Here is a 112118-nt window from a genome sequence, read left to right as displayed (position 1 = left end):
TCCGACCGCGTTGTCCACTACGTCCCCGAACTCGCCGGATCGGCCTATGACGGTCCCACCATCCAGCACGTGCTTGATATGGCCATCCACCTCAACTACAGCGAGGACTACATGGATCCCGCCTCCGAGGTGCAGACCCACGACCGCTCCTCCGGCTGGCGCACCCGCCGGGACGGCGACCCCCAGGACACCTACGAGTTCCTCACCACGCTCACAGGCAACGGAACCGTGGGCCGCTTCCAGTACTGCTCCGCGAACACCGACGTCCTGGCTTGGATCATCGAGCGCGTGACCGGGCTCCGCTACTCAGAGGCCCTGTCCAAGTACCTGTGGTCCAAGCTCGACGCAGACCGGGACGCCACCATCACCGTCGATTCCAGTGGCTTCGGTTTCGCTAACGGCGGGGTCTCCTGCACTGCCCGCGACCTCGCGCGGGTGGGCCGGTTAATGCTCGACGGCGGCGTAGGTCCGGCGGGCCGGGTGGTGTCCGAGGGGTGGGTCCGCAGCATACTCGCTGGCGGAGACCGGGAAGCCATGGCCGACGCTTCCTTCACCGGCATACACCCCCAGGGCTCCTACACCCGTCAGTGGTGGTGCACGGGAAACGAGCGAGGCAACGTGACAGGAATCGGCATCTACGGCCAGTACCTCTGGATCGATCCCGCCACCGATACCGTGGTGGTCCAGCTCTCCACCTGGCCGGAACCGGATAGCGGCCACCTCCACGAGCTCCAGAACCAGCTGCTCCTCGATGTCAGCCGCTCCTTGGATCAGCCCCTCGCATCACAAGAGATACCAACAGAAGAAACAGCCCAGGAAAGCAAGGAAACCGCAGCGTGAGAACCCAGCTCTACACCAACGCCCGCATCTTCACCTCCGATACCCGCCGCTGGGCTGAGGCTATGCTCGTCCAAGGTGAACGCATCCTCTACGTTGGGGACAGCGATACCGCGGAGCGTCTTCGCCCGGACGCCCAACGAATTGACCTTGAGGGCCGCTTGGTGGTCCCCGGTTTCGTGGATGGGCACGCCCATGTTGTGGGCACCGGCGAAGCCCTGGGACAGGTCAGCCTGTGGGGTGCCCGATCCGTGGAGGAAATCCAGCAACGAATCAAGGCAAGGGCCACCGAACGCCCGGATGCCGAGAGGATCCTGGCCACTGGCTGGCTGCACGGTGCCATCCCAGGCGGTGTACCGGACGCGGGGATGCTGGACGCCGTAGTCCAGGACAGGCCTGTGTATGCCTTCGCTTACGACTTCCACTCGGTGTGGGTGAACTCCGCGGCGCTGACTGAACTCGGGATTGATGACCACACTAAGAACCCGCACGGCGGCACCATCAAACGCGACTCTCACGGGCACGCCACCGGCTACATCGACGAGAACGCTTTCTACGACATGGTGCTCCCCTTCCTCGACTCCCAGGTAGGCGAAGACGAACACGGGGCCAGCATCGCCGCAGTCCAACAGGCCTACCGCGAAACCGGCGTCACCACAGCCTGCGATATGGGCTTCAACGAGACCGACCTCGAGGCCTTCAAACGTGCCGACAAAGACGGCACACTGACCAGCCGGCTCATCGCCTATTGGCGTGTTAACAACGCTGGATCGGCGGAGGAAAACATCGCCCAGGTACAGCGGGCGGCCGCGCTCGCCGTCGAACATGTTTCGCCGTTCCTGCGCGTGGTGGGCATCAAGGTGATCATCGACGGCACTATCGACGGGTGCACGGCCACCCTGGGTATGCCGTACGCCGATGGTTCGAATGCGGAACCGATCTGGAGCCTCGAGGAACTCGCGCCAGTGGTTGCCGCCGCAGATGCCGCCGGTTTGAAAGTTGCCATGCACGCCATAGGCGACGAATCGGTGCGGATCGCGATCGGCGCCGTGGAACACGCCGTTGCGGAGAACGGCCCCCGCGAGCGCCGCCACCGCATAGAGCATCTTGAGTTGGTGGACAGGGCCGACGTCGATCGCCTCGCCGCGCTGGGTATTACCGCCAGCATGCAGCCGGTCCACGCTGATCCCGCTATCAGCGAGAACTGGGCCGCCAAATTGGGTGACGACCGTGTGGAGCGCGGCTTCCCGTGGCCGTGGATCACCCAGGCGGGAGCGCGGCTGGCTTTCGGCACGGATTCCCCCACCTCGCCGCACGCACCGCTGCCCAATATGTATGTGGCCACCACCCGCGCTTCTGCTTTGGACGCGTCCGCTGGAACAAATGTCCCGGAGTTCGCACTGCCCCTCGCGGAATCGATCCAACATGCAACGCGGGATTCGGCCTGGACGTGCGGCGCGGAGCACGAAATTGGTCGGCTTACTGCCGGCCTGTACGCGGACTTCGTTGTCTTGGATACGGACGTACTCGCCACAGAGAGCCCTGCCTCGCTCCTCGAAGCCAAGGTTGTGCGAACTGTGGTGGGCGGACGCACAGTGTTCGAAAGGGACTAACCCGCCTGCCGATCCGGATTGCCCGCTGCTCCGAATCAGTGTCAAAGGTGGATCACTGTCAAAGGTCAGGAGCAGCGGGTCGCATGGAATTTCTGCAGGAAGCGTCGCGGTCGGGCAGCGCAGCGTTATCGGGCGTTGCTTCGCCGCGGCTCGAGGTGATCGCCACGGCCCTGGGGCCGTGTGTGGCACGCGTACAAGAATCCTCGGAAGGTGGCGGTGACTTCGCTGACGTTTACCTGCACGGGGCCGCGGGGTCGTGGACAACTTTCCAGCCGCTGCTCTCCGATACTCCAGAACGCGACCGCGTCCTCATAGACCTGCCGGGCTGGGGCGATTCCACCCAAGGTGCGCAGCTGGAGACGGCCACGATCGAAGCCATGGCGGGTGCCGTCGTCGAGGTTTTGACTGCCTTGGGGAACAACAAGTGGAACATCGTGGGCCATTCCATGGGAGGTGTCCTGGCCCTGCATATTGCTGCGGCATGGCCCGGATCCACCGTCAGCGTCGTGGTGGTTTCGGCAACCACTCTTGGAGTTGCCGGATCGGTGAAGAGCCCGTGGCGTGGGCTTGCCAAGATGCCATGGTTCGTGGGCATGCTGCTGCTCATGAACACCACCGCAGTCTTCGGAAACGCGGGAAGAGCCTTGATCCGCGGGGTCGGGCACACGCCATTGATGCGGCTTCTGCTGTCACCACTTTTCGCGGACCCGGCAGCCGTCCCCTCGGGCCTCATCCGCAGGCTGGCACAGGAAGCCCGGCCAGCCAGCTTCAGTGCAGCCGCGCGAGCCATTGCACTGTACGACTTTGGCCAGTGGCGCCGTATCAGCTGCCCCGTGCTGGCGATGCGTGGCGACCACGACGCCTTCACGCCAGCATCCGACCATTCCCAGCTGGCCTCGCTCGGCCCGCATGTCCAGATCGTGACGCTAACGGAGTGCGGACACTTCGCGATCGCCGAGCAGACCGCCGTCGTAAAGCAACTGATAGAGGAACTGCGGCAACGCTGAACGCCCGACGGCGACCTCCCGCCGTCGGGCGTTTGCCTTACGTGACGTAGCGAACTGCGGCCCGGCAGGACCTCAGGGCACAATGGAGAGCATGACCCTCACAACTTTCGCCCTCGTCCGCCATGGCCAGACCGATTGGAACGCGGAGCGCCGGTTGCAAGGGTCCACTGACATTCCGCTGAACGACGTCGGTCGCGGCCAGGCGCGCGACGCCGTCGCCTTCCTGTCGGACCAGCCTTGGGACACCGTGGTGTCCTCGCCCCTGGGCCGCGCCGCCGAAACTGCCGAGATCATCGCCGATGGACTGGGGCTGAAAGTTGCTCGGCTGGTTCCGGAGCTCACAGAGCGCAGCTTTGGTCCTGCCGAAGGACTTCAGGCCGGGCCTGAGCTGGAGGCTTTGCGCATCCCCGGAGGTTTCCGCGGCGGCGAAACTGACGAGGCCGCCGCTGATCGCGGCATTGCTGCCTTGGATGAGCTGGCCGAGGAGTTCGCCGGCAAGCGCGTCCTGGTGGTGGCTCACGGCACTTTGATTCGACTGACCCTGAGCCGGGCCATCGGACGCACCTTGGACAGCGTGCAGAACGCGGTCCTCAACCTGGCCCATCACCATGTCACGGACGGCTGGCAGCTGGAGTACTTCAACGGCGAGCGGGTCACGGCCGGCGTCGAGTCCTGAGCTAGGCTGCTACCGCGCTTCGAGGCGCGCCTTCAGCTGCTCCGCGTAGTCCGTGTACGCGGCGGCGATCTCTTCCAGGTCAACCGTTTGGGGGAAGTCGATCACGGGCTGGTGTTCCGCGAGGTAGGTGGTGGTTTCTTCGACCACGAGTTGCTCGTCGAAGCCCTCCAGCCCAACCTCAGCAAGGAATTCCGGGTTGGTGTGGACCAGGGATTCCCCGGTTTGTCCTTCGGATGCCCAACGCACCAAGTACTCGTTCTGGTTGACCATTTCAATGTCGAATGACTTCTCCATGGCAGCAGCCTACGCCGTTACGTGGCGGCTGCCGGCACACCGCGGGCAGCGATGAGGTCCAGCAGAGTCTCGGCCTCAAGGCCCAAAAGTGCGGCCGCCAGGCTCCCCATCAGGTCCAGCACATACTCACTGCCGGCACTTCCGGCCAGCACATCCATGACAAGTCCATCTTCCTGGGCAACCAGGGTGCGGGCGATCTTGGCCGGGTCCAGAAGGGGAGCGAACTCGCCGGAGCGGGTTCCGGCGTCGATGATTTCACGGTAGACGCCTTCCTGCGCACGGGTGAGCTCGTCTTGGATCCGGCGCTGCTCGGGGTCTCGCAGCATGTGGGGCCAGTATTCGTAGAGGATCCGGGAGACATCATCGTCAAGCCCGGCAGTGGTTCCCGCGCTGATGACCGCGGCGAGCCTGGCTGTGGGGGGCATGCTCTGATCCACGGCTTCGGCGAGCTTCTCTAGAAATCTGCCGGAGGAAGCCTGCACGGCTGCAGCGATGATGTCGGCGTGGCTGCCGAAGTAGTAGAGCACGGCGTTTGCGGCCATGCCTGCCTCCGCGGCAATGGCGCGGAGTGTGGCCCCCTCAGCGCCGTCGCGCGCTGCAACAGCCTGGGCTGCCGCCACTATTTCACGGCGTCGGATTTCCTTCTTGTCTGCCTTGGCCACTACCGCTCCCCCGGGGACTCTTGAAAATTCCTGTTGACATTGACTCTAGACCGGTATTGAATGGCATTCAAATTTGAATGTGATTCAAATTACTGATTCAACGAGGAGTCTCCGTGTCCCATCCCCCTTCCCGCATCTCACTCGCCAAAGACCCAACCCCGAAGGACCCAACATCCAAGGGCCTGAAAGCCGGCTCCATCGGCATCGGTCCAACAGTCGCCCTCGGACTGGCCGCCGTCGCCCCCGCCTACAGCCTGGCCGTGACCCTGGGCTTCGTGGTCCTTGCCGTTGGGGCGAGCACCCCTGCAGCGTTCCTGCTTGGCTTTGTCCCCATCCTCTTTACCGCCCTCGCGTTCAGGGACCTCAACAGGGAAATGCCTGACTGCGGCGGCGTTTTCGTCTGGATCACCCGCGTTTTCGGACCGGTTGCAGGCTGGTTCCTTGGCGGATGGGTGCCACAGATGGCCACGTTCATTGCGAGCGCCGCACTAGCTCAAGTGGCCACAACCTATCTGCTCAACTTCCTTGGTTTGGCCTGGATCGCCGCGGAGCCTATCGCAGTAGCTGCCATCGCGTGTGGGCTGATCGTCCTGAGTGCTTGGATCGCGGCGAGGGGAATCGAACTATCCGCCTGGGTGCAGTATGCGCTGATTGCCCTCCAGCTGGTGGCGCTTGGCGGTTTCTGTGTCGCGGCTTTCGCGGCGATGGCCACGGGCACCTCCGTCGGAACGGCAGAAGGTGGCGCCGAACAGCCAAGCCTGGAGTGGTTCAACCCCTTTGCATCCGGCGACATGTCCGGGCTCGTGTCCGGCGTCATCCTGTGCCTGTTCATTTATTGGGGCTGGGATGCGCTGATAGCGGTGAACGAAGAAACCACGGACCGAAAGGGAACTCCCGGCAAGGCCGTAGTCATCACCACCGTCATCCTGCTGTTCTTCTACGTGGTGACGGCCACGGCCGCCGTGGGATTTGCCGGGACTGCGAGCATCACCGATCCTGAAACCGTCTCTGATGTCCTCTCGGTCCTCGGTCCGCAGGCGACAGGAGATGTGTTTGGCCAGGTCATCATCCTGGCCGTGGGCCTTTCAGCGTTGGCAGCACTGATGACAGTAGCTGTCAGCACGCCGCGGACCTGGCTCAGCATGGGCACCTATGGTGCGCTCCCCAAGGCGACAACCAAGATGCACTCCAAGCGAGGAACACCCACCACCTCCATCGCCTGCTGGGCGGTCATCACCATGGCCATAACCTTGGGACTAACGGCAATCAGCGCTGACTTCATCGGGCTGGCCATCCTCTCCGTGGGCCTGATGATCGCGGCTTACTACGCGGCCACCGCCTTGGCATCCGTGGTGTACTTCGCCCCGCTGATGCGCACCTCTGCATCCGCCCTGATCCTGAAGGGCCTCCTTCCTGGTTTGGGAGCACTTCTGATGATCGGAGCGTTCGCGTACAGCGCCGTGGACATGCTGTCCCCTGAATACGCGGGGCTGGCCTGGCTGGGCATCGGCTCGGTGTTCTGGATCGGCATCGGTGCGCTGGCCTTGGGCCTGGTGGTCACCGCGATCTTGAGGACCAGACTGCGCCGCTTCTTCTCCAGCAAAACCATCCCCCGCGGAAACGTCACCACCCGGCACCAACTTCCATCCATTCTCAGCAACGAAACCGAGGCATAAATGCGCATCCTGTCCATCGCAGCACTTCAGACCAACCCCGTCCCCCACGACCTCGAGGCCACGTGGGCCCGGTTCGAGGCCCAAGCCGAATCAGCCAAGAAGCTCGGCCCGGACGTGGACGTCATCGTGGTTCCGGAGCTGCTGCTGTCCGCGCCGGGCGAGTTCCTGCTCCCGGACCCCGACGGCGAAACGCGCTCTGCCGCACCCATCCCCAGCCCACTTACCCACCGCATCTCCGCACTGGCCCGCAGACTTAATGTCTGGCTCGTACCCGGTTCACTGCTGGAAACGGACAACGGGAACACTTACAACACAGCCATCGCCGTCTCCCCGCAAGGCGAGATCGTGGCCCGCTACCGGAAGCTCTTTCCGTGGCGCCCGTTCGAAACCACCACGCCCGGCGATTCCTTCGTCACTTTCGACATCCCCGGCTGCGGACGGATCGGCCTGGCCATCTGCTTCGACGGCAGCTTCCCCGAAGTGGCCCGCCAGCTCGCGTGGCTAGGCGCAGAAGTCATCATCCAGCCCACACTCACCACCACCCGGGACCGGGCCATGGAAATCGTCATGTCCCAGGCCAACGCCTTCGCCAACCAGGTGTATGTGGTGAACGTCAACGGCGCATCCCCCTCCGGCGTGGGCGAAAGCGTCATCGTCGACCCGGAGGGCACCATCATGCAGCAGGCTCGGGGCGGCGAAGAGATCCTGTTCGCCGTGCTGGACTTGGACCGGGTCACCCAACTCCGCCGCTATGGAACGCATGGCATTAACCGTCCGTGGGCCCAGCTCCGGGACCAGGAAGGTATGCTGCGCTTCCCCATGTTCGGGGGCGCACACTTCCAAGCGCCGGACTGGAGCGGGGATTCGGTGGACGCGCGACAAGCCAGCACTACGGCCTGACGACGCACCCAAGGTGAGAAGCATTCGACGGCGGGCTGCCGCCGTCGAACGCTTTTCCCTCACCCTAGAGAAGATCAGGTTACTTACTTCTATACTGGCGTTGTGATGGCATCACTGTGGTTCGGATTGATTGCCTCCAGCGCCTTGGTCATAGGCGCTTTCGTGGGCGTGCGCTTCGAGCTGCCGAAGCGGCTTCTGGCCATCCTGCTGTCGTTCGCGGCGGGGTCCCTTATTACCGCCCTGGCGTTCGAACTGTTCGAGGACGCCTACGAACAAGGCGGGATTGTGCGCGCGGCGTTGGGACTGCTGGCCGGCGCCATAGTGTTTACGACCCTCAGCGCCTTGCTCGATCGTTGGGCGCAGCCCGGAGGCAAGTCCAAAACCAAGGCCGCGGACGAAATACAGGGCAGCCCCAAACTGGACACCGACGCCGCCGCTTCGGACAAAGCTGCCACCTCCGCCTCAACGCGCGGCGCGGCCGGCATGGCATTGCTCGCGGCCGTGACGTTGGATGGCGTGCCCGAAAACCTCGCCCTGGGCATCTCCCTGGGCGAAGGATCCGGCGGCCTGGCACTGCTGGCGGCCATCTTCGTTTCCAACCTGCCAGAGGCCTTGGTGGGCGCATCATCCATGAAGAGCCAAGGCCGGAAAGCCGGGCCCATCATGCTGCTTTGGAGCGTCTGCGCAGTGCTGCTGGTTGCCGCCGTGGTACTGGGGGCGGGGCCTTTGTCCTCCGCCGAGCCCGCAACCATCTCCCTGCCTTTGGCCTTTGCAGCGGGAGCCGTGATCGCATCCCTCGCGGACACACTCATGCCCGAGGCCTACGAGCACGGCGGCCCGGCTGTGGCGCTAAGCACCGCAGCTGGATTTGTTTTGTCGTTCACGCTCTCGCTCGCTTGAGCCGCCGGAGGCAAACACAAGAAAAGACACGACGGCGGAGGTCGCCGTCGTGCGCTTTCTTCGCTGGTTGCGGCCGCTAGACCTCGGGGCGCCGCTCAACAACCGTGTGGGGATCGCCGCGGCGCTCAACAACGGTACGGCGGGTGCGGTTGGACATGGCGATGGAAATGATGAGGCCGATGATGCCTACGCCAATCAGGATGTAGCCAACCAGTACCTGGTCAAGGAAGGGAATGATTCCGGGGGCGAGCGCGAAAGCCAGAATAGCTCCGATGGCAATCAGGGCAATGGAAGAACCGATTCTCATAGCGTGCTCCTCATGTTTGTTCGGCGCAGTCAGGGTCTGCAGCCGAATCTGTATCATCAGGATACTTATGACCTACCGCTCCGACCAGACATTGCCGCGCCGCATTAGTCAGCATTAATCAGTGGCCGTAGCGCTCAGCCACCCGGGCGATCGCGTCCTCAGGGGTGGGCGGGGGGCCGAAGACCTGCTCCTGGCGGGTGGTGTCCGCCACGTACTTTCCGGTCTCGAACCACGCCACCATGCTCGCCATATCTGCCACCAACGGAAGGACCTTTGACGTGACCTTGCCGAGTGCGGCGATCGCTCCGGAAGGTATGGACATCACCTTGACCTGCTTGCCGGCCCGGCGACCAGCCAGTTCGGCGGCTTCATGAATGCTCAGGGGCCTGCTCCACCCAATGTCGATGCGCTCCCCCTCAACAATGTCGGCATCAACCGCCTCCGCAAGGTAAGCGGCGACATCGCTGGCCAGCACGAACGTGAGCCGGGCATCCTTGGATCCGAGCCACACGAAGCGCCCCTTCTCGAAGGGATCACCACCCATTCCCACCGCTTGGTCAAAGAAAGCACCCGGACGGAGGGCCACGAAGGGTACCCCGAGCTCCTCGAATTTGTCCTCGGCCAGTTTCTTGTTCCAGAAATGGGGAATCTGGGGAGTTTGGTCACTGGTGACGATGCTGATCAGCACAAAGCGAGGCACACGGGCATGCTTGGCCGCGACAGCCAGATTGCTATTGCCGAAGGTGTCTATGGCTTTGGCGTTCTTGTCATTCCGCGTGTAGCCGGCCGCCGTCGAAATGGCCGCGGAAACGCCCGTCATCGCTGTGACCAAGGAGGCGGCGTCCAGCATGTCACCCCGGGCGATCTCTACGCCTTTGGCCTCAAGTTTGGCGGCGTTGGACTTGGGCCTCACTAAAGCGCGAACCTTCTTTCCGCGCTTGAGAAGCTCGTCCACCACCTGGCCGCCCAGGAAACCCGTGGCGCCAACAACAAGGACAGGCAGGTCTTCGGCCACAGTTTCTCCTCCAGGTTCGTTCCTAGGGTCAGTGGTAGCACGCGATGGGAACTGCGGGCTAGGGTGCGCCGCGCCTTCCCAGCTATAGTGCACTCAAAGTGCAGTATGATGCACTAATGGATGAAAGCACCACCACACTTTCCTTGGCCATCGGAGCCCGGGTTAGACAAGAACGCCAAAACCGCGGATGGACCCTTGATCAGTTGGCTGAAGCTGCCGGCGTGAGTCGGCGGATGATCATCAACGTGGAGCAGGGAGCCGCGAACCCCAGCGTCGGGACACTACTGCGCATCAGTGATGCCCTAGGCGTCGGACTTCCCGCACTGGTTGAATCCCCACGCCCCAAGCCGGTCAAAGTGACCCGCAGCGGCGAAGGCGCAACCTTATGGACCAGCGAGCAGGGCGGACGCGGAGTCCTGGTCGCCGGTACCGAATCTCCGGATGTGGTGGAACTGTGGGACTGGACCTTGGGCCCGGGAGACCAGCACGGCAGCGAAGCCCACGCCACTGGAACCAAGGAACTCCTGCAGGTTCTCCACGGCACCCTGACCGTGGACGTTGACGGGCATATGAACACCCTTGAGGCGGGAGATTCCATGACCTTCCCGGGCGACGTCGCCCACTCCTACGCAAACCCCGGCACAGATCCCGTCCGATTCTCCCTGGCAGTGTTCGAGCCTGGCGTGGGCTCAGGACACCTGCAGGAGGCTGGCTCATGAAGACCCGCCAACGCATCCCCGTTCCACCGTGGGGGCTCGCGGTTGCGGCCATGATCTCCGTCCAGCTGAGCTCCGCTTTCTCCGTGGACCTCATCGCCGACGTGGGTCCGGCCGGTACCGCATGGCTGAGGTTGAGCATGGGTGCCATCATCTTCCTGGCCATTGCCCGCCCGCCGCTTCGCTCTGTACGCCGCCCTGACATCCTGCCCCTCCTGGGCCTCGGCGTAGCCACAGGCCTCATGACCATCATGTTCCTCGCCGCGATTGAGCGCATACCGCTGGGCACCACGGTGGCCATCGAGTTCCTCGGACCGCTGACGGTGGCAGCAATCCGGAGCCACAACCACAAGGCCCTGGCGTGGCCGGCGTTGGCGTTGGCCGGGGTCGTCCTTTTAACAGAACCCTGGCATGGCGAGATCGACGCCCTTGGTGTGATGTTCGCAGCCATCGCGGCCGCTGGCTGGGGTGCCTACATCCTGCTGACCCAACGAGTTGGTGATCGCTTCACGGGAACCGGAGCACTCTCACTCACAGTCCCGGTGGCAGCTGTTACGGCCGCAATCGTGGGCGTCCCACAGGCCGCCGGACACCTTAGCTGGGAAGTCCTGCTGGCTGCCCTCGGGGTCGCCGTACTGATGCCAGTGCTCCCCTTCATCCTGGAAATGATGGCCTTGCGACGCATGACGTCCACCGCTTTCGGCACGCTGATGTCCCTGGAGCCGGCATTTGGCGTGCTTCTCGGGCTGCTGGTGTTGCATCAACATCCGTCCATCATCCAGTTCGTTGGCATCACACTGGTGGTGGTTGCGGGCGCTGCGGCCCAGCGCGGCGGGGACAGGCGCCCGTCGTCACCAGAACCCGTCACCGGCCTGGAACCGCCCCTTCCCCATGCCCTACCTGCCACCAGCCCACGAAACGAGGTCTGAGCATGTTCACAGGACTGAGCGCCTTCCCCTTGACGCCGCTCACCAACGACTCCCTGGACGAACGGTCCTACGTTGGACTCATCGAACGCCTGCGTGATGCACGCGTGGACTCCATCACCGCACTGGGATCCACCGGCTCGTATGCCTACCTGACACATAAAGAACGACGCCGCGTGGCTCACCTCGCCGTTCGGCACGCCGGGAGCGTCCCTGTCTTCGTGGGTGTGGGGGCTCTCCGCACCTCGCACGTCCTGGCCAACGTCGAGGCTGCCGAAGAAGCGGGCGCCTCCGGGGTGTTGCTGGCGCCGATGACGTACCAACCGCTCACCGAGGATGACGTGTTCGAACTGTTTCACACCGTCACCTCCCACTCCTCCCTTCCGGTGATCGTCTACGACAACCCCGCCACCACCCACTTCACCTTTCACCCAGGGCTATACGGCCGCATTGCCCAATTGCCCGGGGTTGCCTCCATTAAGATTCCGGGCAGCCCGAACACCATGCACCTGGAGGAACGGGTGCGGGAGATCCGATCACTTGTGCCGGACCACGTGACCCTCGGCATTTCCGGCGATGCCAACGCTGCCGCCGGATTGAGCGCTGGATGCGACGCCTGGTATTCGGTGATCGGAGGAACCTTGCCCGGCATCGCCCAACGCATCACACATGCTGCCATCAACGGACGGCCCGGTGAAGCGGCCTCCGAGTCCGAGCGCCTTGCGCCCTTGTGGCAACTTTTTGCGGATTTTGGTGGAAGCCTGAGAGTTGTCGCCGCCATCGCGGAACAGCTGGGACTGGCCTCCACCAAGAGCCTGCCGCTACCCATCCAAGGCCTGGGCCCTGAGCAGCGGGCCCGCGTTGCCGGGGTCATCGAGGAGCTTGGCCTGGGAACCTAGCGCAAGAAATCCAGCGCAATAATCCTGATTCGGGAATCCTGCCAGGCCTAGATGGCGATGACCACCTTTCCGCGGGCCTTACCGGCATCGAGATACCGCATTGCGTCCGGGACCTCGGCCAGCGGATAAACGCGATCGATGGCCGGGGCAATGGTTCCCGATTCCAACAGTTCGGCAAGATATTCCAGGTCCGCTGCAGTTTGGGTGCCCACGACCATGGTGAGCCGCTGGCGAATGAACGGGGAAAGAGCCACAGCGCGGAATTGCCGGTCCAGGCTGCCGGTCCATGAGCCACCTTCCTCCCCACCGGTGATCACGGCCGTCCCCGTTGACGTGAGCGACCGGCGAAGACGGGAAACGGAAGGATTGCCTGCGATGTCGATAATGACGTCGTAGGACTCAGCGCCGTCAGCAAAGTCCTGCTTGGTGTAGTCGATCACCCGGTCTGCACCGAGGGCTCGAACCAGCTCCACTTTGGCCGTATTGGCCACACCCGTGACTTCAGCGCCAGCCGCTTTAGCAAACTGCACCGCATAGCTGCCCACACCGCCCGAGGCGCCGGTAATCAAGACTTTTTGCCCCTTCGGCATCCGCCCAGCCGCGGGATCGATGCCGCCGGCGCGCACAGCGATCAGTGCCGTGCACGCAGACACTGGCACTGCCGCTGCCTGCTCAAAGCTGATATTGGCGGGCTTGAGGGCGAGCTGCTTTTCGCGGGCAGCGGCGAACTCGGCAAAAGTTCCCTTCCCTGAGCCGAAGACGTGGTCACCCACCGCAAACCGGGTCACCTTCGCGCCCACGGCTTCCACGGTGCCAGCGAGGTCCAGCCCGGGAACAGGGTTTTTCGGAGCCCGGAAACCGTAGGCCAAGCGCAGCGCATACGGCAGGCCGGTTGTGACGTGCCACGTCCCCCGATCGAGCCCGGCAGCTCGCACCTTCACCAGTACTTCGTTGTCCGCGATGGCCGGGCGAGGGACCTGAGCCTCGTGCAGGACATCGGCGGAACCATAGGCTTCCTGGACGATGGCCCGCATAGTGGGACCGGGCAGGGACTGATCCCTGTGACGGCGCGATTCTTTGGCTTGCTGACCAGTGGTCATGGCCGGACCTTTCTAGTGTGGTGTTGTGCCTGACGAGTCTTTCGTACGCTGTACTAAATACGCTACCGTACACTGTACTAAACCGCTAGAGGGCAATATCGAACCGAGGGAGATCCCGTGACCACCGCAGCATCCCAGCGCCTGCCCCTCAGCAGGGAACGAGTCCTGGAGTGCGCGGTTGCACTCGCCGACGAGTCCGGACTGGCCGCGCTGACCATCCGTACGCTTGCCCAGAGCATGGGCACCAAGCCCATGTCCCTGTACTACTACGTAGCCAACAAAGACGAGATCCTGGACGGCATCGTGGACATGGTTTTCAGCGAAATCGAGCTGCCGGCACCGCAAGGGGACTGGCGCGAGGAAATGCAGCGAAGGGCCCGCGGAGTGCGCTCAGCACTCAGGCGCCACCCATGGGCAGTCGGGCTGCTCGAAAGCCGGTCCGCGCCGGGACCTGCCACGCTGCGGCACCATGAAGCAACGCTTGCAACGCTGAGGGAGGCCGGGTTCTCCGTCCAGCTGACAGCACACGCCTACGCCCTCTTGGATAGCTACATCTATGGCTTCGCCCTGCAGGAAGCAGCCCTTCCGTTCGAGGGGCGGGACACCGCGGCCGAGATCACCAACCCCATCATGGAGCGTTTCGCCACGGGTGAGTATCCGCGGATGGTGGAGATCGCCGTCGAGCATGTCCTCAAACCCGGCTACGACTTTGGCGACGAGTTCGAGTTCGGCCTGGACCTCATCCTTGACGGTCTCCACCGACTGAAAGCCGGCGAAGAGTAGAGGCCTTCCGGCTGGAGCTGCGAGTCTCATTGGAGGCACTCAGGCCGACGCGGTACGGTCAGGCATAGCCGACGCCGAGTGAGGGAGCTGAGTTCATGGCCAAGATCGAGGACTATGCGATCATCGGGGACCTGAACACGGCTGCCCTGGTGGGGCGCAGCGGTTCCATCGACTGGATGTGCCTGCCGCGCTTCGACTCCCCTGCTTGCTTCGCATCGCTGCTGCACACGTCTGAGGCCGGCCGCTGGCTGCTGGCGCCCGCCGGGACACCGGAGGGCGGCAACTGCACGCGGCGCCAATACCGTGAGGACACCCTCATCCTGGAAACGGAATGGGAAGTGGACGGCGGCTCGGTCCGGGTTATCGACTTCATGCCCGTCCGCGACGACGCCGTGGATCTGGTGCGGATCGTCGAAGGACTGTCCGGCGAGGTCACCATGCAGATGGAACTGGTCCTGCGCTTCGATTACGGCCGGGTGGTGCCGTGGGTCCGGCACGGCGAGCACGGCATCAGCGCGGTGGCCGGCCCCGATTCGGCCTACCTCACCACCCCCGCACCCTTGGTGGGCCGGGACAAACGCACCGTCAGCGAATTCACTGTCCGCGCCGGCGAGCGCGTTCCGTTCGTGCTGCGTTGGGCACCAAGCCACGAACGGGAGCCGCGCCGGATTAATCCGTTGCGGGCGCTGGAGGCGACGGAGGCGTTCTGGCTGGAATGGATCGGCCGCAGCGAAATGACCGGCAAATACAAGGAGCCGGTGGAGCGGTCCCTGATCACCCTCAAGGCGCTGACGTACGCACCCACAGGCGGCATCGTGGCTGCTGCGACAACGTCCCTGCCCGAGCAAATCGGCGGACCCCGCAACTGGGATTATCGATATTGCTGGTTGCGGGATGCCACTTTGACCCTGCAGTCGCTGCTCGCAGCGGGCTACACCGAGGAAGCTTCCGCTTGGCGCGACTGGCTGCTGCGCGCTATCGCCGGTGACCCGTCAGAACTCCAGATTGTGTACGGGCTCGACGGCGCCCGGAGACTCCCGGAAGCGGACATCCCCTGGTTGTCGGGTTACGAAGGTTCACTGCCCGTCCGCACCGGAAACGCCGCCGCTCCGCAGCTTCAATTGGATGTGTGGGGCGAAGTACTGGACGGGCTTTCGCTGACCCGGGCGGCCTCCCCTGATGGCAGCGTGGATAGCTCCTGGGATATCCAGGTCGCCTTGATGGAGTTCTTGGAAGGGGCTTGGGACCAGCCGGACAACGGGCTGTGGGAAATGCGCGGCCCGAGGCAGCACTTCACCCATTCCAAGGTGATGGCGTGGGTGGCTGCTGATCGAATGGTCAAAGCCGTTCGAACGTCAGGCTTGCCCGGCCCTGCCGATAGGTGGGCCGCCCTCCGCAGCGAGATCCATGCGGACGTCATGGCCAAGGGCTTCGACGAGAAACTCAACACCTTCGTCCAGTCCTACGGCAGCACGGAACTGGACGCGAGCCTCCTCCTGATTCCGCGCGTCGGCTTCCTGCCGCACCGGCATCCGCGGGTCGCAGGAACTGTGGACGCCATCCAGAGGGGACTCACTGACGACGGACTGGTCCTTCGGTATCGCACGCAGTCCGGACATGACGGACTTCCGGGCGACGAAGGCGTTTTCCTGGCGTGCTCGTTTTGGCTGGTGGATGCGCTGCTGGGAATCGGCCGCTCCGACGAGGCGACCGAGCTGTTTGAGCGGCTGCTCAGCCTCCGCAACGATGTGGGCCTACTCAGCGAGGAGTGGGATCCGCGGACGCAGCGGCACCTCGGCAACACTCCGCAAGCCTTCAGCCATTTCCCGCTGATTCACAGTGCCCTGCAGCTTCACCAGGGTGAAGCCCACAGCAGTGACACGCCGCTCCATAGACCCAAACATCCGGGCCGGGCCAGCGGCTCTACCCTTCGGAATGATCCTCGCCTTCGGTAGCTGATGGTTCGCCCTTGTGGCTCGCTTCCTCCAAGTGGAGGTCCAGCTTGCGTTCGGCTTCACGCCGACGCTGGCCGACGGTCCGCATCTGCTGTGTGTTCGGGTCACCCCGATCTTCTGACGCTGCGCCCAAGGGCGCGGCGGGCTGCACATTCTCTTGTTCGCCCATACAAACAATGGTCCCATCACCAGTTCGTCAGCGATAGCTCAGCGGACGTTGTGAGGCCCGCCCTGCGCACTCTTCCGAGTTTTTGGGGCGCAGAGCGGGCCTCACACCATGCAACTAGCGGCGCGTCTCGCCTGTACCGGTTCCTTCAGTTTCAATGCGTTCCTTGCGGACTTCCTCGTCCACCTGGACTTCATCAGTGACGGTGTCCTTTTCCAGGCGTACGCGCTCCACCGGAACGGTTTCCTTCTGCACCACGGGCCGCTCCTCATGGAGGGTGACCTCGTGTTCGCTCTCGGTCAACTCCGCCCCGGACATGGCGTCCCCGGCGTTCGCATCCGTGATGGGCTCGCGTTCCAGGCGGACCTCCTCGCGCTGCACCGGAACCGTGGTGGTGACGTTCTCCGTGGTGATGTATTTGCGCAGCCGCGCCCGGCCAGTGGCTTGCTTTTCCGTGCCCACGTTCAGCCGTTCTTCCGAACGGGTCATGGCATCATCGCCGCGGCTGGTGTCCGTAGCCCGGGTGTAGCTGGCGTCCGTATCCACGGCGTCCCTGTCCACCGTGTCCCTGGTGCCGGTTGTGCCTGCAGTCCCCACTGTTCCGGTGGTGGTGTCGGCGTAGTCATCGTGACCGCTGAAGCCACTCTCGCCCTCCAGTCCATAGTGGTTGTATAGGCGACTCTCCTCGCCCGGATCCAAGTGCCCGTCCTCGGCAACACGCGGTGCGTCCTTGATGTGGTCCTTGCTGAACGGGACCACCACATCGTCGCCTTCGACTGTGGCTTCTTGAAGCGGAATGAACGATTCCGAACTGCCGAAAAGACCTGTCTTGACGGTCACCCAGGTAGGTTCACCCGTGTCATCGTCGGTGTAAAACGTGCCGATGGAGCCCACCTTGTCACCTTCAGTGGTGCGGACGTTTCCGTTGAGGCCCATCAGACGGTCAATGTTTTCCCTCGCGAGCATGATGTCTCCTTGGAATGCGGTTCTCTTACTGTGGAGTGCCAAGCGGGCTGCATCACCGGGCGTGGTTTCCGGATGCCGGAGCGGGGAGCAAGTTTCAACCCGTCGACTTTAAGGAACACCAATACAGTAAGCATGCTTAGTGTTTGCTTGGCAAGCCCTAATTATGGAGAACGAGTGGCGCTTGCCACACTGCCCGCTGGCCCGTAGGCTCGAAGCGGAGAAATCAGTACTTGTGCCCAAAGGTATCCATTCTCCCTTCCCGCCAGGGTTCATCATGTCTGCTCAGCCAGAACACTTCCCCCTTCCAAGCCAAACCCCCGCGCCCGCTCCGCTCCACCTCCTCCAGCTCGGCAACCATTACCTCCACTGCGGAGTTCCCATGCATGCAGGCCTCGGGAAGCAACACGTTTTTATGGTCGAAACCACCGGCCAATCCATTGACCCTGAGCTGGAGGTCTACCTCAGCACCAGGGTTCTGCACTGCGACGAGTGCGGATTCCAGATGGAGATCCCCGACTAATCTCCACTTGGTCTGCGGAGCTTGGGTGGGCGGGCCGTCCCGGGTAGCGTGAGCCAAAGACAGGTTGCGCCCCGCCGCGAGCGGACGATTTCCAAGGAGCTGGCCCATGAGCAGATCCCACCGAGCGTCACAGCATGAACCGGACACCGCCGTCGAACTCAATCCCCTGTTCAGCAGGCCCGGAGAATCCACCATCTTTCCCCGTTTCACCCTGCCGGACGGTGAATCCTTACCGGCCACGGCCTACCAGGTTGTGCACGATGAAGCGATGCTGGACGGCAACTCGCGGCTGAACCTGGCCACTTTCGTTGGAACGTGGATGGAGACGGAAGCCTCCAAGCTCTACGCCGAGACGTTCGACAAGAACATGATCGACAAGGACGAGTACCCCCAAACGGCTCTGATCGAAACCCGTTGCTGGCGGATGCTCGCGGATCTGTGGAACGCTCCGGATCCCGAGAAGAGCATCGGCACCTCCACCATCGGATCGTCGGAGGCCTGCATGCTGGGTGGCTTAGCCTTGAAGCGACGGTGGCAACACGCAAGGCGCGCAGCGGGCAAGTCCACGGAGAAACCCAATCTCATCCTCAGCTCCGCCGTTCAAGTGTGCTGGGAGAAGTTCTGCAATTACTGGGATGTGGAGCCCCGTTTTGTCCCGGTCTCAGCCGAGCACCCCACGCTGGATGGCCATGACCTGGACCAGTACGTGGACGAAAACACCATCGGCGTGGTCGCCATCCTGGGTGTCACCTACACCGGGAAGTATGAGCCTGTGGAACTCATCTCGGACGCGTTGGACGAGATCCAGGCCCGCCATGGACTGGACATTCCCATCCACGTGGACGGGGCTTCCGGAGCCATGGTGGCACCGTTCCTGCAACCTGAAACGGTGTGGGATTTCCGGCTCCCCCGCGTCGCATCGATCAACACCTCCGGCCACAAATATGGGCTGGTGTATCCCGGACTGGGCTGGGTGGTGTGGCGGGACGCGGCGGCGCTCCCCGAGGACCTGATCTTCCACGTCAGCTACCTCGGCGGGGACATGCCCACGTTTGCGCTGAACTTTTCACGGCCCGGCGCCCAAGTGCTGCTGCAGTATTACCTCTTCCTGCGCCTTGGCTTTGCCGGGTACAGGTCCGTCCAAGCGACGTCACGGGATGTGGCCCTTTACCTCTCCAGCGAAATCGGTGCCATGGACGCGTTCACCCTGTGGAGCGACGGCTCGGACATTCCGGTATTCGCGTGGCAACTCAGCGACGGCCACACGGAACACTGGAACCTGCACCATCTCTCGGAACGGCTCAGAATGAACGGCTGGCTGGTTCCCGCGTACCCCCTCCCTGACGGGTTGAGTGACGTCACGGTCCAGAGGATCGTGGTCCGCAACGGTTTCACCCGCGACCTCGCCTCCAGTTTCCTGGCTGACCTCAAGAAGGAAGTGGACTACCTCGACAGTCTCACGGCGCCGATGCCCACCGACAAGCAGGCAGAGGGCTTTCACCACTAAGCACTGGAAGGGAAGTTGGATATGTGCCGTCTCTTCGGGCTCCACGCCGGTCCCCGGCCGGTGCGGGCCACCTTCTGGTTGTTGGACGCCCCGGACAGCCTTTCCGCGCAAAGCCGGCGGGAGCCCGACGGCGCCGGCATAGGCACGTTCGATTCTGCCGGCAAGGCGCACGTGGCCAAACAGCCTTTGGCCGCATGGGAGGACCACGCTTTCGCCCGTGAAGCGAGGGACTTGAAGAGCACAACGTTCCTGGCCCACGTGCGGTATGCCAGCACAGGCGCGCTCACCATGGTCAACACGCACCCGTTCGAGCAGGACGGGCGGCTGTTTGCGCACAACGGCGTTCTTCACGGCCTGGACCAACTCGACCAGCGACTCAACGAGCTCGGCGTGATGGACCTGGTGTTGGGTCAGTCGGACAGCGAACGCCTTTTCGCGCTTATCACGGCGGAAACGAGGCGGGCCGACGGGGACGTGGGGGCAGGCATCGCGGCGGCCATCAATTGGGTTGCCAGGGATCTACCCGTTTTCAGCCTCAACTTCATCCTCACCACCGCAACCGACATGTGGGCGCTGAGGTACCCGGCCACCCACCCCTTGTATGTGCTGGAAAGGGATCCAACTGCGGCACCTGATCCGTCCGCTCCGCTGGATGCTCGGAGCAAGCGAATCCGTTCGAAGAGCACCGAGCTCTCCCGTTCTCCGCATGTCCTCTTCGCCACCGAACCCATGGACCCGAACCCCGGCTGGCGGCCCATGGAATCCGGCGAGCTGGTTCACGTGGGCCCGGATCTCGCCGTTACCTCCACTGCGCCCTTCCCGGATGCTCCTGCGCGTCTGCTCACGCTCGCCGATCTTGAACCGACCGCGGCGGCGTCGCAACAGCCTTGACCGCCACTTCTGCAGTCCGTTCCCAACGCGACAAACGCACGACGGCGACCTTCCGCCGTCGTGCGTTTGTCGCCTTTGCGCGGCGTCAGGCGGAAGCCGGCTTCCTGAGGAACACCGCAACGGCCACGGCAGCCGCGACGCACATGGCCGCATTCACCCCCACCGCCACCGTGACGCCGCTGAGCACGGCGGAAGCGTCCGATGCGCCGATAGCCACCAGCTGGGCGGTGAATACCGCGCTCATCACCGGAATGCCCATGGTGATGCCGATCTGCTGGCTCATGGTGGCCAGACCCGTGGCCATTCCTTGATCAGAGTCGGGCAGCCCGGACGTGGCGGTCACCATAAAGCCGACGATGACCACCAGGTTGGCGACACCCCCAATGAATGTCGCCACCAGCAACAGCCCTAAGGAGGCCGGATCTGAGCTCAGCCACACCAACGCTCCGGTAGCCACTGCCTGAACCACGAACCCATACACGATTGCCCTCTTGCTGCCCACCCTCGCGATCACTCTTGGCCCCAGCACGCCGCCGAGGACGGTGCCCAGGCCCAGGACGGCAAAGGAAAGACCCGCCGCGAGCGGCGTATAGCCGAGGACCTGTTGCAGGTACAGGGTCAGCAGGAACACCAGCGACGTCTCGGTGACGAACGCCAGAACCCCGGCGATGTTGCCCCACGCCACGCTTGGACGCTTGAGGATGCCGAGGGGCACCAGCGGGTGCGGGGCACGGCTTTCAACCCTGGCAAACACGGCAAAGAGAACGACGGCGGCCGCAAGCGCACCTAGCGTCAGAGGCTCGGTCCATGAGTGTTCGGCGGCATGGGTGAGGCCGAACACCAGGGTGAGCAAGCCCAGCGTGACCGTGATGGCGCCGGGAACGTCGAGCCGGACCTTGGACGATGGTCGGCTTTCGGCGAGTACAACGGGTGCGATGAGGAGAACTGCTACCGCAACGGGAACATTGATGAAGAACGCCCACCGCCAGCTCAGGAGCTCGGTCAGCAGCCCACCAAGGATTGCCCCCGTGGTGAATCCGGCAGCCATCAGGGAGCCGTTGAGCCCGAGTGCCCTGTCCCGAAGAGGGCCCTCCGGGAACGAAACCAGCAACAGCGACAACGCAGCCGGTACCACCATGGCTGTCGCGATGCCTTGGCCAACCCTTGCCAGCAGCAGCCACGCCGGTTCAGTGGCGAGGCCACCAGCCAGGGAAGCTACCCCGAGCAGTGCCATGCCGATCAGGAACATCCTCCGGCGTCCCGCCAGGTCCGCTACGCGCCCGAAAAGCAACGTGAGGCCGGCTGCGCACAGGGCAAAAGCCGTTGCCACCCATTGGAGGTTTTCCAGCGAGAAGCCCACGTCTGAGCCGATGGCAGGCAGGGCGACGTTGAGGATGGAGAAATCGACTGCCAGCGTGAAACTCGCAGCCAGGAGGACAATGAGCGCCAGCCGCTGCCTGGTGGTCATGCCTTGTTTGGCTACGCCTGTTACTGGCTCGACGTGGGGATGACTGATTTTGTTGGATGTTGGCATGCCCCCAGCATGGCCGTGTTCGTGTTTGGCAACCACACCCCGTTGTGGGTACCACTGGCAGTGACAGGACAATGCCGGCCAGCACATGAACAATGGGGGCATGGGTACACACAGTGAACTTGGGGAGTTCCTTCGCGTCCGCAGGGCAGCCTTGCAGCCAGATGACGTCGGCGTTCTGAATTACGGCATCCGGCGCGTCCCTGGCCTGCGACGGGAGGAACTGGCCATGCTCGCCGGAGTCAGCACCACGTACTACACACGGTTGGAGCAGGGCCTCAGCACTAATGCTTCAGAAGCCGTGATCGGTGCGATCGCCCGTGCCCTGAACCTTGACGAGGCCGAGCGCGCGCACCTCTTCAACTTGGCGCGCCCCGGAAAGGCGAAGCGGCGCATGCCGTTCAAACCGGACAAAGTGCGGCCCGGGACCCTGCGACTGATCCAGTCCATGTCCGGTACCCCGGCCGTTGTATTGGGTCGCCGAAGTGAAGTGCTGGCGTGGAATGCCCTGGGGCACCGGCTCGTCGCCGGCCACCTGGAATACGCCGCCCCGGAGACCCCGTCCTCGCGTCCCAACATGACCCGGCTGTTGTTCCTCGACCCCCACACACGGGAGCTGTACACGCGCTGGCCAGAGGAGGCCAGCCGTGCAGTAGCGTCGTTGCGCCTGGTGGCAGGAAAGTCCGCCGATGATCAGGAACTGGCTGCCCTGGTTGGTGAGCTCACTTTGAAGAGCCAGGAGTTTGCGAAGCTCTGGGCCAAGCATCCAGTGGAGAACTGCATGTCCGGAGTGAAATACATGCAGCATCCGGAAGTGGGTCATCTGGAGCTGAACTTCGAGGTACTTACGCCGCCGGATGAGTCCGGGCACCGGGTCCTCCTCTATGCCGCAGACCCGGGATCTCCGGGAGCGGCGGCCCTGCAGCTTCTCCAAGGTGCGGGTGATTTCGAAGGCGCGCTGAGCAGCGCGGCTGAAATCGACCGCTGAGAAAAATAGTAAGCCTCCTTGCTTTCTCGCTGATGAGGATGTTTTGCTTGACTATGAAAGGCCAAAGCCCAGGCATCCGGACAAGGAGCTGACATGGCAGACAGAAACATCGCAGGGTCAAGCACACCCAGGGGCCGCAGGAACGACGTGGTCGCTGCCGAGAAAGAACGCTTTGGCGGCATCAAATGGGGCTCGGCCTTCTTTGGCTGGCTGACGGCAATCGGGATGACTGTCCTGCTGAGCGCCTTAGCCACCGCGATCGGCGTCGGCGTGGGGGCAGCGAATTCTTCCACCGCCGAACAAGCAGCGGAACAGGCGCAACAGAACGCAGAAACCCTGGGCATCGTCAGCGGCATCGTCCTGGCAATCGTCTTATTCCTGGCGTACTACTGCGGTGGTTACGTGGCCGGACGCATGGCCCGTTTCGACGGAGCGAAGCAAGGGCTCGCGGTGTGGCTATGGGGCATCATCGTCGCCATCATCGTAGCGATCCTCGCGACTGTGGCCGGGAGCCAGTTCAACATCCTCAGCGATCTCAATGGCGCGCCCCAGATCCCCGTCGACGGAAGTCTCATGACCGCCAGTGGCATCATTGGCCTCGCCATCGCGTTCATCGTGCCCCTCATCGGCGCCATTCTAGGCGGCAAGGCCGGAATGCGCTTCCACCGGAAGGTGGACCAAGCGGGGATCGACCATCAAACGGGAGTCACCGGTTAGGCCACGAGCGGTCAGGGGCGTTTGAAACCAGGCTTCGAGCTACGTTCTTCGATGGATTCAAGCTCCTGGAACAGCGTGATTTGGAGCCCGCCGGGTGCTTCGAGCCTCGAATTCAACGACTTCCACGGGGTTTCCCTGGGTTCAGCAATCAAGGTGCCTCCTGCTTCGACCAAGTCTCTAGTGGCCGCGGCGGAATCATCCACTTCGAAGGCGATTCGAATCTTGGCACTGGGCTGTCCGTCGGCCTCAACCTGGTCGATCAGCCGCACCTGCGCGGGGTTGGAAATCTCCAGCGTGGCTCGGCCGGCTTCCAAGATGGTGACGCGGGCGTCCCCTTCCCCTTCAAAAGCAGCCTGCTCCGACAGGCCCAGGGTGTCGCGGAAAAACATCAATGCAGCCTCGTAATCCTCAGCCTCCACGACGAGGCGCAACTGCCGGACCGGTGACTTTGGGCTTGGTTCACTTGTCATGTCTGTACCGTAGGACCTGACACCAACGTGAGGGGCAAATACTTATGCGTATCGGCGAACTCGCTGCAGCGACCGGGGCTAGCGTGCGTTCACTTCGCTACTACGAAGATCAAGGCCTTCTCAGTCCGTTGCGCTCACAATCCGGGCAGCGGACCTACAGCCACGACGCTGTTCAGCGCGTCGGGTTAATACAGCGTCTCTTCGACGCCGGACTCTGCAGCAAAGCAATGACTGAACTCCTGCCCTGCATCACTGATCCTGGAAAGCGGACATCGGAATTGCAGGCCCGCCTCCTGCGCGAACGGGCAAGACTCAGCAACAACATCGCTGTGATCGAGCGCCACCGCGCGTCCTTGGACCATCTGATCGACGAACTGCGCACTTTATCCACATAGCGGCGATGAGGGCTGATGCCTGATGGACCCAAATGACATTGTTGATTTATGGAAGGCATTGGGCAGACATTGGCGCGGCGGGCGGATTCGTCCGGTGCCGACGGGCTGCCGGGACGCATCCCCCTAAGAACGACAGCGGTGCCCGGTGAGATCGCAATCGGTCATAAGCGTTCGACGGCGGTAGCCTCCACTGCGGGCAACCCACTCAGCGCTGAGCTGCTTCACGGCTTGGAGTCGATCGCCAACTCCTCGGAGTTCCAGCGGGACCGCAGGGTTGGCTCAAAACAAGGTTCGCCAACGAAATCAATTACATCGAGTGAGGACTTAGAACCACGCAGCGGCTGCACCGGCACCGTCCCGGGGCTGACTCAGGCGCTCGGCCAGGGGGCTGCCCTGTTGGAATCGATGCGCTCGACCGCTGCCGCGGAGGCCCGGCTGTTTGGGTTTGTTGAGGCCGCGGATTTTGCCGGCAGGGTCGAGGAGATCTCGCGATCCGTGGAGTATTTGCAGGTGGTTGCGGCGCACGCCGTGGAACGAACCCGGACGGAAGCACAGCATGCGCAGCCGGGGGTGTCGGCGGCAGCGCCGGAATGGCGGACAGGCTGGACTGAACCGGCGGGGCCTTCGACGGTTCCCGCAACTTCAGCCTCGGCGGATACCGTCCCGGCGCGAGCAGCAACTCATCCCAGTACGGCCGTCGCGGGTGCGGGCAATGCGACGGCGACGGCATCCGCCAATCCCTTGGATGATGGGTATCGGAACGCGGCGGAATTCTTGCGGGCACGGTTGCGGATCGGTATCGGCGAGGCCCGGCGCCGGCTTGCCCTCGCCGCCGAGGTCCTCCCCCAGGTCGGAGTGACCGGGCAGGACGTCCCGGCCCGGCGGGAAATCCTCGCCGACGCCATCGGATCGGCTTTGGTGCCCTCCCGGTCCGCGACGATCATCAGTACCGCCCTGGACAAGGTCCGGCACCTCGCAGAACCCGGGACCATCACCGACATGGAACACGCCCTCACCACCACCGCCATCGAAACCGACCCCGACTTCGTCACCAAAATGGCCCGACGCTGGACCGACCTCATCGATCAGGACGGCCCCGAACCCACTGAAGAAGCACTCCGGCAACTCCAAGGCGCGTTCCTCCGCCGCCGACGCCGCCACGGACTCCACCACCTCGAAATCTTCGCCACCGCCGAACAATACGAAACCCTCACCACCGCCATGAACGCCGCCACCAACCCCCGACTCACCACCACAGCCGAGGGCGGCCCGGACGACGAACCTGGCACGGGAGCCCCGGCCGGAGCAGCCACAGACGGAACAGACCCCGACGGATCAGGCGCCGACGGCCGAGCGGCGCATGGAACAGGACCTGGATTAGCCGGCCCCGACTTGGACCGGCGCTCGAGGGCCCAGAAACTCCTCGACGGCCTCGTCGGTGCGTGCAGCGTCGCGATGAGCACCGGGAAACTCCCGTCGAACGGCGGCCTCCGACCCCAAGTCACCGTCACCATCGACCGCCGCGACCTCTTCGACCAACTCCAACTCAGCCCCACCCAGCCCGGCTCCGGGAACCGGCTCAGCACCGGGACCGCCACATTCCTGGGCCCGATCCACCCGAACACCATCCGCAAAATCGCCTGCGACGCCGACATCCTCCCCGTCCTGCTCGGCAGCGACTCCCAAATCCTGGACATCGGCCGCACCACCCGGATCTTCCCACCCCACATCCGCAAAGCCATCACCGCCCGCGACCAAGGCTGCGCCTTCCCCGACTGCACCATGCCCGCACCCTGGTGCGAAGCCCACCACACCACCTACTGGTCCCACGGCGGCACCACAGGCACAAACAACGGCACCCTGCTCTGCAGCCACCACCACCACCTCATCCACAAGGAGCAATGGCGCATCGACATGACAACAGGCATCCCCTGGTTCATCCCCCCACTCCACATCGACCCCCACCAAACACCCCGACGCAACCACCACCACACACCCCACAAGACATGAGCGAAAGGTGGGAAGAGCTGGAAGCGGATTGCTGTTTCGGCGATTCAGCCACTCACTGATACAGCGAGCCACCAAACCAACAGCCAGTGAGTCACCGGGTGCTGCTAGTGCAGCACCCGGCCTGCCTCCACCAGGATTACCGGGAGGTCGGCCAACCTGTGTACGACTCCGCCAGGTATGCCTTGGCGTGCTCGGACGTCACAACGGAGTGCAGCTCACCAAGCTGGCGGGCGCGGTCGAAGTCGTCGGCGCCGGGCACGGTGTGCAGCATGGACGTCATCCAGTACGAGAAATGTTGGGCTTTCCAGACACGGTCCAAGGCGCGGTCGCTGTAGGAATCGAGCAACGCAGTGGAGCCGCTTGAGTAGAACGAATCCAAGCCTTCGAACAGCACCTTGACATCGTGTATCGCCAAATTGAGGCCCTTGGCGCCAGTGGGTGGGACGGTGTGCGCGGCGTCGCCGGCGAGGAAGAGGTTGCCGTGTCGCATGGGGGTGTGGACGAAGCTGCGGAACGGCAGGACCATCTTTTCCAGGACCGGCCCTTCTTTGAGCTCAAACCCGTTGCCGTTGACTCGCTTGCGGAACTCGGTCCAGATGCGCTCGTCGTCCCAGTCGGCCACGTTCTCCTTGGGGTCGCACTGGAAGTACATGCGTTGAACGGTTTCGGTGCGCTGGCTGATCAGGGCGAAACCGTTCTCGGAGTTGGCGTAGATGAGTTCGTCGGCGCTGCGCGGGGCCTCGGCCAGGATTCCGAACCATGCGAACGGGTACTCGTGGAAGTACCATTTGCGGTTGGCTTCGGGGATCTGGAAGCGGCAGTGGCTGCGCGACCCGTCGGCACCCACCAGGAAATCGGCTTGGATTTCGAACTCCTGGCCCTCGGCATCGGTGAACCAAACTTTCGGCTTGCCTTCGAGGTCGTGCACAGTGGTGTCCGTAACGCTGTAACGGACGTCGCCGCCGTCGGCCTCCCGCTTGGCGGCGAGGTCCATGAAAACGTCCGTCTGCGGGTACAGCCACACGGATTCGCCTACGAGTTCCTTGAAGTTGATGCGGTGGCTTTCGCCGTTGAATCGCAGTTCGATTCCGTCGTGTCGGTCGCCTTCGCGCAGCACCCGGTCCGAGACGCCGGAATCAACCAGCAGGTTCACAGTGCCATGCTCGAGGATTCCGGCGCGGACCGTTTCCTGGATATCCTTGCGACTACGGATCTCCACCACCACCGATTCGATGCCCTGCTGAGCCAGCAAGTGGGAGAGCATCAACCCGGCGGGGCCAGCGCCCATGATGGCGACTTGAGTGGTGATAGCTGTGCGTGCCATGGTTTTCCTCGCTTCGTTGCGTATCCCGGCTTGCTCGGAAGCGGGGATGAGTCTGGAATTAGTGTGGCCCGGGTTTCGTGATGAGCGTTACAACAATTCCGTTGAACGGAAAGCAGATCTAGTCGGCGAGTTGGCGCCCTATCCCTCGAGCCGCCGTCTGGAGCGCGGGCACAAGCGCTTGGAGCCGCATCTCCGCAAGGGGCACAACTACCCCGAGCGCCGCCACCGTGCGTCGCTTACCGTTCATCACCGGCACGGCAATGCCCCACGTGTCCGGGTCCACCACGCCAGCCAGTTGCGCGTACCCCTGCTGCGACGCTTCGGCCAGGTAATGACGCACGACGTCGGCAGTCACCTTTCCGAACGGATCCGCGAACTGCTCCAGGTACTCCGCCTGCAGTTCACGCGACTGGTGTGACATCAGGGCCAGCCCTGCTGAGGAAATATGGACAGGCATCCTGCCGGCGATCTGCGCCCTGTTGGCCACCGATCCCCGCCGGGAAAGCCGCTCAACGAAGAGCGCCTCCCATCCGTCAAGCACGGCCAAGTTCACATTCTGGTTGAGGACCTGCTGGATGTCCTCCATGAACGGCATGGCTGCCTGCCGGAGGGCAAGCGTGGGCGAATTCCGGTTCACGAGCTCCCACAGACGCAGCCCCAAGCGGACAGTCCCCCCGGCCCCAAGATCCAGAAGTCCGTGTTCGGAAAGTTGCCGGACCAAGCGATGGGTTGACGAAAGCGGGAGTCCGGCGCGGTGGGCCAGCTCGCTCAGCTGCAGCGAGGGCACCCCTTCCGGAAAGGCCTCGATCAATCGCACCACGCGGTCCACCACAGAATCGCCGGATGCCGAGTTGGCCACGATACGCTCCCTTGCCTCTTGGTCACTGCCTCTAGCCACGGCTTCTTGCTTAGTGTCTCGTCTTCAATATGACGTGACACCCCAAAGCATCTTCCATTCAATGGTAGAACGTGTGCCAGACAACATCATGCGGTGATACAACTCTCATGAATGACCGACCGACCGTTCAGCGGTCGGGCCCACTGAGAAGTACCGAGGACGCTATGCCAACGATGTCATCTGCCCGCCGCTCCCAATGGCCTGTTTGGCTCTGTTGGCTGGCCATGGTCCTGGACGGCTTCGACCTCGTGGTCCTGGGCACCGTCATCCCAACACTCATCAAGACCGGCGAGCTTGGATTCGACGCCGTCGGAGCCACCTTCGCAGCCACCATTTCGTTGGTGGGCGTGGGCCTCGGCGCTCTCTTCATCGCGCCGCTCTCCGACAAGTTCGGACGCCGCAAACTGCTGATCGCCTGCGTGGCAAGCTTCTCGCTGTTCACCATCGGAGTTGCTTTTGCCCCGAACGTCGCCGTCTTCTCCCTGCTTCGCATGCTGGCCGGGCTCGGCTTGGGCGCCTGCCTCCCTGCCGCCTTGGCCTACATCAACGACTACGCCCCGGCCGGATCCGCGGGCAAGTCCACCACACGGACCATGACCGGGTACCACGTTGGCGCTGTTGCAACGGCACTCCTGGCAATTTTCATCGTTCCGAACTGGCGACTCATGTTCATCATCGGTGGCGTTGCCGGCCTCGTGCTCCTGCCGTTCTTGTGGGTCAAGTTGCCTGAATCGCTCCGTGAAGTAACGCCCGTGAAGACCGGCTCAGCAGAGGCCGGCTCGCCAAGGGCTGCCGAACGAAAGCCGAGCGAATCCGCGAACGCAACAACCGGCGTCGAGCATTCAACCGTCGCCAAGCCAAAGACAGGCTTCCGGGACCTCCTGCAGAAGCCCTATCCCATGGTTGCCGTGGGCATCGGCATCGCGTCATTCATGGGCTTGCTGCTGGTTTACGGCCTGAACACGTGGCTGCCGCAATTGATGGCCGCCGCCGGATACCCCGTGAGCACGGGCCTGACGCTGCTGCTGGTCCTGAACCTCGGCGCCGTGGCGGGTCTTTTCCTCGCCGGAGTTCTGGCCGACAAGCACGGGACCAAGAAGATTGTGCTGATGTGGTTTGGATTGTCCGCGGTGTTCCTGGCGATTCTGAGCGTCAAGATCCAGAACGAGTTCCTACTCAACGCTGCGGTGTTCGTCACCGGCGTCTTCGTCTTCAGCTCACAGGTGCTGGTCTACGCCTGGGTCAGCCAGCTTTTCCCGCCCCGCCTCCGCGGAACTGCACTGGGCTTCGCAGCAGGAGTGGGCAGGCTCGGTGCGATCGTTGGGCCTGCCGTGACCGGGACCCTGGTGGCCGCGAACATCGCCTACCCCGCGGGGTTCTACGTATTCGCCGCAGCCGGGATCCTGGCAGTGGCCGCGCTATTCGTGGTGCCGCATGAGGTCAAGACCGCTGACACCAGTGTGCCGGTAGACCACTAGACGCCACGTTGGCCGCTAAGTCGTGCGAGGAATCATCGACTGGCAGAGCGACTCCCGAGCTTTCCCCAGCAACTGCGGTCCGGCAGCGAAGCAGCGGTCCGTAGAGTTCTGAAGCGCCGGGAATGCCTCCACTGCGGAGTCGAAGTGGTCTTCCCGGATCATCAGCTCAATGGCCCGGCACTGGTCTTCTGTGTCCAGGGCGCCCACCATGGCCGAGGAAACCTTGAGGCTGAGGATGGCGTCCATGCTCGCGTCGACGTCGTGCCGGCACAAGCCGTTGGAGATCCTCAGCATCCGGCCGGGCAGCATGGACAGATATGTGGAGAGAAAACGGAGCGCTGGTGTTGAGTCTCCCAACTCGTCAGCCAGCACTGTCAGCTTGCACGGTTCAAGGGCTGTTGCCTCCGGCGTTGGGTCCGGGTCCTTACTCACCGCTGGCTGCCTGGGGAGCTGCGACGCTTTCCGGCGCTGATTTGCTGGGGTTTTTGGTCCAGATGGAGGCGAGCATTCCGATGACCAGGATGGTGGGTGCGCCGTACATGAGGGTGTTCATGACGATGGGTTCGCGGAGGGTGCGGATGGCGTTGCCGACGTAGGGGATGGTGGCGATTTGTTTGTCCACGGTTTTGCCTTGGAGGGTGGCGATCCAGGGGTCGATGCCGTTGTTGGCGTCGCCCTTGGTTTGGACTGCTACTCCGCCGTCGGCGGCGGTGGTGATCTCGGTGATGCGGTGGGTTTCCACCCGCTGGTCTTCGACGGGGATGTGGTAGGTGATGACGTCGCCCACTTTGATGTCCGTGACGGGGGCGGGGACGGTCACGACGACGTCGCCGGGGTTGATCAGCGGCGCCATGGAGCCGGTGAGCATGGTTGAGGTTTGGTAGCCCAGGATCCGTGGTCCGATCGCCAGGAACAGGAACACCATTGCGCCCAGGATCAGCATGCCCGCACCAATTCCCCTGGCTACCTTGCCGGCGACCCGCCGGAATGCACCCGGTTTGCCGTTGGCTGCAGTTGAGGCCGCAGTTCCTGTTGGAATCACGACGGCGGCAGTAACCTTCCCGGCGGAACGCCGGCCATGGACTGCGGGAGTTGAGATGGTGCTCAGCGCGCTCATTGCCTGGCGTTCCTTCCGTGGCTGGGTGGGTCTACCGACGGACCTGATCGGGCAGGGGGGCGCCCGACCAGGCCCGGCGGGGCTGTTGTTGTTTCTGGGGCAGTGCTTACTTGGTGGTTTCGGTGCGTTGGGTGCCGGTGAAGGCGAAGGCGATGGTGGATGCGGCGCCTTGGAAGTCGTTGTTCGCGGTGGTGGGGAACGCGGTGGTGACTTTGAGGTTGTCGGTTTTGGCCGAGGTCAGGGAGGTGAGGTTGTTCAGGACCTTGTTCGCTGCGATGACCGGGCCGGAGGCCAGGACGGTGGTTTTGGTTCCGGTGCAGTTGTAGGGTGCAGCGGCGCCGGTCCAGGCTACGGAGCAGTTTTCGATGGTCAGCTGCAGGCCGTTGGTCACATCGGTGGTGAGCAGGGAGGCGGTGGCGCCGGCGGAGGTGGTGAGGGTGACGTTGTTCAGGTCCGAGTTGCCGGTGTTGGCCAGGGTGACGAGCTTTTCGACTTTGTCGCCGGGCAGCAGGCCCGTGACGGGGACGTTGAGGGTGTTCGCGGGGCCGGGTGCGCCCAGGGCGATGGTGACGGTGCCTGCGGTGACGGCCTGGGAGGCGGAGGTGGAGGAGGTGAACGCGCCGTAGGTGCCCATGCCGGCGACGGCGGCTGCGGTGCCGACCAGTGCGACGGAAGCGAGGATCTTGCCGGAGGTGGTCTTGAGGCTGATGGCCATCTGAGTATGGTCCTTTCGGGAGGCCACCGCGGGTCCGGCCGGCCGTTCTTTTTCAGCCTCTCTGGCTGACAAGAACTACTGTGCCGGGCCAGAATCAAGATCCAATCCTGTGTTCGGTCAACAGTTCCTCAGGAAACCCTCAAGACTTACAGCAGTCACACAAGGTGCCATGTGCAACACTTCATGGTGCACATGAACGGCCGATGAGAGGGCAGGACAAATGCCAATGTGGTTGCAGGCCTTGATGTGGGGAACTCTTGCCGGCGGTGCCTTGGTCCTTGGGGCGGGCATCGCGTGGATGTGGAAAGTACCGCCCAAGATCGTGTCCACGGTGATGGCATTCGGCGCAGGCGTATTGATCTCAGCGTTGGCGTTCGAGTTGGTTGACGAAGCCGTGGAGGGCGGCGGCTTGCTCCCCACAGTCCTCGGTTTCCTCTTAGGCGCCCTGATCTTTGTGGGCTCCAACGCCCTGCTGGCCCGTGCCGGCGCCAAGCATAGGAAACGCTCCGGCGGCTCTCAGCCTTCCGAGAAAGACTCCCCCGGAAGCGGCACGGCCATCGCAGTAGGTGCCCTCATTGACGGCATTCCCGAATCCGTGGTCCTCGGCGTCGGACTCCTCGCCGGTGGAGCAGTCAGCCCCGCCATGCTCGCCGCCGTTTTCATTTCGAATGTTCCCGAGGGGCTCTCCAGCACGGCAGGAATGAAGAAGGCCGGGCGCAGCCCCGCGTACGTCTTTGGTACGTGGATCGGCATCGCTGTGTTCAGCGGGCTTGCTGCACTTCTGGGGTACACCGCATTGGAGAACGCTCCGGAAACCGTGATCGCGTTCATCACCGCCATCGCCGCAGGCGGCATCCTTGCTATGCTCGCCGACACCATGATTCCCGAGGCCTTCGAGGAGCATCACAACCTGACCGGGCTGACTGCCGCCGTCGGCTTCCTGAGTGCCTTCACCATTCATCACGTGGGCGGCTGACGCGCTGCACCGGCATGAGCGGGGAGGGCTGGGTCTAGAAGGGCAGCAGCCCAAGCACCGGCACGGCAACCGCCGTCGAGATTGCCATGGCCGCTGTATTGCCGATGACAGGATGGAATCCGGCCGGCAGCCACGCGGATATGGCCCTGGCTATAGGCGGCGCAAGGACCGCACCCACTACGGCCCCGCCCACCATCGCCGTCCAGGAGCCGCCGTACGCGAGGACTGTTGCAGGAGCCACTGACACGACGGACGCGTAGGTGGCCGCCCACCCGCCGTCGCGGTACCAACCACTCCATAGCGTGACGCCGATGGCCGACGTCAGCGCTTGGGCAAACAGTATGTGTGGCAACAGGCCCGTTCCGTACGACGACAACCCCGGGTTCAGGACAAACGCCGCGCCCACGGCCAGGATCACGCAGGCGCCGGCGAGTTCGTTGGCAAAGAAGTGGGTTTCGGTGAAGTCCCTGAGGACCCGACGCGCCGCCCACTGGACGTCCCTGAGAAATTTCGGGATAGGGCCCGACGGCGGCAGCTCGGTTTGCGTCGCCGGCCGAGGCTCCCGCAGGACAAGCCACGGCAGCCGCCGGGCAAGCATGAACGAGATGACCGACCCCACTGACATAGCCAGGACACACGCCACCACGGCTGGCAGGCCAAGCGGCGCAGAGACGGTAGGGATGAACAGCAACGCCAGCGGTGTGGTGGTGGCTGCCCCCAGGACAGCGCCGGTGATGCAGGTCCGCCACCCCGCCCCGTAGAGAAGAACCATGGCGGGGGCGACGCACACCAACGGCACGAATGTTGGCTGCCACCCGTCGTCGAGCATCCATCCGAACGCCAGGTTGGACAGCATCAGACTCAGTGACGCCGAGGTCAGGACCCACGGCCACAGGCCTGTGCCGTAGCTGAGCGTGCCGGCCCATTTCGCGCCTCGTCGGCCGGCCCACCACGCAGCCGTGGCACCCGCGAGCAGTCCGAGCGCTGCAAGATCGGACTTGTAGAACAGGGGCTCGGTCATGTCGCCGAAGAACCAGCGCAGGGCGGCAAGCGACGAAACGGTGGTGTCCTGTGCCCAGCCCTCGTAGCCGGGACCAAGCCCCGGCGAATGCTGCGCCAGCATGTGGAGGAGAAATGCGAATCCACCGATGACGGCGGCCATTCCAAACGCTCCCAGGGCGGTGCCGGCGGCGGTGCGTTCGCCGCCTGTTTGGAGCGAAGGTTCCGACGACGATTCCGCCGGATTTTCCGACTGCGGGACGGCGTTGTCGGCTGCGAAAGAGTGCGTCATTGGTGGCCCTAAGCGTGCGGAGTGGCGTGGCTTTGAGCAGCGTAACGGACCGTTGGATGCAGTCCGCAGCCGCCGTGCTACGGGAGATTTGTGACCGACCGGCGCCCAGGCCCCAGGGCTGCCCGTGGTCGAGCCGGGGCCACCCGGCGCTCACCCTTAGTGGGTGATCTTTCTGTTCAATCGTTACCTATCCTCTGAAGGCACGCACAGTTGGGCGTCAGCGAATTGAGAATGGTGTTGTGGTCCTGCCGGGGATCGGTTCCCGTGCCGGATGACGGCGGTCCAGCCCGGGCCGAATGAACGATGGGAAAGACACCATGAGCTTTTTGGAATCGTTGTGGAGCATCATTGTTGCTTTTTTCTTTATTGCTTACCTGATCCTCCTCTTTCAGATCATTTCCGATCTTCTCCGCGATAAAGCCCTCAGCGGTGGCGTCAAAGCATTGTGGATCCTGTGCCTGTTTGTGGCTCCCTTTATCTCCGCATTGATCTACGTGATCATGCGCGGGAAGGGCATGGCCCTACGCAGTGAAATACGGGTCCGGGAATCCGTTGAAGAGGCGGAGAATTACATTCGTGAAGTCGCCGGAGCCCCATCGCCCACCCAGCAAATCGAAGCAGCCAAGGCACTGCTTGCGGCTGGAGATATAACCGAAGCCGAGTACGCTCGCCTCAAGGAGATCGCTTTGGCCTGACTCAGGCTACGGTCCGCCATTCCCGTACGGCCGAAAGGGACCGCATGACGCGATTGAAGGCATTTCCGCTGCTGGAGAGCGGACCGTTTCGATTCGGCCTCATCGCAGCGCTCGGTGTACTGGTCGCCTTGGCCTTGGGCTCCGCCGTCATCACGCTGCGGTATTCGCTGACCTTGATCTTTGCGGCCCTGTTTATTTCACTGGGGCTCTATCCCTTGGTTCGCTGGCTGGAACGCTGGAAACTCTCCCGCGGTGGCGCCGTCCTTGCTGTGGCGGTTGGCTTCCTGGTGCTTGTAGTGGTGCTGATCCGTTTCATTGTCCCGATTCTGGTGGAGGAGGGCGCCGCGCTGGTCCGGGTGCTTCCTTCCAGCTTTGATGCGGTGGGCGAACAGGAATGGTTCCGGGACTTCAACGGCTCCCTGGGCGGAGCACTGTCGCCGTTGCTCGAATGGCTGGAAACCTCGGCCGCGGATCCAAATGTGTGGCTTGCCATTGGCGGCGGCGCCGTGCAGGTTGGCTACAACGTGGTCAACGGAACCTTCGCCGTGATCTTCGTAGTAGTCCTGACGCTCTACTTCGTGGCCGGGCACGAGGTCATGAAGTCCAACCTTTATGCGCTGGTTCCGGCTTCCCGCCGGGAATCTTTCGCTGATATCTCGGAAACAATCATCGCTTCCGTGGGTAAATACCTGAGTGGAATGTCAATTCTCGCCCTGCTAAATGCGATCTTCACCTTCATTGTCCTGTCGGTTGCCGGGGTGAGATATGCGGCAGTACTCGCGGTCCTGGCATTTCCTATCACCCTCATACCTTTGGTGGGCAGTGCGATCAGCACCGCAATCATCACAGTGGTTTCGCTTTTCACGTCTCCCGCAACTGCACTGGTGGTTTTCCTCGTCATGCTGGTCTACATGCAGGTGGAGGCCTACGTACTGACGCCCCGGGTAGTGGGGAAGGCGATCAGCATCCCGGGCTCCTTGGTCCTCATCGGCGCGATGGTGGGAGGGACGCTTCTGGGCCTGCTGGGGGCGCTGATAGCGTGCCCCACCACAGCCTCGATTCTGCTGATCATCAAGAAGGTTGTCATACCGCAGCAGAACGCCAAGTAGCGCGGCATGCAAGGACTACTGAACGACGTCGATGTTGTCGCCTTGATCTTGTTGGCGCTCCACATCGTGCTCGGATCAATCGCGGCGGTGATGGTCTCAGCCAATCGCCGCCCGTCGTCCGCCATTGCCTGGGTACTGGCGATTACCTTCATCCCCTACCTGGGAATGGTGGCGTTCCTGCTGGTGGGCCGCGGCAAGCTTCCCAAGGCTCGGCGGGAGAAGCAGCGCGCCGTGAACGAGCTCATACTGGCACGGACGCCAGGCCTCTCAGCAGTCAGCCACAGTGAGGAGTGGCCCGCCTGGCTGCGGTCCGCCGTCGAACTTAACCTCCGTCTGGGCGCGCTGCCCATGGTGGGCGGCAACCGGGCCGAGTTGCTGGAGGACTACAAGGGTTGCTTCGATCGAATGATCGCGGACATCGACTCCGCCACGGAGTACGTGCATGTGGAGTTCTACATTCTGGCGTTGGATCCCACTACGGCTCCGTTCTTCGAGGCCATGGCCAGAGCACGCGCGCGTGGCGTGGCGGTCAGGGTCCTGTTCGATCATTTGGCGGCGGTGCGTGATCCCACGTATCGGGACATGCTGCGCGCTTTTGAGGGGATGGGCGCCGAATGGCATGCCATGCTCCCCCTCCGACCGTTCAAGGGACAATGGCAACGCCCGGACCTGCGCAACCACCGCAAGCTGGTGGTGGTGGATGGAAGGGTGGGTTACACGGGTTCGCAAAACCTCATCGACGCGTCCTACAACAAGAAAAGCAACGTCAGGCGCGGGCTCCAATGGCACGAACTGATGGTGCGGTTGGAAGGGCCAGTGGTGCGCGAGCTCAACGCCGTGTTCGTCACTGACTGGTACAGCGAATCCGAGACCCTGCTGCCGCTGGACACCTCCCCGGTTGTCCTCGGTTCCGCGCCCGAGCTCATCGACGCCCAGATCCTGCCGAGCGGCCCCAGCTTCGACAATGACAACAACCTCAAGCTGTACACCACGCTCATCTACAAGGCCGAGCATCGCGTCAGCATCACCAGCCCCTACTTCGTGCCCGACGAAGCCATCCAGTTGGCCATCATTACGGCCGCCTCCCGGGGCCTCAGCGTGGAGCTCTTTGTGTCCGAAGTGGGCGACCAAGCCATGGTTTATCACGCACAGCGTTCCTACTACGAAGTTCTGCTGCGGGCCGGTGTCCGCATCTACCTGTACAAGGCCCCGCAGGTCCTGCACGCCAAGCACTTCACAGTGGATTACGACGTCGCTGTGATCGGCTCAAGCAATATGGATGTCCGATCGTTCAGCCTCAACATGGAAGTCTCCGTGCTGGTTCACGGACGCTCCATCGTGGACCAAATGCGGGCTGTTGAAGACAGCTACCGGGAGGCCAGCACGGAGTTGCTGCTGGAGGATTGGCTCCGGCGCCCAGTGGGCCACGTGGCACTGGATAACCTGGCCCGGCTGACGTCGTCGCTTCAGTAGCCGCTCACGTCACTAGCCCGGCTGGGTTAAGTCAGTCGTCCAGCTGGAGATACCACGTCACGCCGGCACTGATACCCCTGCCCAGCAGCAGCGAGAATGCTATTGCCATGACCACTGCGAATTCGGTGGACAAGCCAGGCAAAAGCCCTGAAAGGGCACCAATGCCAACGGAGTATGCGGACCACAGGATGCCGGCAGCCACTGAATAAAGGATGAACCTTCCCCGCGGAACGGGCGTGATGGCGCTGGCCACGTTCATGGTGAGCCGCCCCAAGGGAACGAACCTGGACGTCAGGACCCACGACGCTGCGTGCTTGGCTAAGCGCTCCCGGGAAGCGTGCAGGGCCTTCTGGGTCCGGGGGCCACGGAGTATCCTCCAGTTGGCCATATCCCGGTGCCGGACCAGTTCATACGCCCCCACATCGCCGGCCACGGCACCGGCCAGCATCGCCACCACCAACAAGAACCCGTTCGGAAGGTTATCCGTCGCTGAAAGAGCTCCCAATGCCACAAACAGGGACGTCGTGGGAATTGGCGGGAAGACGGCAGACAACGCCACGAAGATCGCTCCGAGCGGGTAGACCCACCCGGAATCCGCGGCGCTCATGATGTCCTTAAAAGCCTGCACGGTGAAACCCCTCTCCCGGGCCTCGTCCAAGCGTCTCACGGCCGCCAAGATCATCCTTACGTCCTGGAGTCGCCACGCGGATCGCCTTTACCGGGTGAATCCTCGATACCCCGCCCTACACTGAAGGAGTGGACGACCAAGGTGGTACCCGCCCGGACCTCTTGAGCCTGAAGCCAACTGCGGTCCCCCGGCTGCCCTTGGTCCTGCTGGCTCGATCCCGACTCGTGGCCAAGCTCGACGACACGGCCGATACCGTCCTCATCTGCGCCCCTGCCGGGTACGGAAAAACAGTGCTTCTGAGCCAGTGGCTGGAAGATCAGGCACACAAGGTGGCGTGGCTCAGCCCCAACCAACACAACAGGGAAGCGCTTTGGCCCGCGATGTTGCAGGCGCTGAGGCGATGCCCGGCCATCCCGCCCGGTGCACTCAGGCAATTTTCCGGAGACGAAGAAGATGCCGTGGAAGTCCTGGGCGATCTGGCCCAGGAGCTGGCCTCCACCGGCACTACCGTTCGCCTGGTCATCGACGGAGTGGACGGCTTCAGTTCGGATGAACGCGAGCGTTGGATTCCGGCGCTGCACAACCAATCCGGACCACCCATCCAGCTGGCACTCGTTGCACGGGACAGCACTGCGGTTGATGCCGGACCTGCCCGGCTCAGCGGCCGCATCGTGGAACTGCGCTCGAGTGACCTGGCTTTCAGTCTTGAGGAGATCAACGTACTGGCAGCAAAGACGACCACCCTGACGGGGGTGAACCAACGGCGCGAGCTGTTCAGGCAGACCGCGGGCTGGCCTGCCTGTGTAGTCCTCGCGCTGCGTTACCTGCGCGAAGCCGCCGATACCGAGGCCCCCTTGGGAGACATCGCTGCCAACAACCGGCAGCTCTCCGATTACCTGGACCACCACATCATCCGCACCCTTTCCGGTGAAGAACGGCATGTCCTTTCCAGTACCAGTGTGTGCCGCGTGGTGGTTGCTGCTCAGGCCAATACCCTTGCAGGCCACCGGAACGCCGGAAGCATCCTCTCCAGCTTGGCCGATGACCGCGACCTTGTTGAATCGGCAGGTAGCGGGCGGAAAGTCTTCCTGGTCCATCCCCTGATCCGTGCGTTCTTCAGGGCCGAACTAGCCCGGAAGCAGCCAGACGAACTACTCCGCTTCAGCCGGATCGCCGCCCAGTGGCATGAGCAGGCCGGCGAACCCGAAGCGACGCTCAGGCACGCCCTGGACTCGGCGGACAACGGCCTGATCGGCGAAGTCCTTGAACGGCACGGCGCATCACTCCTGGGGTCCGGTGAAGTCATGCAGGTCCGCCGTGCGATAGCGGCTTTGCCCGATGCCGCCTTCGCCACGAACCCCACGCTCTGCGTGGTTGCCGCCCTGGCACACGTGGAAAGCCGTCAGCCCACCACCGCAACCCGCTACATGGCCGCGGCTAACCGAACCCGGGCAGACGACTTACCTCCCGATCTCCGCGAACTGCAGGCATTGGCAAAAGCACGCCTTTCCTGGTTCAACGATGGCTGGGAAGACCAGGACCCGCAAGCCACGGCGGACTATGCTGCCCTCCGTTTCTCGAGGCAAAGTGATGTCCGCATCGAGGCGAGAATGGTCAGCGTCACCGCCGCACTGGTGGAAGGGAAATATGGAACCGCGGAGAACGAGGCTTCCGCCGCCCTGATGGAGGCCACCGAGGCGGGCAACGCCTACCTCGCCGGCAAGGTGTACCTCAAACTCGCCGCCACCTACTCCATGCAAGGCCAGCTACGCCGTGCCAGTCACTTCCTGCGGCTCGCCGAGGACAAGCTTCCGGCACACGTGTGGACGGCCGGAGCCGGCAGGTCGGTTGGAGCCCTGATGCATGCCTCTGCTGCGCTCCTCCGAGCGGAACCAGCAGAAGCCCTGCGTTTCGCTGCAGCCGGCGTTGCCGAACTCGGTCAACTCGGGGCTGCCTCCAAGGGTGTGGGAGCTGCCATGCGAGCCACCTTGGAAATAATCACTGCGTGCGCGCACATGGATTCCGGGGACAGGCGCAACGCTCTTGAAGGCATGCGCCAAGCCCGCCTGCGCATCGGCAGGGACCATCTCTTTGCACAACCCTTGGCTGCCTGCATCGCTGTCATTGAGCACACGGCCGCGCTGGTACTGGGGCATGCCGACCATGCCCGGGAGGTCCTGGAATGGGCGGAGGAGCGAATACCAGGAACGGGTGAGCTTTGCCTCCTCCGCGCCCAGGGTCCAGCAGGGATCAGCCGATTCGACGCCGCTGCCGATCGGCTCAAGCCGTTTCACACCGGTGCGGTGAAGCCCGTGCTGGAATGGACCCGGCTCCACGTTAACGTCCTGGAATGCTCCATGGCCATCCGGACCGGACGACGGTCACTTGCCGGCAAAATTCTGGAAGAAGCCCTGCGTCAAGCCGACGACCTGGACGTGCTCCGGCCCTTGGCAATCGCGCCCCACGAGGTCATTGATCTCCTGGTGGAAAGGGCAGGTTCCTACGGACCCCAAGAGACTCTCGCTCAGCGCCTGCTGGTTTTGCGGCCGCCCACCGATGCCCGGCGGGCGCAGGCCTTGACTCCCCGGGAACGGGAAGTCCTCACTCTTCTTCCGTCTCACTTGTCGCAGGAACAGATGGCAGCGGAACTCCACTTGTCCGTGAACACCGTGAAGACGCACGTTCGGATTATCTATTCGAAGCTGGGGGCCGGTTCGCGGCATGACGCGGTGGCCGCAGCCTACAAGAGCGGATATTTGCCGTAGCCGTGACCTCGGAAGACGCTGCTCATCGATCTGGCCCTCGGCTACTCGGCAGGATAACTACGGATAACCCCCGGAGGGCAGCAAAGAGGCCCCGACCCTGCAGAACCAGCAGCAGAATCGGGGCCTCTTTGTCATTCAGACGGTTATGCCTTCTTGCGTGTGACCAGTCCCCAAATGATGAGTACCAGCAGTGCGCCGCCGATTGCGAGCAACCACGTGGAAAGCGACCAGAACTCGTTGATGCCTACATTGAAGAGCGCGCTGCCGATCCAACCGCCCAGGACAGCACCCACGATGCCCAGGAGGATCGTGGCGATCCATCCGCCACCCTGCTTGCCGGGCTTGATGGCCTTTGCGATGGCTCCGGCAATCAAACCCAAAACAATCCAACCGATGATTCCCATTTTTCTTTCTCTCTTTCATGAAGAGGCCCCAGTTCGGCATAAGGACGCATGCCGCTATCGGCCTGATTGTTGGCTACCAGCTGAGCCGTCGGAGCATACCGACGGTTTGGCTGGCAGACGGCCTGCCGGCAGGATCGGGGTCTGTCATGGCATGAAGCACCATGGACCAGCGCCGCCGCACCGTGCCGGGAATTCGGGGTTCTCCAAGAGTCCTTGCCACCATGGACTCAAGGGGAGGGCCTGGGAACGCTTTGGTTCCGGTCAGGCATTCGAGGGCAACCAGTCCCAGCGAGTAGATGTCGCTGGCGGTTGTGGACGTTCCGCCGCACACTTCTTCAGGGCTGAGGTAGTGCGGTGTGCCCGAGGACGAGTTGGGCACACCGTGGCGTCCGTTGAGGGCAATTCCGAAGTCGGCCAGTTTAGCGACTCCAGGGCCGCCGGGATCGGACGCGAAGTCCACCAGGATGTTGCCCGGCTTGATGTCGTTGTGGACAATTCCCCTGCGATGAACGTGGGCCAAGGCGCGGGCAACGTCGGTCATCCACGCGGCAGTTTGTTCCGGGGACGCGGGCTTGTCCTGCAGGATCCACCGCAGGTCCTTACCGGCCACCAGCTCCATCACCACGAAGTGGCGGTTGTCCTGACCGACGCCGACGCCGTCGCCACGGGAGTCGGTGTCACCGGAGTCGAGAATCCTGACGATGTTCCTGTGCCGCAAACGTCCATGGATTTCCAGCTCCCGCCGAAAAGGGGCGTTGTCCAAGGAGTTCGTTGACCTGAAGATCTTGACCGCCACCGTTTTGCCGGAGAGCAGATCCCATGCCTCGTTGACATACGCTTCCGAGCCGCCACCCAGTTGGGCACCGAGCCGGTAACGCCCTCCAAGCAGCACGTCCTGGTGCACCGATTTTGCGCCTGCATTTGCACTGGCATTTGCGGCCGGGCGCTCAGCAGTTGCGGCCCCGCGATCAGCGCGGACGGCCGCCCGGTCAAGGAGCGTCACTGCAGGAGGGATTCGATTTCGGCGGCGGGCACTCCGGTCACGTCGGCCAGAGCGCGAGGGTCGACTCCGGCGTCGACCGCTTTTTTGAACGTCAGTTCCAGGGTGTTCTGGGCGATTGCCAGTTCATGCTGCAGGCTCTGGCGGCGGAGAGCGGCGATCCAGACGCCGCTCACGGGGTCCAGGGCGTCGATATCCATCCGGAAGCCGCAACCGCAAGCCCACTCCGGCCAGATGGGTTCCACTGAAACCCACTGCATGGAGTCATATGATGGCCCGGCGGAGATGGCCATGTGTGCACCGCAATGCACGGGCCCCTCGGGAATAACCTGCTCCGTGACTACGTCAACGGTATTCTCAGCCACTGGTGTGGAGCTTGGTTCACGCAGCGCGACTGTCATCGTTCTCTCCCACACATTCCCTAGTAAGTAGCTTGGCTATCTAGTTATATGTGTACTTACTACTTAAGTCCAGTCGGGATTATGTGGCGATGGTGTCAATTGCGCCGCGCATACGCCTGAGAAATTCAACCACTACCGCGGATTCCTCGGCACTCAAGGTGCCCGCAACCTCCATCATTCGGGCGTGCATGTCGCCCAGAGTGCTGCGTACTTCCTGGTCCGACCCTGGGGTTGGTTTGAGGATGAGTGCCCGCCTATCAGTGGGATGCGGTTCGCGGATGACGTATCCGGACCTGACCAGCCGATCCACCAGCGACGTCATGGAAGCGGACGTCATACCCAGGCGGACCGTCAGCTCTTTTGGCCCCACGTCCCTGCCCGCGCGCTCGGCTTCCAGCAGGTACCGCAGGGCCAACAGGTCCGTTTCACCCATTCCCATGGAGGCCTGGGTGCGGCGCCGCATGTCGGCTTCGGCCGAGCGATAGTCCCTGAGTGCATTCAGGACGTCAACGGCGCCCATCTGCTTGCGGCTCTCCAGTCCGTACCAATAGCCCTGACGTTCACCTTTGTCGCTCATCACCAGTCCTTTGGTAGACATGTATCTCGATTGTCTAAGCAATTGATACTAGGTGATTTGCTCGGATGGCGCAGACCGTCACCGGTCCCCGGGTGGCTAAGCGTCCGGACCAACGGCCCGTAGTCGCCGCCAAACAGCCGGAGCTGCCACCACTGCAACGCCGACGGCGGCACCAATGACGGTCTCAACGATGCGATCACGCAGCAGTAAGGCAGGATCAACCGGCGCCGCCAACAGCGTGGCGATCAACGCCAGCGGCGTCACAAACACCTGCGCCACCAGGTACTGGCGGGCAATGAACATCTCCGCTCCGAACTGGCACGCGGCAATGACCAAAACCATGGCCCACGGCGCGGGATTCAGCCACAGAATGCCGGCCAGCAAAACCAGCCCAATCACCGTACCCGCGATCCTTTGAATACCACGGCTCACCCTGTGACGAGTCGAATGACCCACCAACGGAACTACGGCCGCCACCATGGCCCAGTAGGTATGACCGAACCCCAGCCGTTCCCCCACCAAAGTCGCGATGGTCCCCGCCAGGCCCGCAGCCACCAGGTAGCCGCCGCCTTCAAGCCAGATCGCCCGGCGCTCGGCTGAGGTGTGACGGATGGGCGGCGGCCGTTTCCACGGCGTCCGGTGGCTTTTGAGTACGCGCGAAGACATGCCGATGAGCAAGCAAAAGACTGTGGTCCCCACCGCAACCAGCATGGCTTCCCAGAGGGGAGGCTGCGCGGCGATGGAAGCAATGGCAGCGAAGGCAAAAATGTGAAAGAGTGAGCCGCCGGGCCGCAGCCGCCACGCGGCCACCACCACGGAACAAACACCGGCCACAACGGTAGTCGCAGCCGTCAGGAGCCAGGAATATGCTGCACCTTCGATGCCTCCAGCTTGAGCAAAACGGGCCATGAGCGTGGCCAGAAGAATGATCAAAAGCATGAAGCCGCCGGCGCGCAACTGGCTCCGGAACCGCACGCTGTGGGGCTCATTCCGGCCATAAATTCCGGTGAAGGCACCAAACGACGCAAACACGGCAAGGTCCAGCCGGCCCAGCAGCGTCAACGTAATCAGCGGAACAAACACACCTACAGCGCAGCGGAGTGCGGGATGGTGGTCCTTGTTTCCAGGGCCCATCGTGAACATTTCCGCTACAGCATTCAAGGAGCGGCTCGCCTTTCGTCGCAGGATCAAAAGTACGACGGCGGCGCTGGCGTCCGCTTCAAGGTTACGCCCGGGATTTAGGGCTACCCCGGTAATGGGCGTAGATAGTGCCCCTCATCACGTGGGCGAGGGGCACTGCCTCTGGACAAATTTCTGGGGTCAGAAGAGCGAGGGAGCCCCTGGAACCGGCGAGGTGCCAAGCTGGTTGCCAGCGACGTCAGTCAAGCCGGAGGCGGGGGTGTAAGTGGGGAAGATAGTGGTTGAAGAAAGGGTCGCCCCTCCAGCGTTCCCTCCACCCAAAGTGACGGTGAGTGTTTGGGATGTTGAGCTCCAGTGCAAAATGCCGCCACTGTTGGCTGTATTGAAACTCAAATTGCTCGATGTGTAGTCTCCTCCGAGAGCGACCGAGCCTACTCGTAGCACGGGGCAGCTGTTGGTGGTCACGGAGAGAACGTCGTTAGCACCGACATTCACCACCACCCGGTTATTCCCGTTGCCGCTCACAGTTTGTGTGCTGGCGGGGCTGGTCCAGGTACTGCAGATGGTGCTGGCCTTGAGCGGCTCTGAGAACGTCAGCGTTACATAATCGCCTGACTCAACCTTGCCGGGCGTTGCTCCACCGTTAGTGAGCTGAACCCCGGTCACCGTCGGTGCGGTCACATCCTTCGTGGAATCTGCCGTACCTGCAGTGCCGGTGTTGCCGGCTGCATCTGTTGCCCTGGCGGAGTAGTTGATGGTTCCGTCAGTGAAGTCCCTAAGATCAACCGGAGTTGCCGTCCAGTTTCCCGAACCGTTGGCCGTCATGGTTTGCGTCAAAGGCTGGGCCCCGGCACCGGTGACCGTGAGAACCACGGTTGAACCGGGTTCGGCGGTGCCGCTGACAGGAACGCTGTTCACGGTGCTTGAATTCACGTAGAGAGGAGCAGCAATCACAGGTGCTCCCGGCGGAGTCGCGTCCATGGCCGTAGCCGTGCTCCTGGTGCTTTCCGCGCCTTGCCAGGCCGACAACAACGGGGTGACCGCGTAATACCAGGTCCCGGTAGGAACGTTGTTGTCCACGCAACTGAGGGCGGCGATGGTACCCGTGCAGGTTCCTGCCGCAGCGATCCCGGTACCTGCGGTGGCTGTGGCGTAGCGCGCGATGCTGTAGCCGGTTACGGGCCGGCCTGCCGCCGTCGTACTCGCCGTCCACGTGACCGTCACGCTGGTACCGGAAACCGCGGTAGTGGGCCTCGCGCCCTGGGCTACGGCGTCGGCCTTGGCCGCACCGAATCCGCTGCTGACCGAACCCCAGAACGCACTGGCAGCCGGCCCTCCCCAGGAAACCAAAAGTATCCCGAGGACAATCACGACGATCCTGTTCCAGCGTCCAAAGGTGGCGGACGAGGACGTCGCCCGGCCCGTGGCCTGATCAAGCCGGCTCATTTCCGTACCTCCAGAGTGACGGGAACGTTGAATTGGGCACCTTGGCAGGCTGACACGGACGCCGCACTCATGCTGGCCGCATTGCCGAGCGTGAGCTGGATGGAGGTGTTCGGCTGGATGATTACTGCGGGGGTCAAGGGTGCGGCCGGGGGCGTGAACGTCACTCCGGTGGTGGCGCATCCCGGGTGCCCGGAGCCGGCAGTCACAGGACCGCTCGCCGCAATGCCGTAGATGGTGACGGCGTGGGCGTTGAGGTTGGTGGCGCGCAGAATGACGTCGGCAGTCCCACCGGGGACCAAACTGGTTTGCAGGGTATCGCCAGGGATGAGTGCGTCCACTGTGACGGCCTGCATGGTGCCATTCGTTGCCGATCCACTACCAATTCCGGTGGTAGTCCAGTAGGCGTACGCGGAGCCTGCACCGCCGAGGATGCAGAGGGCCACGGTGGCAGCGGCTGTTCGTGCCAGGCGTCCGGTGCCTGGAGTGCGCGGGGTTCGGACTGTCGCAGTCATGTCAGTTCGCCTGTCCCGTGCCGGAGTACGTGAGCTTGAGGGTGGCGCCTTTGCAACCGTCCTGGAGCTTGGAGGTGTCGAGCATGGCGATCTGCGGTCGTTTGGACTCCGGCACGCCGAGCTCGGAAAGGGTGCGGACGCCAGGTGCAACCGTCAGCGGGTACACCCCCGAATATTGGGTGATCTTGTAGTCCGCCGTGGTGCAGGGCAGGTTGGCAGCCACCGCCGCTGAGGTTCTGACCACTTGGCTGATAGCCATGGTCAGATTGGTCACCGCGATGCTCTTGTTGTGGGAGTTGGAAATCTGGAGATTCACGGGCCTGGTGATTCCCGGTGCGAGCAAACCATCCACCGAGCCGGAAACGTCAAAGGTCCGCTTAACCTCCAGGACGTGCAGCTGCGCGGGCGCTGACGCCTGCACTGATCCGCTGGTGCCCTTCACCGTGAAGTCCGTCTTACCGGCAACTATGGTGGGGCCCGTCTGCACTGTCATGGTCACCTGCGCGGTGCTTCCGGAGGTGAGAACCACCTCCGACGGTTGCCACGCCACTGCCGCGCCTGCCGGCAGCCCACTGGCGGCGAACGTGACAGTCCCGGCGAAACCTCCCGTTGACGTGGCTGACACGGTAAACGAGGTGGACTGCCCCGGGTCCAGGGTCCGGCTTGAGGGAGACAGCGCCACCGCAATCCCCTTGGAAACCTTGGCCTGGTTCCCTTGCGAGGTGCCCTGCCCGCTGCTAGCTGCGAGGGCCGCCACCGGGACGAAAGCAACTAGGAGCGCAAGTATCAGCGCACGGAGTGGCAATCTTGTTCGGTGGAACGGCGTTGTTCGCGTTGGCCGGTGGTCCATGGAAGCTCTTTTCGGACGTGTTCGGTGCTGCGGGCAGGAATGCGTAGGCCGGGGACCACCACTCGCAAGGTGGTCCCCGGCGCTCCGACGCTAGCTGCTGGTGACGTTGACCTTTACGACTGCACCCTTGCAGGCGTCTTGGTTCGCCGCTTCGTCCTTGAATTTCAGGACGCCGGCGCCCACGGATGTTCCTGTGGTGTTGGCCGCGACCGAGCTGTTGCTGGTGACGGCCGTGACCTCGAACCATTCCGGAAGACAGCTCGCCACATCGGTGGTCACATTGGCGCTGAGCGCCCCAACCACGGTGCTGGAGGTCGTGGCATTGTCGGCAGTGTAGGCAACGCTAACCTGGTTGCCCGGCGCCAGCCCGCCTGCGAACGTCGCGTGCAGCGTGACCTGTCCGCCACCGGCCGAGTTGGTTGCCGTGCCGTTGCCCGAACCGGTGGTGGTCCAGTAGGCGTAGGCAGCTCCGCCACCCACCGCTACCAATGCAACGCCTGCGGCGGCTGCGGTGACCCGGCTCTTCTTGGAAAGCTTGCGCATGATAAGACTCCTTGGTTGATCTACGTCCCGGGGAGCCGCGTCGCAACCCCCAGCATCCGATCGTTCTTGTCGGATGAAGCGATGTCCCCAATGGTTCATTCAGCACAAGCCCTGTGGCTAGCTTTCCGGGTACGCCTCTTTTCATTCGAACAGGGATTAGAAAATACCCACCTTCATGATGCAGGTACTTAGTTTTTGTCCTCGGACTACTTGGTCCGTTGCCAGAAATTACTGTCAGATTAGGGCTGGGAATACTCGATTTCCCGGAGTATGTCCAAGAAGTGGACAGGGCCTCAAAGCTGCGTCACCGCCGAATCGGGGCATGTGTGCGCGAACATTGTGCCCATCTTGAGCTAAAACTGCGCTGGCGTTCGATTGCTTCGGCATCATGACTTAACCCCCGACGGCGGCCAGCCGCCTCCCAGAGGCAACCATCCGCCGTCGTACTACTGCTGCAGTCTGCGCCGAGACACCCGTCGATCAGGGCCGCTGTCACACCGGCTGCGGGCAACGATTCCAAGGAGCTGAAGCTGTAGAGCTGGATGCCATCGATTCCCGGGCGTTCGGCCAGTTCGTGGATCAACGCGTCCCGCGACTAGCGCTCGCCTGCCAGGAGCCGCCGGGCGAGCGGTCCCTTCTTGCTGAGGAACTTCAACGACGAACCGACGCCGATCTTGATGGCCAGCGAATTGAGCTTGGCCTTGGGCACCGCGCCTGCGGCGCCGGCAGTCACCGGAAGGTCGCGCCTTCCCTCCGCAGCCGGCCACCACAACCCTCATCTCGCCGCTGGTGATTTCCGCGATGTCGAGACCTTTGGGCGCGCGAGTAGCGGCTGTTGTGGAGGGGCGCTTAGCCGTGGGCGGCGAGGATGGTGGAGCGGCGCTTAGCCGTGGGCGGCGAGGATGGTGGAGGCTTCCTGGCGGGTGGTGCCGGAGGACTCGATGTGGGAAAGGGCGGCCGGGATTTCCCAGCCCTTCTTCCGCATCGCGGTGGCCCACAGGCGTCCGGCCCGGTACGAGGACCGCACCAACGGCCCGGACATGACACCGAGGAACCCGATTTCTTCGGCCTCGTGCTGGAGGTCCACGAATTCCTGCGGCTTGACCCAGCGGTCCACGGGCAAGTGCCGCTCGGACGGGCGCAGGTACTGGGTGATCGTGATCAGGTCACAACCGGCCGCGTGCAGGTCACGGAGCGCTTCGGAGATTTCCTCGCGGGTCTCGCCCATGCCCAGGATCAGGTTGGACTTGGTCACCATGCCAAGGTCCCGGCCCTGGGTGATGACATCCAGGGACCGCTCGTACCGGAACGCCGGACGGATCCGCTTGAATATCCTCGGCACGGTCTCCACGTTGTGCGCGAACACCTCGGGCTTGGAATCACAGATCGCCGCGATGTGCTCGGGCTTGCCGGAGAAATCAGGGATCAGCAACTCCACGCCCGTGCCCGGGTTCAGCTCATGGATCTTCCGGACCGTTTCGGCGTACAACCACACACCCTCATCGGCCAGGTCATCACGGGCCACCCCGGTCACCGTGGCGTAGCGCAACTGCATCGCCTGCACGCTGCGGGCCACCTTGGTGGGTTCGAACATGTCCACCGGGGAGGGTTTGCCGGTATCGATCTGGCAGAAATCACAGCGCCGGGTGCACTCGGACCCGCCGATCAGGAACGTCGCTTCCTTGTCTTCCCAGCACTCAAAAATGTTCGGGCAGCCGGCCTCTTCACACACCGTGTGCAGGCCTTCCTTCTTCACCAGGTTCTTGAGCTGGACGAACTCCGGCCCCATCTGGACCTTGGCCTTGATCCACTCGGGCTTACGTTCAACCGGGACCGCCGAGTTACGCTGCTCAACGCGCAGCAACTTACGGCCTTCAGGTGCGAGTGTCATGAGTTTCTTCCTTGTTGGTATTCCATTTTCGCAGGAGCGCCCGCGATCAGCATTCGACGACGTTGACGGCGAGGCCGCCCATCGCTGTTTCCTTGTACTTGGAGGACATGTCCTTGCCCGTTTCACGCATGGTCACGATCACCTCATCCAAAGACACCCGGTGCGTCCCGTCCCCCCACAACGCCATCTTCGCGGCGTTGATCGCCTTCGCCGCCGCGATCGCGTTCCGCTCAATACACGGGATCTGCACCAAACCCCCGATCGGATCACACGTCAACCCCAGATTATGTTCCATCGCGATCTCCGCAGCGTTCTCCACCTGCCCCGGCGAACCACCCATCACCTCAGCCAACCCCGCAGCAGCCATCGACGACGCCGAGCCCACCTCACCCTGGCACCCCACCTCAGCCCCCGAAATGGACGCCTGCTCCTTATACAACACACCCACCGCACCCGCGGCGAGCAGGAACTTCACCACCACATCGTCCTTATCGGCCTGGCTGGCCTTGTCCATGCCCGGCGCGTAATTCAACGCGTAATACAACACCGCAGGAATGATCCCCGCCGCACCATTGGTCGGCGCCGTCACCACCCGGCCACCCGAAGCGTTCTCCTCGTTCACCGCCAACGCGATCAGGTTCACCCACTCCTGCCAATACTTCGGATCATTCCGGTCCTTGTCCTCCTTCAGCAGCCGCTCCAACCAGCCAGGAGACCGACGCCGGACCTTCAACCCCCCGGGCAGCACACCCTCACGCTTCAACGACGTTTCAACACACGCCTCCATCACGGACCAGATATGCAAAAGACCCTCCCGGATCTCCTCCTCACTCCGGGACGCACGCTCATTGATGAACATGATGTCGCTGATCCCCAACCCCTTGGACGAACACCGGCCCATCAACTCCGCCGCCGTCCTGAACGGCAACGGCAACTCCGCCTTCGTCTCCTCCAACTCGGCCCGGGCAGCGTCCTCCTCACCCTCACGGACAATGAACCCGCCACCCACCGAAAAGAACGTCGCCTCCCTGAGAACATTCCCCTGGGCATCAGACACCTGGAACTTCATCCCATTCGTATGCCGCGGCAACACCGTCAACGGATGCAACACCATATCCTCCACCGCATACGGCAGCTCCACACCGCCCCCGGACGCACCACCCAGATTCAGCACACCCGTCTCCGCGATCGTCGCCAGCCGCTCCTCCACCTCGTCAGGCAGGATCAACTCGGGGTGAAAGCCCTCCAAGCCCAGCAGCGTGGCCGTCATAGTGCCGTGCCCACGACCCGTCGCAGCCAACGAACCATACAGATCAACCCGCAGCGACGCCACGGAACCCAGGACACCGGCGTCCTTGAGTTCGCCAGCGAACACCGCCCCAGCCCGCATCGGCCCCACAGTATGAGAACTCGACGGGCCAATACCCACAGAGAACAGATCAAAAACACCAACAGCCATGGCTGGGATCCCTTTCAGGGAAGAGTGAAACAAACAAGAATGTGGGGCCGGGCCAAATCCCTAGCCAAGGCAGGCCCAGCCCCTGTGGAAGCCGAGTGCAGCTTCCAAACCCGGTGTTTACGTGAGGCATTCGTTCCCAGCGAACGCCTCACCCGGGAGATCAAATGTGCATCGTGTGCACCACGGCCGGTCGCCCCAACGGCCGTTGGGGCCGTTCCGTAAACGGGGTCCCGCTGCAAAACATGCCGTGCGCACGGCATGTTTTGCAGCGAGCCCACGAAACGGCCTGCAAAACCGAACGGCTAGCCGAGGTTCGCGACCCCCGGGTACAACGGGTGTGCCTTAGCGAGTGCCTCAACACGGTGACGCAACCCGGTAAGGTCCGCGTCGGCGTCGGCGATCAACACTTCGGCGATGATGTCCGCGACCTCGCGGAAGGCCGCTTCCCCGAAGCCGCGCGTTGCCAGCGCCGGGGTGCCGATGCGCAGGCCGGAGGTGACCATGGGCGGGCGGGGGTCGAAGGGGACGGCGTTGCGGTTGACGGTGATGTCGATTGCGGCGAGGCGGTCTTCGGCTTGCTGGCCGTCGAGTTCGCAGTTGCGGAGGTCGACGAGGACCAGGTGCACGTCGGTTCCGCCGGAGACTACGTTGATGCCCTTGGCGGCGACGTCGGGCTGCACCAAGCGTTCGGCGAGAATCCGTGCACCGGCGAGGACGCGTTCCTGTCGCTCCCGGAATTCCTCCGAGGCGGCAATTTTGAACGCAACAGCCTTGCCTGCGATGACGTGTTCCAGCGGTCCGCCTTGCTGGCCCGGGAACACGGCCGAGTTGATCTTCTTGGCGATGTCGGCGTCGTTGGAGAGGATGATGCCGCCGCGGGGGCCCGCGAGGGTCTTGTGCGTGGTGGACGTGGTGACGTGCGCGTGCGGGACGGGCGAAGGGTGCAGGCCCGCGGCCACAAGGCCGGCGAAGTGTGCCATGTCCACCATCAGGTACGCGCCCACGGAGTCGGCGATCCGGCGGAACTCAGCGAAGTCCAGCTGCCGCGCGTAAGCGGACCAGCCGGCGACGATGAGCGCCGGTTTGTGCTCTTGGGCCAGGCGCTCAACCTCGGCCATGTCCACGGTGTGGGTGTCCTCGCGAACGCCGTAGGGGACCACGTTGTAGAGCTTGCCGGAGAAGTTGATGCGCATGCCGTGGGTCAGGTGGCCGCCGTGGGCCAAGTTCAGCCCCATGATGGTGTCACCCGGCTTGATCAGGGCGTGCATCACGGAAGCGTTGGCCTGGGCACCGGAGTGCGGCTGGACGTTCGCGAATTCGGCGCCGAACAGTGCCTTGATGCGGTCGATCGCCAGCTGCTCAATGACATCGACGTGTTCGCAGCCGCCGTAGTAGCGCTTGCCCGGGTAACCCTCGGCGTATTTGTTGGTCAGCACCGAACCTTGGGCCTGCATCACGGCAACGGCCGTGTGGTTCTCGGAGGCGATCATTTCCAGCCCGTCGCGCTGGCGACCGAGTTCGTCGTCGATCTTTGCGGCGATCTCAGGATCCAGCTCTGATAGCTGGGCGTCCAGCGACGCCGACACAACTTGCTGGTACTCAGTCACAGATACCGGGTTCACAGTTCTCCACCGTTCGTTGCAGCGTATTCTTCGGCCGACATGAGCGGCCCTTCTTCCGTGGCGGCAACCTTGAAAAGCCAGCCGGCACCGTAGGGATCGTTGTTGATGAGTGCCGGATCGCTGACAACGGCGTCGTTGATCTCGGTCACCTCCCCCGTCACGGGCGAGTACAGGTCCGATACCGACTTGGTGGATTCAACCTCGCCACAGGTCTCGCCTGCGGTCACTGTGGAACCAACGTCGGGGAGGTCCACGTACACAATGTCGCCCAGGGCGTCAGCGGCTACAGCAGAGATCCCGATCCCGACAGGCCCGCCCCCATTAGAGGCAACCCACTCGTGCTCGGCCGAGTATTTCAATTCAGCAACTACCTTGCTCATTTCAATTCCTAACTTCTCGTGACTACTTTTGGCGCTTGTAGAACGGCAGGGCGACAACTTCGAACGGTTCGGCTTTGCCTCGGAGGTCGACCTCAACGATCGTTCCCGGCTCTGAATGCTCGACGTCGACGTAGGCCATCGCTACCGGGTAACCGAGCGTCGGGCTTGGCTGGCCGGAGGTGACTTCGCCGATCAGGGAGCCGTCCTTGAGCACCGAGTAGTGGGCGCGCGCGGCACGGCGGCCCGTGCCCTTGAGGCCCACGAGCTTCTGCCCAAGGGTGGACCCCACACCGGCAGCCTTGATGGCAGTGAGTGCCTCCCTGCCCACAAAGTCGCTTTCCTTGGCCAGGGAAACTACCGGGCCCAGGCCTGCTGCGTAGGCATTGACGTGCTGGGAGAGCTCGTTGCCGTAGAGCGGCATGCCGGCTTCAAGGCGGAGCGAATCGCGGGCGGCGAGACCTGCGGGGATGAGTCCGTGGCCTTCACCGGCTTCCAGCAGCGCTTCCCAGAGGCCTGCGGCGTCGACGTTCGGGACGTAGATCTCGAAGCCGTCTTCCCCGGTGTAGCCGGTGCGGGCGAGCAACAGGTCCTCCCCGTTGATGGATACCTCAACCGCGGCGTAGTACTTCAGTTCGGTGACCAACTCGTGCTGTTCCGCAGGGACCAGTTGCAGCAGGATGGCTTCAGCGGTCGGGCCCTGCACGGCGATGAGTGACGTCTCGGCAGAGACGTCCTCGACGACGACGTCAAAACCGGCCGCGCGCTTCAGCAGCGCCGCGGAGACCACCTTGGCGTTGCCCGCATTGGGGACTACCAGGTACTTGTCTTCAGCGCGTCGGTAGGAGATGAGGTCGTCGATGATGCCGCCGTCGGCGTTGCAGATCAGCGAATACTTGGCCTTGCCTACAGCGATCGCTGACAGCTTGCCCACCAGGGCGTAGTCCAGGAAGGCCGCAGCGTCGGGGCCGCTGACCCAAACCTCGCCCATGTGGGAGAGATCGAACAGGCCCGCCGCGTTACGGACGGCATGGTGCTCGGCGAGTTCGGACTCGTACTTCAGCGGCATCTGCCAGCCGCCGAAGTCCGTGAAGGAAGCGCCGGCCTTTTTGTGCTGCTCGTAGAGAGCGGTGTAGTTCTCAGACATGTCGGGAGTCCTTAGTTTTCGAAGTCTTCGAGCGGAGGGCAGGAGCACACCAGGTTGCGGTCACCGGCAGCTCCATCGATGCGTCCAACTGGCGGGAAGTACTTGTCCTGCTTCAAGTGGTGGACGGGGAATGCTGCCTGCTCGCGCGTGTAGTCGCGGTCCCAGCCGGAATTTACGACGGCGGCAGCTGTGTGCGGCGCGTTGCGCAGCGGCGATTTCTCAAGAGTGAAATCACCGCTGGCCACCTGCTCGATCTCGGCGCGGATGGTGATCATGGCTTCGATGAAGCGGTCGATCTCGGCAAGGTCCTCGGACTCGGTCGGTTCCACCATGAGCGTGCCCGCAACCGGGAACGCGAGCGTGGGGGCGTGGAATCCGAAGTCGATGAGGCGCTTGGCCACGTCTTCAGCGGTAACTCCGGTGCGGGTGGTCAGTTCACGCAGATCCAGGATGCACTCGTGGGCAACAAGTCCGCCCTCGCCCGTGTACAGGACGGGGAAGTGCTCGTCCAGGCGGGAGGCAACGTAGTTGGCGGCGAGCAGCGCGGACTTCGTGGCGTCGGTGAGGCCTTGGCCACCCATGAGCTTCACGTACGCCCAGGAAATCGGCAGCACACCGGCGGAACCGTAACGTGAGGCCGAGATGGCTACGCCATGCCCTTCCTCGTGCGCTGCTTTGTTCGCGTCGCCCGGCATGAACGGAGCCAGGTGTGCCTTCGCAGCAACAGGGCCAACGCCCGGTCCGCCGCCGCCGTGCGGGATGCAGAAGGTTTTGTGCAGGTTCAGGTGCGATACGTCGCCGCCGAACTTGCCCGGCTGGGCCAGGCCAACCAGCGCGTTCAGGTTCGCACCGTCAACGTACACCTGGCCGCCGGCTGCATGGATCGCGTCACAGACTTCGCGGACGTCGGCGTCGTACACGCCGTGCGTGGACGGGTAAGTGATCATGATGCAGGACAGGACGTCTTTGTTGGCTTCGATTTTGGCGGTCAGGTCTGCGTGATCGATGGTGCCGTCGGCAGCCGTGGCCACCACCACAACCTTCATCCCGGCCAAGACCGCGGACGCGGCGTTGGTGCCGTGGGCCGACGCGGGGATCAAGCAGACAGTGCGCTGCTGGTCACCACGGGACAGGTGGTATCCACGGATGGCCAGCAGGCCGGCCAGCTCTCCCTGGGAACCGGCGTTCGGCTGAATGGAGACCTGGTCGTAGCCCGTGATCTCGGTAAGGTCGGCTTCCAGGTCTTCGATCAGTTCCCGCCAACCCGCTGTCTGGTGGTCCGGAGCGAACGGGTGGATGGAGGCGAACTCAGGCCAGGAAATGGCTTCCATTTCAGCGGTTGCGTTGAGCTTCATCGTGCACGAACCCAGCGGAATCATGGTGCGGTCCAGTGCGAGGTCCCGGTCGGACAGCCTGCGGATATAGCGCAACAGCTGCGTCTCGGAACGGTGCGTGTTGAACACCGGGTGCTGCAGGAAGTCGCTGCTTCGGACCACGTCTGCGGGCAGTTCGAACCCTGCTGCGTCCCCTACCGGACCGGCTCCAAAGGCGACGGCCACCGCGGAGAGGACCTCCGGCGTCGTGGTTTCATCAATGCTCACCCCAACGGTGTCGGCGTCGATGAATCGCAGGTTGATGCCGCGTGCCTCGGCGGCGCCGATGACTTTGTCAGCCTTGCCGGGGACGCGCACTGTGAGGGTGTCGAAGAAGGACTCGGACGTAAGTTCCCGGCCAGCTTTCTTCAGCGCTGTGGCAAGGGTGCGGGCATGGCCGTGAACGGTTTCGGCGATCGCCTTCAGGCCTTCCGGACCGTGGTAGACGGCGTACATCGAGGCGACAATGGCCAGCAAGGCCTGCGCTGTACAGATGTTGGACGTCGCCTTTTCGCGGCGGATGTGCTGCTCGCGGGTCTGGAGGGCCAGACGGTACGCGGGGACGCCTGCGTTGTCCTTGGAAACGCCCACGATACGGCCGGGAAGTGTGCGCTCCATGCCTTCGCGGACCGCCATGTAGGCCGCGTGCGGGCCGCCGAAGAACAGCGGGACACCGAAGCGCTGCGCAGTTCCGACGGCGATGTCCGCACCTTGCTCGCCCGGGGGCGTGATGAGGGTGAGCGCCAAAAGGTCAGCCGCGACGGTGACCAGCGCACCGCGTTCCTTGGCGTCGGCGATCACGACGGAGTGATCGAAGACTCGGCCCGAAACGCCCGGCTGCTGGAGCACGATGCCATTGATGTCGCCGTCGGGAAGGCCGGCCGAAAGGTCAGCGATCTCCACCTCGAAGCCCAACGCCTCAGCGCGACCCTTCACGATCGCGATGGTCTGCGGGAGGAGGTCGGAGTCCAGGACAGTCTTACCGTCCTTGGCAGTCTGGTTCTTGTTGGCCCTGCGCATGAGCAACACGGCCTCGGCCACGGCGGTGGCTTCGTCCAGCAGGGAAGCGTTCGCAACGGGCAGGCCGGTGAGGTCCTGCACCATGGTCTGGAAATTGAGCAGCGCTTCGAGGCGGCCCTGGGAAATTTCCGGCTGGTACGGGGTGTAAGCCGTGTACCAAGCGGGAGCTTCCAGGATGTTGCGGCGGATGACCGGCGGCGTCACGGTGTCGTAGTAGCCCTGGCCGATCATCTGGACGGCGGTCTTGTTCTTGGACGCGAGCTTGCGCAGCTCGGCGAGGACCTGCACCTCGGTGAGGGCGTCCTGCAACTTCAGGGCAGTGTCCTGGCGGATCGAATCGGGGACCGCGACGTCTACCAGGCCGTCGACAGAGTCGTAGCCAATGGCCTTGAGCATGGTGTCAACATCGGCTTGGCGACGGGCGCCGATGTGCCGGTCCGCGAAGGCGGTGGGGGTTGATTGAACAGTCAAGAGGAACTCCATGATTCAGGCGCCCAGTGAGCGCTCGATGATGTGGGTTCCTCCCCGCTCTGTATTGGACCTGAGAGATTCCGCAGGAATGGTTGCCTGCTTGCACCGTCGGTGAGCCCGGTTACCCGGACTGCTTTCCAGAGTTGCCTAACCGCGGCGGTACATGGGCCTGAGAGATTCCTGGGGAGGATTTGCTCCTACGGCGCCTGACTGGATGTACCGGCAGGGCTCTCCCGCCGCAGATCAAAAGCGTTGCGTCACCGTGAGTGACACGCTTCACACCATAGCTGGTTGTTTTGAAAAAGCGCAAGCAAGGTGAAGTTACTGATGCATCGCCTCATGGATTTGCAGCGCGAACCAGAGCTGGGCAACTGTGGACGTTTCACCCATATCCAGCCCCGTCAGCTCGCCGATTTTCCGTATCCGGTAGATGATGGTTTGCCGGTGCGCGAACAACGCCGTTGCGGTCTTTTGCCAGGACCGTTGCGAGTCCAGATACGTCCTGAGCGTGACGAGGAGATCGCCCTCCTGGCTCTGCTCGTAGTCGAAAATCGGGCCTAAAAGCCGCCGAACCAGCGCCGTTCCCTCCTCGAAACCCGTCAGCCCCAGCCATGACGGCCCCTCCGCATAGCGGGCCAGCGCCAGCTTGTTGGCACGGGCGGAGCCAAGCGCCCAGAGGGATTCCTGCAGTGCGCGTTGGATGTTGGCAACGGCCGCCGGCGCACTGATCCCGATCGCAGCATCCGCCCCGGCACAGTGCGCCAGGACGTGGTCAGGGACGTCGGCCGGGACCACCACATGGAGCCTGTTGTTTCGCTTCAACGACGCCGACGCAACCCCGTGCCTCCACAGTTCGATGTGCACGTTGGCCAGCCTGTCGCCGTCGTCCGCTTGTCTGTCTCCGCCGCCGGCGGACATCGAGGCGAGCAGGAAATCCTGGGGCGAAACCTCGAAAGCTGCCAGCCGGCTCTCCATTTCGGCCGCGCCCAAGCGTCCGTCCATTGCCTGCAGGAGGAACTCGCCGGCCAGCCGGTGGCGGCCTTCCAGCGACAAAACGATGCGCGAAAGCTGTAGTCCCAACACGGTTGCGGCGTGAAGGAGTACGACGGCGTCCGGGTGCGGTTCGCTGTTGGGCAGCACCACCAGGAGCGCATTGGCATGCGTGGGAATGTCCATGGTGAGCACGTGCCGGCCCCGGATGCGGTGCCATTGGAAGTTCTTTCCGGCGAGGGACACCTGCCCGGACAGCGGAGCCCATTCCTCGGCAAGGAACTCTGGCAGCGTTTGCCCGTCCGGATGCCAGGGATGGAGGCAGCGTCGGTCCACCACGAACAGGTTTGCGTCGAGCTCAGTTGCCAGCCGCTGGACCAGGCTCTGCCAATGGTCCTCGGAAGCTCCGGCGGTGCGGAGCAGATCGTAGACGCGGGCCGTCTGCCGCAGCCGGCGCGATTCTTCGAGCAGTGAGGACTCGGCAACCGACCGGGCGATTGCGATGAACGGCAGCGGATACGGGATGTTGACCAGTGGCAACGGCAGCCGCTCGCACGCCGCCAGGAATTCCGCGGTGAGGGGCGGCGCGTGCATCTTCTCACCGATCGCCAAGGCGCTGGCACCGCTGTCCACCAAGGCCTCTGCGAGCGCCACCTGACCTTGCGCGTCTGGGGGGATGGACAGGCCGTTGGTCATCATGAGCTCGCCGCCTGTAACCCATTCCCACAATCTGGGCAGATCCGAGGTGTGGGCCCAGGTGATGCGGTTGTCCCGGCCCGCCGATCCTGCCAGGAGTGTGAGCCCGAGTTGAGGCTCGGCCACGAGTTCAGCCACGGTGATTGCCATGCGGGGTCCTGTTTTCCTTGCGTTCGCTGAGGGGTTGGCGCCATTTCAGGCACCTCTTAGACATTCGTCTAAACGCCTCGACCATTTGTAGTCAATGTAGCGCTTTTCGGAGTGATCGGCGTCACCAAGAATGGAATTACTTACTTCCCGCTCAACGGCGAGCACCCCTCACCCCAAGGATTCTTCAATGGCAACGCATCAGCCCATCGGCCCTGTCGACGCAACCAAAGTTCCCCGGTATGCAGGACTCGGTACCTTCGCCCGTCTCCCCCAAATCGACCGCGTCCCGGACTACGACATCGCGATCGTAGGAGTACCGTTCGACGGCGGAACCTCCTTCCGGCCGGGCGCCCGTTTCGGCCCTGCCGCAGTCCGCGAGGCCTCCCGGCTCCTCCGCCCGGGCTATCACCCGGAGCTCGACGTTGAACCGGTATACGAAGCCCAAGTGGTGGACGCCGGCGATATTGCCTGCACCCCCTACGACATCACTAGGGCAGTCCGCGAGATCGAGGAGCAGGCGTTGCCCCTGATCAGCGGAGGCAACGGGCTCAGCGAGGACAAGCGACTCATCTCGATCGGCGGCGACCACACCATCGCCCTGCCCATGCTGCGAGCGCTGAACAAGGTTCATGGTCCGGTGGCACTGCTGCATTTCGACGCCCACCTGGACACGTGGGACACCTACTTCGACCAGCCCATCACGCATGGAACCATCTTCCGTCGGGCGTTCGAGGAAGGCCTCCTTGTGGAGGACAAGTCCATGCACGTGGGTATCCGCGGCCCGGTCTATGACCGCAACGACTTCCTCCGCGACCACGAATTCGGCTTCCAGATCATCCGTTGCTCGGACCTGGACGTTATTGGGGTCCCGGCGGCCATTCAGCGGGTGAAGGACCGGCTGGGCGATACCCCGGTGTACGTTTCCATCGATATCGACGTCCTGGATCCGGCGTTCGCACCCGGCACCGGCACCCCGGAGATGGGCGGGCTCCACTCCCGCGAACTCCTTGCCCTGCTCCGCGGACTGAACGGCATCAACATCGTGGGTGCCGACGTCGTTGAGGTCGCCCCGGCGTATGACCACGCTGATATCACCACGGTCGCCGCGGCCACCCTGGTCTTCGACCTTCTCGGCCTCATGGTGAACCGCAGCAAGGCCACCGCTGGCCGCGAACTGGCTTCGGCATCCCGGACCGCGTCATGAGCACCGCGCCCACCGCTGAGGTTCCCCGGCTGGAAGACAAGACCATCCAGCCCATCCCGGCCAACGAGCGCCACGGCAAGGCCCGGGACCTCTTCACCATCTGGTTCGGCTCCAACATCATGATCATGACCATCGTGACCGGCGGACTCGCCACTACGGTGTTCGGCCTGGGCTTTGTTCCGGCGATCGTGGGCATCATCATCGGCAACGTTGTGGGCGGCATCTTCATGGCGCTGCACTCTGCCCAAGGACCGCAATTGGGTGTGGCACAAATGATCCAGACCCGTGGCCAGTTCGGGTCGTTCGGGGCACTGTTGATCGTGGTCATCGTGGTGATCATGTACGTCGGATTCTTCGCGGCGAACCTGGTGTTTGGCGGCGAAGCAATGGCGGCCGTCAGTCCCGGCATCAGCGTTGACGCGGGCATCGTCATCATCGGTGTGGTCAGCGTTATCGCCACGATTTTCGGCTACCGGCTCATCCATGCCTACGCACGCGTTTTGAGTGTCGCGGCCGGTCTGGCCTTGTTGCTGGCCTTTGGGTGGATCCTCCTGGTCCATGGCCTTCCGGCCAGCTTCCTGGAGCAGGGCAACTTCAACTGGGTCGGCTTCATGGGGACCATCTCCGTCTCGGCGCTGTGGCAGTTGGCTTATGCGCCGTACGTCTCGGACTACTCCCGCTATATGCCGCAAGGGACGGGCTCGGCCCCGGCCTTCTGGGCCTCCTACTCAGGCTGTGTGCTGGGAACCCTGTTCCCCATGATCCTCGGCGCCTTGGTGGGTACGCTCGCAGTGTCCATGAGTGCCGGCGATGTCGAAATTGTTGGCAGCCTGGGCGCGATGCTCCAACCGTGGACGCTGATCATCGTCGGCATCTTCTGCCTGGGCGTTGCGGCTTCCAACGCCATGAACCTCTACTGCGGCGTCCTGTGCACCCTCACCATCGGCCAGACGTTCAAACCCCATTGGCTGCCGCGCGCCAAGACCCGCAGCATCGCCGCGATCATTCTCTTCGTCGTCGCCGTCAGCATCGCCCTGTTTGCCCGCGACAATTTCATCCTCTTCTACACCAACTTCCTGTCGTTCCTGATGTACGTCCTGGTTCCCTGGACAGCCATCAACCTGGTGGATTACTACCTTCTGCGGCACGGCGACTACCGCGTTGAAGACTTCTTCAAGCGCGACGGCGGCGTGTACGGGCGGTTCAATTGGGTCGCCATCGGCTCCTACATAGCAGGCGCCCTGATCCAGGTCCCTTTCTCGGCAACAGCTGTGTACACCGGCCCGCTGGCCGCCGCGATGGGCGGCGTGGACATCTCCTGGATCGTCGGCCTGGTAGTCGTCGCTCCCCTCTATTACTGCGCGGCACGCATCTTTGGCCAGAAGCCTGAAGCCGCCCCCTTTCCCTCCCCTGCAATCACCGCCGACCTCACCTGATCAGCCCCTCATCTGATCAGCCCCTCATACGAAAGCGAATCATCATGACTACAACCCAGACCGAACAGTTCACCGTCCGACGCTCCACCGGAGGTTCTCCGGAGATCGCCGGCGCCCTCCCTCTGCCTTTGCCTCCAGCAGGGCACTTCATCAACGGTTCCTTCGTCCCCGGATCTTCAGGCCAGTCCATCGACGTCGTGGATCCCGCCACGGAGCAGGTCATCGCCTCGGTGCAGGCCGGCACGGCCGATGATGTGGACGTCGCTGTGGCAGCCGCCGTCGTAGCCCAAAAGACCTGGGGTGCCACCACCCCGAAGGAACGCGCCGATGTCCTGAACCTCATCGCCACTATCATCGAGCAGAACCGCCAAGCGTTCGAGGCCATCGAGTCCGCCAACGCCGGCAAACCGCGGGCCGTTTCCGAAGACGATGTCTCCAGCACCATCGACACCTTCCGGTTCATGGCCGGAGCCTCGCGCACCCTGACCTCCATGGCCGGCGGCGACTACGCCACGGACCACACGTCCGTGATCCTCCGCGAACCTGTGGGAGTGGTTGGCGTCATCACTCCCTGGAACTATCCGCTGCTGATGGCCGCCTGGAAGATCGCACCCATCCTCGCTGCGGGCAACAGCATCGTCATCAAGCCGTCCGAGCAAACCCCGTTGTCCACCCTGAAACTGGTGGAGGTGCTGGCCGGCCGCATTCCGGATGGAATCCTCAACGTCGTCACGGGCCGCGGCCGGACCGTTGGGCAGAGGCTGTCCGAACATCCGGACATTGCTTTGGTCGCGCTGACGGGCAGCGTCGTGAGCGGCCAGGCTGTGGCCGAAACCGCTGCCAAGTCCGTCAAGCGCGTCCACTTGGAGCTCGGTGGCAAGGCTCCCGTTGTTGTCTTCCCTGACGCCGACCTCCGTGCCGCCGCTGCGGGTGTACGCAATGCCGGCTTCTGGAACGCCGGGCAGGACTGTGGCGCTGCCTGCCGCGTGCTGGTCCACGAGTCCGTGGCCGAAGAATTCACAGAGCACTTGGTCCGTGAGGTCAGCACCCTGGTGATCGGTGCTCCAGACGCCGGTGACGACGTCGAAATCGGTCCCATGATTTCCCTCCCGCACTACGAGCGGGTCAAGGAATCGCTGGCTGAAGCGCGCGCTGCGGGCCATGACGTGGCCATCGGCGGATCCACTATGGAAGGTCCCGGCTACTTCATCGAGCCCACCGTCATCAGCAACGTGCCGGCGGGCGCACACATCGCCACGCACGAAATCTTCGGACCCGTCGTCACCGTGGAGACCTTCAGCAGCACCGAGGAAGCAGTCACGCGAGCCAACGAAAGCCCGTATGGTTTGTCAGCCTCCGTGTGGACGCGGGACTCGAGCCTTTCCCTCCGGATTCCCAAGCAACTGGACTTCGGCACCGTCTGGGTCAATGCACACCTTGTGCTGGCCTGCGAGGTACCGTGGGGCGGATTCAAAGGTTCCGGCTACGGCCGTGACCTCTCGCTCTACGCACTGGATGATTACTCGCGCACCAAGCACGTCATGATCAACCACGGCGCGTGAGCGTTCAGACAAGCAACGGAGCTTTCACCATGACCACTCGTGTTTCCCGGGCATCCGGCATACCGGCCGCAACCACCCCCACCGCCCCTTTCGGTACAGATGTCACCTGGACCAACTGGGGCGGGAACCAGAGCGCGACGCCAGCCTTTACGGTTCGGCCCAGGAACGAACAAGAAGCGCTCGACGCCGTCCGTTTTGCCATCCGCGAGGGCTTGCCCGTGCGGGCGGTCGGCTCAGGACATTCGTCCTCACCCTTGGTCCAGACCGGCGGCGTACTGATGGACATGTCCGGCCTCTCTGCCATCACCGGCACTGATCGAGTGGGACGCCGCGCCCGGGCTTTGGCCGGCACCACCATCAACGCCTTCGGGGACGCCCTGTGGGACAAGGGACTGGCGCTCAGCAACCAGGGCGACATCGACAAGCAACAGATCGCCGGGGCACTGGCCACCAGCACCCATGGATCCGGCAAGGACCTGGGCAGCTTCTCGTCCAAACTGCGCTGGGTGAAGCTGATCAACGGCTACGGCGAGATCGTTGAAATCGGTGAGGGCCAAATCCGTGAACTCCGGGCGGCACAGGTAGCCCTGGGAACCTTGGGGATCTTCCTGGAAGTCGAGTTGGCCGTCGAGGACAGCTACTACCTGCAGGAACAGATCACGTATCCCACCTGGGCTGAAACCACCGCTACGTGGCAGGCCGACATCGATGACAACCGGCACTACTCGTTCCTCTGGTGCCCGGAAGACGACTCGTGTGAACTCCTCGACCTGCCCGGTTCACCGGACCACAGCATGAGCGGGCGGAGCTACACCAAGCGGTACAACGTGGCTTCCGTTCAGGATGAAAGCCAGCTCTCCACTGTTGAGGGTGCCCGGCTGGACCGTTCCTACCGGATCTACCCGGGCGGCTTCACCACGCAGTTCCACGAACTTGAGTACTTCGTCCGCAGCGAGGACGGCTTAGTGGCTGTCGAAGCCATCCAGGAACTGATCCGCAGCAAGTATCCCGAGCAGAAGTACCCGGTTGAGGTCCGCTGGGTGAAGTCCGACGACGCCTACATGTCCCAGTTCCAAGGCCGCGACAGCACCGTCATTACTCTGACCACGGAGCCAGGCACCGACTACTGGCAGTTCTTCCGGGATGCTGATGCGGTGCTGCAGGAATTCGAACCCCGCGCACACTGGGGAAAGATCCACTTCATGACCCGCAGCCGCTTGGAACGCCTCTATCCCGAGCTGGACACCTTCATGCAGGTGCGGAGGGAATTCGATCCCCGCGGCATGTTCCTGAACGACCACACCAGGTCCCTGCTCGCCTGACGAGTACTGATTGCCTGATTGCCCGCCGGGATGTGAGAGAACGGCCAACCCTCTCTCACATCCCGAGCCCTTCACCCCAACCCTCTCTCACATCCCGAGCCCTTCACCCCAACCCTCTCTCACATCCCGAGCCCTTCACCCCACCCCTCTCTCACATCCCTGTGACAACCCCTTGAAACCTCGGAGTGGTAGTTTGTTCTCTGCTGAGGCAGACAACGCACCCAACCGGAGGACCATCCATGTTTAAGGGTTTCAAGGACTTTATTCTTCGCGGAAACGTGATCGAACTGGCCATTGCTGTCGTTATCGGCAGTGCATTCACCGCGCTCGTTACAGCCTTCACCAACAACATCATCAACCCCGTCATTGCCGCCGCCGGCGGCATGAACGCTGACGGGCTCGGCTTCAAGATCTGGGAGAACAACCCCGCCACGCTCGTCAACATCGGCGCCGTATTGACCGCCCTGGTGACCTTCGTGATCACTGCTGCCGTGGTCTACTTCATCTTCGTGGCGCCCATGAACAAGATCAATTCCCTGGTCAAGGACCGTCTCTCCACCGAGGAGCCCGAGGAAGAGCCGCTGCCTGCAGACACCGCGCTGCTGGCCGAGATCCGCGACCTCCTGAAGGACGCAGCCGCCGCCCGCAACGCAGGCCAGGTTTCCGACCTCGACCCGGACCTCGATTCCGACCGGATCCGCTAGGACAGCCATCGCGGGATGATCCTTCCCGTTTGCTTCTTGAGCCCGGCGTTCTCTCCGCGAGAACGCCGGGCTCTTGCGTTCACTGAGCTGTCCCCGAAACGTGACGCACAGGCAACCGGTTGGAAACAGGGGCGGGGCAGCATGAGAATATGAAGCCCAACCCGAGCACTCCCGTCACCGCGGACCTCCTCTGTGATGTCTGCGGGCAGTTGCCCGAACCGCCCAAAGCCAGGCTCACCCTCGCCAACATTGCCGTCATGCTCCCCATCGAACTTCTAGTGCATGCCGCCGTGGTGGAAACGCACCTTCCCTACGTTGCCAAAGTCCTGCTGCTGGCGGTCACAGCCACTGTCCTGGTCATCTGGGTGGCCGAACCATCCGCGGCGAAGGTCCTACGGCGCTGGCTGCACGCGCCTGCTCTCCGACAACGACACAAGCTGCACCTCGCTCCTGCCCTGTGGCGTGCACGAACTGTGCTGCTGGACCAGCCAGGGTCCCTGCAGAAAATTACCCAGTCGCTCGCGAAGCTGGACACCAACATCCTCAGCCTTCACGTCCACCCCATGGCCAGGACTAGTGGCACCGCCACGGGCCTCGGGGAATCAGTCATGGATGAGTTCGTTCTCTCCGCCCCTGGCGATGTCACCGAGCAGGAACTGCTGAAAGCACTTCACGACGGCGGCGGGCACGAGTCCCATGTCTGGCCCACCACCGCACTGGCCATGGCCGATGGCCAAACCAAGGCACTGAGCCTCGCCACCCGCATCGCCGGAAACCCGAAAGAACTTCCCCACGCTGTGGCCGAACTCCTGTCCGCCAAAGTAGTCCCCAACGATCCTGAGCGTCCGGCCCCCGAGGCGAGTTCCGCCGTCGGGCCTTCCTCCGACATCCTCAAAATCCCGACGGCTTGGCACGGCCCGCTGGTGTTTTCCAGGCCGGGTGAGCCTTTTTCGCCCGCTGAATCGGCGCGCGCACACAGGCTGGCTGAGCTCGCGGAGATTTTGGCGCATACTTCAACTGACCCGTTGCGTTCCCTCCCGGTCAGCGCACCGCAGCGGGCTTAAGGTCACGCGAAACACCCAACGGCAGAGGCCGGTCTCAGTCGAGCACCCGGTATTTGAGGAAGATGGCGCCGCCGTTGAACGTACGCTCCTGCACAAGCTCCAGCCGGGCGTCCACGCCGTCAGGCAAGCCCTTTTTGCCGCCGCCCACCAACACCGGCACGATAATGAGTTGGCATTCATCCACCAAGCCCTCGCGGAAAGCCTGCGCCGCGAGTTCAGGACCTCCGATCAGGATGTCGGTGGCAACCGAGGCCTTCAGCTGCCGAATATCTTCTGCTATGAAATCGCTCTCTATCCTGGTGTTTCCGGTGCTAGGGTCCTGCAATGTCCTGGAGAACACCACTTTGTCGGCCTGCCGCCAGAGATTCGCGAAGTCGTCGATGAACGCAGGTTCCGATTTCGTGTCCCAACTATCCCAAGCGCTCATCACGTCGTAGAGCCGCCTGCCGTAGAGGTAGTGCTGCACGGAGCGCTCACGATCATTGATGAAACGGTGCACTTCCTCGTCCGGCACGCCCCAGTCGAAGTTGCCCTCGGTGTCCGCGATGTACCCGTCCAGGGACATGATGGCCGAATAGATGAGCTTGGCCACGGGGGTTCAATCCTCGTCAATCTTTTCGAGAAGCTTCCCCAGAGCATCACGAATGTCGTCGTAGTCGTACTGGCCGGCTCTGCTCTCGGCAGAGATCACGCCACAGCGATGGATCTTCTTGAAGTCGCCCACGGGGAACTTGTAGTGGCCCTTTTGATCGTCGGGGTGTTCGTCGTCCACACCAAGAAACCACTTGGAGTACTCGGCGTGGCCGTTCTTGTCCAGAAAGGCATTCTCATCCTTGGTGGTGGGCGCGTGCTCACTCCAGTCATCGCGGGTGTCCTTGACCACGTTGCCGTCGCGGATCAGATGCTTCGCGTGGTCGAAGGCCTTCTTGTTGAGTTTCACGGTCATGGCGCAACCTCGCTTGGATGTGACGGTTCGGCATGGGCAGGGCAACTCGTACGGTTCAGCATAGGACGACGGAAAGCCGCCGGGAAGGCCGGAGCAGCAGGTCCGCGGCCTTGCTCAGTTGATGAGCTGAATCCGGATGCCCGCCCCGTGTTCTTTCACCACCATCCGCCGCCCTACCGCTCCCTTTTGATTGAGCCATAGAACGCTGCCGTCCGGCGTCACGGCGTCCACCACACCTTGGTCAACGACGACGTTGTCGCGCCGGATTTGAACAGCCTGGCCAACCAACAACCTCCAGTTGGTCACCTGCTTCCCCCGCGCTTGGTCCACGGGTGCTTCAAACAACGAATCTTTCTTACGGTCCTGCAATGGGTGACTCCTAGCATCGTGCACAATACGTTCCGTGAAGGGTTTCTGTACAAGACGTGTGCCATCACCGCTCAGTCCATGACGCTCTTACCAAGGCCCATTTGTGTGATGTGTATCAACTACAAGGCCTTCACGGCCCCCAGCACCTTGGTTAATGAGTCCTTCGCGTCTCCGAACAGCAGGGTGGTTTGGGGCTCGTACAACAGCTCATTTTCAATGCCCGCAAAACCGGGGCGCATGGAGCGTTTGAGGAACACCACCTGCCGGGCGTCCGCTACTTCCAGGATGGGCATTCCGTAGATCGGCGATCCCGATGTGGTCTTTGCCGCAGGATTCACGACGTCGTTGGCACCCACCACGAGTGCGACATCGGTGGTCTTGAACTCGGAATTGATGTCGCCCATTTCCTTTAGCGACTCGTACGGCACGTTGGCTTCTGCCAGGAGTACGTTCATATGGCCCGGCATCCGTCCGGCCACAGGATGGATGGCGAAGTCCACCTCAATTCCCCGGGCTTCCAAGGCCAAGGCCAGCTCCGCCGCGGTGTGCTGCCCCTGGGCGACGGCCAGCCCGTATCCCGGAACGATGATCACACGCTGGGCATAGCCGAGCAGTACCGCTACGTCCTCCGCACTGGAGGAACGCACGGGCCGCTCACTCACGGCGGTTGATCCAGCCGTGGATCCACCCTTGAAGGCTCCGAACATGATGCCCGCCACGCTGCGTCCCATCGCGGCAGCCATGGCGCGGGTAAGGATGGTGCCGGAAGCTCCCACCAGCGTGCCGGCCACCAGCAGGAGGACATTCCCCAGCACCAGCCCGGACGCCGCGACAGCCAAGCCGGTGAAGGCGTTCAGGAGCGAAATGACAATCGGCACATCAGCGCCGCCCACAGGGAGCACCAACAAGATTCCGGCAACAAGACCCAAAACAAGCAGGACCAGCGCCAACAGCAACCAGCCATTCAAGATCACCACGATGCCGGCGCCCACGGCGGCCAGCAGCACCACGGCCATCAAGGCGGGCAGTCCAGGGAACGTCACCGGCCGGGTGGTCATGAGCCCTTGAAGTTTGGCGAAAGTGACACCGGAGCCCGCGAAGGACACCGCACCCACCAGCAACGTGAAGACGATGGCCAAGCGAACCCACGGATCTTCCGTATGGGAGAGTTCCAGCAACGCCACAAGCGCCGCAGCACCACCACCCACACCGTTGAAGAGCGCCACGAGCTGCGGCATCTGAGTCATTTGCACGCGCCGGGCTACCGGCGCAGCCACACCCGAGCCCACAGCAATGGCCCCGAGGATCCATGGAATGTTGTCCAGCTTCACGGAGACGAACACCGTCACCACTGCCAGCAGGGCACCAAATGCTCCGATCAGATTGCCGCGCCGGGCAGTCCGTGGTGAATTCAGGCCTTTCAGGGCGAGGATGAAGCACGCCGCCGCCGCGAGGTACAGGAGAGCCGTCCAAATGGGATTGAGCAGCGTCATTGCCGGCGCCCCTTATCGACCGGCTCCACGGTGGTGGCGGGCTCCGCGCCTCCGGAAGCTACGGAACCTCCCGGACCTCCAGCGTTCGACGACGGCCGTTGCCTTCCGCGGAACATCTCCAGCATCCGGTCGGTCACCACGAACCCGCCGACGAGGTTGGCTGTGGCAAGGACAACGGCCAGCAGGGCGACCGCCAGTACCCACGGATCCGCGGCTTGTCCGGCCACGATGATGGCGCCCACCAGGATGATGCCGTGGATGGCGTTGGCCCCGGACATGAGGGGTGTGTGCAGGGTGCTGGAGACCTTGGAAACCACCTCGAATCCCACGAACACCGCCAGGACCGTGATTGTCAGCAGGCTCATACCGTCCATCAGCGCACCCCTTCACTGCCGGATTGGATACCGCTGGCATGTCCGCTGCCAAACGGCGCAGTCTCCCCTGCGAGCGCCTTGAGTGCTTCGGCAGTTGGTGCGTGCCGGACTTCCCCGTCATGGGTGAGGCACGTACCGGCAATAACTTCGTCCTCAAAGTCCGGAGCAACCACGCCGTCCCGCGTCATGAGGCCCAAGAGGTTGGCTACGTTCTTTGCGTACAGGCGTGAGGCGTCAGCGGGCATGGCCGAAGCAGGGTCTTTGATTCCCACCAGCGTCACCACGCCTTGGCCGTCGCCTGTGGGGATGGGGATGTCTTGGCCCGGGATGCTACCTTCAACGTTGCCCCCGGATTCGGCTGCCAAGTCCACCACTACAGATCCCGGACGCATGCCTTGGACCATCTCCCGGCTGACCAGGAGTGGGGCGCGCCTGCCCGGAACGGCGGCGGTGGTAATCAGGACATCGGCTTGGGCTACGTGGGGCGTCAAGAGTGCACGCTGCAGGGCGCCCCGGTCGGCGCTGAGTTCCCGGGCGTAGCCGCCGGAGGCCTCGGCGGTTTCGAGGTCCAGTTTGATGAAGGTGCCTCCCATGGATGCCACCTCGTCGGCCGAGGCGGGACGGATGTCGTTGGCTGAAACCCGGGCTCCGAGCCTTTTGGCGGTTCCGATTGCCTGCAGACCAGCCACTCCGGCGCCGAGTACCAGCACGCGGGCGGGCGGGATGGTCCCTGCTGCGGTCATATACAGCGGGAAGAATCGGGGGAGCCGCATGGCCGCCTCAAGGACGCATCGATACCCCGCCACCAACGCCTGCGACGTGAGCGCATCCATGGACTGGGCGCGCGATATTCGGGGAACCAGTTCAAGGGCAAAGGAGGTGATGCCGCCGGCGGCGAGTGCCCGTACGGTGGGCAACTCGGACGACGGTGACCCTAAGCCGACGGTGACAGAACCGCGGCGGAGAGCTCCCGCCGTCGACGGTTCCATGGGACGTACGTGGCAATAGACATCCAGCGATCCGAGAACCAGTGACTGCACCACAGAGGCACCCGCCGCCCGGTAGTCGTCGTCGCTGTGGCCGGACGCGAGCCCCGCACCGGGCTCGATCTCAACTTCAAGGCCCAACCCCACCAGTTGCTTCACCGTTTCCGGTGTTGCGGCCACACGTCGCTCACCGTCGAGCGTCTCGCGCGCTATGCCTGCTTTCACCCGCCACCCCTTTTCCGGAACTCTCCAGAACCCAGTTGGCATGAGTCTATGACTGCATAAGGCCGGGCGGGAGTAGGGGCTGCGCTATGTGCATAAGTCAATTAGTGTCGGTGGAAGCTGGGGGCAACCAGCCACCACACCGTCGACGAGCCGGTTCCGGCCGTGCCGTCGGAAGGGAACGCCGCTATGGACACTTTCAAAATCGGTTATTTCGTAGGAAGCCTGGCAAGCAATTCCATCAATCGGGTCCTCTCCAAGGCCCTTATCAGCGTCGCGCCGCCGGAACTCGAGTTCCATGAGATCGCCATCAAGGACCTCCCTTTGTACAGCGCGGACTATGACGCTGACTTCCCGCCGGCGGGCCGGGAACTGAAGGATGCCATCGCAGCATCGGACGGGATACTGTTCGTCTCCCCCGAGTACAACCGCTCCATTCCGGGCGCGTTGAAGAACGCCATCGACTGGGGTTCGCGGCCGTGGGGCACCAATTCATTCGCGCGCAAGCCCACCGGAATCATCGGCGCTTCGCCGGGCGGCATTGGAACGGCCGTGATGCAGTCGTCCATGCGCAGCGTTTTGAGCTTCCTGGACGCACCGCAATTGAACGCGCCTGAGGCTTACATCCGCTTCGTCGCAGACGCGTACGACGACGACGGTTCAGTTAAGGACGAAGGAACCGCCGGGCTGTTGCGGCACTACATGGAGGAGTACAGCGCGTTCGTTCAGCGTGTCCTCGCTGCCAACGCACCTGGCCACATTGGTGATCCGGAACCGGATTCAGCCAAGCTCACGCGGTAACGCCAGGCGGGTGCCGCCCGCGACGCCTCCGGGCGTCACCCGCCAAAAGCATCCACAGTTACGGTTTAGTCAGTATGCTTACTACACGAGAAATCATGCTAGTAACCCAGGAGGAACCATGCTTCGCAGATTAGCCGTGACCACCCTTGCCGTGGCACTTTTCGCCGGGTCCATGCTTTCCACTACCGTTGCAGCCAACGCAGGAGTCGGCGCGCTGGGTAGCGTAGCCGCCACCACAACCCCGGCGCCCGAGCCGAGCAACCCCTCCGGGCCATCCACGGCGACACCCACGGCGGAGCCCACCACCGACGTCTCGAACCCCGCCGGCACCGGGCCCGCCAACCCGGGCACAAGCGAAAGCGAACAGCAGGAGCAGACGCGCACTGATGTGGTGCCGTGGATTCTGGCGGCCGTTGCCGCGGCCATCATCATCGTGTTGATCATATGGACTTTGCGGAACCGGCGCGGACGGGACAAGGGAATCAGCGACGAGCCGCGCTAGGCGCAGGCAACCGCCCCAGGGCCTTAGTCGTCCAGCGAACCAGCCATCAACGTGCCGATCGCGCTGCTTTCCAAGTGCTCCAGCAGGTGCCGCGGATTGTCGTAGACCTCCACGGCGCCGGCCTCGCGCAGTTCGGCCTCGCTGATGCCACCGCAGGTCAGGGCAATGACGGGAACACCGATAGCCGCGCCGGCCTTCACATCCCATACGGCGTCTCCAACGAACACCACGTCCTTTGGGCTAAGACCAAGCTTGTCCAGGCACGCCTCCAGAATGTCCGGGGCAGGCTTGCTCTCTTTGGCATCGTTGGAGCTGGTCCACGCATCAATGGAGGATCCGGCGTCGAGAAGATGCCTGCTCACTTCCAGGTCGCGTTCCTGAGCTGACGACGCCAAGCCCACGGCCAACCCGGCATCCGAGCACGCGGCCAGCAGGTCCCTGACGGAGTCGAAAGTCCGCAGCGTGGGCCAGAAGGTGGAGAAGACAGCACTATGCGCCGATTTCAGGTCCTCCAACATGTCCCTGGGGCAATCCGCAACCAGGCTTTGGATCAGCCGGTCGCCTCCCATGCCCACGCGCCGGTGGATGGCCGACATTTCGATGTCCAACCCTTCACGTCGGAACGCTTGCCACCACGCCATGGCGTGGAAATAGCTTGAGTCAATCAGTGTTCCGTCCACATCAAAGAGGACTCCGCGTTTCTTTCCCGACGTCGAGTCAGCTTCCACAATTAACCACCTTCGATTGAGTCCGTGCACCCTGCTCCGCGAGCGCAGAGTCGATGACGGGTTCCTCCAACATCAGGACGGCGTAGCGCTCGGCAGAGCTCGTGCGAAGAAGTCCCGTCCCCGCCACTTCCCGGATCGCCGCGACCCCTTCAACAGCCTCGTCCACGGAGGAATAGCGCTTGGACAGCCCCATGAGGCAATCCTCGCCGTCCACCATCAGAATTCGACATCCCCCATCGGGGGTTTCAACCAGCTCCAAATGCCCGGCCATGCAAACCTCCTCGTCGTCAGCGACACACCGTATAGTAAGACTCCTTAGTATAAGCCGGGACGAAATATTGCGTAACGCGGGAAATAGGCGTCTGCAACTTCTTGTTGGCGCAGATATGACAACAATCGGAATCATCGGTGCAGGACACATTGGCGGCCAGGTTGCCCGCAAGGCAGTAGAACTTGGCTATGACGTCGTGATCAGTAACTCACGGGGTCCCGAAACCCTCGGCGAACTCGTAGCGGAACTGGGACCGCGGGCAAGGGCCGCGACGGCAGCTGAAGCAGCAGCGGCAGGCGATTTCGCCGTCGTGACCGTTCCCCTGAAGAACTATCAAGACATTCCCGTTGAACCGCTCGAGGACAAGATCGTCATCGACACCAACAACTACTACTGGGAGCGCGACGGCCGCATCCCGGAGCTGGAAAACGGTGAAGCCACCACCTCCGGCCTCCTCCAAAAGCACCTCCCCACATCCAAGGTGGCTAAGGGCTTCAACCACATTTTCGCCAAGGACATCACTACCGACGGCACGCCCGCAGGGTCGCCGAACCGACGGGCGCTGGCCACCTCAAGCGATTTCCCCGAAGCCGCCGATCTCGTCACCAAGCTCTACGACGAGTTCGGTTTCGACACCGTCAACGTCGGCCCGCTGGAGGAGAGCTGGCGCGTTGAGCGCGACCGGCCCGCCTACGTCATCCGGCAAAACGCTGACGAACTCCGCGAAAACCTCGCCAAAGCGACCCGCACCATCTAACACGCAACGCACGACGGCGGGAAGGCGGCTTTCGCTTTCCCGCCGCCTTTATTTGGGCTGCTGTTTCGGGGCTCCTGAGAAATTTGGATTGAAATCGTGTCACGAACCGGGTCCGGCAACCACTCTATGGATGGCTGCCTCCTCGGGCGCCCGGCGCATCGGGCAGCCGGGGAGGCAGCTTTGTCCTTCAAAGCAAGCTATCCAAAGGAGCCCCATGTCCACCAAAATCTCAAGCTGGCCCGCGGCCACACCCATGTGGGTGGATCTCGGCGTCAACGATCTGCCGGCTGCCAGGTCCTACTACGCGGAGCTCTTCGGCTGGGAGTACGTCTCCGGCGGCGAGGGCTCCGGCGACTACCTCTTGGCGCACGTTGACGGACGCGCTGTCGCGGGGGTTGGCCCCAAGCAGGATCCGGGCATGGCTACTGTTTGGACCACATACCTGGCTACCGACGATGTCGATGTGACCGCCAAGAAGGTAATCGCCAATGGAGGACAGCTGATTGCGCCCCCGTTTGACGTGCTGGACTCCGGTCGGATGGCGTTGGCCATGGACAGCGTGGGCGCGGTCTTCGGCCTCTGGCAGGCCGGAACCCATATCGGGGCCGAACGTGTCAACGAGCACGGCGCACTCTGCTGGAACGAGCTCCACACCCGCGACTACGCCTCGGCCCAGGCTTTCTACTCCAAAGTTTTCGACGCCAGCTACCAGGACATCAGCGGGGACGATTTCACCTACTCCACGTTCAAGCGCCCATCGGACGGCCGGGAAGTGGGCGGAGTCCACCACGACACGGACATGCCGGAAGGTCTGCCGAACTACTGGCTGGCCTGGTTCGCCAGCGACGACGTTGATGGAACCGCAGAAAAGGCCCTGGAGCTGGGTTCCTCCCTGCTGGCACCTGTCATGGACAGTCCGTTCGGACGCATGGCAATCGTGCAAGGGCCACAAGGTGAAACGTTCGGCATCATCGACACGCCACCCACTGGCGATCAGTCCGCCAGCGAGTAGTCAGGCGGCAGCCGGGTTCAGGGCCTCAGCGATGACCTCGTGCGCGTGCGCCGCCGCAAGGGGTGCCGCCAAGCGATGTACTGCCTGGAACGTCCTGCGAACCGCCGGTCCATGCCACTCGGGCGGAAGGTAATCGGCGGGCAAGTTCGGGTCCCGATACGGGAACTTGCGCCACATGGTGAGCATCGGAATGTAATAGCGGAAAGCGTCGCGCCGCAGCTCTTCGGTGGATTCAGCAACGGCGACCTCCGGATCGTCCCCAACGCGTTCGGCCCACTGCTGTTCAGCGCCGTCGTAGAGCTCAAGGAACTCGGTGAACTGGTCATCGAGTTCCTTGAGGTCCCACCATTCGGAGATCTTGGGACGCATGGGTCCGTCAAAGACGTAGTCACTCCGGAAAAGATCCACGAACTCGATCAGGTCGCTCGCGGTGAGGCGTTCCCGGGCTTGCTCCAGCTTGTGCGCGGGTGCGATCCACACTCCGTTGGCCACGGAACCGAAACCAAGCCCCAGCAGCGCGGACCGCAGCTGGTGCCTGCGGTTCCGCATGGACTCCGGCACCGAGAATACTGCCAGCACCCAGGTGTCTACCGGCGCAGGCTGCTCCGGCGCGAAGATCCGCCGGTCCCCTTCACGGAACACGTCGCTGACGGACTCCGAAATCTTGTACTTGGCGATCCCGCCCTCGCGGACGCTCTTCAGAACGCCCTTGGACTTGAGCCTGGAGACCGACGACCTCACTCCCGGAGCATCGTAGCCGAGCGAACCCAGCATGGAGATCAGCGCAGAGACCGGCAATGCGTCACCGGCGTTCCGGCCGTAGAGACCGAAAATCGTGACGAGCAGCTGCTGGTGGCGCACCGGGGGTGCCGGAACGGCGAACATCTAAAGGCCCTCATTTCCGCGCCGGAGTTCCGGCGCCAGTCCAGTTCATCATAGGTGCGGGACTGTCCGCCGAGTTGGCAGTTAGTGCCAATGTTCCAGCGCGACATTGCCATTACCTGGTATGTCGCGGGACGCGTGCCTTGTCCGCGAGGGTCAGCCCAGCGAAAGAAGCAGGAAGAGGACGGCGAGAACCAGCGCCACGGGCGTCATGACCAAGCGTTCGGGCTTGCTGCGGGAGATCGCATTCATGCCGACACCCAGGGTGAAGTAGGCGGTAAGTACCCACATGAAGACGTCGGTGAAGGGCTGGCTGATCAACGCGGGGACTAGCCCGGCCTTGGCCAACGCCGTGTAGCCGAAGAGCACGTACAGCAGGATGGAGACGATGCTGCCGATCCTCAGCTTCCGCGGCAGGACCTCGTGCTGGCCACCCCAAGCGAACCGCCCGATGGGCGCACCGGCCACCAGTGCCAATTGGAAGATCGCAAGTAGGCCAAGAATTATGCACGCGAGAATCGCGTAGAGCTGCTCCACCGGCTAAGCGTAACTGCCGAGCGCCCGCGCCATCGGTGAACCAGACATGAACGTGAAACGAAAGACCGGCGAGCTGGCCGCGCCTTAGTAAGCATGCTTACTATAGATGGACGCGCGAACTCCCCGTACGGGGCTAAGCAGCCACCCGGAGTACTTTCCGTATCAACGATAGGAAGCACATCATGGCAGGAAATCTCGTAGCCCGTTCAATTCACGACCTCACAGCCGCTGCATGGTTCGGCGGCTCCTTGATGGGGGCCATCGGACTCAACGGCGCCGCAGCAGAAGCCAAAGATCCCACCGAGCGCACCCGCCTCTCAAGCAAAGGCTGGGGTAAATGGGCTCCGATCCAGACCGCAGCTTTCGCCGGACACTTGGCCGCGGACCTTGCCATCGCTTGGGAAAACAAAGGCCGTATCGCCAAGCAGGACAGCGTCGCCGCAAACACCATCTACAAGACCGTAGTGACTTTGGCTGGAGCTGCAGTCACCCTGTACGCAGGTGTTGTGGGCAAGAAGGTAGATGAGCTCTCCGATGAAGGCGCCCAGGGTGCCACGGAGCCGCGCGCCGGTGCATCGGATGAATTGAAGACCGCCCAAACGCAGCTGAAAGCACTCCAGTGGGCCATCCCTGCGTTCGCAGCCTGGGTGATCATTCTTGGCGCCAAGCACGGGGAGATGCAGCGGCCCAAGAACATCCTGAAAGGCCTGCGCTAGCCAACCCGCCTCGCGCTCGCGGCGAGAGGTTAGGAACCCTGCACGGCCTTGACGAAGTGTTCCGGCCAAGGCCGTGCAGTGGTGCTGCCGTTAGGTACGTGCACCGTGGTGACCGTCCCGTGCGCGGCCACCTCACCGGCGTCGGACGTTACTTGGAAAGCCATGGTCAGCGAGGTCCGGCCGAGCGCCTGAATCCTCACCGTGGCGGTGATGCGCTGGCCGAACCACAGCTTGGCTTGGTAATTGATCACTTGCTGCACACGCGGGGCGCTGGGGAAATAGTTGGGCAACTCCAGCGATCGGAAGAGCTCGGCCTCCGCAGCCTCAACCCAGCGCAGGATGGCTGAATTGTGCTGGTGTCCGGAGGCATCGGTGTCCACCCACTCCACCGTTCGCTCGACGCACGCCTCCGGAAACCTGTCCATGATTCTCCTAGCGGGCGCTGACGGCGATGTCGTCAGGATCAACGTCGACGGCGGCAACCGGCACCTCGGGCTGCGGCTTGGGAATCATCGCCACAGCGCCTGCCGCAAGTACGGCGATCCCGGCGAAGATGGCGAAGTTGGCCTCAAACGGCAGCTTGGAGCCTGCGATCCAGCCACCAATCAACGGCCCGGAGATAGCTCCCAAACGGGCGAAGCTCAGGGCCCAACCCGTCGCCGTACCGCGGACCTTCGCCGGGTAGTAGTCGGCGATGTAACCGGTCAAGACCAGCGACGTGGAGATGGACCCGACACCGGCGAAGGCCACGAACAGCAGGTTGACCACCATGGTGTTGGGGAAGACCAGCAGCATGATGCCCAAGCCGCCCAGGATGTAGAAGACCACCAGGATGAGCTTCTTCCCGTACTTGTCAGCAGCGCGGCCCAGGAGCAAGCCACCGATCGCGGAAGCAAGGCTGAAGACCAGGAGGAACGTCAGGGACGAGCCGAGATCGTATCCGGCTTTCTTCATGATGCTGGGCAGCCAGGTGTTGAGCCCGTAAACCAGGACCAAACCGCAGAAGAGTGAGATCCAGAAGAACACCGTTGAACGGATGTACTTCCGCGAGAACATGGTGGTGATGGTCTTCCACCACGGATCGGCTTGCATACCGGCTGCGGGCGCCACGGGGACAACCGGCCGGTAATCAGTGATGCTCAACTTGGCAGCCAGAGCCTTGGCCTCCGCCCTCCGGCCCTTTGATTCCAGGAATTCCAGGGACTCGGGGAGGAACTTCCAGATGATCGGAATCAGCACCACCGGCGCAGCGCCAATGGCGATGACGGCACGCCAACCACCGAGGGGCAGCACGAACAACGCAGCAAGTGCGGCCGCGACGATTCCCAGCGAGTAACCGGAGTACATGAGGCCGTAGTTGTAGGAGCGCTTATTCGGAGCCGAGTATTCAATGGTCAGGGCCGCTGCCACAGGAATGACACCGCCCATGCCCAGGCCGCCGATGAGCCTGAAGATGCCGAAGAGCTCCGGCGTCGGAGCCCACGCTGCTCCGGCCTGGGTGAGAGTGAAGATCACCATGGAGGCCAACAGCATTTTCTTGCGGCCCACGAGGTCGCTGAGCGTCCCGATGAACAGGGCTCCGATAAGCATGCCGATCAAGGCATATGATCCGAGTCCGCCAAGGGCCAGCGGACTGAGGTTCCATTCCTTGTATTCGGCAAGAGCGGGGAGGATGGCTCCCAGGACGCCGACGTCGTAACCTTCGGCGAGGATCGCGAGCCAGCAGCAGAACAACACCAGGCCGGTGGTCTTCTTGGGCACGTTCCAGTCGTTGACCGGTGCGGTGGCCATGGCTACTTCACCAAAACCGATGCTGCGGCGGACTCGGGAGTCCAGCGAAGATGCGTGTTGGCCTCTTCGATGTCCGTTTCCTTGAGCAAGGACAGGCGCGGACGAACGGCGTCAGTTCGTGAGCTCGGTGGCTTTCGACGCCCGGCACGGAACTGCGGGATCCACTCGGCGCCGGGGCCCTGGTATTCCTGTTCGGCAGCGGCGTGCAGGGTCCACTGGGGATCATAAAGGTGCGTACGGCCCAAGGCGATCAGGTCCGCGCGGCCCGCGAGGAGGATGGAGTTCACGTCGTCGTAGGTGGAGATGGCGCCGACGGCGATCACAGCCACGCCCGCCGGAGCGGCAACTTCCTGACGGATGCGGTCGGCGAAAGGCGTCTGGTAGCTACGACCGAACGCGGGCTTCTCCTCCTTGGCAACCTGGCCGGTGGAGACATCCAGGCCCGCAGCACCGTGTTCAACAAATGCCGCGGCTATGGACACGGAATCATCGGAAGTGTTGCCACCATCGATCCAGTCCGTGGCTGAGATGCGCACCGTCACCGGCTTGCTGGCAGGCCAAGCCGCACGAACGGCGTCGAACACTTCCAGCGGGAACCGCAACCGGTTCTCCAAGCTGCCGCCGTACTCGTCGGTCCGCTTGTTGGACACCGGCGAAAGGAAGGAGGACAGCAGGTAGCCGTGGGCCGCGTGGATTTCCAGGAGGTCGAACCCTGCCTGCTCGGCGCGGACGGTTGAGGCCACGAACTCCGCCTTAATGGCGTCCATGCCGGCACGATCCAGCTCAACGGGGGTCTGGTTCTCCGGACTGTACGGCAGTGCAGAGGGCCCCACCGCGGTCCAGTTGCCGGACTCGAGCGGCTGGTCAATGCCCTCCCACATGAGCTTGGTGGAGCCCTTGCGTCCCGAGTGGCCCAGCTGCGCGCCAATCTTGGCGGTGGAACGATCATGAACGAAGTCCACAATTTCCTTCCAGCTATCACGCTGGCCATCCGTGTAGAGGCCACTGCAGCCGGGGGTGATGCGGCCGGCTTCGGAGACACAGATCATCTCGGTCATGACCAGGCCGGCGCCACCGAGTGCCTTGGAACCCAAGTGCACCTTGTGGAAGTCGCCCGGAATACCGTCCGTGGCCGAGTACATGTCCATCGGGGAGACGACAATACGGTTCTTCAGCTCCAGTTGGCCGATGCGGAAGGGCTGGAACATGGCCGGAGCCACCTCGCTGATGCCCTGGGATTCGGCAAAGCCGCGATCCACGGCGTCTGCGAATTCAGGATCGCGGAGGCGCAGGTTTTCCTGGGTGATGCGGCGGCTGCGGGTCAACAGGTTGAACGCGAACTGGGTGGGGTCCTGGTCCTTGTACTGGCCGATGCGCTCAAACCACTCAAGGGAAGCCTGGGCTGCGCGCTGGGTGGAAGCGACCACGGGCCGACGCTCGGCCTCGTATGCGACCAGCGCGGACTCGACATCCGGGTGCTCGTGCAGGCAGGCGGCCAGCGCCAGCGAGTCCTCCATGGCCAGCTTGGTGCCGGAACCGATGGAGAAGTGGGCGGTGTGGGCGGCGTCGCCCAGCAGCACTACGTTGTTGTGGCGCCAGCTCTCGTTGCGGACCGTAGTGAAGTTGATCCACTTGGAGTTGTTGGTGAGGACCTCGTAGCCGTTCAGTTCCTCGGCGAAGATCTCGCGGATCTTGGCGATGGCCTTCTCGTCGGAGACGCCGGGAGGGAAGATTTCGTCGGCGGTTTCGTCAAAGCCGGCGGCGTGCCACACGTCCTGGTGCATTTCCACGATGAACGTGGAACCCTCATCCGAGTACGGGTAACCGTGGATTTGCATGACGCCCCACTCGGTTTCCTTCACGAAGAACTTGAAGGCCTCGAACACCTGGTCCGTACCGAGCCACATGAACTTGTTGGTCCGCGGGTCCAGGTTCGGCTTGAACGAGTCAGCGTACTTAGTACGGATCTGCGAGTTGATGCCGTCCGCGGCAAGAACCAGATCGTAGTTCGCTTCGAGTTCCTCAACAGCCGGAGCCAGGGTACTGAAACGCACGTCCACGTTCAGTTCGATGCAGCGGCGCTGGAGCAGTTCCAGCAATTCCTTGCGGCTCATGGCAGCGAAGCCCTGGCCGCCCACCGTCATCATCTCGCCGCGGAAGTGGATGTCGATATCGGACCAGCGGGCGAAGCGTCGGCTCATGTAGTCAGCCACTACGGGATCAGCGTTGCCGATGCCGCCCAGGGTCTCATCGGAAAATACGACGCCGAAGCCAAAGGTGTCGCTGGCAGCGTTACGTTCCCAGAGGGTGATGTCATGCGACGGGTCCAGCTGCTTCATCAGTGCTGCGAAGTACAGCCCGCCGGGGCCGCCTCCAACGATTGCGATTTTCATGGGTGTTGCTCCTTCTCAGGCCTGGCTCTGGCCGGCGGGGGTAAGTTGTTCGGTGTTTTCCGGGGCACTCTCTAATGGGGCCGTCGCCGCATTTTCTGAAAGGAGTCCGTCGCGGAGCTTGAAGTGCTGGAGTTTGCCGCTGGGATTGCGGGGCAGTTCGTTGACGAAGCGGACGTCGCGCGGGTACTTGTACGGGGCGATGGTCTGCTTCACGAAGTCCTGGATTTCCTTGCGCTTTGCGGCGTCGCCGGTGATGCCTTCGCGCAGGACAATGAACGCGCAAACGATGCTTCCGCGCTCCTCATCCGGGATTCCGATGACCGCGTTTTCCACCACATCCGGGTGTTGATCGATGGCCGTTTCAACCTCGGGCGCACCGATGTTGTAGCCGGAGGAGACGATCATGTTGTCCGAGCGAGCCTGGTACGTGAAGTAACCGTCAGCGTCCATGGAGAACGTGTCGCCGGTGACGTTCCACCCCTTGACCACGTAGTTCGCCTGCCGGGGATCGTCCAGGTAGCGGCAACCGGTGGGGCCGATCACTGCCAGGCGGCCGATCTTGCCGGGGCCGAGTTCATGGCCGTCGTCGTCCAGGATGGTGGCCCTGAACCCCGGGACAGCGCGGCCCGTGGTTCCGGGGCGAATGTCATCACCGGCGGCGGAAATGAAGACGTGCAGCATCTCCGTGGCGCCGATCCCGTTGACCAATCGCAGGCCCGTGGCCTCCCGGACTGCTTCCCAGGTTTCCTTGGAGAGGTGCTCTCCGGCAGAGACGGCAAGGCGCAGGCCCCGCAGGAGGTCCCCGCGGTTTTCCTTGAGGATCGCCCGGTAGGCCGTTGGCGCGGTAAAGAGGATGGTGGCCCCGGCTTTTGAGGCATGCTCGGCCAACTCCACGGGGCCCGCCTTCTCGGTCAGGAGCGACGACGCACCGAACCGAAGCGGGAAGACCACCAAGCCACCGAGCCCGAAAGTGAAGGCCAGCGGCGGTGAACCGGCAAAGACGTCATCCGCGGTGGGCTGCAGGATGTAACGGGCGAACGTGTCCGCGTTGGCCAGGATGTCCCGGTGAAAGTGCATGGTCACCTTCGGCACACCCGTGGTGCCCGACGTCGGACCCAACAGGGCAACGTCGTCCGCGGAGGTGTCCACGGCAGTGAACACCCCGCTCTTGCGCCCGCAGCGGGAGCTGAGGTCGCCGTCGTCGTCCGCTCCATAGGAGAGCACGGTGACAGCATCCCCGGCCGCGACCGCGAGCTCGTCCACGAAGCGGTGGTCCGATATCGCGACCACCGGCTTGGTGAGACCGATGAGGGTGGAGACTTCGTTGGAGCGCAGCATGGGCATGGTGGTCACCACTACCGCTCCCGCTTTCAGCACGCCGAGCCAGGCAGCGACGATCCACGGGTTGTTGGGGCCACGGAGAAGTACGCGGTTGCCCGGAACAACTCCGAGGTCTTCGGTGAGGACCTGAGCCACCTGGTTGGAACGCTGCTGGAGCTGACCATAGGTCCAAACAGTGCCATCAGGGGTCCGCAAGGCCGGGCGGTCTGCGCCGTACTGTTCGACAGCGTCGTCGATCAGCACCGCGGCAGCGTTGAGCCGCTCCGGGTAGTGGAGTTCGGGGAGGGTGAATTCAAGCGCAGGCCAAGTATCGGCGGGCGGCAGGTGGTCGCGGGTAAACGTGTCCACGTGGGCCGATGGCAACATGCTCATGGCCGGTCCTTTCAGTGGTGCGTCGTTGAAGCGGATGAAGGTTGGGGCAAAACTGTTCAGGCGCCGGCCCGGATCATGCCCTCTTGGGCGACCGTGGCAAGCAGCCTTCCTTGACGATCGAAGAAGCGGCCCATGGCGAGGCCCCTGTTGCTTTGACCGGAGATTGCGTCCTGGGCGTAGAGCACCCAGTCGTCGGCGCGACCGTCGCGGTGGAACCACATCGAGTGGTCCAGGCTGGCGGTGGCAAGTCCGGGGCTGGACCAGTTGAGTCCGTTCACCCGGAGGAGTGGCTCCAGAATCGTGTAATCGCAGACGTAGGCAAGTGCAGTGCGGTGGAGGTCGGCGTCGTCAGGCAGGGCGTCGAAGGCCTTGACCCAAATCGCTTGCTGCGGCACCGAACCGCCCTCCAACTCGATATATACCGGCCCTGGAATATGGCGCATATCGAAGCTGCGCCCCGTGGACCAGTAGTCCGCTGCAGGACCATCGGTTCCGTCCAGCGCTTCAGCAGCGCTCCTCAGCGATTCAGGCTCGACGGCGGCAGGAGCCTCGGGTTGGAAATCCGGGCCGTTTTCGGGAACCTGGAAGGAACCCATCGCGGCATACACGGGCTTGCCGTTTTGGAAGCCCCGGACCGTGCGTGTGGAGTAACCCCGGCCGTCCCGGAGGCGCTCCACCTCGTACCGGACACTGGAACCGATATCCACGGGACGCATGAAGTAGCTGTGCATCGAGTGCAGAGCCCTGTCAGCATCAACGGACCGCATCATTGCGGCCGCAGCCTGTGCCACCATGTCTCCACCATAGGCTTTTGGCCACGGAACGTATTGGGTGGTTGCTTCATAGGCTTCGTCGAAGACCTCGGCCGTTGCGGGCGTGAGTTCAACGGCCTTGAGGAAGGTCTCGGACGTCAGGGTTCCAGTGATCATGGCTTAGGCCCGGCGGTAGTCGGCGAGGGTATCGTCGGCAACGTCTTCGAGGTTGACCACCAGGTTTTCCGGCGTGCGCGCGGTAAGCCATACGAGTTCTTCCGTGATGGACATGTTGGCTTCAACGTGGGGCATGAACGGCGGCACGAACACCCAGTCGCCGGCCTTCATGTCGATGAACTCCGAGTAGTTTTCGCCGAAGTAGATGCGGCCGTGGCCACGGAGCACGTAGCCGCCGGTCTCAGCCTCGCCGTGGTGGTGCGGAAGTGAGCGGTAGCCGGGGGTGTTGGACACTTGGCCGAACCAGATCTTGGTTGCCGGGGTGTGCTGGATGCTGACGCCGGAGACGCGGATGCAATCGCCGGACTGGGCAGTGTTGGTGTCCTCAGCTCCGGCGCGGGTGACAACCGGGACAACCTTGCCGTCAGCCTGCGCGTAGATGGAGTTATCGCCTTCGAGTTGGTACTCGGTGGTGGTCTGGCTCATGGGTTTTCTCCTTTTAACTGGTGGTTCTGGACGTTTGCTGTCAGGCGGGGACCGCGACGGGTGCGTGGATTCGGAATTGGTTCTCCAACCGGCCGATCCCGTCGATCTCGGTGGTGAGGACGTCGCCGTCCTTGAGGAAGCGCGGCGGGGTCATTCCCATGCCCACTCCCCCGGGCGTTCCCGTAAGGACCAGGTCGCCGGGGCGCAGGGTGGTGAATTGCGAAATGTAGGACAGCAGCTGCGCCGGGCCGAACACCAGAGTGCTGGTGTTCCCCTGCTGCACAAGCTCGCCGTTGACGTAGCCGCGGACGTCGAAATGTTCCCCGGCTTCATCCGCGGTGACCATGACCGGGCCTACGGGGGTTGTGCCGTCCCAGGCTTTGCCTTGGAACCACTGCAGGGTCCGGTTTTGCCAGTCGCGCATGGAAACGTCGTTGGCCACCGTGTAACCGGCGATTGCCTCACGGGCTAGGTCTTCGTCCGCGCGGAACAGTTCAGAACCCACCACGACGGCGAGCTCGGCTTCCCAGTCGACGCGGCCGCTGCCGTGGACTTCCACGGCGTCGTTCGCTCCGACCAGGGTGTCCGCGTACTTGGCGAAGAGCGTGGGGTATTCGGGAAGGTCTCGGCCCATCTCCTGGATATGGTCACCGTAGTTCAAACCGCAGCAGATGACTTTGCCTGCGCGGGGCAGGAGCGGCGCCAATTCAGCGGCCGCTGCGTCGATGACCGTCTGCTCCTTGGACGCCGCGGCTTCTTCCACCATGGACCGCCACGCCGGCTGGGCCAGCAGGGCCCCAACATCAGAGGCGGGCAACGCGAGGTATGAGTCGTTGCCCGTGGCGAGTGCCGCCGTCGTACGTCCGCCGGCCGTGCGCAAGGTGGCTAGTTTCATTGCGGGTTCCCTTCGAGATTTTGTGATGTGTCGACTTTTTTACGATCGTCACATATGCTCAACGTAGCACGGCGGAAATGATCTGCACAGAGGCTTTCCAAAAGTTTTTGCAGTTGCCACAACCGAGGAGGAACAGCATGAGCCACACAACGATCAACCCGGAATCGCTGCCCAAGCCATCGGGCTTCGCGCACGGCATCCTTGCCGGCAACACCGTTTTCCTGGGCGGGCAGACGGCCTTGGACAAGAACATGAACATCGTTCCCGGTGGCATCGTGGAACAGTTCACGCAGGCGTTTTCCAACGTGATCACCACTCTTCGTGAGGCTGGCGGAGAGCCCGAAGACCTGGTCAACGTGACCATCTACCTCACCGACGTAGACGACTACATGGCCAACGGCCGTGAAATCGGACGGATCTGGCGGGAAATGGCGGGCTCGCAGTACCCCGCAATGGCCGGCATCGGTGTCACTCGCCTGTGGCAGAAAGAGGCCCTGATCGAAATCCAGGGCATCGCGGTGATCCCGGAGCGCTAAACCTCTGGCCGTTTTGGGTGCGCGTGGTGAACCATGTCCCTATGGGAACCGTCACCGAATATCTTGAGGGCGTCAGCGAGGCCAACCGCGGAATTCTGGAGCGGATTGTGAGGATCGCCCGCGAACTTGCGCCGGACGCCGAAGAAGGCGTCAGCTACGGAATGCCCGCGCTGCTGGTTGATGGCAAGGGCTTCCTCAGCGTGCTGGAAACCAAGAAGCACCTTGCCCTGTATCCCTTCAGCGGGAAGATCCTGCCGGAAATGTCGGAGGAGCTTGGGGGTTACTCGTGGTCGCCGGGAACGCTGCGGTTTTCTGCGGACAATCCTGTGCCGGACTCGCTGGTGCGCCGGATACTGGAGACCCGGTTGGCAGCGATCCGGAAGTAGTCAGTGCTTCGCCGACACGTCCTGGGAGATGGCGTTGGCGGTGGCTACGACTTCCTGGCGCACATGATCCAGGTACTTTGCGGGGTCAGGTTGCGCCGCTACAGCTTGGGCCTGAAGCGACACGTTGATGGCCGCGACATTGTCGCCATTGTTGTGGTTCCACACGGGCGCCGCGATGGACATCAGCCCGATCTCCAGCTCTTGGTCGAGCAGGCACCAGCCCTGCGTACGGACACGTTCGACGGCGGCCCGCAAGTCGGGCACGCTGGCGACGGTTCGAGGCGTGAGCGGGGTGAGTTCCGCCGTCGTGAGGTAGGCCTCCAGTTTGGCCTGCGGCAGTCCAGCGAGCAGGACGCGACCCATGGACGTCGCGTATGCCGGGAAGCGGGTGCCAACTGTGATGCCGACGTTCATGATGCGGCGGGTGGCCACACGGGCAACGTAGAAGATGTCCGGACCGTCAAGGACTGCGGCGGACGTGGACTCTCCCAGCTTCAGGCTGAGCTGTTCCAAGTGGGGCTGGGCCAACTGAGGCAGGGAAAGCGCAGAGAGGTACGAGTATCCGAGCTGAAGCACTTTGGCCGTGAGCGCGAAGGTCTTGCCGTCGGTGCGGACGTAGCCGAGCTCAACCAAGGTGTGCAGGAACCTCCGGGCCGTGGCGCGCGTCAGGTCGGTGCGGGCAGCGACTTCACTGAGGGTCATCACGGGGTTGTTCGCGTCAAACGCCCGGATCACTGCGAGTCCCCGGGCCAGCGACTGGACGTACTGGTCGCTGGCCTGCGGAGTAACTGCGGAGTCGGTCATGGTTACCAATCCTAGAGTGCGTTGCGGGGCCTACTCCGCAGGGCTCACGCCCCGAAAACCCTGCCGAGCGGGCCTCACAACGCGCAGGGCCGGAACTTGCGGGGCCTACTCTGCCTTTTTCAGGGGCAGCGGCACGAGCTCCTGGATTTCCTCGAACGTGCAGCCGAACGTCTCCCGGACGGTGACGCCGTCGGGTCCTGTCAGGAACACAGCCTTGTCCGTGTACACGCGGGTGACGCAGCCGACGCCGGTCAGCGGGTAGGTGCACTGCTCCACGAGCTTGGACACGCCCTCGCGGGTCAACAAAGTCATCATCACGAAGACGTCCTTGGCGCCGGTGGCAAGGTCCATTGCGCCACCGACGGCGGGAATCGCATCCGGGGCGCCGGTGTGCCAGTTGGCGAGGTCACCGGTGGCGGAGACCTGGAAGGCGCCGAGCACGCAGATGTCCAGGTGCCCGCCGCGCATGATCGCGAACGAGTCTGCGTGGTGGAAGTACGAGGCGCCGGGCAGTTCGGTGACGGGGATCTTGCCGGCATTGATGAGGTCGCCGTCGATCTCGTCTCCCTCCGCGGCCGGGCCCATGCCGAGCATCCCGTTCTCCGTGTGGAGGGTGATGTTCTGTTCCTCGGTGAGGTAGTTGGACACGAGCGTCGGCTGGCCGATGCCCAGGTTCACGAACGAGCCGGGAACGATGTCGCGGGCCACCAACTGGGCGAGCTCGTCGCGGCCCAGCGGTTTCTCGGACGTCTGGATGCTTGTCTGGGTGCTCATGCTCAGGCCACCTTTTCTTTTGTTCCGGCAGAATCGACGCGGACCACACTGTTGACGTAAATCCCCGGGGTCACCACGTTCTCCGGGTCCAGGGACCCGGTGGGCACGATCTCCGAGACCTGCACGATGGTGTGCTTGGCCGCCGCAGCCATGATGGGCCCGAAGTTCCGGGCGGTCTTGCGGTACACGAGGTTGCCCTTGCCGTCGGCCTTGAGTGCCTTGATGAGCGCGACGTCGGCGTGGATCGGCGTTTCGAACACCTGCCACTTTCCATCCAGCAAACGGGTCTCCTTGCCCTCCGCCAGCGTGGTGCCGTAGCCGGTGGGGGTGAAGAAGCCGCCGATTCCGGCACCGGCGGCGCGGATGCGCTCAGCCAGGTTGCCCTGCGGAACCAGTTCCAGCTCAATCTCGCCGGCGTGATACTTGGCGTCGAAGTGCCAGGAATCGGACTGCCGCGGGAAGGAACAGATCATCTTGCGGACCCTGCCTTCCTTGATCAGCAACGCCAGGCCCTGGTCGCCCTGGCCGGCGTTGTTGTTGACCACAGTCAGGTCCTTCGCGCCGCAATCCATCAGGGCATCGATGAGTTCGAACGGCTGCCCGGCGTTGCCGAAGCCTCCGATCATCACCGTGGACCCGTCCTTGATGCTGGCGACAGCCTCGCCCACAGTGTCAATGAAATTCAGCATGATCCTTACCCCTTCTATGCCGATGCGCCGGCAGTAACGTTTTCGAGCACCACGGCCAGGCCTTGGCCCACGCCGATGCAGATCGCTGCGACGCCCCAGCGCTGCCCGGAAACCTGCAAGGAACGGGCCAGCGTGCCAAGGATGCGAGTACCGGAGGCACCGAGCGGGTGGCCCATGGCGATCGCACCACCGTGGCGGTTCACGATTGCGGGATCAATCCCCCACGCGTCAACGCAGGCCAGCGACTGCGCGGCGAACGCCTCGTTAAGTTCGACGGCGCCAACCTGGTCCCAGCCGATGCCCGCCTTCGCAAGGGCCTTGTTAGCCGCTTCCACCGGCGCGAATCCGAAGAACTGGGGATCGTTGCCATGCGCACCACGGCCGGCGATGCGGGCCAAAGGATCCAAACCAAGAATCCCGGCAGCCGCTTCCGAACCGATCCATGCTGCTGAAGCACCATCAGACAACGGCGAGGCATTCCCGGCGGTGACCGTACCGCCGTCGGGCCCTGAGGACTCAGGCCGGAAAACGGTCTTCAGCCCAGCCAGCTTCTCCGCCGATGATCCGGCACGGATGCCCTCATCACGGACCAGATCAGTGCCCGGAACCTGTGACACCAAAGAATCGTAGAAGCCTTCGTTCCACGCAGCGTCGGCCAGATTGTGGGAATCTGCCGCAAAAGCATCCTGCCGCTCACGGGTGATCCCGTACTTCTCGCGGAGGCGTTCGGTGGCTTCGCCCAGGGAAATGGTCCAGTCCTTGTTCATGGCCGGGTTCACCAAACGCCAACCCAGCGTGGTGGACGCCAGGGTCATATCCCCGGCCGGGTAGGGCTTGGAGGTCTTCGGCAGCACCCACGGCGCACGGCTCATGGATTCCGCGCCACCCACCAGCATGAGTTCAGCGTCGCCGGCGTTGATCTGCCGCGAAGCGATGATCGCAGCATCCAGGGATGAGCCGCAGAGCCGGTTGACCGTGGTGCCCGGAATGGAGACGGGCAGGCCGGCCAGGAGGGTGGCCATACGGGCGACGTTGCGGTTTTCCTCGCCGGCGCCGTTGGCGTTGCCGAACACCACCTCGTCGATCCGCTCCACGTCCAACCCCGGCGCCCGGCGAACGGACTCGCGGACCACGTGTGCGGCAAGGTCATCGGGACGGACAGCGGCAAGGCCGGAGCCGAACTTGCCAAAGGGCGTGCGTACGGCGTCGTACACGAAAGCCTGGTTCATGGGTTTCTCTTTCGTTCTTCCCACCTGAAGTGCGACTCAGTTGGGTTCGGATGCGTCGATCTCAGCGAATACTGTCTGTGCCGTCTTGAAGGCCGAGTTGGCCGACGGCACACTGCAATAAATGGCGGTCTGCAGCAGGATTTCCTTGATTTCGTCCCTGCTCAGGCCGTTGTTGAGGGCCGCCCGGACGTGCATGGCAAGCTCCTCCCAGTGACCGTGCGCCACCAGCGCCGTGAGGGTGACAGCGGATCGCATGTGCCGGCTCAGGCCGGGCCGCGTCCAGATGCCACCCCAGGCGATCCTGGTGATCATGTCCTGGTAGTCCTCGGTAAAGGAATCCTTGTTCGCGTTGGCACGGTCCACGTGCGCGTCGCCCAGCACTTCGCGGCGAACCACCATGCCGGCGTCGTAAATGTCTTGCGCGGTGGCGTCCGCCTGCACGGCACCGTTGCGTTCGGCATCGCCGGAAACAGTACTCATCGTCCGTTCTCCTTCATGAAGTTGCTCATCAGTTCAGCCACCACTGCCGGTGCCTCAGCCGGGGCAAGGTGACCGACGCCGTCGAGCGCTACAGCCTCAGCGGTACCGCCGCCGGCCGTGATACCCGAAACAACAGATTCAGCCACAGACGGCGGCGCTACGGAATCCTCGACGCCGGCGATCACCTGGGTGGGGACGGTGATGCTGCCGAGCTGCTCGCGGACATCGAACGCGGCGAGGGCTTCGCAGCAGAACGAGTAGCCGAAGCGGTCGGCGTCGCGCAGGGCGTGCAGGAGGCGGCTGCTGATGTCCGGCTGGCGCTCCATGAAACCGGGACCGAACCACCGCTCAGCGGAGCCCTGGATCATCACCGGGGTGCCCAGCTTGCGTACGGTTTCGGCACGCTCCAGCCAGCCTTCGGGTGTGCCGAGCTTGGCGCCACTGCACTGGACGGACAGGCTGCGGAGCCGGTCGCCGTGCTTGATGCCGAGCTGCAGGCCCGTGGCTCCGCCCAGCGAAACACCGGCGTAGTGGAAGTTGACGCCCGGGGTTACCGAATCGACAAGATCCACGACGGCGTCCGCAAGTTCCGCGACATCGAACCCTTCAGTGACTGTCGGCGAGATGCCGTGGCCGGGGAGGTCCCAGCCGATGACGTCGTACTCGTCGCCGAGGAGCGCGGCGGTTTCCGTCCAGAGGATCGTGGAGGTGCCCAGTGACGGACCTACCACCAGGAGCGGTTTGGCTCCGAGTTCGCGCTGCGGGGAGAGCAGCACGGCCTTGACAGTTGGCTTAGCCACGCGTGGCTCCTTTCGGGGAGAATCCGGCATGGTCCGGGTACGCGGCAAGGATCCTACGGCTGATCTGTGCGGCTTCGCCGAGGTAGCTTGCGGGATTCAGGAGTGCTTCGAGTTCGGCATCGGACAGCTTGTCCGCGGGGACGGTTTCGCGCAGCAGCTTGGTGTAAATGCGGGACTGCTCGGCGGCGGGTGCTTTCAGGGTTTCGTCGACGACGGCCTGCAGCTTCTGCTTTCCGTCCTCGCCCAGCAGAGGAGCGACGGCGGCAGCCACACCTTCGCTGAGCAGCAGCGGCCCTGTTAGTTCGAGGTTCCGGCGCATGGCATCCGGGAAGACGCGAAGACCTTCCGTGAGTTCGCGGAGGTTTCCGGATGCGCCCAGGGCCAACGCGAGCAGCTGACGCAAAGCAGGCCATTCGCTGTGCCAGGCGCCGTCGGGTCGCTCATCGTTGAAGGTGGCCGCAGCCAGGTGCAGTTGCGACGCGAGGCCGGGAGCCTGCAACGCCGCGCTGCGGATGAGCACGGACAGGACTGGGTTCTGCTTCTGCGGCATGGCGGACGAAACACCGCGCCCGGCCGCCAAAGGTTCGCCGAGTTCCGCAACTTCAGGTCGGCTCAGGAAGAGCAGGTCCGCCGCGATCTTGCCGAAGGAATCGATGAGTGCAGCGAGGCCGTCCCCCAACGCCGTAATGGCCAGGCGGTTGGTGTGCCAGGGAGCGGCAGCCGGGGCGAGGCCAAGTGCGGCAGCCAACGAGTCGGCCAGCGTGAAAGGCGTGGAAGCTGAACCGGCAGTCAGCTTGGTCCCGGAGGCCGACGTGCCGCCGGCTCCGCCGAACTGGACCGGCAGCTCCAAGGACTCCAAGCGTGAAGCCGCAGCCGCAACACCCTGGAACCACTGAGCAGACCTGAGTCCGAACGTGTACGGAAGTGCGTGCTGAGTCAGGCTCCTGCCCACGCACAGCGTTTCCGCATGCTGTTCCGCCAAGGCGGCGAGCGCCGTCGTCGTGCCTTTGACGTCCAGCAGCAGCGCCGAAACGGTGCGGCTGGCGAGCAGCATGAGGGCGGAGTCGAGGACGTCCTGGCTGGTCAGCGAGGTGTGGACGGCTTTGCCGGCGCCGATCCCGGCCGAGTCCACGGACTTGACCCGGGCACGGAGGTCACCGAGCAGCGGGATCACCGGGTTTCCGCCACCTTGGGCCCGTTCCGCCACCGAAGCGGCGTCGTAGGAGTCCACATGGGCGGCTTCGGCCACCACAGCGGCAGACCCGGCAGGGACGAGCCCCGCATCCTCGAGGACGGCAGCCCAGGAGGCTTCGACGTCGAGAATTGCCGCGATCACGGCGCGGTCGCCCGTCAGCGCAGCCACAGCGGGCGACGCCGAGACGGGGCTAAGGAGGCCGAAGTCGCCGTCGGTCATGCCGGTGTGTCCGCGTTGACGCTGGTTTCCAGCGAGCCGTCCTGCTGGAAGTCCAGGAACACGGTCTCGTCGCCACCCTGCAGGCGGATATCCCAAGTGAGGCCGCCGTCGGGATCGCGGCGTGCGATCAGCGTCTTGCGGCGCTCCGGATCCAAGGAGCTCAGCAGGGGATCGTTAGCCAATGCTTCTTCGTTTTCCGGCAGGTACACGCGGGTGAAGAGGCGGTTCATGAGGCCTCGGGCGAAGACCGCAACGGAGATGAACGCCGCAGCCCCGGGCTTGGTGGGGCCGGGGTTGACCGTGGTGAAGGTGTACACGCCGGAGTTGCCAACAGAGCCGCGACCCCAGCCGGTAAACGTGTAGCCGTCGCGAACCAGCGAACCGGTGCGCTGCACGATGTTGCCCTCGGAATCCGGCTGCCAGATCTCCAGGATGGCGTCCGGGATGGTGCTGCCGGATCCGTCGTAGACCGTGCCTTGCAGGCGGATGCTGCCGGGGCTGCCCGGAGCCAGGAGCTCGTTGTCCTTGTTGAAAGGGAGTGCGTAGCCGTAGAACGGGCCTACGGTCTGGCCCGGTGTGGGTGTCAGCTTGCTCATGTGCCTACTCCTCGTCCCCGGCGTCGCCGTATGCTTCGTTTTCCGTCCAGGTCCGCTTGGAACCGGTCAGGATGATGTCCCATTTGTAGCCGAGCGCCCACTCGGGGCTGGTGAGCTCATGGTCGTACTCCGCCACGAGACGGTCGCGGGCATCTTGGTCCACGATCGACTGGTAGATGGGGTCCAGCGGGAACAGCTGGTCGCCCGGAAAGTACATCTGGGTGACGATGCGCTGCGTAAACTCCGAGCCGAACATGGAGAAGTGGATGTGCGCCGGACGCCAGGCGTTCAGGTGGTTCTTCCACGGGTACGCACCGGGCTTGATGGTGGTGAAGCTGTACGAGCCGTCGTCACCGGTGATGCAGCGGCCGACGCCGGTGAAGTTGGGATCCAGAGGCGCGGGGTGCTGATCGCGCTTGTGGATGTAGCGACCGGCGGCGTTGGCCTGCCAGATCTCCACAAGCTGACCGGCCACCGGGCGGCCGTCACCGTCAAGGACACGGCCGGCGACGATGATGCGCTCACCTTGGGGCTCGCCGTTGTGCTGGATGGTCAGGTCCGACTCCAGCGCGTGAACGTCCTGGTGACCGAAAGCGGGCGAGTAGAGTTCGATGGTCTCCGGGTCCGCGTGGTGCAGGTTCTTGGTGGGGTGACGCAGGATGCTGCTGCGGTACGGTGCGTAGTCCAGGCGCGGCATGGTCTCCGGGCCCCGGCCGTTCTTCAGTGCCTCGGCGTAGCGGTCACTGATGCCCTTCATCTCAGCACTGAGATCGGCTTGGGTTTCCACCTTCTTGGGGGAAACGTGCGCGGCATGCGCCTCTGCGGGCGGCACGAGTTCCTCGGATTCGAGCGCTTGTGCTGGCTGTTCTTGCGGCACGGCCGGCTCCTTTCGGTTGATGGTTCTCTTTGGTTTCGGGTCTAAACCCGGTGAAGCGAGTCGTATTGGACAGCGTGGCGCACAGGAGCGTTGGGCGCCCCGTAGCCGTCGTAGTTGCCGCGGCGCTCCACCATTTCGAAGAACACACTGCCCACGGTGGCGGTGTAGAAGTGGAGGAATTCGCCGTTGGCGTCCCGGTCATACAGGAGGTTGAGCTCCATGAGAGTGGCCAGGAAGTCGGGTTGAAGATCGAACCGTGCGTCCAGGTCCTCGTAGTAGTTGGCGGGAATCTGCAGGAACTCGAGGCCACGATCGCGGGCGGACCGGGCCGTAGCCACGAGGTCGTCCACCGCGAAGGCGATGTGTTCCTGGTACGTTTTGCGTGCCGTTTCCTGGGATTGCTGGGCGGGTGCCAGGTTCAGGACCAGCCTGACCGCGCCGTTGCTGGTCTCCATGACCTGCGAGCGGACAAGCCCGCTGGGACTCGGGACCTCGGCGAACGGCTGCGGTTCCAGGGCCAGCGCGCTGGTGTAGAAGAGCACAGCTTCGTCGAAGTGCTGCCAGGGCTGGGCCAGGTTCACGTGGTCGATCACGGCGTTTCGCTGCGCTGCGGAGTGCTCCAGCCCTTCGCCGAATTCATGCGTCCACGCAGCGGTGCCATCGGGGCTGCCCTGGCACAGGAAAATCTCGGTGGAGTCCGGGGCGGAGATGCCTTGGAAGACTTCCTCGTCGGCTTGGACCTTGCGAGCAACCACTGGCGCCTTGAGTTGCTGGGCCCGAGCGGAGGCAATCACCGGAGAGTCGACGTCGAACCCCAAAGCGGCGATAGCCGGTTCCGAGTGCGAGGCTGCTTGCTCGTTGATGATCACGCGGGCCTGGCCCATGGTCCAGAGCTGGACGTCCTTGGTGCGGTGGCGGCCTTCGAACTCGAAGCCGAGCTGGCCCAGGAGCTTCTCCAGCTGCGCGGTGTCGTCCGCTTTGACCTCGGCGAAGTTGAAGCCGGCGGGCTCGTTCACCTTGGGCAGCGTGGCCAGTTCCATGGGATAACGACGGCGGGACGCACTGCCGTTGCCCGCAGTAGCTTCGGTGGAGGTGCTAGCGAGCCATTTGGCACTCTGCTCCTCCAGCCAGATCAGTGAGCGCATGGCGTCGACGGCGGTGCGCTCGGTGTCCGACTGGCGGAAGACGTCGTTGAAGACCTCAAGGGAGACCGGGCCCGTGTAACCGGCACGAACAACATGGCCCATGAACTTGGCGAGCTCGAACTGGCCCTCGCCCGGGAACACACGGTAGTGGCGGCTCCAGGACAGCACGTCCATGGAGAGCTTGGGGGCGTCGGCAACCTGGACGAAGAAGATCTTCTCCGCGTTGATCTGCTCGATCGGGGCGGTGTCCCAGTCGCGGGAAAGGATGTGGAACGAGTCCAGGCAGGTGCCGAGGTTGGGGTGGTCCACCATCTCCACCAGGCGGTACGCATGCTCGTAGTCGTTGACGTACTTGCCCCAAGCCAAGGCCTCGTAGGCAACCTTGACGCCGTGATCCCCGGCCAGTTCTGCAAGTTCTGCCAGCTGGGAGGCGCGGAGTTCGTCGTCGTCGATGGTTGCGGTGGCCACGTTGGAGCAGACCAGGATGGTGTCCATGCCCAGACGTTCCATGAGGTTGAACTTGGCCTCGGCCCGCTTAAGGTTGGCCTTCAGCAGCTCCGGCGTGACGCCGTCGAAATCGCGGAACGGCTGGTAGAGATCAAGGCCCAGGCCAAGGTCGGCAGCCATTTTCCGGACTTCTTCCGGGCTGTGCGGTGAAGTGACGAGGTCCTGTTCAAAGATCTCGATGCCATCGAAACCCGCGATGGCGCAGGCCTGCATCTTCTCCTTCAGCGTGCCGGACAGGCAGACTGTGGCGATTCCGGTGCGCATCAGTGGCCTGCCTTCGTCAGCTCGGGGGTCAGCGAAGCCGCGGCGTCCTCCACTGCGATGAGTTCCAGGAAGTGTGCCCGCATCCGCTCGCGGTCGGCCTCGCGGTCTGTGATGAGGTGGAAAGCGTCAGCCGCCTGACCGACTGCCATCCGGCCGCCGTCGAGGACGTCGCAGCCCTTTGCCCGCGCTTCGCGGACGAGTTGCGTCTCAATCGGGCGGTAGACAATGTCAGCCACCCACTGGCGTGGCTCCAGAAGTTCGATGTCGAGGGGCAGTCCCGGGTGGGCGGCCATGCCGATCGGGGTGCAGTGCACCAGACCGTCGGCAAGGGGCATGATGTCGCCGAGTTCTGCGGGGGCGTGCGCGGTGACTGTGGCCTGCGGGAAGAGACCGCCAAGTTCAGCGGCTCGTTCCGCAGCCCGTGCCGGGTCCATGTCCACGAGGTTCAGCGTGCTGACGCCGGCTTTGAGGAGGGCATAGGCGACGGCGGAACCTGCACCGCCCGCACCGAGCTGGACAACGCGGTCCAGCTTGGCATTCGGGAGACCGTCGGCGAGCGCGGAGCCGAAGCCCGAGAAATCCGTGTTGTGGCCGGTAAACCGACCGTCCTGAATCAGGACCGTATTGACGGCACCCAGGCGACGGGCGTCGTCGGAAATTTCGTCAAGGTGTTCAAGCACCAACTGCTTGCAAGGATGCGTGATGTTCAGGCCGTTGAAGCCCATGCGGTGGGCCGCTGTCAAGAGGTCTCCGACGGCGGTGGCCGGCAATGCGAGTTCCAGCAGGTCGAGGGGGCGGTACAGCAAGCGAAGGCCCTGCACATCGGCTTCGCGTTCGTGCATGGGCGGCGTGAGCGAGGGCATGACCCCTTCGCCTATGAGGCCCACCAGAACGGACTCGGCTCGGTTGCTCATCCTAAAGCTCCTTTGACTTCAGCACCCGGGGCGTTTGGCGCTTTTCTGGGGCGCCGCCTGACCGGGTGTTATTTAGATTACTACAAGTGTTCATATTCCGCACGCTTGTTCTTATAGCGAACATTGAGGCCACGCACACCCAACTAGCTGGCATTTATGGTTGTTCTGAGCGCTGAAAACAACCACTCATGCCAGTCAGCTGGGTTAGCGCTGGGGCAGGCGGGCCGCGAGTTCAGCCGCGGCTTCCTGCAGGGTGGGGACGTGCGCGATGAGTTCCTCCATGGTGAGGCGGAAGACCGGCACTGCGACGGCGAGTGAGGCGAAGGCGTGACCCTGGGAGTTGAGGACCGGGACGGCAACAGCGCGCATGCCGATCTCGTTTTCTTCATCCATCACGGCGTATCCCTGGCGGCGCACCTGTTCGATTTCGGCCCGGAACTTGTCCCGGTCGGTGATCGAGTGCTCGGTCAACGGATCCAGGGGAAGCTCTTCCAGGAGTCGCTTCCGCTCGACCTCTTCTTCGAACGCGACGAGTGCCTTGCCCACGGAAGTGGTGTGCAAGGCGCCCAAGTGCCCGGGGTCGCTGGTGACGCGGAAGGTCTTGGGGCCATCCACCTTGTTCACGGTGAGGTGGTGGTTGCCGTCGCGGACGGACAGGATGGTGGCCTCATGGGTGCGCTCGGTGACTCGCTGGAGGACCGGCAGCGCTGTCGCGGCAAAACCGTGGTGGTTGGAAACGCGCTGACCCAGCTGGAAGACACGCAACCCCAGGTGATAACGGCGCCCATCAGGCTCGTAGTCCACGAATCCGTCACGGGTGAGCGAACCCAGCAGGCGATAGGTGGTGCTGAACGGAAGGCTGGCACTCCTGGCCAGGTCGGCCGCACTTGCGCCGCGCGGCTCATTGCCCAGAAGTACCAGTAGGCTCAGGGCCTTGCCGACCATGTCGGTCTTTGTGTCCTCTTTCACACTCATACCTCGATGCTCTCACATAGTGAGAGCTATTTCTAGATGGTGGGGACTTCTCTTGACAAGTGACCCCACTCACAGCCACTATTGCTGTATCGCACAAGTAGCTCTCACCATGTGGTTACTTTCGGGATGATCCGGCCGCACCTCGCTCTGGTCTTCCCACCGAAGCAAGATCCGCGACATCGTCGTCACAGAAGGAACCCCTCATGAGTCAAACAATGCCGTCAGCGACGCCAGGCACTGAAACCACCGCAGGAACTCCCAAGAAAGCCGCGCTTGCCAGCTTCCTTGGCAGCGCCGTTGAGTACTACGACTTCTTCATCTTCGGCTCGGCCGCAGCCCTGATCTTCCCGCATGTGTTCTTCCCGTCTGCCGATGCCAACGCAGCCATCATGTCGTTCGCGACCTTCGGCTTCGCTTACGTTGCCCGCCCCGTGGGCGCTGTGATCCTGGGCCACTTCGGTGACCGCATTGGCCGACAAAAAGTCCTCATGTTCACGCTGGTCCTCATGGGTGCCGCCACGTTCGTGATCGGCTGCCTCCCGGACTTCAAGACCATCGGCTGGTGGGCACCCGTCCTGCTGGTATTCGCCCGTCTCTGCCAGGGACTTTCTGCCGCTGGTGAGCAGGCCGGCGCCTCCTCAATGACGTTGGAGCACGCCCCGGACAACCGCCGCTCCTTCTTCACTTCCTGGACCCTTACCGGCACCCAGGGCGGCCAGATCCTGGCTGCGTTGGTGTTCATCCCGGTGGTGGCACTGCCCGACGACATCAAGTACGGCATCGGTTGGCGCATCCCGTTCTGGCTCAGCGCAGTGGTGGTATTGGTTGCCTTCTTCATACGCCGCACCCTCCACGAGCCGCCTGCCTTCGCGGAGGCCAAGAAGAACAATGAAATCTCCAAGCTCCCCGTTGCCGATCTCCTGAGGCTGCACTGGCGCGATGTTCTCCGCGTAGTCTGCTGTGCCTTCATCGCCGCCGTGAGCACGGTCTTTGGAACGTTGGCCATCAAGTACGCCCAAGATGTTGCAGGCGTCAACAGCACCATCACGCTGTGGCTGGTGGTGGCGGCCAACGTCGTAGCCCTGGGAACCCAGCCGCTGTTCGGCATGCTCTCGGACAAGATCGGCCGCAAGCCCGTCTTCATCTACGGAGCTTTGTCCAGCGCCATCATGACGCCGGTGTTCCTGCTGACCCTCGAAGGCGGCAACGTGCCGCTGATGTTCCTGGTCTCCGTGGTGTTCTTCTCGTTCGGATACGCCGCAGCAAACGCAGTGTGGCCCTCCTTCTACGGCGAAATGTTCAGCACCAAGGTCCGCTTCTCCGGCCTGGCCATCGGCACGCAGTTGGGCTTCCTCATGGCAGGTTTCGCCCCGGCAATCGTCACTGCCCTGGGTGGCACCAAGCCCGGCGGATGGGTCCAGATCTCCATCTTCACCGCGGTGATCTGCGTGATCGCAGCTGTCTCGGCCATGACCGCCCGCGAATCGGCCAAGACCCCCACCACCCAACTCGGCCTGTACAAGTAGCCGCAGCGTTCCTGCCCACTTAGTGGGCGCCAGCAACAGGAAAGCCCGGAATGTCCCCTGACATTCCGGGCTTTCCGATGTCCGAACCATGGCGCGGAGGGAGGTAAGCGGGAAGGAGCGCAATCCCCGGAAGCTACCGCGGGTCCAGCACCACCGTTTGGAACGCCCCCTGACCAGTGCCGGTGTAAAGGAACAGGGCCCCGTCGCCGGCCACGCCAACTACGGAAGGATTGCCCGTCCCAGTAAAACCATTGCCCAGGGCGGCGAAGGTAGTGAAGATGTTCCATCCAGCCCCCAAAGCCACCCGCGCCAGGAAGCCGCCGCTGCCGTTGCCCGGGTAGAGCCAGAGTGAGCCATCGCTTCCGCGGGCCAGGATGTCCTCCCGGCCATCACCGTTGAAGTCACCGCCCTGCATCACTGAATTGAAGATGTTCCATCCGGTGCCGATCTGCCGCCACGGCTGGAATCCACCCGCGCCGTTGCCCGGGTAAAGCCACAAGCTTCCATCGGCAGCACGCGCCACAAGATCGGCTTTGCCGTCACCGGAGAAATCACCCGGCGCGAGCAGCTGCGTGAACCCTTGCCACCCCGTGCCGATCTGCTTGCGGGCCAAGAACTGGCCGCGACCATCCGTTGGATACAGCCACAACACTCCATCGAAACTGCGCGCCACAAGGTCCGGGTGACCATCGCCGTCGAAATCTCCCGCACTGAGTACCGAAGTGAACGTGCCCCAACCCGATCCCAGCTGGACTCGCGGCAGGAAACCACCTGAACCATTGCCGGGGTAAAGCCACAACACGCCGTCGGTGCCGCGCGCCAGAATGTCCGCGACAGCATCGCCGTCGAAATCCCCTGCCTCCCACACCTGACTGAACTGGTTCCACCCGGCGCCAATAGCCAGGCGTTCGGCAAACCCAGAGCCGTCGCCCGGGTAGAGGCGCATGGTTCCCGACGACGTCGCCGTCACGACATCCGACTTCGCGTCACCTGTGAAGTCTTGCCCGCTCACGATGTCGCCCACGGCGTTCCAACCAGTTCCGACGGCGACACGCGGCACGAAGCCACCCCAGCCATTGCCGGGGTACAGGTAGAGAGTGCCGTCGCTTGCCCGTGCGAGCAGTCCGGCTCCGGCGCCGGCGAAAGAGCCGTCGGAAGTGATGCTGGTGAAACCATTCCAGCCCGAGCCGATCTGCGACCATGTACGGAAACCGCCTTGGCCGTCACTCGGGTAGAGCCACAGGCTGCCGTCCGGTTTGGTGGCCATGAGGTCGGGCCGTGCATCGCCATCAAAATCCCCCACCCCAATGAGGTTGGAGAAGCCTTGCCAGCCGGATCCGATCTGCCGCTTGGCGAGGAAACCCCCGTTTCCGTCGCCCGGATACAGCCACAGGACACCATCGCTGGTGCGTGCCAGGATGTCGCTGCGGCCGTCACCATTGAAGTCCGCAATGCCGGTAATGGCGTCAAAAATGTTCCACCCCGAGCCGATCTTGCGGGGATTATCAAGTCTGTTGCCGGGCAGGCCCGCGTAGAGCATCAGTGAGCCGTCAGCCTCGCGGGAGAAGACATCGGCGAGCCTGTCGCCATCGAAGTCGCCCACCGAAAAGCGGATCTTCATTGTGAGCTTGGGATCGGCAAAAATAGTGACCGACGCTTGCGTTGCGGACACCGAATTGATGGTCACCTGCGTGCCGGTATAGGTAGTGAAAGTGCTGCCGGCCTGCCATGCGTGGTTGGTGGCGTACCAAGGTTCCGGGAATGGCTTGGTGGACGGCATGAGGATCAGGGACGAAGCGATGGTGGCTCCGCCGCGTTGGACGATCTTGACGCCCCTGTTTCCTGCTGGCTTGCCGGAGTCGTCGAGGTAGCTGTCGTAACCGGCAGCCTGCCGCAGCTCCAGGTAGTAGACCTCTTTGCTGATGGGATCCGTGAACTTAATGGCACGCTGGGCTTCGGTTCCGCCCCAAGGTTTCAGTGTGTAGGTCTTGGCGCCCGTGGCAACGCCAACATCACGGATCTCATCTCCCCGGCCGAGCCCGGCATAGTCCCAGAGCGAGCTGCTCACCGCGGGCGATTCGAATTGGGCAGCACCCATGATGTCCGTGGTGTCGCCGTACTCCCGGATGTAGCACGAGGGATCCGTGAACCGGCCGTTGCCGTCAACCCCGACGTCGGACGCTCCGCTGCCGCACTGCAACGCGTCCGCGTGCATCAGGCCAATGACGTGGCCGAACTCGTGACTCATGACGTTGTTCGTGAACCCGCTGATCTGCGGCAGGAGGACGCGGCCACTGTAGCTTCCGCTGCTGTAGCCGGCTCCCAGGGCGTTACCGGACAGCGTGGACGTGGGAATGAAAATCACCAGTGCTGTGTACGGGCTGGCCGTCCAATTCAGCTCGCTGGTGATAGTGGACATGATGGTGCTGTAGCTATCCGTGGACTTGGCCTTGGACTGGTGGCCGGCAACCTTGGTATTCACCGTCATGGACAGTTTGTTGGCCGTCATCGCTTTCCAGTAGTTGCTGGATGCAGCCACAGCCTGCTCGGCACCGGCCATGGACACCGTGTTGCTGTTGTCCGCCAACTTGGCCGTGACCAGCCGTACCCGGATGTCGCCGTTGGGCCCGGCCGCTGCCGCGCCGGCGTCGGGAGCGGTATTGAACGGCGTGGCGCGCTCGGGCGGATTCTCGAACGTATGCTCCGAGTGCGGCGTCCCCTCCACGAACTGGACGTTCGGGTTGTCCGGTCCGGGCAACGGCACAGCCGTTGCGGGGGTCTGTACGAAAAACAGGCCGGTAGCAAACACCACCAAGCCTGTAGACAACGCAATTGTTCGCCGTAGCGCACCCATTCGATCTCCCCGGGGACGGAGCCTGCGGTTGCTGTGAGACTCAACAACCGGGATCAGGCTACAGCCGGGTAGGTGCCAAGCCCGGCAGGCGGGGCGGGCCATGTGGAAACCCAACCATCCCGGAATGCTAACGGGACCCTAACCGGGCCGAAATACCGTGGCAACATTGCCGCGCCACACTGGAATAGCCGGCAAGTGCAGGCACCAGCTCCAGCCAGGAGGACACCATGCTGAAGGAAGCCACCACTCACACAACACGAATACGCGCTATCAGCCAGCTCCACCGCGGGGACGAAATCGAAGCCCGGCTGTCCGTAGGGCCCGCTTACGATGACGTAGTGATCCGCCGCGGGCGCGTCCAGGAAACGGCGCCGGGAATTGGCGTGGTGTGGATCATGGACCACGCCACCGGAATGCGGAAAGCCATCAATACCGATGAATGCAGTGTTTGGCGCGTCGCCTGATCCGGCTCGACCCCAAACTCCACTCAGCCGCCGGCCACGGATTGGATGATCAAGACCTCCTGGCCTGCCGCAACTTCCGTTTCAAGACCTTTCACACGCCGGATCTCGTCACCGTTCACGTAAATATTCACGTAGCGGCGGAGCGCCCCGGTTTCATCACGCAAGCGCCTGGCCAGCACCGGATAATCTCCGGTCACCGAGTCCAGCAGCTGTCCAACGGTCACAGCCCCGTCGGCGGACGCAGTCAGATAGGACTGTCCGCCGACGAGCGGCTGCAGGACGCCGGGCAACAGGACCGTAAAGTCAGCCACGACCCACCTACCCGGGCACCGGGGCGCTGGCTTTTGTTTCGTTGTCGGCCGGGACACCAACCACGACGGCGGCACGCACGCAGAGCACGTCCGGCAAGTGCGATGCCACTTCAGTAAAAGTCTCGCCCTCGTCAGCGCTGGCATACACGGCGCCTCCGCGGGTTCCGAAGTACACGCCGGTGGGTTCGGCGGTGTCCACGGCAGCGGCGTCCCTGAGCACGGCGTTGTATTCGTGGTCCGGGAGACCCGTGTGCAGTTCCTTCCACGTTCCGCCGGCATCGTCTGTGCGGTGGACGCTGAGCTTGCTGTCCGGCGGGATGCGTTCACCGTCCGCCTTCAACGGGATCACCCATGCTGTGCCTTCCCGGCGCGGATGAGTCAGCATGACGAACCCAAAGTCTGCCGGCAACCCCTCCGCGATTGAGTCCCAGTTCTCGCCGCCGTCGTCCGTGCGGTACACGCCGTGGTGGTTCTGCGCGTACAAACGGTTCTCGACGGCGGCATCCGCTGCGATCTTGTGAACGCACTGGCCGAACTCGGGATTCGGATCGGGCATGAAGTAGGCCGAAATTCCCTTGTTGCGGGGCTCCCAGGAGGTGCCGCCGTCGAGCGATCTGTAAACACCGCCCGTGCTCATGGCGATGTGGACCTTCTCGCCTGACGGATCAACCACGATGGAGTGTGCCGCCGCTCCGCCGTAGCCGGCGCCCCACTCGCCGCGGTGGGGGTGGTCCCAGAGCCCGCGGTTCAGTTCAAAGTGCTCGCCGCCGTCGGTTGATTTCCATACTGAGATGGGCTCGCAACCGGCCCAGACAACGCCGGGGCGTGAGTCGGAGTCCGGGTATATCTGCCAGATGCGCTCCAGGGCAGCATCAGTGCCGTCCGGGAATTTGATGGCGCCCTGCTCGGGCTCGGTCCATGTTGCGCCGAGGTCGTCGGAGTGGGCAACGGTGGGACCCCAATGCTCGGATCGCACGCCCACCATGATCCGTGTTTTGCCGTCTCGTGTGTCTATTCCGATGCTGGGAATCTCACTCATCAGGAAGTGCGGGCCGGAGAGGGACCATTCTTTCCGGTCCGGGCTGCTTGCGAGCCAGAGGCCTTTCTTTGTCCCGATCGCGATGAGGTAACTCTCTGCGGTAGCCATGATCCCCATCGAACCATCAGGGCGTGTAGGTGGCAACGGTTTTTTGAGCTATGTGGATAGACCGGTGACCGGGTTTCGGCGACCGAGCCGGCCCCGCTTCCACACGAATGGACTCCGGGCAAGAGTCACCCTTACGGGTACAGTGCACTGAAATCCCCAATCGTGACGCGAAAATCAAAAAAACTTTTCGCGGGTTGGTGTGACAGTTGGCTACTGACTGAAGAAAACGTGCTTGACTGTGGTTTTGCGGTCATACGGCCGCAGCAACTTATTGGGGGATAAAATGTTTTGCGAGGTCAAAGAGCCATGAGAGCACCAAAAACGAGTTCCACGGTGGCCGGCCGGTAGCAGGACCGAGCCATGATTGCAGTCTCTTTGCAAGAAGTAGCCATAGTCCTGGACCCGTTCTCCGTGAGGATGGTCCTCGGGGTAGTCACCCTGACCCTGATAGTCCTCTCCTGGGTCTCCTCCCGGCGTCTCCGGTCTCCGAGCACCGATTGGTGGCGGGCAGCCTTGTGTCTCTTCTTTGCAGGAAATTCCGCCTTCCTGCTGAACGGAAGCTCCTTCCTGGCGTGGGCCAATCCGCCGGGCAAGGCATTGGTTGTGGCCGGAGCTTTCAGCGTCTGGGCAGGAGCGCGAACTCTTCGCGGCCGTAAAGTCAGAGCCTGGCAGTTGGCACCGGCACCACTGATCACCTGCCTTGTGTCGGTGATGGACGATGCTGAATCCAGCCTGTGGTCCGGAGGCTTGGTCTACCTGGGTATGACGGCGGCGGCCCTTGGTATGGCTGCGGCTGAACTGTGGTTCGCGAAGTCCGCCCAGTTCCGGGTGACGAAGTTCCTGGCCCTGGCCGCCGCGCTGACCTCCCTCTACTATCTGGGCAGGGCGATCACGTTTGTGCTGGAAGGCCCGGACGGGAGTTCATTCCGGACATACTTTGGGTACGCGCCAGCGGCGCTCATGCACATAGTCCTCCTGGTGTCGCTGACCTACACCCTGAACGCGCTCAGCAATTGCCAGCTGATCACAAAACTCAAGGAGCGCGCCGAGCGGGACCATCTGACAGGGCTGCTGAACCGGGGCGCCTTCCTGGGTCTGGCTGCAAAGGAACTGGCTGGCCCGGCTTCCCGGCAAGGCGGAGCCTTGATCCTGGCCGACCTCGACTATTTCAAAGCCATCAATGATGAACACGGGCATGCGGCCGGGGACGCTGCCTTGTGTGCTTTCGCCGAGGCCTGCACCGCTTCGGTGAGATCAACCGACCTTGTTGGACGGTACGGCGGTGAAGAATTCATCCTGTTCCTGCCGGGGGCAACTCAGCAGCGGGCCGAAGCCATCGCCTCAGAGATCAGCCGCCGCCTGTCCTCCATGGCAGGTCCGGATGGCTTACCCTTTCCGACGGTCAGTTACGGTGTCACGTCCACTGGTACCGGGACTCCGGACCTGGCCTTCATGATCAACGTGGCAGACGCCGCGCTGTACACCGCAAAGGGGCAGGGAAGAAACAGGGTTGTGGGCGCAGATTCAGTGGACCCGCTGCCCACGTTCCTTGGACGTCCGTAGTCACGAGTCGAGGGGTAGGGCGTTCAGTGTCTGCGGGCCCCTGGTATCGCGTTGTGTGACGTTATGCCTAGGCTGTGGGTGGCAAATGAGCCCGGTTCCACCCGTGAATGACGGACAACGATGACGGAGAACAACAATGACTGAAGCAAACACCGCTGCACGCGCACAACAGCTGAAAGCCCTCCATGAAGCACCGGAAATCCTGAGTGTGGTCAATGTGTGGGACGCCATCAGCGCCCGCACGGTTGCAGCGCTTCCTGAAACGAAGGCCATTGCCACTGCAGGGCATTCCATTGCTGCAGCCTTTGGTTACGCCGACGGGACCATGCCTTTGGACGTCGCTCTTGATGGGGTAAAGCGAATTGTCGACGCCGTCGATCAGCCGGTCACTGCGGACCTGGACGATGGCTACGACAACCCGGGTGAGACCATCCGCCGGGCGATCGGGATCGGGGTAGTCGGTGCAAATGTTGAAGACCGTTTGCGGCCCTTCGACGAGGCCGTTGCCCGCGTTCAGTCGATCATTGCGGCCGCCGCGGACGAAGGCATCGCGTTCCAGCTGAACGCACGCACTGACGCTATCGCCCGGGGCGGGGACCGGCCGATCAAAGACAGCATCGAAGACGCCATCGCGAGGGGACGCGCCTTCCTTGATGCCGGCGCTTCGCTGGTCTTCGTGCCAGGTGCCATGACCCGTGAGGTCATCGAACCGCTGGTTGAAGGCCTCGGACATGGGAAGCTCTCCGTCATCGGTGCTCCCGGAGCCCTCCCGGCAGCCGAGCTTCAGGAACTTGGTGTGGCGCGTGTGTCCTATGGTCCGTTCACCCAGAGGGTGGCTTTGCGCGCGCTCCGGGAACTGGCCACCGACCTCTATGGCTCGGGCGTAGTGCCGGTGGACACTCCCGCGCTGAACTAGCTGAACCTGTCCCCGCCTGACCAGTCCCCAACTGACCAGCCCCGGCCTGACCAGTCCTGTCTGGGAAGGCGGGACTGCTCAGGACCCTGAGCGGGTGTCGAACGCGGCCGCAGATTCCCGGAGCAGGCGGGCCACTGTGTCCACGGGCAGGCTCGCTGCCCTTCTCCGGTCGAACCTTCGTAACGCGATGTGCCGGGTCCCCAACCCGGGAACATCAAGGATGTCCACTTGGTCATGGACCACACCCGTCAGGGCCAGGGTGGGCACGATCGCGACCCCCTCACCGGCAGCCACCAGTGCCAGCGCGGTGAGAGTGTCGTGGTACTGGTGAACAGTCTCAATCCGGGCGCCCGTCGAGTGGCGGAGGCGCCCAAGCACGGCAGTGTTGGCTGCTGACGGCTCGACTCCCAGCCACGGCAACGGCAAGCGGCTCAGGTCGATGTTGTCCGTGCCGAGCAAGGTTCCTGCGGGGACCACGAGCTTCCACGGTTCATCCAGCAAAGGTTCCTGGATCATTCCGGTCGCCATCGGGTGCTGCTCTGCCGCCGTCGAATCCTGTTCGATCACCACAGCGTCGAGCTGGCGTTGCCGGAGCAGCCGCATCAGCGCAGGAAAGCTGTCCTCAACAATCTGAATCTGCAGCTGTGGGTATTGGCTCCGCCAATCGGGGAGGCGCGGGATCACCACTGTGCGCATGAAACTGGTGAAGCCGCCCACCCGCACCACTCCCGCGATATTGACTTCGCTTTGCATCCGGGCCCGGGCTACGTTGAGTGCCCGTTCTATCTCTTCCCCTGCCTCTGCCATGGCCAGGCCTGCGGGTGTGAGCACTGAACCTTTTGGGGTACGCAGGAGTAACGCCTGCCCTGCTTCGCTCTCGAGTTTGCTGAGTTGCTGCGACACTGCGGAGGGCGTAATCCGCAATTCATCTGCTGCCGCGAGAACGCCTCCGGTCCGTGCAACCGCGAGAAGCACCAGCAGCCGGCGCGGGTCCATATCCATGTTAAGCGCTCCTAAACATGGGCTTCAGAATAATGCAATTGAACTAAATGACTTCCTCGCTCAATATTGACTCAAAAGCACGATTCTGTCTCGCAACACCGACTATCGAATCAAGCCCCCAACCCGGTCCTGACGCCACCCGTCGGCTTTATCCGGGTGCCAAAAAACGTGAAAGGACTCCCATGGAACTGCTGTTCGAAATTGCCGGTTGGGCCGGTGCAGTGGCGATGCTCGGCGGCTACATGGCAGTGTCCATGGGCTGGTTGCAGGCGGGCAGTACCTTCCAGACAGTCAATCTGTTTGGTTCGTGCGCCTTCATCATTAATGGCACGCTCCACGGAGCCTGGCCATCCGTAGTAACGAACGTAGCGTGGTTCCTGATCTCAGCCGTGGCACTTCTGCGGATGAGGGCAAAGCAGAGGCCTGTGCAGGTGGTGGCTCAGGCTCACGAGAGCCCCTCACTTGGTCCGGACACTGCCGCCCAGGTCATCGTCACGGCCACTCGACCAGCCACCAGCTGCGCATAGCGGCGAACCCGGGAACAGCCACGCCGCTGGCGCCGGCCCCGGCTGGCTGACGGGCCCCGTCAGTCCACGAACTCCGACTGTGTCTCGATGAAGTCCCAGTCCGCAACGGTCAGGACGCCACTGACCTTGTCCGGATGGGGCCCGCCGGCTTCGGCAATATGCTGCAGTACCTGCAGCGGCAGCTCTTCGGCGCGCAGGTTTTCCCGTAGCCATTCCTTGCTGTCCAAGTGCAGATCGAGCCACCACATGTAGATTTCCATCGCGGACCGCCTTCCTTCGGATGAGCCGTGGGCCCGGATTAACCGTAGGCCCGGTCAGGAACTTCTACAAGGGTCCGCCCATGGCTGGGCCTAAGTAGCTGTTCAAGCGCACGCCGCAGCGCAACAATAAGGGTATGGCAGCGGAAGGTTTCAGCGGACGTATTCCCCTTGTTGTCGGAGTGCTGCCGGACCAGCATGTGGAGGTCCTGCAAACTGCCAGGACCCTCGCCGAACAACTCGGCGTTCCGCTGGTTTGCGCGTACGTGGATGAGGCCAGCTACCTTGTGGAGTGGGACCCCTCGCGCGAGACGCACCGGATGTCGCTGCATCCCGAAAAGGATGACGAGGACGTCGCTGCCGTCCGCGGTGATCTGGGTAAGGCAATCGCGGAGGCCATGGACGGCGGGACAGCCGATTGGACTCTGCGCTTGCTAGCGGGTGATCCCGCCAGGGCCTTGGGCCGCTTGGCGGCGGATATCGATGCCTCAATGATTATCGTCGGGACCCCGGAGCCCGGGCTGGGGCACCGAATTTCCGAAGCCTTGAACGGCTCGGTGGCGGCCTGGCTGAGTCATCACCAGCGGCGTCCGGTGCTGATTGTGCCCCAAAAGAAGAGGCAGGACGCCGCCCATAAAAACTAAAGCGAAAGTACTTATTCGAGGTGGTGGCAAAGGCGTCTCTCGGCACGTAGAGTAATTACTGCAGGAAGGCGAAAGCCCCTGCTCAAAGGCCGCTCCGGAGTGCGTATCCCCCAATAACGCACTCCGGAGCTCTTTGTTTTAAGCGGGCTCACCCGCGTGCCGCCACCACCTTCTTTGACGCGAAAACGGCCCCGACACGCCTGGTTGCAGGCGTGTCGGGGCCGTTGTGGTTTCAATGTGGGTGGTGACGGTACAGGCTCACGCTACAAGCACGACGTCGCCACCCGGATTGGGTGCCAAGAGGTCACCTGACGAACGTGTACAGCAGCGCCGCCATACCGAAGCCCACAATGGAAAGCACTGTTTCCAGCACGGTCCAGGTCTTCAGGGTGTCCTTGACTGACATGTTGAAGTACTTGGAGATGATCCAGAATCCGCCGTCGTTCACGTGGCTGGCGATGATGGAGCCCGAGGAGATAGCCACCACGATCAGCGCGAGCTGCGGTTGCGAGTAGCCGGAGGCGAGGCTGGGGGCCAGGATGCCGCCGGTGGTCACGATTGCAACGGTGGCCGAGCCCTGGGCGATGCGCATGCCGGCGCTGATCACGAAGGCGGACAGGATGATGGGAAGCCCGGCCTGGGACAGTGAATCGGCCACGGCCTTGCCAACACCTGTGGCGGAGAGGACGGCACCAAAGAAGGCGCCCGCGCCAACAACCAGCAGGATCATGCCCACGGGACGCAACGAGGAACCCGTGATTTCGCTGAGTTCGGCGGAGGTCATTCCGCGGCGGATTCCCAAGAGCCACATCGCCAGGAGCACGGCGACGGTCAGCGCGATGGCCGGGTTGCCGAAGAACTGGAGCACATCACGGAAGGTGCCTGCGGGAGCAAAGATGTTTCCGAAGGTACCGCCGAGGATGAGGATCATAGGCAGGCCGATGGCCAGAAGCACCAGTCCGATGGACGGTTCGTGGCCCTTGGCTTCCTCGGCTTCGGGAACAATGCGATCCTCCGGAACGGAAACCATGACTCGCTTGCCGATCCAGGTGCCCCACAAAATACCGGATGCGAACCATGCAGGGATACCGCAGATGAGGCCCATGAGGATGATCCAGCCGAGATCCACGCCGAACAGTCCGGCCGCAGCAACGGGGCCGGGGTGCGGAGGAAGGAAGGCGTGCGTCACGGAGAGTCCAGCGAGCAACGGCAGGGCGTAAAGGGCCAGCGACTTGCCGCCACGGATTGCGGCGACGTACACCAGCGGGGCAAGGACAAAGATGCCGATGTCGAAGAACACGGGGATACCCAGCACGAAGCCGGTGATACCCATGGCGAGCGGGGTGCCCTTTTCGCCGAAGATCTTCACGAGGCGGCCCAAAAGCACTTCCGCACCACCGGACCGTTCCAAGATGGCGCCGAGGACGGTACCGAGGCCAATGATTACCGTGATGTGGCCGAGGATGCCGGCGAAGCCCTTCTCAATGAGGGCGTCGCTGCTCTTGGTGGCCGAGCCGACAAGGGCCTCCACGGAGATCCCACCCACCAGGGCCACGATCACACCGGTTCCCACCAGGGCGATGAACGGTTCGAGCTTGACCTTGATGATCAGGAACAGCAGAAGGGCAATGCCGGCGCCTGCCAGGAGGAGCAGGCCAGCGGTGTCGTGCCGCAGCCATTCGAGGAATTCAGTCATGACGAGTCTTTCTGGGTAAGTCCTACTTGAGGGTGCCGGTGAAGGCTGCGGCACGTGCCGCGATGTCTGCCCAGTCACCCGCAGCAACTGCCGCGGGCGGGACTACGCTGGTGCCGCAGCAGACTGCGGCAGCACCGGCGTCGAGGTAGCTCTTGGCGTTGGAGGCGTCGATGCCTCCGGAAGGGAGCAATCGGATGCCCGGGTACGGGCCCTGCAGGTCCTTCAGATACGCCGGGCCGAGCTGGCGGGCGGGGAAAATCTTGACGGCGGCCGAGCCCAGGTCCAGGGCCTGTGCCACCTCGGTGGGGGTCATGGCGCCGAGGCTGAACGGGATCCCCGCAGCCACGGCGACGGCGGCGACCTCCGGCCTGAGGCCGGGCGTCACCAGGAACTGCGCACCGGCATCGATCGCTGCGCGGGCTTGATCAGCGGTCATCACAGTGCCGATTCCGACGGCGGCGCCGTGCTCCGCTGCGGTCTCCGCCGCGCGCTTGACGTGCGTGAGCACATCCGGTGTGGTGAAGGTCAGTTCGACGCTGCGGATGCCGCCGTCGGCCAGCGCCCGGCAGAGATCGGCGGCGTCGGTGATGGACGGTGCGCGGACCACGGCCAGGGTGCGGTCGGCTTCAAGCTGCTGGAGGAATTGTTCAGGGGTCATTGTTGTCCTTCTCTGGTGAGGCCGTCGCTGCTGCGACGAAGGGCACGGCCCGCGCGGGCGCCGGTGGGCTTGCCGCCGTCGATCGCTGCCGTGCCGTTGACGAAGACGTACTGGAGGCCGCTGGCGGCTTGGCGGGGGTTCTCAAAAGTGGCTTCGTCGCGGACGGTTTCCGGATCGAAGAGCACGACGTCGGCCGCGTAGCCTTCGCGGACCAGTCCCCTGTTGTGGAGCTTGAGTCGTGCGGCGGGCCGGCCGGTGAGGTGGTGGACCATTTCCTCGAGGCTCAAGAGTCCGAGGTCCCGGGAGTAGTGGCCGAGGTAGCGCGGGAAGGTTCCCCAAGCGCGGGGGTGTGGCTTGGCGCCGACCAAGAGTCCGTCGCTGCCGCCGGTGTGGGTGCGGTGTTTCATGATGGCTTGCACGTTTTCCTCGTGACCCACGTGCTGCAGTATTCCGGTGCCGAGGCGGTCTTCCGTGAGGATCTGCGCGAAGACATCAAAGGGTTCTTGCTTGGTCTCCGCAGCGATGTCCCTGACGGTCTTGCCCACGTAGCCTGCGAGCGCGGGATTCTGGACGCCGCTGATCTCCAGGGTGTCCCATTCGGCCACCACTCCGTGGCAGCCGTCGGAGCCGTAGATCTCCACGGCTTCTTGGATGCGTGCGCGGGTTTCCGGGTCTGCCAAGCGGGCCAGCGTGGCCTCGGTTCCGCCCGACGACGCCCAGCTGGGGAGGATCGCGGACAGTGTGGTGGCGCCCGGGAGGTACGGGTACGTGTCCAGGGTGATGTCCACACCCTGGTCAAGGGCTTGGTCGATCAGCTCCAGGAGCTCCCCCGCCCGGCCCTTGTTTTCCGCGAAATTCATGGTGGCGTGGGACAAGTGCAGGGCACATCCGGTCTCGCGGCTCAGCCCGATCATCTCGGCGTAGGCACCCAGCGCACCCTTGCCGTAGGAGCGGTGGTGCGGCGCATAGAAGCCACCCAGTTCACCCACCGTCCGGCAGAGCCCGGCGAGTTCCTCGGTCTGCGCATACATGCCCGGCGTGTAGGTGAGGCCCGAGGACATTCCCACGGCCCCTTCCTCCATCGCCGTGCGGATGATGTCCTG

114 protein-coding genes and 1 riboswitch (2 of these 115 running past the window's edge) are annotated in these 112118 nt (G+C 63.3%); of the genes, 44 read left to right on the top strand and 70 right to left on the bottom strand.

Annotated features, from left to right (window positions below; all coding sequences use genetic code 11):
- The 4 genes from J3A64_RS19555 to J3A64_RS19540 all read left to right on the top strand — a co-directional run.
- Positions 1 to 840, top strand: the 3' portion of a protein-coding gene (locus J3A64_RS19555) for a serine hydrolase (protein WP_014923156.1). 384 nt of this gene lie to the left of the window's left edge; the window shows 840 of its 1224 coding nt (coding positions 385-1224); its start codon lies beyond the left edge, outside the window; it ends in the stop codon at positions 838 to 840.
- Positions 837 to 2450, top strand: coding sequence for an amidohydrolase (locus tag J3A64_RS19550; protein ID WP_210065475.1), 1614 nt, complete (start codon positions 837 to 839; stop codon positions 2448 to 2450). The genes J3A64_RS19555 and J3A64_RS19550 overlap by 4 nt, the downstream gene beginning before the upstream one ends.
- An 83-nt stretch (positions 2451 to 2533) precedes the next feature.
- Positions 2534 to 3457: an alpha/beta fold hydrolase gene (locus J3A64_RS19545; RefSeq protein ID WP_210065474.1), complete on the top strand. Its 924-nt coding sequence runs from the start codon at positions 2534 to 2536 to the stop codon at positions 3455 to 3457.
- Between the two features lie 82 nt (positions 3458 to 3539).
- Positions 3540 to 4133, top strand: coding sequence for a histidine phosphatase family protein (locus J3A64_RS19540; protein WP_210065473.1), 594 nt, complete (start codon positions 3540 to 3542; stop codon positions 4131 to 4133).
- A 9-nt stretch (positions 4134 to 4142) separates the two neighbouring features.
- Here J3A64_RS19540 and J3A64_RS19535 read toward each other — a convergent pair whose 3' ends face one another.
- Both J3A64_RS19535 and J3A64_RS24000 read right to left on the bottom strand, forming a co-directional pair.
- Positions 4143 to 4427: a hypothetical protein gene (locus J3A64_RS19535; RefSeq protein ID WP_011776556.1), complete on the bottom strand. Its 285-nt coding sequence runs from the start codon at positions 4425 to 4427 to the stop codon at positions 4143 to 4145.
- 17 nt (positions 4428 to 4444) lie between these two features.
- Complete coding sequence (locus J3A64_RS24000; RefSeq protein WP_210065472.1) at positions 4445 to 5089, bottom strand: TetR family transcriptional regulator C-terminal domain-containing protein; 645 nt, start codon at positions 5087 to 5089, stop codon at positions 4445 to 4447.
- Positions 5090 to 5202: 113 nt separating this feature from the next.
- Here J3A64_RS24000 and J3A64_RS19525 point away from each other — a divergent pair, with 113 nt between their 5' ends.
- The 3 genes from J3A64_RS19525 (at position 5203) to J3A64_RS19515 (ending at position 8565) form a co-directional block, all read left to right on the top strand.
- Positions 5203 to 6765 (top strand): APC family permease, encoded by a 1563-nt coding sequence (locus J3A64_RS19525; protein ID WP_011776558.1) that lies wholly within the window; start codon positions 5203 to 5205, stop codon positions 6763 to 6765.
- Complete coding sequence (locus J3A64_RS19520) at positions 6766 to 7665, top strand: carbon-nitrogen hydrolase family protein (protein WP_210065471.1); 900 nt, start codon at positions 6766 to 6768, stop codon at positions 7663 to 7665. It begins immediately after the preceding gene.
- 102 nt (positions 7666 to 7767) lie between these two features.
- Positions 7768 to 8565 (top strand): ZIP family metal transporter, encoded by a 798-nt coding sequence (locus tag J3A64_RS19515; RefSeq protein ID WP_210065470.1) that lies wholly within the window; start codon positions 7768 to 7770, stop codon positions 8563 to 8565.
- A gap of 76 nt (positions 8566 to 8641) precedes the next feature.
- Here the strand turns inward: J3A64_RS19515 and J3A64_RS19510 are convergent, their stop codons facing one another.
- Positions 8642 to 8872 carry a DUF6458 family protein gene (locus J3A64_RS19510; protein ID WP_043470828.1) on the bottom strand — a complete coding sequence of 77 codons (231 nt, stop codon included), beginning with the start codon at positions 8870 to 8872 and terminating at the stop codon, positions 8642 to 8644.
- Between the two features lie 118 nt (positions 8873 to 8990).
- The gene (locus J3A64_RS19505) at positions 8991 to 9887 is read right to left on the bottom strand and encodes an SDR family oxidoreductase (RefSeq protein WP_014923163.1); all 897 of its coding nucleotides are present in this window, start codon (positions 9885 to 9887) and stop codon (positions 8991 to 8993) included.
- Between the two features lie 116 nt (positions 9888 to 10003).
- Here J3A64_RS19505 and J3A64_RS19500 point away from each other — a divergent pair, with 116 nt between their 5' ends.
- The 3 genes from J3A64_RS19500 to J3A64_RS19490 are packed head-to-tail and all read left to right on the top strand — an operon-like array spanning position 10004 to position 12428.
- On the top strand, positions 10004 to 10606 hold the full coding sequence (locus tag J3A64_RS19500; protein ID WP_210065469.1) for a helix-turn-helix domain-containing protein: 603 nt from the start codon (positions 10004 to 10006) through the stop codon (positions 10604 to 10606).
- Positions 10603 to 11532: a DMT family transporter gene (locus tag J3A64_RS19495; RefSeq protein WP_210065468.1), complete on the top strand. Its 930-nt coding sequence runs from the start codon at positions 10603 to 10605 to the stop codon at positions 11530 to 11532. The genes J3A64_RS19500 and J3A64_RS19495 overlap by 4 nt, the downstream gene beginning before the upstream one ends.
- 2 nt (positions 11533 to 11534) lie before the next feature.
- On the top strand, positions 11535 to 12428 hold the full coding sequence (locus J3A64_RS19490) for a dihydrodipicolinate synthase family protein (protein WP_210065461.1): 894 nt from the start codon (positions 11535 to 11537) through the stop codon (positions 12426 to 12428).
- 47 nt (positions 12429 to 12475) lie between these two features.
- Here the strand turns inward: J3A64_RS19490 and J3A64_RS19485 are convergent, their stop codons facing one another.
- Positions 12476 to 13528 (bottom strand): NAD(P)-dependent alcohol dehydrogenase, encoded by a 1053-nt coding sequence (locus tag J3A64_RS19485; RefSeq protein ID WP_210065459.1) that lies wholly within the window; start codon positions 13526 to 13528, stop codon positions 12476 to 12478.
- A 117-nt stretch (positions 13529 to 13645) separates the two neighbouring features.
- Here J3A64_RS19485 and J3A64_RS19480 point away from each other — a divergent pair, with 117 nt between their 5' ends.
- Both J3A64_RS19480 and J3A64_RS19475 read left to right on the top strand, forming a co-directional pair.
- The gene (locus tag J3A64_RS19480; RefSeq protein WP_014923168.1) at positions 13646 to 14311 is read left to right on the top strand and encodes a TetR/AcrR family transcriptional regulator; all 666 of its coding nucleotides are present in this window, start codon (positions 13646 to 13648) and stop codon (positions 14309 to 14311) included.
- A gap of 95 nt (positions 14312 to 14406) precedes the next feature.
- Entirely contained in the window at positions 14407 to 16266 is a 1860-nt protein-coding gene (locus tag J3A64_RS19475) for a glycoside hydrolase family 15 protein (RefSeq protein ID WP_210065457.1), read from the top strand.
- On the opposite strand, the gene J3A64_RS19470 is transcribed toward J3A64_RS19475, so the two are convergent.
- Positions 16235 to 16435: a hypothetical protein gene (locus J3A64_RS19470; protein ID WP_014923170.1), complete on the bottom strand. Its 201-nt coding sequence runs from the start codon at positions 16433 to 16435 to the stop codon at positions 16235 to 16237. The two genes, J3A64_RS19475 and J3A64_RS19470, sit on opposite strands and share 32 nt — an antisense overlap.
- A gap of 114 nt (positions 16436 to 16549) precedes the next feature.
- Positions 16550 to 17398 (bottom strand): PRC and DUF2382 domain-containing protein, encoded by an 849-nt coding sequence (locus tag J3A64_RS19465; RefSeq protein WP_210065455.1) that lies wholly within the window; start codon positions 17396 to 17398, stop codon positions 16550 to 16552.
- Between the two features lie 274 nt (positions 17399 to 17672).
- On the opposite strand from J3A64_RS19465, the gene J3A64_RS19460 reads away from it, so the two are divergent.
- The 3 genes from J3A64_RS19460 to J3A64_RS19450 all read left to right on the top strand — a co-directional run bounded on the left by J3A64_RS19460 (position 17673) and on the right by J3A64_RS19450 (position 20316).
- Entirely contained in the window at positions 17673 to 17918 is a 246-nt protein-coding gene (locus tag J3A64_RS19460; RefSeq protein ID WP_143711672.1) for a hypothetical protein, read from the top strand.
- 106 nt (positions 17919 to 18024) lie between these two features.
- Positions 18025 to 19425: a glutamate decarboxylase gene (locus tag J3A64_RS19455; RefSeq protein ID WP_011776568.1), complete on the top strand. Its 1401-nt coding sequence runs from the start codon at positions 18025 to 18027 to the stop codon at positions 19423 to 19425.
- Positions 19426 to 19446: 21 nt separating this feature from the next.
- Positions 19447 to 20316, top strand: coding sequence for a class II glutamine amidotransferase (locus J3A64_RS19450; protein ID WP_210065453.1), 870 nt, complete (start codon positions 19447 to 19449; stop codon positions 20314 to 20316).
- A gap of 85 nt (positions 20317 to 20401) precedes the next feature.
- Here the strand turns inward: J3A64_RS19450 and J3A64_RS19445 are convergent, their stop codons facing one another.
- The gene (locus J3A64_RS19445; RefSeq protein ID WP_210066254.1) at positions 20402 to 21784 is read right to left on the bottom strand and encodes an MFS transporter; all 1383 of its coding nucleotides are present in this window, start codon (positions 21782 to 21784) and stop codon (positions 20402 to 20404) included.
- Between the two features lie 166 nt (positions 21785 to 21950).
- Here J3A64_RS19445 and J3A64_RS19440 point away from each other — a divergent pair, with 166 nt between their 5' ends.
- Together J3A64_RS19440 and J3A64_RS19435 are read left to right on the top strand one after the other, a co-directional pair.
- Positions 21951 to 22835: a helix-turn-helix transcriptional regulator gene (locus J3A64_RS19440; RefSeq protein ID WP_210065451.1), complete on the top strand. Its 885-nt coding sequence runs from the start codon at positions 21951 to 21953 to the stop codon at positions 22833 to 22835.
- 93 nt (positions 22836 to 22928) lie between these two features.
- Entirely contained in the window at positions 22929 to 23552 is a 624-nt protein-coding gene (locus J3A64_RS19435) for a hypothetical protein (RefSeq protein ID WP_210065449.1), read from the top strand.
- Positions 23553 to 23563: 11 nt separating this feature from the next.
- Here J3A64_RS19435 and J3A64_RS19430 read toward each other — a convergent pair whose 3' ends face one another.
- Complete coding sequence (locus J3A64_RS19430; RefSeq protein WP_011776573.1) at positions 23564 to 24022, bottom strand: VOC family protein; 459 nt, start codon at positions 24020 to 24022, stop codon at positions 23564 to 23566.
- Positions 24023 to 24066: 44 nt separating this feature from the next.
- On the opposite strand from J3A64_RS19430, the gene J3A64_RS19425 reads away from it, so the two are divergent.
- Both J3A64_RS19425 and J3A64_RS19420 read left to right on the top strand, forming a co-directional pair.
- Positions 24067 to 24417 (top strand): MerR family transcriptional regulator, encoded by a 351-nt coding sequence (locus tag J3A64_RS19425; protein WP_011776574.1) that lies wholly within the window; start codon positions 24067 to 24069, stop codon positions 24415 to 24417.
- A 48-nt stretch (positions 24418 to 24465) separates the two neighbouring features.
- Complete coding sequence (locus J3A64_RS19420) at positions 24466 to 26427, top strand: HNH endonuclease signature motif containing protein (RefSeq protein WP_210065447.1); 1962 nt, start codon at positions 24466 to 24468, stop codon at positions 26425 to 26427.
- A gap of 136 nt (positions 26428 to 26563) precedes the next feature.
- On the opposite strand, the gene J3A64_RS19415 is transcribed toward J3A64_RS19420, so the two are convergent.
- Both J3A64_RS19415 and J3A64_RS19410 read right to left on the bottom strand, forming a co-directional pair.
- Positions 26564 to 27751 carry a 4-hydroxybenzoate 3-monooxygenase gene (locus J3A64_RS19415; protein WP_011776576.1) on the bottom strand — a complete coding sequence of 396 codons (1188 nt, stop codon included), beginning with the start codon at positions 27749 to 27751 and terminating at the stop codon, positions 26564 to 26566.
- Between the two features lie 118 nt (positions 27752 to 27869).
- A complete protein-coding gene (locus J3A64_RS19410) occupies positions 27870 to 28610 on the bottom strand; it encodes an IclR family transcriptional regulator (protein ID WP_011776577.1) in 741 nt (246 codons plus the stop codon).
- Positions 28611 to 28813: 203 nt separating this feature from the next.
- On the opposite strand from J3A64_RS19410, the gene J3A64_RS19405 reads away from it, so the two are divergent.
- Positions 28814 to 30127: an aromatic acid/H+ symport family MFS transporter gene (locus J3A64_RS19405; protein WP_210065444.1), complete on the top strand. Its 1314-nt coding sequence runs from the start codon at positions 28814 to 28816 to the stop codon at positions 30125 to 30127.
- Between the two features lie 15 nt (positions 30128 to 30142).
- Here J3A64_RS19405 and J3A64_RS19400 read toward each other — a convergent pair whose 3' ends face one another.
- The 3 genes from J3A64_RS19400 to J3A64_RS19390 form a co-directional block, all read right to left on the bottom strand.
- A complete protein-coding gene (locus J3A64_RS19400; RefSeq protein WP_014923182.1) occupies positions 30143 to 30559 on the bottom strand; it encodes an Hpt domain-containing protein in 417 nt (138 codons plus the stop codon).
- On the bottom strand, positions 30552 to 31244 hold the full coding sequence (locus J3A64_RS19395) for a signal peptidase I (protein ID WP_210065442.1): 693 nt from the start codon (positions 31242 to 31244) through the stop codon (positions 30552 to 30554). Before J3A64_RS19395 ends, J3A64_RS19400 begins: the two co-directional genes overlap by 8 nt.
- A 106-nt stretch (positions 31245 to 31350) precedes the next feature.
- Positions 31351 to 31959, bottom strand: a complete 609-nt coding sequence (locus tag J3A64_RS19390) for a TasA family protein (RefSeq protein WP_286176140.1) — start codon at positions 31957 to 31959, stop codon at positions 31351 to 31353.
- Positions 31960 to 32179: 220 nt separating this feature from the next.
- Between J3A64_RS19390 and J3A64_RS19385 the strand changes: the two genes are divergently transcribed.
- Complete coding sequence (locus tag J3A64_RS19385) at positions 32180 to 32935, top strand: ZIP family metal transporter (RefSeq protein ID WP_210065441.1); 756 nt, start codon at positions 32180 to 32182, stop codon at positions 32933 to 32935.
- Positions 32936 to 32969: 34 nt separating this feature from the next.
- Here J3A64_RS19385 and J3A64_RS19380 read toward each other — a convergent pair whose 3' ends face one another.
- Positions 32970 to 34226 carry a hypothetical protein gene (locus tag J3A64_RS19380; protein ID WP_210065439.1) on the bottom strand — a complete coding sequence of 419 codons (1257 nt, stop codon included), beginning with the start codon at positions 34224 to 34226 and terminating at the stop codon, positions 32970 to 32972.
- 317 nt (positions 34227 to 34543) lie between these two features.
- Here J3A64_RS19380 and J3A64_RS19375 point away from each other — a divergent pair, with 317 nt between their 5' ends.
- Genes J3A64_RS19375 through cls form a run of 3 tightly spaced genes read left to right on the top strand, consistent with a single transcriptional unit; the run spans position 34544 to position 37503 of the window.
- Positions 34544 to 34921, top strand: coding sequence for an SHOCT domain-containing protein (locus J3A64_RS19375; RefSeq protein ID WP_238324414.1), 378 nt, complete (start codon positions 34544 to 34546; stop codon positions 34919 to 34921).
- Between the two features lie 44 nt (positions 34922 to 34965).
- On the top strand, positions 34966 to 36030 hold the full coding sequence (locus J3A64_RS19370; RefSeq protein ID WP_210065437.1) for an AI-2E family transporter: 1065 nt from the start codon (positions 34966 to 34968) through the stop codon (positions 36028 to 36030).
- Positions 36031 to 36036: 6 nt separating this feature from the next.
- The gene (cls, locus tag J3A64_RS19365; protein WP_210065435.1) at positions 36037 to 37503 is read left to right on the top strand and encodes a cardiolipin synthase; all 1467 of its coding nucleotides are present in this window, start codon (positions 36037 to 36039) and stop codon (positions 37501 to 37503) included.
- A 31-nt stretch (positions 37504 to 37534) separates the two neighbouring features.
- On the opposite strand, the gene J3A64_RS19360 is transcribed toward cls, so the two are convergent.
- Positions 37535 to 38170, bottom strand: coding sequence for a VTT domain-containing protein (locus J3A64_RS19360; protein ID WP_307807213.1), 636 nt, complete (start codon positions 38168 to 38170; stop codon positions 37535 to 37537).
- Between the two features lie 89 nt (positions 38171 to 38259).
- Between J3A64_RS19360 and J3A64_RS19355 the strand changes: the two genes are divergently transcribed.
- Entirely contained in the window at positions 38260 to 40896 is a 2637-nt protein-coding gene (locus tag J3A64_RS19355) for a LuxR C-terminal-related transcriptional regulator (RefSeq protein ID WP_210065430.1), read from the top strand.
- Positions 40897 to 41039: 143 nt separating this feature from the next.
- Here the strand turns inward: J3A64_RS19355 and J3A64_RS19350 are convergent, their stop codons facing one another.
- The 17 genes from J3A64_RS19350 to J3A64_RS19270 form a co-directional block, all read right to left on the bottom strand.
- Positions 41040 to 41300, bottom strand: a complete 261-nt coding sequence (locus J3A64_RS19350; RefSeq protein WP_011776589.1) for a GlsB/YeaQ/YmgE family stress response membrane protein — start codon at positions 41298 to 41300, stop codon at positions 41040 to 41042.
- A 73-nt stretch (positions 41301 to 41373) separates the two neighbouring features.
- Positions 41374 to 42303 (bottom strand): serine/threonine-protein kinase, encoded by a 930-nt coding sequence (locus J3A64_RS19345; protein ID WP_210065428.1) that lies wholly within the window; start codon positions 42301 to 42303, stop codon positions 41374 to 41376.
- The gene (locus J3A64_RS19340; protein ID WP_286139902.1) at positions 42300 to 42665 is read right to left on the bottom strand and encodes a hypothetical protein; all 366 of its coding nucleotides are present in this window, start codon (positions 42663 to 42665) and stop codon (positions 42300 to 42302) included. The genes J3A64_RS19345 and J3A64_RS19340 overlap by 4 nt, the downstream gene beginning before the upstream one ends.
- Positions 42666 to 42780: 115 nt before the next feature.
- On the bottom strand, positions 42781 to 43299 hold the full coding sequence (locus tag J3A64_RS19335; RefSeq protein WP_043806427.1) for a MarR family winged helix-turn-helix transcriptional regulator: 519 nt from the start codon (positions 43297 to 43299) through the stop codon (positions 42781 to 42783).
- 75 nt (positions 43300 to 43374) lie between these two features.
- Positions 43375 to 44439 (bottom strand): FUSC family protein, encoded by a 1065-nt coding sequence (locus tag J3A64_RS19330; protein WP_210065426.1) that lies wholly within the window; start codon positions 44437 to 44439, stop codon positions 43375 to 43377.
- Between the two features lie 159 nt (positions 44440 to 44598).
- Positions 44599 to 45864 carry an Ig-like domain-containing protein gene (locus J3A64_RS19325; RefSeq protein ID WP_210065424.1) on the bottom strand — a complete coding sequence of 422 codons (1266 nt, stop codon included), beginning with the start codon at positions 45862 to 45864 and terminating at the stop codon, positions 44599 to 44601.
- Positions 45861 to 46376 (bottom strand): hypothetical protein, encoded by a 516-nt coding sequence (locus J3A64_RS19320; RefSeq protein ID WP_210065422.1) that lies wholly within the window; start codon positions 46374 to 46376, stop codon positions 45861 to 45863. The genes J3A64_RS19325 and J3A64_RS19320 overlap by 4 nt, the downstream gene beginning before the upstream one ends.
- Before the next feature lies 1 nt (position 46377).
- Positions 46378 to 47226 carry a hypothetical protein gene (locus tag J3A64_RS19315; protein WP_210065421.1) on the bottom strand — a complete coding sequence of 283 codons (849 nt, stop codon included), beginning with the start codon at positions 47224 to 47226 and terminating at the stop codon, positions 46378 to 46380.
- Between the two features lie 90 nt (positions 47227 to 47316).
- On the bottom strand, positions 47317 to 47769 hold the full coding sequence (locus J3A64_RS19310) for a hypothetical protein (RefSeq protein WP_210065419.1): 453 nt from the start codon (positions 47767 to 47769) through the stop codon (positions 47317 to 47319).
- 595 nt (positions 47770 to 48364) lie between these two features.
- A complete protein-coding gene (locus J3A64_RS23795; protein WP_286176407.1) occupies positions 48365 to 48502 on the bottom strand; it encodes a hypothetical protein in 138 nt (45 codons plus the stop codon).
- A 150-nt stretch (positions 48503 to 48652) separates the two neighbouring features.
- The gene (lipA, locus tag J3A64_RS19300) at positions 48653 to 49660 is read right to left on the bottom strand and encodes a lipoyl synthase (protein ID WP_014921380.1); all 1008 of its coding nucleotides are present in this window, start codon (positions 49658 to 49660) and stop codon (positions 48653 to 48655) included.
- Between the two features lie 46 nt (positions 49661 to 49706).
- Positions 49707 to 51119, bottom strand: a complete 1413-nt coding sequence (locus J3A64_RS19295) for an L-serine ammonia-lyase (protein WP_210064495.1) — start codon at positions 51117 to 51119, stop codon at positions 49707 to 49709.
- A 302-nt stretch (positions 51120 to 51421) separates the two neighbouring features.
- Entirely contained in the window at positions 51422 to 52741 is a 1320-nt protein-coding gene (glyA, locus tag J3A64_RS19290; RefSeq protein ID WP_011776600.1) for a serine hydroxymethyltransferase, read from the bottom strand.
- Positions 52738 to 53121: a glycine cleavage system protein GcvH gene (gene gcvH / locus J3A64_RS19285; protein WP_210065418.1), complete on the bottom strand. Its 384-nt coding sequence runs from the start codon at positions 53119 to 53121 to the stop codon at positions 52738 to 52740. The genes glyA and gcvH overlap by 4 nt, the downstream gene beginning before the upstream one ends.
- 22 nt (positions 53122 to 53143) lie before the next feature.
- Positions 53144 to 54265, bottom strand: coding sequence for a glycine cleavage system aminomethyltransferase GcvT (gene gcvT, locus J3A64_RS19280; RefSeq protein ID WP_210065416.1), 1122 nt, complete (start codon positions 54263 to 54265; stop codon positions 53144 to 53146).
- Positions 54266 to 54276: 11 nt separating this feature from the next.
- Positions 54277 to 57129 carry an aminomethyl-transferring glycine dehydrogenase gene (gene gcvP / locus J3A64_RS19275; protein ID WP_210065414.1) on the bottom strand — a complete coding sequence of 951 codons (2853 nt, stop codon included), beginning with the start codon at positions 57127 to 57129 and terminating at the stop codon, positions 54277 to 54279.
- A gap of 147 nt (positions 57130 to 57276) precedes the next feature.
- Positions 57277 to 57375: riboswitch (glycine riboswitch) on the bottom strand.
- A gap of 75 nt (positions 57376 to 57450) precedes the next feature.
- A complete protein-coding gene (locus J3A64_RS19270) occupies positions 57451 to 58965 on the bottom strand; it encodes a PucR family transcriptional regulator ligand-binding domain-containing protein (RefSeq protein WP_014923203.1) in 1515 nt (504 codons plus the stop codon).
- 187 nt (positions 58966 to 59152) lie between these two features.
- On the opposite strand from J3A64_RS19270, the gene speB reads away from it, so the two are divergent.
- The 6 genes from speB (at position 59153) to J3A64_RS19240 (ending at position 66257) form a co-directional block, all read left to right on the top strand.
- Entirely contained in the window at positions 59153 to 60169 is a 1017-nt protein-coding gene (gene speB, locus J3A64_RS19265; RefSeq protein WP_187329906.1) for an agmatinase, read from the top strand.
- Positions 60166 to 61605 carry a cytosine permease gene (locus tag J3A64_RS19260; protein WP_011776606.1) on the top strand — a complete coding sequence of 480 codons (1440 nt, stop codon included), beginning with the start codon at positions 60166 to 60168 and terminating at the stop codon, positions 61603 to 61605. The genes speB and J3A64_RS19260 overlap by 4 nt, the downstream gene beginning before the upstream one ends.
- Positions 61606 to 61649: 44 nt before the next feature.
- A complete protein-coding gene (locus J3A64_RS19255; RefSeq protein ID WP_286176406.1) occupies positions 61650 to 63167 on the top strand; it encodes an aminobutyraldehyde dehydrogenase in 1518 nt (505 codons plus the stop codon).
- Entirely contained in the window at positions 63164 to 64489 is a 1326-nt protein-coding gene (locus J3A64_RS19250) for a D-arabinono-1,4-lactone oxidase (RefSeq protein ID WP_307807212.1), read from the top strand. The genes J3A64_RS19255 and J3A64_RS19250 overlap by 4 nt, the downstream gene beginning before the upstream one ends.
- 239 nt (positions 64490 to 64728) lie before the next feature.
- Complete coding sequence (gene mscL, locus J3A64_RS19245; RefSeq protein ID WP_011776609.1) at positions 64729 to 65193, top strand: large conductance mechanosensitive channel protein MscL; 465 nt, start codon at positions 64729 to 64731, stop codon at positions 65191 to 65193.
- A 149-nt stretch (positions 65194 to 65342) separates the two neighbouring features.
- Positions 65343 to 66257: an amino acid-binding protein gene (locus tag J3A64_RS19240; RefSeq protein ID WP_210065412.1), complete on the top strand. Its 915-nt coding sequence runs from the start codon at positions 65343 to 65345 to the stop codon at positions 66255 to 66257.
- Positions 66258 to 66291: 34 nt separating this feature from the next.
- Here the strand turns inward: J3A64_RS19240 and J3A64_RS19235 are convergent, their stop codons facing one another.
- From J3A64_RS19235 to J3A64_RS19210, 6 genes are all read right to left on the bottom strand, one after another.
- A complete protein-coding gene (locus J3A64_RS19235) occupies positions 66292 to 66849 on the bottom strand; it encodes a dihydrofolate reductase family protein (RefSeq protein WP_011776611.1) in 558 nt (185 codons plus the stop codon).
- Positions 66850 to 66855: 6 nt separating this feature from the next.
- A complete protein-coding gene (locus tag J3A64_RS19230) occupies positions 66856 to 67203 on the bottom strand; it encodes a hypothetical protein (RefSeq protein WP_014923209.1) in 348 nt (115 codons plus the stop codon).
- Positions 67204 to 67317: 114 nt separating this feature from the next.
- Entirely contained in the window at positions 67318 to 67548 is a 231-nt protein-coding gene (locus tag J3A64_RS19225) for a hypothetical protein (protein ID WP_014923210.1), read from the bottom strand.
- A 143-nt stretch (positions 67549 to 67691) separates the two neighbouring features.
- Positions 67692 to 69065 carry an NAD(P)(+) transhydrogenase (Re/Si-specific) subunit beta gene (locus tag J3A64_RS19220; protein WP_210065410.1) on the bottom strand — a complete coding sequence of 458 codons (1374 nt, stop codon included), beginning with the start codon at positions 69063 to 69065 and terminating at the stop codon, positions 67692 to 67694.
- Positions 69062 to 69439, bottom strand: coding sequence for an NAD(P) transhydrogenase subunit alpha (locus tag J3A64_RS19215; RefSeq protein WP_043806432.1), 378 nt, complete (start codon positions 69437 to 69439; stop codon positions 69062 to 69064). The genes J3A64_RS19220 and J3A64_RS19215 overlap by 4 nt, the downstream gene beginning before the upstream one ends.
- Entirely contained in the window at positions 69439 to 70650 is a 1212-nt protein-coding gene (locus J3A64_RS19210) for a Re/Si-specific NAD(P)(+) transhydrogenase subunit alpha (protein WP_043470852.1), read from the bottom strand. Before J3A64_RS19210 ends, J3A64_RS19215 begins: the two co-directional genes overlap by 1 nt.
- Before the next feature lie 186 nt (positions 70651 to 70836).
- On the opposite strand from J3A64_RS19210, the gene J3A64_RS19205 reads away from it, so the two are divergent.
- Entirely contained in the window at positions 70837 to 71448 is a 612-nt protein-coding gene (locus J3A64_RS19205; protein WP_011776615.1) for an NADPH-dependent FMN reductase, read from the top strand.
- Between the two features lie 118 nt (positions 71449 to 71566).
- Positions 71567 to 71950, top strand: coding sequence for a hypothetical protein (locus J3A64_RS19200; protein ID WP_043470856.1), 384 nt, complete (start codon positions 71567 to 71569; stop codon positions 71948 to 71950).
- Between the two features lie 23 nt (positions 71951 to 71973).
- On the opposite strand, the gene J3A64_RS19195 is transcribed toward J3A64_RS19200, so the two are convergent.
- On the bottom strand, positions 71974 to 72678 hold the full coding sequence (locus J3A64_RS19195; RefSeq protein ID WP_210065408.1) for an HAD family hydrolase: 705 nt from the start codon (positions 72676 to 72678) through the stop codon (positions 71974 to 71976).
- Positions 72668 to 72949 (bottom strand): hypothetical protein, encoded by a 282-nt coding sequence (locus J3A64_RS19190; protein ID WP_043806691.1) that lies wholly within the window; start codon positions 72947 to 72949, stop codon positions 72668 to 72670. Before J3A64_RS19190 ends, J3A64_RS19195 begins: the two co-directional genes overlap by 11 nt.
- A gap of 115 nt (positions 72950 to 73064) precedes the next feature.
- On the opposite strand from J3A64_RS19190, the gene J3A64_RS19185 reads away from it, so the two are divergent.
- Positions 73065 to 73706: an NADPH-dependent F420 reductase gene (locus J3A64_RS19185; protein WP_043470859.1), complete on the top strand. Its 642-nt coding sequence runs from the start codon at positions 73065 to 73067 to the stop codon at positions 73704 to 73706.
- A 214-nt stretch (positions 73707 to 73920) separates the two neighbouring features.
- Positions 73921 to 74718, top strand: a complete 798-nt coding sequence (locus tag J3A64_RS19180) for a VOC family protein (RefSeq protein WP_193352632.1) — start codon at positions 73921 to 73923, stop codon at positions 74716 to 74718.
- Here the strand turns inward: J3A64_RS19180 and J3A64_RS19175 are convergent, their stop codons facing one another.
- Entirely contained in the window at positions 74719 to 75603 is an 885-nt protein-coding gene (locus J3A64_RS19175; protein ID WP_011776619.1) for a PaaX family transcriptional regulator C-terminal domain-containing protein, read from the bottom strand. It abuts the gene before it with no gap.
- Positions 75604 to 75756: 153 nt separating this feature from the next.
- Positions 75757 to 76137: a hypothetical protein gene (locus J3A64_RS19170; protein WP_210065406.1), complete on the bottom strand. Its 381-nt coding sequence runs from the start codon at positions 76135 to 76137 to the stop codon at positions 75757 to 75759.
- Positions 76138 to 76319: 182 nt separating this feature from the next.
- Here J3A64_RS19170 and J3A64_RS19165 point away from each other — a divergent pair, with 182 nt between their 5' ends.
- Positions 76320 to 76853, top strand: coding sequence for a hypothetical protein (locus J3A64_RS19165; protein ID WP_011776621.1), 534 nt, complete (start codon positions 76320 to 76322; stop codon positions 76851 to 76853).
- Between the two features lie 29 nt (positions 76854 to 76882).
- Here J3A64_RS19165 and J3A64_RS19160 read toward each other — a convergent pair whose 3' ends face one another.
- From J3A64_RS19160 to J3A64_RS19130, 7 genes are read right to left on the bottom strand one after another with little or no spacing between them, the layout of a single operon-like run.
- Positions 76883 to 77278, bottom strand: a complete 396-nt coding sequence (locus J3A64_RS19160) for a thioesterase family protein (RefSeq protein WP_210065404.1) — start codon at positions 77276 to 77278, stop codon at positions 76883 to 76885.
- Positions 77279 to 77285: 7 nt separating this feature from the next.
- Positions 77286 to 78644 carry an aromatic acid/H+ symport family MFS transporter gene (locus J3A64_RS19155; protein ID WP_014923220.1) on the bottom strand — a complete coding sequence of 453 codons (1359 nt, stop codon included), beginning with the start codon at positions 78642 to 78644 and terminating at the stop codon, positions 77286 to 77288.
- 2 nt (positions 78645 to 78646) lie between these two features.
- Positions 78647 to 81037, bottom strand: coding sequence for a bifunctional salicylyl-CoA 5-hydroxylase/oxidoreductase (locus J3A64_RS19150; RefSeq protein WP_210065402.1), 2391 nt, complete (start codon positions 81035 to 81037; stop codon positions 78647 to 78649).
- A gap of 15 nt (positions 81038 to 81052) precedes the next feature.
- Positions 81053 to 82750 carry an AMP-binding protein gene (locus tag J3A64_RS19145; protein WP_210065400.1) on the bottom strand — a complete coding sequence of 566 codons (1698 nt, stop codon included), beginning with the start codon at positions 82748 to 82750 and terminating at the stop codon, positions 81053 to 81055.
- Positions 82751 to 82806: 56 nt separating this feature from the next.
- Positions 82807 to 83679, bottom strand: a complete 873-nt coding sequence (locus J3A64_RS19140; RefSeq protein WP_014923223.1) for an acyl-CoA thioesterase II — start codon at positions 83677 to 83679, stop codon at positions 82807 to 82809.
- A 3-nt stretch (positions 83680 to 83682) separates the two neighbouring features.
- The gene (locus tag J3A64_RS19135; RefSeq protein WP_011776625.1) at positions 83683 to 84165 is read right to left on the bottom strand and encodes a cupin domain-containing protein; all 483 of its coding nucleotides are present in this window, start codon (positions 84163 to 84165) and stop codon (positions 83683 to 83685) included.
- A gap of 40 nt (positions 84166 to 84205) precedes the next feature.
- Positions 84206 to 85060, bottom strand: coding sequence for a fumarylacetoacetate hydrolase family protein (locus J3A64_RS19130; RefSeq protein ID WP_014923224.1), 855 nt, complete (start codon positions 85058 to 85060; stop codon positions 84206 to 84208).
- Between the two features lie 137 nt (positions 85061 to 85197).
- Between J3A64_RS19130 and J3A64_RS19125 the strand changes: the two genes are divergently transcribed.
- The gene (locus J3A64_RS19125; protein WP_011776627.1) at positions 85198 to 85596 is read left to right on the top strand and encodes a RidA family protein; all 399 of its coding nucleotides are present in this window, start codon (positions 85198 to 85200) and stop codon (positions 85594 to 85596) included.
- Between the two features lie 41 nt (positions 85597 to 85637).
- Positions 85638 to 85982: an iron chaperone gene (locus J3A64_RS19120; protein WP_210065398.1), complete on the top strand. Its 345-nt coding sequence runs from the start codon at positions 85638 to 85640 to the stop codon at positions 85980 to 85982.
- Here J3A64_RS19120 and J3A64_RS19115 read toward each other — a convergent pair whose 3' ends face one another.
- The 12 genes from J3A64_RS19115 to J3A64_RS19060 form a co-directional block, all read right to left on the bottom strand.
- Positions 85983 to 86786, bottom strand: coding sequence for an IclR family transcriptional regulator C-terminal domain-containing protein (locus tag J3A64_RS19115; protein WP_014923226.1), 804 nt, complete (start codon positions 86784 to 86786; stop codon positions 85983 to 85985). It lies immediately after the preceding gene.
- A gap of 105 nt (positions 86787 to 86891) precedes the next feature.
- Complete coding sequence (locus J3A64_RS19110; RefSeq protein WP_011776630.1) at positions 86892 to 87560, bottom strand: 3-oxoacid CoA-transferase subunit B; 669 nt, start codon at positions 87558 to 87560, stop codon at positions 86892 to 86894.
- 2 nt (positions 87561 to 87562) lie between these two features.
- Positions 87563 to 88249 carry a 3-oxoacid CoA-transferase subunit A gene (locus J3A64_RS19105; RefSeq protein WP_210065396.1) on the bottom strand — a complete coding sequence of 229 codons (687 nt, stop codon included), beginning with the start codon at positions 88247 to 88249 and terminating at the stop codon, positions 87563 to 87565.
- Positions 88250 to 88263: 14 nt separating this feature from the next.
- Complete coding sequence (locus J3A64_RS19100; protein WP_210065394.1) at positions 88264 to 89478, bottom strand: thiolase family protein; 1215 nt, start codon at positions 89476 to 89478, stop codon at positions 88264 to 88266.
- A 36-nt stretch (positions 89479 to 89514) separates the two neighbouring features.
- The gene (pcaC, locus tag J3A64_RS19095) at positions 89515 to 89958 is read right to left on the bottom strand and encodes a 4-carboxymuconolactone decarboxylase (protein WP_011776633.1); all 444 of its coding nucleotides are present in this window, start codon (positions 89956 to 89958) and stop codon (positions 89515 to 89517) included.
- Positions 89955 to 90758: an alpha/beta fold hydrolase gene (locus J3A64_RS19090; protein ID WP_210065391.1), complete on the bottom strand. Its 804-nt coding sequence runs from the start codon at positions 90756 to 90758 to the stop codon at positions 89955 to 89957. The genes pcaC and J3A64_RS19090 overlap by 4 nt, the downstream gene beginning before the upstream one ends.
- Positions 90751 to 92172, bottom strand: coding sequence for a lyase family protein (locus J3A64_RS19085; protein WP_210065390.1), 1422 nt, complete (start codon positions 92170 to 92172; stop codon positions 90751 to 90753). The genes J3A64_RS19090 and J3A64_RS19085 overlap by 8 nt, the downstream gene beginning before the upstream one ends.
- On the bottom strand, positions 92169 to 92768 hold the full coding sequence (gene pcaG / locus J3A64_RS19080; protein ID WP_011776635.1) for a protocatechuate 3,4-dioxygenase subunit alpha: 600 nt from the start codon (positions 92766 to 92768) through the stop codon (positions 92169 to 92171). Before pcaG ends, J3A64_RS19085 begins: the two co-directional genes overlap by 4 nt.
- A 4-nt stretch (positions 92769 to 92772) precedes the next feature.
- A complete protein-coding gene (pcaH, locus tag J3A64_RS19075) occupies positions 92773 to 93645 on the bottom strand; it encodes a protocatechuate 3,4-dioxygenase subunit beta (RefSeq protein ID WP_210065388.1) in 873 nt (290 codons plus the stop codon).
- A 41-nt stretch (positions 93646 to 93686) separates the two neighbouring features.
- Entirely contained in the window at positions 93687 to 95561 is a 1875-nt protein-coding gene (locus J3A64_RS19070) for a bifunctional sugar phosphate isomerase/epimerase/4-hydroxyphenylpyruvate dioxygenase family protein (protein ID WP_210065386.1), read from the bottom strand.
- The gene (locus J3A64_RS19065; protein ID WP_210065385.1) at positions 95561 to 96475 is read right to left on the bottom strand and encodes a shikimate dehydrogenase; all 915 of its coding nucleotides are present in this window, start codon (positions 96473 to 96475) and stop codon (positions 95561 to 95563) included. The genes J3A64_RS19070 and J3A64_RS19065 overlap by 1 nt, the downstream gene beginning before the upstream one ends.
- A gap of 204 nt (positions 96476 to 96679) precedes the next feature.
- Complete coding sequence (locus J3A64_RS19060) at positions 96680 to 97450, bottom strand: IclR family transcriptional regulator (RefSeq protein WP_043470868.1); 771 nt, start codon at positions 97448 to 97450, stop codon at positions 96680 to 96682.
- 203 nt (positions 97451 to 97653) lie between these two features.
- On the opposite strand from J3A64_RS19060, the gene J3A64_RS19055 reads away from it, so the two are divergent.
- Positions 97654 to 98976 (top strand): MFS transporter, encoded by a 1323-nt coding sequence (locus tag J3A64_RS19055; protein WP_043806439.1) that lies wholly within the window; start codon positions 97654 to 97656, stop codon positions 98974 to 98976.
- Between the two features lie 133 nt (positions 98977 to 99109).
- Here J3A64_RS19055 and J3A64_RS19050 read toward each other — a convergent pair whose 3' ends face one another.
- Positions 99110 to 101830: an FG-GAP-like repeat-containing protein gene (locus J3A64_RS19050; protein WP_210065383.1), complete on the bottom strand. Its 2721-nt coding sequence runs from the start codon at positions 101828 to 101830 to the stop codon at positions 99110 to 99112.
- A gap of 227 nt (positions 101831 to 102057) precedes the next feature.
- On the opposite strand from J3A64_RS19050, the gene J3A64_RS19045 reads away from it, so the two are divergent.
- Positions 102058 to 102294 (top strand): hypothetical protein, encoded by a 237-nt coding sequence (locus J3A64_RS19045; RefSeq protein ID WP_011776642.1) that lies wholly within the window; start codon positions 102058 to 102060, stop codon positions 102292 to 102294.
- 23 nt (positions 102295 to 102317) lie between these two features.
- Here J3A64_RS19045 and J3A64_RS19040 read toward each other — a convergent pair whose 3' ends face one another.
- A complete protein-coding gene (locus J3A64_RS19040; protein ID WP_011776643.1) occupies positions 102318 to 102605 on the bottom strand; it encodes a MoaD/ThiS family protein in 288 nt (95 codons plus the stop codon).
- Positions 102606 to 102612: 7 nt separating this feature from the next.
- Positions 102613 to 103761 carry a glycosyl hydrolase gene (locus tag J3A64_RS19035; RefSeq protein WP_014923236.1) on the bottom strand — a complete coding sequence of 383 codons (1149 nt, stop codon included), beginning with the start codon at positions 103759 to 103761 and terminating at the stop codon, positions 102613 to 102615.
- A 351-nt stretch (positions 103762 to 104112) separates the two neighbouring features.
- Between J3A64_RS19035 and J3A64_RS19030 the strand changes: the two genes are divergently transcribed.
- Together J3A64_RS19030 and J3A64_RS19025 are read left to right on the top strand one after the other, a co-directional pair.
- Positions 104113 to 105315 carry a GGDEF domain-containing protein gene (locus J3A64_RS19030; RefSeq protein ID WP_011776645.1) on the top strand — a complete coding sequence of 401 codons (1203 nt, stop codon included), beginning with the start codon at positions 104113 to 104115 and terminating at the stop codon, positions 105313 to 105315.
- A gap of 136 nt (positions 105316 to 105451) precedes the next feature.
- The gene (locus J3A64_RS19025; protein WP_014923238.1) at positions 105452 to 106231 is read left to right on the top strand and encodes an isocitrate lyase/phosphoenolpyruvate mutase family protein; all 780 of its coding nucleotides are present in this window, start codon (positions 105452 to 105454) and stop codon (positions 106229 to 106231) included.
- Positions 106232 to 106309: 78 nt separating this feature from the next.
- On the opposite strand, the gene J3A64_RS19020 is transcribed toward J3A64_RS19025, so the two are convergent.
- Positions 106310 to 107233 carry a LysR family transcriptional regulator gene (locus J3A64_RS19020; RefSeq protein ID WP_014923239.1) on the bottom strand — a complete coding sequence of 308 codons (924 nt, stop codon included), beginning with the start codon at positions 107231 to 107233 and terminating at the stop codon, positions 106310 to 106312.
- A gap of 182 nt (positions 107234 to 107415) precedes the next feature.
- Here J3A64_RS19020 and J3A64_RS19015 point away from each other — a divergent pair, with 182 nt between their 5' ends.
- The gene (locus J3A64_RS19015; RefSeq protein WP_238324422.1) at positions 107416 to 107760 is read left to right on the top strand and encodes a YgjV family protein; all 345 of its coding nucleotides are present in this window, start codon (positions 107416 to 107418) and stop codon (positions 107758 to 107760) included.
- Positions 107761 to 107819: 59 nt separating this feature from the next.
- Here the strand turns inward: J3A64_RS19015 and J3A64_RS19010 are convergent, their stop codons facing one another.
- Positions 107820 to 108020, bottom strand: coding sequence for a hypothetical protein (locus tag J3A64_RS19010; RefSeq protein ID WP_011776649.1), 201 nt, complete (start codon positions 108018 to 108020; stop codon positions 107820 to 107822).
- Between the two features lie 134 nt (positions 108021 to 108154).
- Here J3A64_RS19010 and J3A64_RS19005 point away from each other — a divergent pair, with 134 nt between their 5' ends.
- The gene (locus J3A64_RS19005; protein WP_014923240.1) at positions 108155 to 108661 is read left to right on the top strand and encodes a universal stress protein; all 507 of its coding nucleotides are present in this window, start codon (positions 108155 to 108157) and stop codon (positions 108659 to 108661) included.
- A gap of 304 nt (positions 108662 to 108965) precedes the next feature.
- On the opposite strand, the gene J3A64_RS19000 is transcribed toward J3A64_RS19005, so the two are convergent.
- The 3 genes in view from J3A64_RS19000 to J3A64_RS18990 are tightly spaced (at most 22 nt apart) and all read right to left on the bottom strand, a layout consistent with a single transcriptional unit that may run on beyond the window.
- The gene (locus tag J3A64_RS19000) at positions 108966 to 110357 is read right to left on the bottom strand and encodes a GntP family permease (protein ID WP_014923241.1); all 1392 of its coding nucleotides are present in this window, start codon (positions 110355 to 110357) and stop codon (positions 108966 to 108968) included.
- Between the two features lie 22 nt (positions 110358 to 110379).
- Positions 110380 to 111015, bottom strand: a complete 636-nt coding sequence (locus tag J3A64_RS18995; protein ID WP_011776652.1) for a bifunctional 4-hydroxy-2-oxoglutarate aldolase/2-dehydro-3-deoxy-phosphogluconate aldolase — start codon at positions 111013 to 111015, stop codon at positions 110380 to 110382.
- On the bottom strand, positions 111012 to 112118 hold the 3' portion of the coding sequence (locus tag J3A64_RS18990) for an amidohydrolase family protein (RefSeq protein WP_210065381.1). It continues 552 nt past the right edge of the window; the window shows 1107 of its 1659 coding nt (coding positions 553-1659); its start codon lies off the right edge, out of view — the gene reads right to left on this strand; the stop codon is at positions 111012 to 111014. Before J3A64_RS18990 ends, J3A64_RS18995 begins: the two co-directional genes overlap by 4 nt.

This window comes from Pseudarthrobacter sp. PvP004 (assembly GCF_017876035.1).
Lineage (GTDB): Bacteria > Actinomycetota > Actinomycetes > Actinomycetales > Micrococcaceae > Arthrobacter > Arthrobacter aurescens_A.
The sequence above is the reverse complement of the archived record's forward strand: the minus strand, read 5'-3'. Positions and strand labels throughout refer to the sequence as shown.

Bases quoted from the DNA above. Each gene is read 5' to 3' on its own strand.
- J3A64_RS19460 (WP_143711672.1), top strand. From the start codon at position 17,673: ATGTCTGCTCAGCCAGAACACTTCCCCCTTCCAAGCCAAACCCCCGCG.
- mscL (WP_011776609.1), top strand. From the start codon at position 64,729: ATGTTTAAGGGTTTCAAGGACTTTATTCTTCGCGGAAACGTGATCGAA.
- J3A64_RS19420 (WP_210065447.1), top strand. From the start codon at position 24,466: ATGGAAGGCATTGGGCAGACATTGGCGCGGCGGGCGGATTCGTCCGGT.
- J3A64_RS19000 (WP_014923241.1), bottom strand. From the start codon at position 110,357: ATGACTGAATTCCTCGAATGGCTGCGGCACGACACCGCTGGCCTGCTC.
- J3A64_RS19445 (WP_210066254.1), bottom strand. From the start codon at position 21,784: ATGACCACCAGGCAGCGGCTGGCGCTCATTGTCCTCCTGGCTGCGAGT.
- J3A64_RS19015 (WP_238324422.1), top strand. From the start codon at position 107,416: ATGGAACTGCTGTTCGAAATTGCCGGTTGGGCCGGTGCAGTGGCGATG.
- J3A64_RS19220 (WP_210065410.1), bottom strand. From the start codon at position 69,065: ATGACGCTGCTCAATCCCATTTGGACGGCTCTCCTGTACCTCGCGGCG.
- J3A64_RS19205 (WP_011776615.1), top strand. From the start codon at position 70,837: ATGGACACTTTCAAAATCGGTTATTTCGTAGGAAGCCTGGCAAGCAAT.
- J3A64_RS19010 (WP_011776649.1), bottom strand. From the start codon at position 108,020: ATGGAAATCTACATGTGGTGGCTCGATCTGCACTTGGACAGCAAGGAA.
- J3A64_RS19190 (WP_043806691.1), bottom strand. From the start codon at position 72,949: ATGGCCGGGCATTTGGAGCTGGTTGAAACCCCCGATGGGGGATGTCGA.
- J3A64_RS19200 (WP_043470856.1), top strand. From the start codon at position 71,567: ATGCTTCGCAGATTAGCCGTGACCACCCTTGCCGTGGCACTTTTCGCC.
- J3A64_RS19435 (WP_210065449.1), top strand. From the start codon at position 22,929: ATGGCAGACAGAAACATCGCAGGGTCAAGCACACCCAGGGGCCGCAGG.
- J3A64_RS19155 (WP_014923220.1), bottom strand. From the start codon at position 78,644: ATGGCCACCGCACCGGTCAACGACTGGAACGTGCCCAAGAAGACCACC.
- J3A64_RS19100 (WP_210065394.1), bottom strand. From the start codon at position 89,478: ATGAACCAGGCTTTCGTGTACGACGCCGTACGCACGCCCTTTGGCAAG.
- J3A64_RS19185 (WP_043470859.1), top strand. From the start codon at position 73,065: ATGACAACAATCGGAATCATCGGTGCAGGACACATTGGCGGCCAGGTT.
- J3A64_RS19055 (WP_043806439.1), top strand. From the start codon at position 97,654: ATGAGTCAAACAATGCCGTCAGCGACGCCAGGCACTGAAACCACCGCA.
- J3A64_RS19540 (WP_210065473.1), top strand. From the start codon at position 3,540: ATGGAGAGCATGACCCTCACAACTTTCGCCCTCGTCCGCCATGGCCAG.
- J3A64_RS19470 (WP_014923170.1), bottom strand. From the start codon at position 16,435: ATGGGCGAACAAGAGAATGTGCAGCCCGCCGCGCCCTTGGGCGCAGCG.
- J3A64_RS19335 (WP_043806427.1), bottom strand. From the start codon at position 43,299: ATGTCTACCAAAGGACTGGTGATGAGCGACAAAGGTGAACGTCAGGGC.
- J3A64_RS19495 (WP_210065468.1), top strand. From the start codon at position 10,603: ATGAAGACCCGCCAACGCATCCCCGTTCCACCGTGGGGGCTCGCGGTT.
- J3A64_RS19450 (WP_210065453.1), top strand. From the start codon at position 19,447: ATGTGCCGTCTCTTCGGGCTCCACGCCGGTCCCCGGCCGGTGCGGGCC.
- J3A64_RS19145 (WP_210065400.1), bottom strand. From the start codon at position 82,750: ATGAGCATGTTGCCATCGGCCCACGTGGACACGTTTACCCGCGACCAC.
- J3A64_RS19025 (WP_014923238.1), top strand. From the start codon at position 105,452: ATGACTGAAGCAAACACCGCTGCACGCGCACAACAGCTGAAAGCCCTC.
- J3A64_RS19510 (WP_043470828.1), bottom strand. From the start codon at position 8,872: ATGAGAATCGGTTCTTCCATTGCCCTGATTGCCATCGGAGCTATTCTG.
- J3A64_RS19350 (WP_011776589.1), bottom strand. From the start codon at position 41,300: ATGGGAATCATCGGTTGGATTGTTTTGGGTTTGATTGCCGGAGCCATC.
- J3A64_RS19440 (WP_210065451.1), top strand. From the start codon at position 21,951: ATGGGTACACACAGTGAACTTGGGGAGTTCCTTCGCGTCCGCAGGGCA.
- J3A64_RS19070 (WP_210065386.1), bottom strand. From the start codon at position 95,561: ATGCGCACCGGAATCGCCACAGTCTGCCTGTCCGGCACGCTGAAGGAG.
- speB (WP_187329906.1), top strand. From the start codon at position 59,153: ATGGCAACGCATCAGCCCATCGGCCCTGTCGACGCAACCAAAGTTCCC.
- J3A64_RS19180 (WP_193352632.1), top strand. From the start codon at position 73,921: ATGTCCACCAAAATCTCAAGCTGGCCCGCGGCCACACCCATGTGGGTG.
- J3A64_RS19215 (WP_043806432.1), bottom strand. From the start codon at position 69,439: ATGGACGGTATGAGCCTGCTGACAATCACGGTCCTGGCGGTGTTCGTG.
- J3A64_RS19315 (WP_210065421.1), bottom strand. From the start codon at position 47,226: ATGGACCACCGGCCAACGCGAACAACGCCGTTCCACCGAACAAGATTG.
- J3A64_RS19160 (WP_210065404.1), bottom strand. From the start codon at position 77,278: ATGGACAGGTTTCCGGAGGCGTGCGTCGAGCGAACGGTGGAGTGGGTG.
- gcvT (WP_210065416.1), bottom strand. From the start codon at position 54,265: ATGTCTGAGAACTACACCGCTCTCTACGAGCAGCACAAAAAGGCCGGC.
- J3A64_RS19050 (WP_210065383.1), bottom strand. From the start codon at position 101,830: ATGGGTGCGCTACGGCGAACAATTGCGTTGTCTACAGGCTTGGTGGTG.
- lipA (WP_014921380.1), bottom strand. From the start codon at position 49,660: ATGACACTCGCACCTGAAGGCCGTAAGTTGCTGCGCGTTGAGCAGCGT.
- J3A64_RS19500 (WP_210065469.1), top strand. From the start codon at position 10,004: ATGGATGAAAGCACCACCACACTTTCCTTGGCCATCGGAGCCCGGGTT.
- J3A64_RS19135 (WP_011776625.1), bottom strand. From the start codon at position 84,165: ATGAGCCAGACCACCACCGAGTACCAACTCGAAGGCGATAACTCCATC.
- J3A64_RS19520 (WP_210065471.1), top strand. From the start codon at position 6,766: ATGCGCATCCTGTCCATCGCAGCACTTCAGACCAACCCCGTCCCCCAC.
- J3A64_RS19535 (WP_011776556.1), bottom strand. From the start codon at position 4,427: ATGGAGAAGTCATTCGACATTGAAATGGTCAACCAGAACGAGTACTTG.
- J3A64_RS19130 (WP_014923224.1), bottom strand. From the start codon at position 85,060: ATGAAACTAGCCACCTTGCGCACGGCCGGCGGACGTACGACGGCGGCA.
- J3A64_RS19430 (WP_011776573.1), bottom strand. From the start codon at position 24,022: ATGACAAGTGAACCAAGCCCAAAGTCACCGGTCCGGCAGTTGCGCCTC.
- J3A64_RS19455 (WP_011776568.1), top strand. From the start codon at position 18,025: ATGAGCAGATCCCACCGAGCGTCACAGCATGAACCGGACACCGCCGTC.
- J3A64_RS19110 (WP_011776630.1), bottom strand. From the start codon at position 87,560: ATGAGCACCCAGACAAGCATCCAGACGTCCGAGAAACCGCTGGGCCGC.
- J3A64_RS19390 (WP_286176140.1), bottom strand. From the start codon at position 31,959: ATGGCCATCAGCCTCAAGACCACCTCCGGCAAGATCCTCGCTTCCGTC.
- J3A64_RS19295 (WP_210064495.1), bottom strand. From the start codon at position 51,119: ATGGCTGTTGGTGTTTTTGATCTGTTCTCTGTGGGTATTGGCCCGTCG.
- J3A64_RS19325 (WP_210065424.1), bottom strand. From the start codon at position 45,864: ATGAGCCGGCTTGATCAGGCCACGGGCCGGGCGACGTCCTCGTCCGCC.
- J3A64_RS19175 (WP_011776619.1), bottom strand. From the start codon at position 75,603: ATGTTCGCCGTTCCGGCACCCCCGGTGCGCCACCAGCAGCTGCTCGTC.
- J3A64_RS19150 (WP_210065402.1), bottom strand. From the start codon at position 81,037: ATGAAAATCGCAATCGTTGGAGGCGGCCCCGGCGGGCTGTACTTCGCA.
- J3A64_RS19255 (WP_286176406.1), top strand. From the start codon at position 61,650: ATGACTACAACCCAGACCGAACAGTTCACCGTCCGACGCTCCACCGGA.
- J3A64_RS19120 (WP_210065398.1), top strand. From the start codon at position 85,638: ATGGGAACCGTCACCGAATATCTTGAGGGCGTCAGCGAGGCCAACCGC.
- J3A64_RS19035 (WP_014923236.1), bottom strand. From the start codon at position 103,761: ATGGGGATCATGGCTACCGCAGAGAGTTACCTCATCGCGATCGGGACA.
- J3A64_RS19005 (WP_014923240.1), top strand. From the start codon at position 108,155: ATGGCAGCGGAAGGTTTCAGCGGACGTATTCCCCTTGTTGTCGGAGTG.
- J3A64_RS19545 (WP_210065474.1), top strand. From the start codon at position 2,534: ATGGAATTTCTGCAGGAAGCGTCGCGGTCGGGCAGCGCAGCGTTATCG.
- J3A64_RS19310 (WP_210065419.1), bottom strand. From the start codon at position 47,769: ATGCGCAAGCTTTCCAAGAAGAGCCGGGTCACCGCAGCCGCCGCAGGC.
- cls (WP_210065435.1), top strand. From the start codon at position 36,037: ATGCAAGGACTACTGAACGACGTCGATGTTGTCGCCTTGATCTTGTTG.
- J3A64_RS19230 (WP_014923209.1), bottom strand. From the start codon at position 67,203: ATGACCGTGAAACTCAACAAGAAGGCCTTCGACCACGCGAAGCATCTG.
- J3A64_RS19485 (WP_210065459.1), bottom strand. From the start codon at position 13,528: ATGACCACTGGTCAGCAAGCCAAAGAATCGCGCCGTCACAGGGATCAG.
- J3A64_RS19425 (WP_011776574.1), top strand. From the start codon at position 24,067: ATGCGTATCGGCGAACTCGCTGCAGCGACCGGGGCTAGCGTGCGTTCA.
- J3A64_RS19140 (WP_014923223.1), bottom strand. From the start codon at position 83,679: ATGATCACTGGAACCCTGACGTCCGAGACCTTCCTCAAGGCCGTTGAA.
- J3A64_RS18995 (WP_011776652.1), bottom strand. From the start codon at position 111,015: ATGACCCCTGAACAATTCCTCCAGCAGCTTGAAGCCGACCGCACCCTG.
- J3A64_RS19370 (WP_210065437.1), top strand. From the start codon at position 34,966: ATGACGCGATTGAAGGCATTTCCGCTGCTGGAGAGCGGACCGTTTCGA.
- J3A64_RS19415 (WP_011776576.1), bottom strand. From the start codon at position 27,751: ATGGCACGCACAGCTATCACCACTCAAGTCGCCATCATGGGCGCTGGC.
- J3A64_RS19465 (WP_210065455.1), bottom strand. From the start codon at position 17,398: ATGCTCGCGAGGGAAAACATTGACCGTCTGATGGGCCTCAACGGAAAC.
- J3A64_RS19060 (WP_043470868.1), bottom strand. From the start codon at position 97,450: ATGAGTGTGAAAGAGGACACAAAGACCGACATGGTCGGCAAGGCCCTG.
- J3A64_RS19065 (WP_210065385.1), bottom strand. From the start codon at position 96,475: ATGAGCAACCGAGCCGAGTCCGTTCTGGTGGGCCTCATAGGCGAAGGG.
- gcvH (WP_210065418.1), bottom strand. From the start codon at position 53,121: ATGAGCAAGGTAGTTGCTGAATTGAAATACTCGGCCGAGCACGAGTGG.
- J3A64_RS19395 (WP_210065442.1), bottom strand. From the start codon at position 31,244: ATGAGCGCGCTGAGCACCATCTCAACTCCCGCAGTCCATGGCCGGCGT.
- J3A64_RS19240 (WP_210065412.1), top strand. From the start codon at position 65,343: ATGAAGCCCAACCCGAGCACTCCCGTCACCGCGGACCTCCTCTGTGAT.
- J3A64_RS19385 (WP_210065441.1), top strand. From the start codon at position 32,180: ATGCCAATGTGGTTGCAGGCCTTGATGTGGGGAACTCTTGCCGGCGGT.
- J3A64_RS19105 (WP_210065396.1), bottom strand. From the start codon at position 88,249: ATGCTGAATTTCATTGACACTGTGGGCGAGGCTGTCGCCAGCATCAAG.
- J3A64_RS19405 (WP_210065444.1), top strand. From the start codon at position 28,814: ATGCCAACGATGTCATCTGCCCGCCGCTCCCAATGGCCTGTTTGGCTC.
- J3A64_RS19030 (WP_011776645.1), top strand. From the start codon at position 104,113: ATGATTGCAGTCTCTTTGCAAGAAGTAGCCATAGTCCTGGACCCGTTC.
- J3A64_RS19380 (WP_210065439.1), bottom strand. From the start codon at position 34,226: ATGACGCACTCTTTCGCAGCCGACAACGCCGTCCCGCAGTCGGAAAAT.
- pcaC (WP_011776633.1), bottom strand. From the start codon at position 89,958: ATGAGTACTGTTTCCGGCGATGCCGAACGCAACGGTGCCGTGCAGGCG.
- pcaG (WP_011776635.1), bottom strand. From the start codon at position 92,768: ATGAGCAAGCTGACACCCACACCGGGCCAGACCGTAGGCCCGTTCTAC.
- J3A64_RS19085 (WP_210065390.1), bottom strand. From the start codon at position 92,172: ATGACCGACGGCGACTTCGGCCTCCTTAGCCCCGTCTCGGCGTCGCCC.
- J3A64_RS19260 (WP_011776606.1), top strand. From the start codon at position 60,166: ATGAGCACCGCGCCCACCGCTGAGGTTCCCCGGCTGGAAGACAAGACC.
- J3A64_RS19115 (WP_014923226.1), bottom strand. From the start codon at position 86,786: ATGACCGACTCCGCAGTTACTCCGCAGGCCAGCGACCAGTACGTCCAG.
- J3A64_RS19165 (WP_011776621.1), top strand. From the start codon at position 76,320: ATGGCAGGAAATCTCGTAGCCCGTTCAATTCACGACCTCACAGCCGCT.
- J3A64_RS19320 (WP_210065422.1), bottom strand. From the start codon at position 46,376: ATGACTGCGACAGTCCGAACCCCGCGCACTCCAGGCACCGGACGCCTG.
- J3A64_RS19490 (WP_210065461.1), top strand. From the start codon at position 11,535: ATGTTCACAGGACTGAGCGCCTTCCCCTTGACGCCGCTCACCAACGAC.
- J3A64_RS19375 (WP_238324414.1), top strand. From the start codon at position 34,544: ATGAGCTTTTTGGAATCGTTGTGGAGCATCATTGTTGCTTTTTTCTTT.
- J3A64_RS19270 (WP_014923203.1), bottom strand. From the start codon at position 58,965: ATGGCAATCACCGTGGCTGAACTCGTGGCCGAGCCTCAACTCGGGCTC.
- J3A64_RS19045 (WP_011776642.1), top strand. From the start codon at position 102,058: ATGCTGAAGGAAGCCACCACTCACACAACACGAATACGCGCTATCAGC.
- J3A64_RS19125 (WP_011776627.1), top strand. From the start codon at position 85,198: ATGAGCCACACAACGATCAACCCGGAATCGCTGCCCAAGCCATCGGGC.
- J3A64_RS19475 (WP_210065457.1), top strand. From the start codon at position 14,407: ATGGCCAAGATCGAGGACTATGCGATCATCGGGGACCTGAACACGGCT.
- J3A64_RS19020 (WP_014923239.1), bottom strand. From the start codon at position 107,233: ATGGATATGGACCCGCGCCGGCTGCTGGTGCTTCTCGCGGTTGCACGG.